The 94434-nt window shown below is 71.6% G+C and carries 82 protein-coding genes and 1 riboswitch; of the genes, 41 read left to right on the top strand and 41 right to left on the bottom strand.

Annotation, left to right across the window (positions count from 1 at the left end; translation table 11 throughout):
* Positions 1-117 precede the first annotated feature (117 nt).
* Positions 118-699 carry a flavin reductase family protein gene (locus OKJ99_RS20365; protein WP_326018325.1) on the bottom strand — a complete coding sequence of 194 codons (582 nt, stop codon included), beginning with the start codon at positions 697-699 and terminating at the stop codon, positions 118-120.
* Positions 700-1005: 306 nt separating this feature from the next.
* On the opposite strand from OKJ99_RS20365, the gene cdgB reads away from it, so the two are divergent.
* Positions 1006-2706, top strand: coding sequence for a diguanylate cyclase CdgB (gene cdgB / locus OKJ99_RS20360; RefSeq protein WP_326018308.1), 1701 nt, complete (start codon positions 1006-1008; stop codon positions 2704-2706).
* 111 nt (positions 2707-2817) lie between these two features.
* Positions 2818-3756: a carbohydrate-binding protein gene (locus tag OKJ99_RS20355; RefSeq protein WP_326018306.1), complete on the top strand. Its 939-nt coding sequence runs from the start codon at positions 2818-2820 to the stop codon at positions 3754-3756.
* 145 nt (positions 3757-3901) lie between these two features.
* On the opposite strand, the gene OKJ99_RS20350 is transcribed toward OKJ99_RS20355, so the two are convergent.
* The 3 genes from OKJ99_RS20350 to OKJ99_RS20340 form a co-directional block, all read right to left on the bottom strand.
* The gene (locus OKJ99_RS20350; RefSeq protein WP_326018304.1) at positions 3902-4831 is read right to left on the bottom strand and encodes a 1-phosphofructokinase family hexose kinase; all 930 of its coding nucleotides are present in this window, start codon (positions 4829-4831) and stop codon (positions 3902-3904) included.
* A 104-nt stretch (positions 4832-4935) separates the two neighbouring features.
* Positions 4936-6072: an N-acetylglucosamine-6-phosphate deacetylase gene (gene nagA / locus OKJ99_RS20345; protein ID WP_326018302.1), complete on the bottom strand. Its 1137-nt coding sequence runs from the start codon at positions 6070-6072 to the stop codon at positions 4936-4938.
* Positions 6072-7013, bottom strand: a complete 942-nt coding sequence (locus OKJ99_RS20340; protein ID WP_326018300.1) for an ROK family protein — start codon at positions 7011-7013, stop codon at positions 6072-6074. Before OKJ99_RS20340 ends, nagA begins: the two co-directional genes overlap by 1 nt.
* Positions 7014-7152: 139 nt before the next feature.
* Here OKJ99_RS20340 and OKJ99_RS20335 point away from each other — a divergent pair, with 139 nt between their 5' ends.
* The 3 genes from OKJ99_RS20335 to otsB all read left to right on the top strand — a co-directional run bounded on the left by OKJ99_RS20335 (position 7153) and on the right by otsB (position 9643).
* Positions 7153-8421, top strand: a complete 1269-nt coding sequence (locus OKJ99_RS20335; protein ID WP_326018298.1) for an ABC transporter substrate-binding protein — start codon at positions 7153-7155, stop codon at positions 8419-8421.
* 10 nt (positions 8422-8431) lie between these two features.
* The gene (locus OKJ99_RS20330; protein WP_326018296.1) at positions 8432-8659 is read left to right on the top strand and encodes a DUF3263 domain-containing protein; all 228 of its coding nucleotides are present in this window, start codon (positions 8432-8434) and stop codon (positions 8657-8659) included.
* 153 nt (positions 8660-8812) lie between these two features.
* Positions 8813-9643: a trehalose-phosphatase gene (gene otsB / locus OKJ99_RS20325; protein ID WP_326018294.1), complete on the top strand. Its 831-nt coding sequence runs from the start codon at positions 8813-8815 to the stop codon at positions 9641-9643.
* Here otsB and OKJ99_RS20320 read toward each other — a convergent pair.
* From OKJ99_RS20320 to OKJ99_RS20310, 3 genes are all read right to left on the bottom strand, one after another.
* A complete protein-coding gene (locus tag OKJ99_RS20320) occupies positions 9620-11005 on the bottom strand; it encodes an alpha,alpha-trehalose-phosphate synthase (UDP-forming) (RefSeq protein ID WP_326018292.1) in 1386 nt (461 codons plus the stop codon). The two genes, otsB and OKJ99_RS20320, sit on opposite strands and share 24 nt — an antisense overlap.
* Before the next feature lie 86 nt (positions 11006-11091).
* On the bottom strand, positions 11092-12876 hold the full coding sequence (locus OKJ99_RS20315) for a DUF7927 domain-containing protein (RefSeq protein WP_326018290.1): 1785 nt from the start codon (positions 12874-12876) through the stop codon (positions 11092-11094).
* A 38-nt stretch (positions 12877-12914) separates the two neighbouring features.
* Positions 12915-13862, bottom strand: coding sequence for a glucosyl-3-phosphoglycerate synthase (locus OKJ99_RS20310; RefSeq protein ID WP_326018288.1), 948 nt, complete (start codon positions 13860-13862; stop codon positions 12915-12917).
* A 161-nt stretch (positions 13863-14023) separates the two neighbouring features.
* Positions 14024-14179: riboswitch (SAM riboswitch) on the top strand.
* 18 nt (positions 14180-14197) lie between these two features.
* On the opposite strand from OKJ99_RS20310, the gene thrC reads away from it, so the two are divergent.
* The 4 genes from thrC (at position 14198) to groL (ending at position 18392) form a co-directional block, all read left to right on the top strand.
* Positions 14198-15496 carry a threonine synthase gene (thrC, locus tag OKJ99_RS20305; protein ID WP_326018286.1) on the top strand — a complete coding sequence of 433 codons (1299 nt, stop codon included), beginning with the start codon at positions 14198-14200 and terminating at the stop codon, positions 15494-15496.
* A gap of 36 nt (positions 15497-15532) precedes the next feature.
* On the top strand, positions 15533-15808 hold the full coding sequence (locus OKJ99_RS20300) for a ubiquitin-like small modifier protein 1 (RefSeq protein WP_326018284.1): 276 nt from the start codon (positions 15533-15535) through the stop codon (positions 15806-15808).
* Between the two features lie 430 nt (positions 15809-16238).
* Positions 16239-16445 carry a cold-shock protein gene (locus OKJ99_RS20295; protein WP_030576453.1) on the top strand — a complete coding sequence of 69 codons (207 nt, stop codon included), beginning with the start codon at positions 16239-16241 and terminating at the stop codon, positions 16443-16445.
* Between the two features lie 321 nt (positions 16446-16766).
* Positions 16767-18392, top strand: a complete 1626-nt coding sequence (groL, locus tag OKJ99_RS20290) for a chaperonin GroEL (protein ID WP_326018281.1) — start codon at positions 16767-16769, stop codon at positions 18390-18392.
* A 239-nt stretch (positions 18393-18631) separates the two neighbouring features.
* Here the strand turns inward: groL and OKJ99_RS20285 are convergent, their stop codons facing one another.
* The 4 genes from OKJ99_RS20285 to OKJ99_RS20270 form a co-directional block, all read right to left on the bottom strand.
* Positions 18632-18919, bottom strand: a complete 288-nt coding sequence (locus tag OKJ99_RS20285; protein WP_326018279.1) for a hypothetical protein — start codon at positions 18917-18919, stop codon at positions 18632-18634.
* Between the two features lie 45 nt (positions 18920-18964).
* Positions 18965-20506: a PTS transporter subunit EIIC gene (locus tag OKJ99_RS20280; protein ID WP_326018277.1), complete on the bottom strand. Its 1542-nt coding sequence runs from the start codon at positions 20504-20506 to the stop codon at positions 18965-18967.
* 48 nt (positions 20507-20554) lie between these two features.
* Positions 20555-21502, bottom strand: coding sequence for an N-acetylmuramic acid 6-phosphate etherase (gene murQ, locus OKJ99_RS20275; RefSeq protein ID WP_326018276.1), 948 nt, complete (start codon positions 21500-21502; stop codon positions 20555-20557).
* A gap of 224 nt (positions 21503-21726) precedes the next feature.
* A complete protein-coding gene (locus tag OKJ99_RS20270; RefSeq protein WP_326018275.1) occupies positions 21727-22656 on the bottom strand; it encodes a MurR/RpiR family transcriptional regulator in 930 nt (309 codons plus the stop codon).
* A 75-nt stretch (positions 22657-22731) separates the two neighbouring features.
* Here OKJ99_RS20270 and OKJ99_RS20265 point away from each other — a divergent pair, with 75 nt between their 5' ends.
* Positions 22732-23112, top strand: coding sequence for a hypothetical protein (locus OKJ99_RS20265; protein WP_326018273.1), 381 nt, complete (start codon positions 22732-22734; stop codon positions 23110-23112).
* A complete protein-coding gene (locus OKJ99_RS20260) occupies positions 23109-23369 on the top strand; it encodes a DUF4031 domain-containing protein (protein ID WP_326018271.1) in 261 nt (86 codons plus the stop codon). Before OKJ99_RS20265 ends, OKJ99_RS20260 begins: the two co-directional genes overlap by 4 nt.
* 31 nt (positions 23370-23400) lie before the next feature.
* Here OKJ99_RS20260 and OKJ99_RS20255 read toward each other — a convergent pair whose 3' ends face one another.
* A complete protein-coding gene (locus OKJ99_RS20255) occupies positions 23401-24633 on the bottom strand; it encodes a Cmx/CmrA family chloramphenicol efflux MFS transporter (RefSeq protein WP_326018269.1) in 1233 nt (410 codons plus the stop codon).
* Between the two features lie 108 nt (positions 24634-24741).
* Positions 24742-25398: an HD domain-containing protein gene (locus tag OKJ99_RS20250; protein ID WP_326018267.1), complete on the bottom strand. Its 657-nt coding sequence runs from the start codon at positions 25396-25398 to the stop codon at positions 24742-24744.
* 358 nt (positions 25399-25756) lie between these two features.
* Between OKJ99_RS20250 and OKJ99_RS20245 the strand changes: the two genes are divergently transcribed.
* Entirely contained in the window at positions 25757-27721 is a 1965-nt protein-coding gene (locus tag OKJ99_RS20245; protein ID WP_326018323.1) for a HelD family protein, read from the top strand.
* Positions 27722-27847: 126 nt separating this feature from the next.
* Here the strand turns inward: OKJ99_RS20245 and OKJ99_RS20240 are convergent, their stop codons facing one another.
* Together OKJ99_RS20240 and OKJ99_RS20235 are read right to left on the bottom strand one after the other, a co-directional pair.
* Positions 27848-28543 (bottom strand): copper homeostasis protein CutC, encoded by a 696-nt coding sequence (locus OKJ99_RS20240; protein ID WP_326018265.1) that lies wholly within the window; start codon positions 28541-28543, stop codon positions 27848-27850.
* Positions 28544-28609: 66 nt separating this feature from the next.
* Complete coding sequence (locus OKJ99_RS20235; protein WP_326018264.1) at positions 28610-29515, bottom strand: hypothetical protein; 906 nt, start codon at positions 29513-29515, stop codon at positions 28610-28612.
* 194 nt (positions 29516-29709) lie between these two features.
* On the opposite strand from OKJ99_RS20235, the gene OKJ99_RS20230 reads away from it, so the two are divergent.
* A complete protein-coding gene (locus tag OKJ99_RS20230) occupies positions 29710-31971 on the top strand; it encodes a heavy metal translocating P-type ATPase (RefSeq protein ID WP_326018262.1) in 2262 nt (753 codons plus the stop codon).
* Positions 31972-32217: 246 nt separating this feature from the next.
* Positions 32218-33285, top strand: coding sequence for a glycosyltransferase 87 family protein (locus tag OKJ99_RS20225; protein ID WP_326018321.1), 1068 nt, complete (start codon positions 32218-32220; stop codon positions 33283-33285).
* Between the two features lie 9 nt (positions 33286-33294).
* On the opposite strand, the gene OKJ99_RS20220 is transcribed toward OKJ99_RS20225, so the two are convergent.
* Positions 33295-34938, bottom strand: a complete 1644-nt coding sequence (locus OKJ99_RS20220) for a DNA repair helicase XPB (RefSeq protein ID WP_326018261.1) — start codon at positions 34936-34938, stop codon at positions 33295-33297.
* 63 nt (positions 34939-35001) lie between these two features.
* Complete coding sequence (locus OKJ99_RS20215) at positions 35002-37458, bottom strand: helicase C-terminal domain-containing protein (protein WP_326018260.1); 2457 nt, start codon at positions 37456-37458, stop codon at positions 35002-35004.
* A 219-nt stretch (positions 37459-37677) separates the two neighbouring features.
* On the opposite strand from OKJ99_RS20215, the gene OKJ99_RS20210 reads away from it, so the two are divergent.
* On the top strand, positions 37678-38739 hold the full coding sequence (locus OKJ99_RS20210) for a hypothetical protein (RefSeq protein ID WP_326018258.1): 1062 nt from the start codon (positions 37678-37680) through the stop codon (positions 38737-38739).
* Positions 38740-38765: 26 nt separating this feature from the next.
* Here the strand turns inward: OKJ99_RS20210 and OKJ99_RS20205 are convergent, their stop codons facing one another.
* Complete coding sequence (locus tag OKJ99_RS20205; protein WP_326018256.1) at positions 38766-39731, bottom strand: iron-siderophore ABC transporter substrate-binding protein; 966 nt, start codon at positions 39729-39731, stop codon at positions 38766-38768.
* 66 nt (positions 39732-39797) lie between these two features.
* On the opposite strand from OKJ99_RS20205, the gene OKJ99_RS20200 reads away from it, so the two are divergent.
* On the top strand, positions 39798-40433 hold the full coding sequence (locus OKJ99_RS20200) for an HAD family hydrolase (RefSeq protein WP_326018255.1): 636 nt from the start codon (positions 39798-39800) through the stop codon (positions 40431-40433).
* Positions 40434-40446: 13 nt separating this feature from the next.
* On the opposite strand, the gene OKJ99_RS20195 is transcribed toward OKJ99_RS20200, so the two are convergent.
* Positions 40447-40707 carry a hypothetical protein gene (locus OKJ99_RS20195; protein WP_326018252.1) on the bottom strand — a complete coding sequence of 87 codons (261 nt, stop codon included), beginning with the start codon at positions 40705-40707 and terminating at the stop codon, positions 40447-40449.
* Between the two features lie 207 nt (positions 40708-40914).
* On the opposite strand from OKJ99_RS20195, the gene OKJ99_RS20190 reads away from it, so the two are divergent.
* Entirely contained in the window at positions 40915-41298 is a 384-nt protein-coding gene (locus OKJ99_RS20190; protein ID WP_326018251.1) for a cold-shock protein, read from the top strand.
* Positions 41299-41302: 4 nt separating this feature from the next.
* Here OKJ99_RS20190 and OKJ99_RS20185 read toward each other — a convergent pair whose 3' ends face one another.
* The 4 genes from OKJ99_RS20185 to OKJ99_RS20170 form a co-directional block, all read right to left on the bottom strand.
* Positions 41303-42166: a 1,4-dihydroxy-6-naphthoate synthase gene (locus tag OKJ99_RS20185; protein ID WP_326018249.1), complete on the bottom strand. Its 864-nt coding sequence runs from the start codon at positions 42164-42166 to the stop codon at positions 41303-41305.
* Positions 42163-42855, bottom strand: a complete 693-nt coding sequence (locus tag OKJ99_RS20180; protein WP_326018247.1) for a futalosine hydrolase — start codon at positions 42853-42855, stop codon at positions 42163-42165. The genes OKJ99_RS20185 and OKJ99_RS20180 overlap by 4 nt, the downstream gene beginning before the upstream one ends.
* The gene (locus OKJ99_RS20175) at positions 42825-43301 is read right to left on the bottom strand and encodes a DUF2771 domain-containing protein (RefSeq protein ID WP_326018245.1); all 477 of its coding nucleotides are present in this window, start codon (positions 43299-43301) and stop codon (positions 42825-42827) included. The genes OKJ99_RS20180 and OKJ99_RS20175 overlap by 31 nt, the downstream gene beginning before the upstream one ends.
* A gap of 78 nt (positions 43302-43379) precedes the next feature.
* Complete coding sequence (locus OKJ99_RS20170; RefSeq protein ID WP_407700728.1) at positions 43380-44786, bottom strand: MFS transporter; 1407 nt, start codon at positions 44784-44786, stop codon at positions 43380-43382.
* A gap of 302 nt (positions 44787-45088) precedes the next feature.
* On the opposite strand from OKJ99_RS20170, the gene OKJ99_RS20165 reads away from it, so the two are divergent.
* Positions 45089-46018, top strand: a complete 930-nt coding sequence (locus OKJ99_RS20165) for a DUF3027 domain-containing protein (RefSeq protein WP_326018243.1) — start codon at positions 45089-45091, stop codon at positions 46016-46018.
* 180 nt (positions 46019-46198) lie between these two features.
* Positions 46199-49462 carry a sacsin N-terminal ATP-binding-like domain-containing protein gene (locus OKJ99_RS20160; protein ID WP_326018242.1) on the top strand — a complete coding sequence of 1088 codons (3264 nt, stop codon included), beginning with the start codon at positions 46199-46201 and terminating at the stop codon, positions 49460-49462.
* 78 nt (positions 49463-49540) lie between these two features.
* Here the strand turns inward: OKJ99_RS20160 and OKJ99_RS20155 are convergent, their stop codons facing one another.
* Together OKJ99_RS20155 and OKJ99_RS20150 are read right to left on the bottom strand one after the other, a co-directional pair.
* Positions 49541-51970: a cation-translocating P-type ATPase gene (locus OKJ99_RS20155; RefSeq protein ID WP_326018241.1), complete on the bottom strand. Its 2430-nt coding sequence runs from the start codon at positions 51968-51970 to the stop codon at positions 49541-49543.
* Positions 51971-52000: 30 nt separating this feature from the next.
* On the bottom strand, positions 52001-52285 hold the full coding sequence (locus tag OKJ99_RS20150; protein ID WP_326018240.1) for a DUF2530 domain-containing protein: 285 nt from the start codon (positions 52283-52285) through the stop codon (positions 52001-52003).
* A gap of 239 nt (positions 52286-52524) precedes the next feature.
* On the opposite strand from OKJ99_RS20150, the gene OKJ99_RS20145 reads away from it, so the two are divergent.
* Entirely contained in the window at positions 52525-53979 is a 1455-nt protein-coding gene (locus OKJ99_RS20145; RefSeq protein ID WP_326018238.1) for an NCS2 family permease, read from the top strand.
* A gap of 7 nt (positions 53980-53986) precedes the next feature.
* On the opposite strand, the gene OKJ99_RS20140 is transcribed toward OKJ99_RS20145, so the two are convergent.
* Entirely contained in the window at positions 53987-54175 is a 189-nt protein-coding gene (locus OKJ99_RS20140) for a ribbon-helix-helix protein, CopG family (protein ID WP_266712647.1), read from the bottom strand.
* Between the two features lie 176 nt (positions 54176-54351).
* Here OKJ99_RS20140 and OKJ99_RS20135 point away from each other — a divergent pair, with 176 nt between their 5' ends.
* Positions 54352-54789, top strand: coding sequence for a MarR family winged helix-turn-helix transcriptional regulator (locus OKJ99_RS20135; protein WP_326018234.1), 438 nt, complete (start codon positions 54352-54354; stop codon positions 54787-54789).
* A gap of 72 nt (positions 54790-54861) precedes the next feature.
* On the top strand, positions 54862-56202 hold the full coding sequence (locus OKJ99_RS20130; protein ID WP_326018232.1) for an MFS transporter: 1341 nt from the start codon (positions 54862-54864) through the stop codon (positions 56200-56202).
* A 340-nt stretch (positions 56203-56542) separates the two neighbouring features.
* On the opposite strand, the gene OKJ99_RS20125 is transcribed toward OKJ99_RS20130, so the two are convergent.
* Both OKJ99_RS20125 and OKJ99_RS20120 read right to left on the bottom strand, forming a co-directional pair.
* Positions 56543-57532, bottom strand: a complete 990-nt coding sequence (locus OKJ99_RS20125; protein ID WP_326018231.1) for an aldo/keto reductase — start codon at positions 57530-57532, stop codon at positions 56543-56545.
* 30 nt (positions 57533-57562) lie between these two features.
* A complete protein-coding gene (locus OKJ99_RS20120; protein ID WP_326018317.1) occupies positions 57563-58237 on the bottom strand; it encodes an SGNH/GDSL hydrolase family protein in 675 nt (224 codons plus the stop codon).
* Positions 58238-58305: 68 nt separating this feature from the next.
* Between OKJ99_RS20120 and OKJ99_RS20115 the strand changes: the two genes are divergently transcribed.
* A complete protein-coding gene (locus OKJ99_RS20115) occupies positions 58306-59304 on the top strand; it encodes a lactonase family protein (protein ID WP_326018229.1) in 999 nt (332 codons plus the stop codon).
* Between the two features lies 1 nt (position 59305).
* Here the strand turns inward: OKJ99_RS20115 and OKJ99_RS20110 are convergent, their stop codons facing one another.
* Positions 59306-59716, bottom strand: a complete 411-nt coding sequence (locus OKJ99_RS20110) for a PPOX class F420-dependent oxidoreductase (protein ID WP_326018227.1) — start codon at positions 59714-59716, stop codon at positions 59306-59308.
* 31 nt (positions 59717-59747) lie between these two features.
* On the bottom strand, positions 59748-60527 hold the full coding sequence (locus OKJ99_RS20105; protein ID WP_326018224.1) for a TetR/AcrR family transcriptional regulator: 780 nt from the start codon (positions 60525-60527) through the stop codon (positions 59748-59750).
* A 92-nt stretch (positions 60528-60619) separates the two neighbouring features.
* On the opposite strand from OKJ99_RS20105, the gene OKJ99_RS20100 reads away from it, so the two are divergent.
* Both OKJ99_RS20100 and OKJ99_RS20095 read left to right on the top strand, forming a co-directional pair.
* A complete protein-coding gene (locus OKJ99_RS20100; RefSeq protein WP_407700727.1) occupies positions 60620-61594 on the top strand; it encodes an ATP-binding cassette domain-containing protein in 975 nt (324 codons plus the stop codon).
* Positions 61594-62394: an ABC transporter permease gene (locus tag OKJ99_RS20095; protein WP_326018221.1), complete on the top strand. Its 801-nt coding sequence runs from the start codon at positions 61594-61596 to the stop codon at positions 62392-62394. Before OKJ99_RS20100 ends, OKJ99_RS20095 begins: the two co-directional genes overlap by 1 nt.
* Positions 62395-62609: 215 nt before the next feature.
* On the opposite strand, the gene serC is transcribed toward OKJ99_RS20095, so the two are convergent.
* Positions 62610-63728 (bottom strand): phosphoserine transaminase, encoded by a 1119-nt coding sequence (gene serC / locus OKJ99_RS20090; RefSeq protein ID WP_326018219.1) that lies wholly within the window; start codon positions 63726-63728, stop codon positions 62610-62612.
* 81 nt (positions 63729-63809) lie between these two features.
* Positions 63810-64670, bottom strand: a complete 861-nt coding sequence (locus tag OKJ99_RS20085; RefSeq protein WP_326018217.1) for a LysR family transcriptional regulator — start codon at positions 64668-64670, stop codon at positions 63810-63812.
* Positions 64671-64847: 177 nt separating this feature from the next.
* Here OKJ99_RS20085 and OKJ99_RS20080 point away from each other — a divergent pair, with 177 nt between their 5' ends.
* Positions 64848-65810: an EamA family transporter gene (locus OKJ99_RS20080; RefSeq protein WP_407700726.1), complete on the top strand. Its 963-nt coding sequence runs from the start codon at positions 64848-64850 to the stop codon at positions 65808-65810.
* Between the two features lie 9 nt (positions 65811-65819).
* Here OKJ99_RS20080 and OKJ99_RS20075 read toward each other — a convergent pair whose 3' ends face one another.
* The gene (locus OKJ99_RS20075) at positions 65820-66455 is read right to left on the bottom strand and encodes a DUF4232 domain-containing protein (protein ID WP_326018215.1); all 636 of its coding nucleotides are present in this window, start codon (positions 66453-66455) and stop codon (positions 65820-65822) included.
* 306 nt (positions 66456-66761) lie between these two features.
* Here OKJ99_RS20075 and OKJ99_RS20070 point away from each other — a divergent pair, with 306 nt between their 5' ends.
* Genes OKJ99_RS20070 through OKJ99_RS20035 form a run of 8 tightly spaced genes read left to right on the top strand, consistent with a single transcriptional unit; the run spans position 66762 to position 76863 of the window.
* On the top strand, positions 66762-67556 hold the full coding sequence (locus tag OKJ99_RS20070; protein ID WP_326018213.1) for a TIGR03084 family metal-binding protein: 795 nt from the start codon (positions 66762-66764) through the stop codon (positions 67554-67556).
* A complete protein-coding gene (locus tag OKJ99_RS20065; RefSeq protein WP_326018211.1) occupies positions 67553-69316 on the top strand; it encodes an acyclic terpene utilization AtuA family protein in 1764 nt (587 codons plus the stop codon). Before OKJ99_RS20070 ends, OKJ99_RS20065 begins: the two co-directional genes overlap by 4 nt.
* The gene (locus tag OKJ99_RS20060; RefSeq protein WP_326018209.1) at positions 69313-70911 is read left to right on the top strand and encodes an acyl-CoA carboxylase subunit beta; all 1599 of its coding nucleotides are present in this window, start codon (positions 69313-69315) and stop codon (positions 70909-70911) included. The genes OKJ99_RS20065 and OKJ99_RS20060 overlap by 4 nt, the downstream gene beginning before the upstream one ends.
* An 8-nt stretch (positions 70912-70919) precedes the next feature.
* Positions 70920-72773, top strand: a complete 1854-nt coding sequence (locus OKJ99_RS20055; RefSeq protein WP_326018207.1) for an acetyl/propionyl/methylcrotonyl-CoA carboxylase subunit alpha — start codon at positions 70920-70922, stop codon at positions 72771-72773.
* Positions 72770-73945: an acyl-CoA dehydrogenase family protein gene (locus OKJ99_RS20050; RefSeq protein WP_326018205.1), complete on the top strand. Its 1176-nt coding sequence runs from the start codon at positions 72770-72772 to the stop codon at positions 73943-73945. The genes OKJ99_RS20055 and OKJ99_RS20050 overlap by 4 nt, the downstream gene beginning before the upstream one ends.
* Before the next feature lie 46 nt (positions 73946-73991).
* Complete coding sequence (locus tag OKJ99_RS20045) at positions 73992-75554, top strand: 4-coumarate--CoA ligase family protein (protein WP_326018313.1); 1563 nt, start codon at positions 73992-73994, stop codon at positions 75552-75554.
* Positions 75554-76297 carry an enoyl-CoA hydratase family protein gene (locus OKJ99_RS20040; protein ID WP_326018203.1) on the top strand — a complete coding sequence of 248 codons (744 nt, stop codon included), beginning with the start codon at positions 75554-75556 and terminating at the stop codon, positions 76295-76297. Before OKJ99_RS20045 ends, OKJ99_RS20040 begins: the two co-directional genes overlap by 1 nt.
* Positions 76285-76863 carry a TetR/AcrR family transcriptional regulator gene (locus OKJ99_RS20035; RefSeq protein WP_326018201.1) on the top strand — a complete coding sequence of 193 codons (579 nt, stop codon included), beginning with the start codon at positions 76285-76287 and terminating at the stop codon, positions 76861-76863. Before OKJ99_RS20040 ends, OKJ99_RS20035 begins: the two co-directional genes overlap by 13 nt.
* Positions 76864-77313: 450 nt before the next feature.
* Here the strand turns inward: OKJ99_RS20035 and OKJ99_RS20030 are convergent, their stop codons facing one another.
* A complete protein-coding gene (locus tag OKJ99_RS20030) occupies positions 77314-78426 on the bottom strand; it encodes a citrate synthase 2 (protein WP_326018199.1) in 1113 nt (370 codons plus the stop codon).
* A 230-nt stretch (positions 78427-78656) separates the two neighbouring features.
* Between OKJ99_RS20030 and pdxH the strand changes: the two genes are divergently transcribed.
* Complete coding sequence (pdxH, locus tag OKJ99_RS20025; protein ID WP_326018311.1) at positions 78657-79301, top strand: pyridoxamine 5'-phosphate oxidase; 645 nt, start codon at positions 78657-78659, stop codon at positions 79299-79301.
* Between the two features lie 75 nt (positions 79302-79376).
* Here pdxH and OKJ99_RS20020 read toward each other — a convergent pair whose 3' ends face one another.
* Entirely contained in the window at positions 79377-80240 is an 864-nt protein-coding gene (locus tag OKJ99_RS20020) for an alpha/beta fold hydrolase (RefSeq protein WP_326018197.1), read from the bottom strand.
* A gap of 523 nt (positions 80241-80763) precedes the next feature.
* On the bottom strand, positions 80764-81456 hold the full coding sequence (locus tag OKJ99_RS20015) for a metal-dependent transcriptional regulator (protein ID WP_326018196.1): 693 nt from the start codon (positions 81454-81456) through the stop codon (positions 80764-80766).
* Positions 81457-81711: 255 nt separating this feature from the next.
* Here OKJ99_RS20015 and OKJ99_RS20010 point away from each other — a divergent pair, with 255 nt between their 5' ends.
* Positions 81712-82476, top strand: a complete 765-nt coding sequence (locus OKJ99_RS20010) for an SIS domain-containing protein (protein WP_326018195.1) — start codon at positions 81712-81714, stop codon at positions 82474-82476.
* A gap of 30 nt (positions 82477-82506) precedes the next feature.
* Here the strand turns inward: OKJ99_RS20010 and OKJ99_RS20005 are convergent, their stop codons facing one another.
* On the bottom strand, positions 82507-83880 hold the full coding sequence (locus tag OKJ99_RS20005) for a PAS domain-containing protein (protein WP_326018193.1): 1374 nt from the start codon (positions 83878-83880) through the stop codon (positions 82507-82509).
* A 140-nt stretch (positions 83881-84020) separates the two neighbouring features.
* Between OKJ99_RS20005 and OKJ99_RS20000 the strand changes: the two genes are divergently transcribed.
* On the top strand, positions 84021-84551 hold the full coding sequence (locus OKJ99_RS20000) for a DinB family protein (RefSeq protein ID WP_326018191.1): 531 nt from the start codon (positions 84021-84023) through the stop codon (positions 84549-84551).
* Positions 84552-84865: 314 nt separating this feature from the next.
* Here the strand turns inward: OKJ99_RS20000 and OKJ99_RS19995 are convergent, their stop codons facing one another.
* The 3 genes from OKJ99_RS19995 to OKJ99_RS19985 all read right to left on the bottom strand — a co-directional run bounded on the left by OKJ99_RS19995 (position 84866) and on the right by OKJ99_RS19985 (position 88072).
* The gene (locus OKJ99_RS19995) at positions 84866-86437 is read right to left on the bottom strand and encodes a transporter (protein WP_326018189.1); all 1572 of its coding nucleotides are present in this window, start codon (positions 86435-86437) and stop codon (positions 84866-84868) included.
* Positions 86434-87306 carry an ABC transporter ATP-binding protein gene (locus OKJ99_RS19990; RefSeq protein ID WP_326018186.1) on the bottom strand — a complete coding sequence of 291 codons (873 nt, stop codon included), beginning with the start codon at positions 87304-87306 and terminating at the stop codon, positions 86434-86436. Before OKJ99_RS19990 ends, OKJ99_RS19995 begins: the two co-directional genes overlap by 4 nt.
* Before the next feature lie 79 nt (positions 87307-87385).
* A complete protein-coding gene (locus OKJ99_RS19985; protein WP_326018185.1) occupies positions 87386-88072 on the bottom strand; it encodes a bifunctional DNA primase/polymerase in 687 nt (228 codons plus the stop codon).
* A gap of 303 nt (positions 88073-88375) precedes the next feature.
* On the opposite strand from OKJ99_RS19985, the gene OKJ99_RS19980 reads away from it, so the two are divergent.
* Positions 88376-89764, top strand: coding sequence for a transcriptional regulator (locus OKJ99_RS19980; RefSeq protein ID WP_326018183.1), 1389 nt, complete (start codon positions 88376-88378; stop codon positions 89762-89764).
* Between the two features lie 190 nt (positions 89765-89954).
* Entirely contained in the window at positions 89955-91544 is a 1590-nt protein-coding gene (locus OKJ99_RS19975; RefSeq protein ID WP_407700725.1) for a hypothetical protein, read from the top strand.
* A 21-nt stretch (positions 91545-91565) separates the two neighbouring features.
* Here the strand turns inward: OKJ99_RS19975 and OKJ99_RS19970 are convergent, their stop codons facing one another.
* Positions 91566-92849, bottom strand: coding sequence for an ABC transporter substrate-binding protein (locus tag OKJ99_RS19970; RefSeq protein ID WP_326018181.1), 1284 nt, complete (start codon positions 92847-92849; stop codon positions 91566-91568).
* 117 nt (positions 92850-92966) lie between these two features.
* Between OKJ99_RS19970 and OKJ99_RS19965 the strand changes: the two genes are divergently transcribed.
* Both OKJ99_RS19965 and purU read left to right on the top strand, forming a co-directional pair.
* On the top strand, positions 92967-93467 hold the full coding sequence (locus OKJ99_RS19965; protein WP_326018180.1) for an SCO4402 family protein: 501 nt from the start codon (positions 92967-92969) through the stop codon (positions 93465-93467).
* Positions 93468-93520: 53 nt separating this feature from the next.
* Positions 93521-94393, top strand: a complete 873-nt coding sequence (gene purU / locus OKJ99_RS19960; RefSeq protein ID WP_326018178.1) for a formyltetrahydrofolate deformylase — start codon at positions 93521-93523, stop codon at positions 94391-94393.
* The last annotated feature ends 41 nt before the right edge of the window (positions 94394-94434 follow it).

The raw sequence follows: 94434 nt of genomic DNA, 5'->3' as shown, positions 1-94434 counted from the left end.
CCCCCCCCCCACCCCGCTGCTCAATCGCCGCAGGGGCTTGATTTGCCCAGACCGCCGCTGAGGCTTGATTTGCCCAGACCGCCGCAGGGGCTTGAAATGCCCACCCCGGCCGAAGGCCTAGCCCAGGCTTCGGTACCGGCCGCGGAAGTACATCAGCGGTCCGCCCTCCGCACTCGGCAGCGCAGCGCTCAGCACCCGGCCGATGACCAACGTGTGGTCGCCCGCCGCGACCGTGTTCTCCGTGCGGCACTCCAGCGTCGCCAGCGCCCCGCCCACCAGCGGAGCGCCCGTGTGCTTGCCGCGTACGTACGGGATGTCCTGGAACAGGAGGCGGTCGCTGAGCCGGCCCTTCATGGCGAAGCGGCCGGCGATGTGGCTCTGGGACTCCGAGAGGACCGAGACCCCCCACAGCGGCTGCTCGTCCAGGAGGTCGTCCATACGGGAACTGTTGCGCAGCGACACCATCACCAGGGGCGGGTCGAGGGAGACGGACATGAAGGCCGTCGCCGTCATGCCCGCGTCCTCGCCGGCCGGCCCGTCGGGGTCGAGCTGCGGCTCGTGCGAGGTCAGCAGGACGACGCCTGCGGCCAGGCGGGACAGGGCGGCGCGGAACTCGTCGTTGCTCACCCCCTCAGCATGCCCGGAGGGGGCTGTGGGGGAGGGGACGGAAGGGACGGAAGTGGCGGGGGACGTCTTCAACACGCCTTCAACGCTAGCTTCGGCCCCACGCGCCCCGCATCGGGCCGATGGCCGAGGCCGGTCCTAGGACCATGGGCGCGGTTCGTGTTCAGGAAACGCACAGAACCCACCCTGTAATGCACCCCAATCCTTCATCTCCTGCTGTGACTTGAGTCACAGGTGCCATAATTTGTTGACCCTGTGTACCGGGTGCACAGCTCGCTGTGATTCAGTGGCGTCGACACTGCTAATGAACGTGCTGCTGCACGTGCGAAGCGAACCGATCCGAATTCTGGAGTGCTGTCGAGGTCTCGGGGAGAACTGAGCATGGAGACCGAGTCGGAGCCGTACGTCCGTCTTGCGACCCTGCGTCAGCTGCACGAGGTGATGGCGGACATGAACACCGCCCGCAGTCTGGCCGACACTCTGCAGACCGTCGCGGACGGAGTCGTGAGCGGGCTCGGCTACGAGCTGGCGTGCGTGAACCTCGTACGTCCCGACGGTGATCTGGTCGTCGCCGCCTTCGCGGGCAACTCCGCGGCCGAGGCCCTGATCACCGGACGCGTGGGCTCCCGCGCCGCCTGGGACCGCCGCCTCGCCATGGGCCAGCAGTGGGACGAGCTGCGCTTCATACCGCACACCGAGGGCTGGGTGCTCGACGAGGACGACGTGCCGCAGTGGTTCACCGCGGGACCGCCGCCCCGCTTCGAGGACGAGTGGCACCCCGCCGACCGCCTGTTCGCCCCCATGCACGCGACCGGGACCTCCGGTGGCGAACTCATCGGCGTGATCTCCGTAGACCGCCCGCGCAACGGCCGCATCCCCGGCGCCTGGGGCCGCGAGGCCCTGCAGATGTACGCCTTCCAGGCCGCCATCGCGATCAGCAACGCACGCCTTCGGTCCAACATGCAGCGCGCCCTGGTCCGCCTGGAGCGCGAGCAGCAGGCGCTGCGGGCCAGTGAGGAAAGCTTCCGGCAGGCCTTCGAGTACGCCCCCTCCGGAATGGCGATCGCCGAAATGGGCGGTGACCAGCACGGCCGGATCCTGCGGACCAACGACGCGCTGTGCCGCCTCCTCGGCCGCCCGGCCTCCGCCATGCGCCGCTACTCGTTCTCCGACCTCGTGCACCCCGAGGACATCGGCACCCTGCTGCGCACCTCCGCCGAGGGCGGCCGCGCGGAGCTGCGCCTCGCCCGCCGCGACGGCACGTACGTCTGGGTCAGCCTGCGCAACTCGGTGGTCGCCGACGCCGCCGACGGGCCGCGCTTCCTGCTCACCCACGTCGAGGACATCGAGGAGCGCAAGCGTCGCGAGCTGCACCTCGCCCACCGCGCCTCGCACGACTCGCTCACCGGCCTGCCGAACTCGGCGGAGCTGCGCGCCCGCCTCTCCGCCCGCCTGTGCCGTCGCCCGTACGAGCCCGGGCCCAGCGCCATCGACTCCCTCGACGCGGCCTACGGCGACCACCGCGCCACTGCCGCCATGGGCGACGACGGGGCCGGGATCGGCTTCGACTTCGGCGCGCCCGTCCCGCACCAGTCGAATCTCTACGAGGGGTTCGACGGCTTCGACCACCATGTGCACGTCGCCGCGCCCGAACACGACGAGGCCTCCGGAGCCGACAACGGCACGAAGGGCCTCGCCGTCCTCTTCTGCGATCTCGACGGCTTCAAGTCGATCAACGACAGGTTCGGGCACAACGCGGGCGACGCCGTCCTCATCGAGGTCGCCCGCCGCCTGACCAGCGTCGTAAGGGACGGGGACACGGTCGCCCGGCTCGGGGGTGACGAGTTCGTGGTGCTCGCCGACGGGCTCGGCCGCGAGGACGCCCAGGACCTCGCCGTCAGGTTGCGGAACGCCATCATTCCGCCGATTCGAGTGGATGGCAGGGCGGTCCGGGTAGGGGCCAGTTTCGGCATCGGCTGGGCCCACTGCGGTATGACGGCCGAGGAAGTGCTGCAATCCGCTGACCAGCGGATGTACGTAGAGAAAAGATCCCGTAGTAAGCAGCACAGGCGGGCCGGATAGCCCCTACATTGGGCGCGGTTCCGCGGTCCCGGTGAGGTCAAGGCCACGTCGTGGGGTCACTCGCAGCGGGTACCCTCGCCGAGGTAAGCAACGTGTAGGGAGTGATCTGGGATGGCGCCCGGCAACGACAGCGGGAGCACCACGCCCGAGGGCGACGACCCGTTCGGCTATCTGTACGCCGACGGGCAGGCGGCCGGGGCGACCCCGCCGGAGGGCGGTGGCTACGGCTACGGCTACCCGAGCTCGCGGTCCTCCTACCGGGGCAACCAGATCCGTACGGTCGGCGAGCGCCAGTACGGGCAGGCCCAGCCGACGCAGCCGACGCAGGCGTACCAGCAGCCGAACGCGCACTACCAGGCTCCCGAGACGATGCCCGGCGGCGTTCCCAGCCAGCCGGGTCCGCCGACGGCGCCCATGCGCGGTGGTGGCAGGGGCCGCGGTCCCAACACCAAGGCGCTCCTGATCGGCGCGGTCGCCGTGGTCGCGGCCGTCGTCATCGGCATCGGCGTCGCCATGGTGAGCAACGACACGGGCGATGACAAGGGCGAGGCCGGCGGCAAGGCGTCCGGCGGTTCCGAGTCGGTGCAGCCGAGTGAGACGGCCTCGAAGTCGGCGCCCCCCGCGAAGGTCGACCTGCCCAAGACCGACGCGAAGACCCTGAAGCTGGCGGGTGGCACGTCCACCGCGTCGGACGTGCAGGGCGCGAAGGCCGACGGCGGGGTGTACGTCGCCGGGTTCAACAAGGTGGGCGCGAGCCTGACCTGGACCGTCAACAACATTCCGAAGGACGGCGCGTACAAGCTGTACGTCGACTACGGAGTGCCCGGCAAGGACTCCGACGCCACGATCGACGTGAACGGCAAGAAGCAGGACCGCCCGCTGAACATGAAGAACTTCGCCGGCGCCGAGGAAGGCGACTGGGCGAAGGGCTGGACGAACACGTGGGCCATCGTCCAGCTCACCAAGGGGACCAACGCGATTACGGTCTCCTGTGAGCAGGGCAACAAGTGCGACGCCAACTTCGACCGGATGTGGCTCGCGCAGAGCTGATCCCCATTAAGCCCCTCCGGCGATTGAGGAGCGGGGTCCGGGGCAGAGCCCCAAGCCCAGCTCCGGCTACCCGGCGAGCGCCCCGGGGCTCCGCCCCGGACCCCGCTGCTCAATCGCCGCAGGGGCTTGATCGGGCTTGAACGGATTAGGCCGCGCCGACCTGTTCGGCGACCGTCACCCGGGCCACCAGGTCCTCGTACGTGCCGCGGTCGAACTCGCCCGCCACCGGCGCCACCACCGTCGCCGCGGACAGCGCCACCGCTCGGGCCAACCGCTGTGGCCACGGCAAATGGTCGACGTGGCCGGAGAGCAGGCCGGCCACCGCCGAGTCGCCCGCGCCCGTGGGGTTGCCGCGCAGTCGTCCGGGGGCCGGGGCGCGCCACTCGCCGTCCGCCGTCAGGGCGCACAGCCCGTCCGCGCCGAGCGAGGCGACCACCGCGTGCGCGCCGCGCCGGCGCGCGTCCTTCATGGCCTGCAACGGCTCGTGGGAGCCGGTGAGTTCGGCCAGCTCGTCCGCGTTCGGCTTCACCAGGTCGGGGCGGGCCGCGACGCCGCGGCGCAGCGGTTCGCCGCTGGTGTCGAGGAGGACGGGGACCGAGGCGGCCCGCGCGGCCCGTACGAGCGTCGCGTAGGCGCCGACCGGGACGCCCGGCGGCAGGCTGCCGCACAGCGCCACCGCGGAGGCCGAGCGCAGCAGATCCGCGTACGCCTCCTGGAAGGCCGCCCACTCGGCGGGCGTGATCGTCGGGCCCGGTTCGTTGAGCTGCGTCGTGTCACCGGTCGAGGCGTCGGCGACGGCGATCGTGCGGCGGGTCGCGCCGGAGACGGGCACCAGGGCGTCCGCGACACCCGGGGTGCCGAGCAGCTGGTCCTGGAGCGTGCGGCCCGTCGCGCCGCCCACGAATCCCGTCACGGCCACCTCGTGACCGAGCGCCGCGAGCACCCGCGCCACGTTCAGACCCTTGCCGCCGGGGCGCTCGGTGACCTCGGTGACGCGGTGCGTGGCGTGCGGGCGCAGGGACCGCACCCCGTACGTGATGTCGAGTGCGGTGTTCAGCGTGACCGTCAGGATCACAGGACCCCACCCCCCTTGCGTACTTCCAGTAACGGGGCCTGATCATGCCAAAGTCAAGGCGGTTGGCCCAGGCCTCGGGTCAACCGCCTTGTATACGAGGGATGTTACGGCTGTACGAGCCACTCGCCCTTGCGCAGTACGCCCTTGACCTCGAACTCCGCGTCCAGGACCACGAGGTCGGCGTCCTTGCCGGGCTCCAGCGAGCCCACCTTGTCGTACAGGCCCAGCAGTTGGGCCGGGTTGGCGGAGATGGCCCGGACGACGTCCTCGACGGGCAGCTTGTCGATCGTCACGGCCCGCTTGAACGCCCGGTCGAGCGTCAGCGTCGAGCCCGCGATGGAGCCGCCCTCCACGAGCCGCGCCACGCTGTCCTTCACCTCGACCTCCAGCGGGCCGAGCATGTAGCGACCGTCGCCGAACCCGGCGGCGTCCATCGCGTCGGTGATGAACGCGACCTTGTCCGCGCCCTTGTGATGGAACGCCAGCTCCAGGGCGGCCGGGTGCAGATGCGTGCCGTCGTTGATCAGCTCGACGGTGATGCGGTCGTCCTCCAGGAGCGCCGCGATCGGCCCCGGGTCGCGGTGGCCGAGGCCGGGCATCGCGTTGAACAGGTGCGTGGCGACCGTGGCGCCCGCGTCGATGGCCTCCACCGTCTGCTCGTACGTCGCGTCGGTGTGGCCGATCGCGGCGATGATGCCGTGCTCGGCGAGGAGGCGTACGGAGTCGATGCCGCCGGGCCGCTCGGTGGCGAGGGTGACCATCTTGGCCTGGCCGCGGGCGGCGTCGATCAGCTTGCGGACCTCGGCCGGGTCGGGGTCGCGCAGCAGCGTCTCGTCGTGGGCGCCCTTGCGGCACGGCGAGATGAACGGGCCCTCGAAGTGGATGCCCGCGATCTCGCCGTGCTCGGCCAGTTCGGAGAGCAGCCCCGCGCGCTGGACGAGGAAGTCCATGTCGCCGGTGACGAAGGAGGCGACGGCCGTGGTCGTGCCGTGCTGCTGGTGCGTGCGCACCCCCGTGAGGATCTCGTCGATCGCGCCGGAGGTGAAGGACGCGCCGCCGCCGCCGTGGTTGTGCATGTCGACGAAGCCGGGCACCACCCAGTGGCCGGTCAGGTCGACGGTCTCGGCGCCGTCGGGGGCAACTCCGGCGATCTTCGTGCCGTCGACGATGACGCGTCCGTCGGTGACGGTCCCGGTGGGCAGTACCACCTTGGCGCCGGTGAGCACCTTTGCTGTGGCCATCAGGTGGTTACCTCCGTGTTGTCGACGGCGAGCAGGTCCCAGGCGAGCAGTCCCGCGCCCAGGCATCCGGCGCTGTCCCCGAGGACGGCCGGGACGATCGTGGGGAGCGCCTGGAAGGTGACGCGCTCCGCGACGGCCGCACGCAGGGGTGTGAACAAGGTTTCCCCGGCCTCGGCGAGCCCGCCACCGATGATGAGCGTGCGGGGGTCCAGCAGAGTGAGTGCGAGCACGAGTCCGTCGGCGAGCGCGTCCACCGCGTCCTGCCAGACCCGGCCCGCCTTCGGGTCACCCGCGTCGACGGCCTTCGCGCAGTCCGCAGCGGTCGCCTTCTCGTCTCCGCTCGCCTCCTGCCAGGCCAGGGTGACCGCGGAGGCGGAGGCGTACCGCTCAAGGCAGCCGCGCTGACCGCAGCCGCAGGCCACGCCACCGGGGCGTACGACCACATGGCCGATCTCGCCTGCGGAGCCGTGCGCGCCGGGTTCGATGCGTCCTTCGATGCCGATGGCGCCCGCGATCCCGGTGCCGAGCGGCAGGAACAGGAACCGGTCGGCGTCCTTGCCGGCCCCGAGCCGTCCCTCGCCGAGCCCGCCGGTGCGCACGTCGTGGCCGAGTGCCACGGGGATGCCGCCGAGCCGCTCGCTGAGCAGGGCCCGCATGGGGACGTCGCGCCAGCCGAGGTTGGCCGCGAACAGGGCGATGCCGTCCCCCTCGTCCACGACGCCGGGCACCGCGACCCCGGCGGCGTGGGCGGGCTCGCCGAGATGCCGCTCGCCGTACGCGCGCAGTTCGGCGGCGAAGTCGAGGATCGACTCCACGACCGCGTCGGCGCCGCGCTCGCGCCGGGTCGCCCGGCGCGCCTGGTGCAGCAGGTTGCCGTCGGTCCCGACCAGGGCGGCCTTCATCCCGGTGCCGCCCACGTCCAGGGCGATGACATGTTTCACGGGGGACAGTCTCGCGCGTTCACCCTTGAGAGGTCTAGTCCAGTCCCCCCACGTTTCCGCTCCGGTGCTCATGTGGTGTAGACCTTCTGGGGGACCATGGGACAGGCCTGTGGCGCGAGGGACACGTTGGAGTGCGGCAGTGCGCAAGGGGAGGACGGCTCTGACCGTGGCGGCCGCGCTCGGGGTGGTGGCCGCGTCGTCGCTGCTCACCGCCTGTGGAAGCGGCGGCTCCGACGCCGTCACGCTGAAGCTGGTCGCGGCCGACTACGGCGACTCCGAGGCCAACGGCTCGCAGAAGTACTGGGACGACCTCGCCGCCGGCTTCGAGAAGCAGCACCCGAACATCAAGGTCGACGTCGACGTCCACTCCTGGGACGTCGTCGACAAGAAGGTCAAGGACATGGTCGCCGCGGGCCACGCGCCCGACATGGCGCAGATCGGCGCGTACGCCGACTACGCCGCGGCGGGCAAGCTGTACTCCGTCGACAAGCTGCTTTCCGTGCCGGTCCAGGCCGATTTCGTCGGCCAGATGAGCCAGGCGGGGGAGATCAAGGGCGCGCAGTACGGCATGCCGTTCGCCGCCTCCACGCGCCGCCTCTTCTACAACAAGAAGCTCTTCACCCAGGCGGGCATCACGCCGCCGAAGACCTGGGCCGACCTCGTGTCCGACGCCAAGGCGCTCAAGGCGCAGGGCGTGCGCTACCCCTTCGCACTGCCGCTCGGCACGGAAGAGGCGCAGGCCGAGACGCTGATCTGGATGCTCAGCAACGGCGGCGGCTACACCGACAACGTCGGCAGCTACGCCCTCGACGACAAGAAGAACGTCGAGGCCATGTCCTGGCTCAAGAACAACCTGGTCACCAAGGGCCTCACCGGCCCGACCGCCCCCGGCGAGCTCAACCGCACCCCCGCCTTCCAGGCCTTCGCCAAGGGCCAGGTCGGCATGTTGTCCGGCCACCCCACGCTGATGAACATGGCCAAGTCGAAGGGCGTCTCCTACGGCGACGTGGCGATCCCCGGACCCGACGGCACGCCCAGGTCCACGATGGGCGTCACCGACTGGATGATGGCGTTCAAGCAGGGCGGCCACCCCAAGGAGACCGGGGCGTTCCTCGACTACGCCTACAACAAGAAGAACGTCCTCGACTTCTCCCGCAAGTACACCGTCGCGCCGGTGACGGTCTCCGCGTCGAACGCCATGACGTCCTCGCCCAAGGACAAGGCCCTGCGCCCGTTCATCGACGAACTCGCGGGCGCCACGTACTACCCGGCCAACAAGACGTCCTGGCCCGAGGTCAGCGCCGAGATCAAGAAGCAGATCGGCTCCACCGTGACGCCGCAGGGCAGCGCGGCGGGCACCCTCGGCGCGATCCAGAACGACGCGGCGGCCGCGGAGTCCGCGGAGTAGCGTGACGCGCATGGATCCTCTCGGTGACCGCGAGCGCGCGGTGCTCACGTTCGAGGGCCGCGGTTGGCCCTCGCCGGGCGCCAAGGAGCGGGCGATCCGCGAGGAGTTGGACCTGGCGCCGGTCCGCTACTACCAGCTCCTGAACGCGCTCCTCGACGACGCCAGGGCCCTGGAATTCGCCCCGGTCACGGTGAACCGCCTGCGCCGCGTCCGGGAGGCACGGCGCCGTGAGCGCTAGCCCCACCCGTGGCTGGGCTTGGGGCTCTGCCCCATACCCCGCTGGCTCTCGTCCAAGAGCGGGGCTTGAAATATCAAGCCCCGCCGGCGATTGAGGCGCGGGGTCCGGGGCAGAGCCCCGTGACGTAGGGATGGCACGGCTATCGTCGACGGCATGGTCAGGAACGAGCACGCTCCCCGGACGACCGCCGGCCGCGACGGCCTGGCTAAGATCATCGCCCGCCCCGAGCGGAGCGTGATCGCCATCGACTTCGACGGCACCCTCGCCCCCATCGTCCCGGACCCCGAGCAGGCCCGCGCCCACCCCGACGTGGTCCCGGCCCTCGCCGCCCTCGCCCCGAAGGTCGCCGCGATCGCGGTCATCACGGGCCGCCCGGCGAGCGTCGCGGTCCGCCACGGCGGCTTCGCGGGCGTCCCCGGCCTGGAACACCTCGTCGTCCTCGGGCACTACGGCTCCGAACGCTGGGACGCCGTCACCGGCACGGTCAGCGCCCCCGCCCCGCACCCGGGCGTGGCCACCGTCCGCGCCGAACTCCCCGGCGTACTCGCCGAGTCGAACCTCTGGCACGACACGTACATCGAGGAGAAGGGCCGCGCCGTCGCGGTCCACACGCGCCGCGCGCACGACCCGCAAGCGGCCTTCGACACCCTCCGCGAGCCGCTGTCGGAACTCGCCGCCCGGCACGGCCTGATCGTGGAGCCGGGCCGCCTGGTCCTGGAGCTGCGCCCGCCCGGCGTCGACAAGGGCGCGGCGCTCACCGAGTACGTACGGGAGGTGGGCGCGGAGTCCGTCCTCTACGCGGGCGACGACCTCGGCGACCTCCCGGCCTTCGCGGCGGTGGAGAAGCTGCGCTCCGACGGCATGCCGGGCCTCCTGGTGGCGGCGGACACGGTCGTGCCCGAACTCGCCGACAGGGCCGACCTGTTGGTGGAGGGCCCCGCGGACCTGGCCGCCTTCCTCTCAGCCCTGGCGCAGCGCCTCTAGCTGGCCGAGGAACCACGCCCCCGGCGGCAGCGCCGTCGCCGCGGCGGCGAGCCGCTTTGTGCGCTCCGCCCGCTCGTCCCACGGCATGGCGAGCGCCTCCGCGAGGGCCCGTGAAGTCCCGCTCACGTCATAGGGGTTGACGGTCAGCGCGTCCTCGGCCAGCTCCTCGTACGCCCCCGCCTCCCGCGAGAGCACCAGCACGCACCCGTCGTCGGAGACGACCGGTACCTCCTTGGCGACCAGGTTCATCCCGTCCCGGATCGGGTTCACCAGGGCCACGTCGGCGATCCGGTACGCGGCGAGCGAGCGCGCGAAGTCGTCCTTCACGTGGAGCACGACCGGTGTCCAACCCTCCGTACCGAAGCGGGAGTTGATGGCCCCGGCGACCCGAGCCACCTCGTCCGTGTAATCCCGGTACACGGCCAGGTCCTGCCGCGACGGATAGGCGAACGCGACGTGCACGACCCGCTCCCGCCACTCCGGTGAGGACTCCAGCAGCAGCTCGTACGCCTGGAGCCCCCGCACGATGTTCTTCGACAGCTCGGTACGGTCCACCCGCACGATGACCTTGCGGTCCGCGCCGATCTGCGCGCGCAGCGCCGCGAGCCGTTCCTCCACGTCGTCACGGTGCGCGCGCTCGCGCAGGAAGTCCGCGTCCGCGCCGAGCCCGTGCACCCCGATCCGGGTCCCGGACGTGCCGCCGACGAGATGCGTACAGCAGTCGGTGAAGGCGTCCGCCCAGCGCCGGGTCAGGAACGCACAGCGGTCGGCTCCGAGCATGCCCCTGAGCACCTGCTCGGCGATGTCGTCGGGCAGCATCCGGAAGTAGTCGACGGGCGCCCAGGGCGTGTGCGAGAAGTGCCCGATCCGCAGGTCGCCGCGGAGTTCGCGGAGCATCCCCGGCACCAGCGCCAGGTGATAGTCCTGCACGACCACCGTCGCGCCCGGCGCCGCCTCCTCGGCGAGCGCCTCGGCGAAGGCCCGGTTGTACGCCTCGTAGGACGCCCACTGCCTGCGGAACTCCGGGCCGAACGCGGGCTCCAGGGGTGTCTGGTACAGCATGTGGTGCACGAACCACAGCACCGAGTTCGCGATCCCGTTGTACGCGTCCGCGTGCACCTCGGCGTCGATGTCCAGCATCCGCACTCCCGGCTCGGCGACCCCGCGCCGCACCGCCTCCCGGTCGCCCTCGCTCAGCGCCGAGCACACCCAGAGCTTGTCCTCGACGACGCTCAGCGCCGACACCAGACCGCCCCCGCCACGCTTCGCCGCGATCCCTCCCGCGTCGTCGAGGACGTACGAGACCGGGCCGCGGTTGGACGCGACGAGAACCTCAGCAGCACCATGCGTCGTGGAACTCATACGGGCACGCTAGCCCGGCCCGGAAACGTTCAAACGTAAGGCCGGGCCCCGACGGGGCCCGGCCGTATACGACACCTGCGGCGGGGTCAGTCCTTGCGGCCGCGGACGGCGGCGAGGATCAGCGCGCCGAGCCCGCACAGGGTGATGGCGAGCCCGGCGTACAGCGGCAGCTGCGAGCCGGTGCCGGTCTCGGCCATCTCGCCGGCGCTCGGCGGGTTCGGCGGGGTGGGCCGGGCCTGCGGGCTCTGGCTGCCCGTCGACGGGGTCGGCGAGGGCTTGGGAGTCGGCGAGGGGCTGCTCGACGACGGCGACGGCGCAGGCGCTTGCCGCTCGATGGTGGGCGCGATGCCGCACCGCGCGTCCGTGGAGCCCGCCTCGCAGTTGGTGCGCGGGGTGTCGGCGGTGATGCTGTTCGTGAGCTTGCCGTCGCCGCTCACCGGGTCGTCGACCTGCACGGAGTAGGTGACGGTCGCGGTCTGTCCGGCCGGGATGTCACCGGTGAAGTTGATCTTCGGCTCGGTGTAGGAGACGTCCCCGATGCTCGCCTGCGCGTCGTCGTTGTACGTCGCGTCGTCGAGGTTCTCGGTGAGGTCGTCGGTGAACTTGGCGTTGGGGTACGGCAGTCGGCTGACGTTCTTCGCCTTCACCGTGTACGTGACCGTGTCGCCGGGCCGCACCTTCGCGGGGCTCGCCGTCTTGGAGATCTCCAGGTCGGGCACCGGGACGGACAGGGCGAGCGCCGAGGGGACGTAGGTGTCGCCCTTGGTGGAGAAGTCGAGCGTGGTGGAGGTCGAGCCGACCGGGATCGGCTCGGCCCCGGCGGCCCGCGTGGAGCCGCCGCCCGTGACGTCGAACTCCTTCGCGTCGATGCTCAGGTTGTTGATCATCTTCGGGTCGAGGGCGCCGTCGTCCTCGGAGATGAAGAAGTTGTTGGTGTTGCCGGTGTGCGCCTCGGGGATGTTCTGGCCGCCGACCGCGAACCTGTCGCCCGGCGTGTTCCAGTCGCCCTCGTACGCGGTGACGCTGGCCCGCGGGGTGCCCGAGGTCCGGTAGAAGCCGTCCACGGTGACCCGGGTGGCCGGGGAGGTGGAGCGCTGCAGGACGTGGCCGCCGTAGATGTAGACGTTGCGGCGGTCCGGCGCGTAGGCGTCGTTCGGTCCTTCGTACTTGTAGACGACCGTCATCGACCAGCCGGCCACGCAGCCCTTGCCGGTCGGCGCCCAGATGTCACCGACCGAGACCGGCACCGGGGTGCCCGTGCCGGTGACCCCGTTGAACAGGTCGGTGACGTCGGCCTCGCCCGTGTAGTAGTGCGGGCCGTTGGTGGAGGCGGGGTCCTGGACCAGGTTCTCGGGGGAGACCTTGGTCGGGGCCGCGCCGTTCACGCCGACCGCGGGGGTCGCGTCCAGCGGGTCGCCGGGCGAGGGGTCCACATCGGCGCCGGAGATGTCGCAGCGCTTCAGCTGGGCCCCGCTCGGACCCTTGTACGTGCCGTCGTTGCCGCCGTAGAAGAGGCGGGCGTAGGCGACCTCGGCGCCGGGCGGGACGGTGACCCGGCCGGTGCTGGAGCCGTAGCCGTCCGTCGTCCCGGCGGTGTTGATCCGCTGCATGACGAAGGTGTTGTTGTTGTCCTTGCCCTCGCCGTTCGCGGCGACGGCGCAGCGCGCGGCCATGCTCGCGTCGTCCGTCGGGCAGCCCATGACCGTGTTGCCGATGGTCTTGAAGTCGCCGTAGATCGATTCGTCGTAGCGCTTGGCGAAGGGGGAGACCACATCCGCGGAGGCGGGAATCGGTGCCAGGCCCGTCAGGCAGGCGGCGAGGGCGGCTGTGACGGCACAGGCCGCCTTGCCCTTGAGATGTCTGAGCAGCATAAGGGGCAATTTAGGCAAAACATACGATTATGGGGCGGTTACGCCACGCGACGCTCCGCATACTCACCGATTTCGATCATCGGCGGGCGCTCCTCCGTGTCGACCGGGTGGGTGCGCGGCTCGAAGCCGTCCGCACCGCGCTCGAACTGCGTGAGCACCGGCCTGATGAGGTGCCCGCGGGCGAGGCGCAGCTGCGCGGTGCGGTAGATCGCCGCCGCCATCCTGCCCAGCGCCTGCCCGTCCTGGTGCCGGTGCTTGCGCACGCCGACGTCGACCTGGGCGAGCGCGTCCAGGCCCACGGTGTGCAGCGCGTCCACGAGCAGGCCGAGCTCCACGCCGTATCCGACGGGGAACGGGAGCCGTTCGAGCAGCGAGCGCCGGGCCGCGTACTCGCCGCCCAACGGCTGGACGAATCCGGCCAGTTGGGGCCAGTGCAGATTGAGGATCGGCCGCGCCATCAGCTCGGTCACCCGGCCGCCCTGCCCGGCGGCCCCGGCCAGCGGGCGGTCGTACATCGCCTTCACGAAGTCCACGCCCGGCTCGGTGAGCAGCGGCCCGACGATCCCGGAGACGAAGTCCGCGGAGAATTCCCTCAGATCGGCGTCGACGAAGCACACGATGTCACCGGAAGTGACGAACAGGGAGCGCCACAGCACCTCACCCTTGCCGGGCCTGACCGGGATCCGCGGCAGGATCGCGTCCCGGTGCTCGACGCGCGCCCCGGCCGCCGCCGCGACCTCGGAGGTGCGGTCGGTGGAGCCGGAGTCGATCACGACGAGCTCGTCGACGAGCGGCACCGCGTCCGTCATCAGCGTCCGCCGGATCTCGGAGACGATCTCGCCGACCGTCTCCTCCTCGTTCAGCGCGGGCAGTACGACACTCACCGTCTGTCCCGACGCGTGCTTGGCGGCGACCAACCGGTGCAAGGGGTGCTCCGTCACGGACCAGGAGCGCCTGTTCAGCCAGCGCTCGACCTCTTCCAGCACGGTCTGGGTTCCTTCCCTCAGGACCCTCATGTGATCCATCTCGCGGTTCGGACGACTATCTCAAGGGTCCGGGCCTTCGGTTACAGTCTTGAACAAGGCCGGTGACCATCGCATGTCGGGGGTCGCCTGCCGTACACAACTGAATCCACACAATCGAATACCGCTCATCCAGAGGGGCAGAGGGATACGGCCCGTTGAAGCCCCGGCAACCATCCAGCCGGTCTCGTACGACTGTCACTGTCGACGTCGCGAGGCTCCCGGCTCGGGAAGGTGCCAATTCCGTCTCGTGGCGAGATGCGTCGCGAGGAAGATGAGGAGAAAGGGCCTCGCCTCTCATGGCTGTACAGACTGTCGCCACCGAAACCGCCGTCGCCGTCGACCTGGGTCCGGCCTCCGGCCTCTCCTGCCGCGAGTGCGGCGCCGTCGTCCCGCTCGGCCCCGTCTTCGCCTGCGCCGAGTGTTTCGGTCCCCTGGAAGTCGCATACGACCTCCCCGTCGGTGACCCCGAGGCGCTCCGCAAGCAGATCGAGGCCGGCCCCGCCAACATCTGGCGTTACGCTCCGCTGCTGCCCGTCCCGGCCGACGTCGCCGAGAAGCCGAACCTGAACCCCGGCTGGACCAAGCTCGTCAAGGCCGACAACCTCGCCCGTGAACTCGGCGTCGAGCAGGGCAAGTTGTTCGTCAAGGACGACTCCGGCAACCCCACGCACTCCTTCAAGGACCGCGTCGTCGCGCAGGCCATCGAGGCCGCCCGCGCCTTCGGCTTCACCACGCTCTCCTGCTCCTCCACCGGCAACCTGGCCGGCGCCGTCGGCGCCGCGGCCGCCCGTGCCGGCTTCCGGTCCTGCGTGTTCATCCCGCACGACCTGGAGCAGGGCAAGGTCGTCATGGCCGGTGTCTACGGCGGTGACCTCGTCGCCATCGAGGGCAACTACGACGACGTGAACCGCTTCTGCTCCGAGCTCATCGGCGACCCGCTGGGCGAGGGCTGGGGCTTTGTGAACGTAAATCTCCGCCCGTACTACGGCGAGGGCTCCAAGACGCTCGCGTACGAGATCTGCGAGCAGCTCGGCTGGCAGCTCCCGGACCAGCTGGTCATCCCGATCGCGTCCGGCTCGCAGTTCACGAAGATCGACAAGGGGCTCAAGGAGCTCATCAAGCTCGGTCTCGTCGAGGACAAGCCCTACAAGCTCTTCGGCGCCCAGGCCGAGGGCTGCTCCCCGGTCTCCGTCGCCTACAAGGGCGGCCACGACGTGGTCCGCCCGCAGAAGCCGACGACCATCGCCAAGTCCCTCGCCATCGGCAACCCGGCCGACGGCCCGTACGTCCTCGACATCGCGCGCCGCACCGGCGGCGCCGTGGAGGACGTGAACGACGAGCAGGTCGTCGACGCGATCAAGCTGCTCGCGCAGACGGAGGGCGTCTTCGCCGAGACGGCGGGTGGCGTCACGCTGGGCGTCACGAAGAAGCTCATCGAGGCGGGCCAGATCGACCCGTCGCTCACCACCGTCGTCCTGAACACCGGTGACGGGCTCAAGACGCTGGACGCGGTTGCCGATTCCTCGCAGGCCACCGCCACCATCCGGCCGAGCCTGGACGCGTTCCGCGAAGCCGGCCTCGCCGCCGACCTCTGAGTCCGACCGACACTTGTAGCAACAGGAGTTACCGCCATGAGCGTCAACGTTCGTATCCCCACCATCCTGCGCACCTACACCGGCGGGCAGTCCGAGGTCGCGGCCGAGGGTGCCACCCTCGCCGACGTCATCGCCGACCTCGAGAAGAACCACACCGGCATCGCCGCCCGCGTCCTCGACGACCAGGGCAAGCTGCGCCGCTTCGTGAACGTCTACGTGAACGACGACGACGTCCGCTTCGAGCAGGGCCTCGAAACGGCGACGCCGGACGGCGCCGGTGTCTCGATCATTCCGGCCGTCGCCGGCGGCTGATCTTGTAGGTCCATACAGAGTTAACCGAATTGCCCCCTCCGCGAGAGAAGCGGAGGGGGCAATTCTGCATGGTTGAGCGCGGTACAGTTGGGGAAGCTGCTGCGTTTCTCCGCGCGGTGCATGACGGGCGCATATGAGTTCTCGCCCGCGGCCCGACAAGAAGTAGCCAAAGTGTCCAGCCCTTTCGGGCCTTTTACGGCATTTACGCGGCCCGACTTGCCCTGGAATCCGGTGAGTTGGCCCGGTTTCCCCGATCTGGTGTGCCCAGAATTCTCGTCCGATTGACCTGTTGCAGACGGCAGTCGGGCAGATACATTCAGCCGCGGTCGACGCGTTCCGGCGCACACCCCCATATCCCATGGGGCGTGAGGTCTGACCCGGGTCCGCGAAGTGCGGTCCTGCGCAAGGGCCAGTAATAGGGGAGTTAGGCATGGCTCAGGGCACCGTCAAGTGGTTCAACGCGGAGAAGGGGTACGGCTTCATCGCGGTCGACGGTGGTGCGGATGTTTTCGTCCACTACAGCGCGATTCAGATGGACGGCTACCGCACCCTCGAAGAGGGTCAGCGAGTTGAATTCGAGATCTCGCAGGGCCAGAAGGGGCCGCAGGCCGACATGGTCCGCGTGGCCGCCGGCTGAACGCGCGCGTCAGACTGCAAGCTTGCACGTCGCACGTCGTGGAGGGCTCGTCTCCCGGTTGACCGGGGGGCGGGCCCTTCGTGCTGCCCGGTTCGTGCTGCCCCGGGGACGTTCGCGTTCAGGAGAGCACCTTGCACTCGTGGGGGTCGAGTGCTAATCATTGGGCTTAGCACTCTCCGATGGAGAGTGACAGAACTTGGGTCGGGTCGGTGAGGTCCGCAGGCCGAGTGGGGCAAGGAACCACAAGGCTCGCAGGCCGTCCGTCGCGGGCGCCGGCACGATCCGTTTGCATTTCCACCCCGTCCGGGAGGACCACTTCACATGGCCAAGATCATCGCGTTCGACGAGGAGGCACGGCGCGGCCTCGAGCGCGGCATGAACCAGCTCGCCGACGCCGTCAAGGTGACCCTGGGCCCCAAGGGTCGCAACGTCGTCCTCGAGAAGAAGTGGGGCGCCCCCACGATCACCAACGATGGTGTGTCCATCGCCAAGGAGATCGAGCTCGAGGACCCGTACGAGAAGATCGGCGCCGAGCTGGTCAAGGAGGTCGCGAAGAAGACGGACGACGTCGCCGGTGACGGCACGACGACCGCGACCGTCCTGGCCCAGGCGCTCGTTCGCGAAGGCCTTCGCAACGTAGCCGCCGGCGCCAACCCGATGGCCCTCAAGCGCGGCATCGAGAAGGCCACCGAGGCAGTCTCCGCCGCCCTGCTCGAGCAGGCCAAGGAGGTGGAGACCAAGGAGCAGATCGCCTCCACCGCCTCCATCTCCGCCGCCGACACCCAGATCGGCGAGCTCATCGCCGAGGCCATGGACAAGGTCGGCAAGGAAGGCGTCATCACCGTCGAGGAGTCCCAGACCTTCGGTCTGGAGCTCGAGCTCACCGAGGGTATGCGCTTCGACAAGGGCTACATCTCGGCGTACTTCGCCACCGACATGGAGCGTATGGAGGCCTCGCTCGAGGACCCGTACATCCTGATCGTCAACTCGAAGATCGGCAACGTGAAGGACCTCCTTCCGCTGCTCGAGAAGGTCATGCAGTCCGGCAAGCCGCTGCTGATCATCGCCGAGGACGTCGAGGGCGAGGCCCTGTCGACCCTGGTCGTCAACAAGATCCGTGGCACCTTCAAGTCCGTCGCCGTCAAGGCCCCGGGCTTCGGTGACCGCCGCAAGGCCATGCTCGGCGACATCGCCATCCTCACGGGCGGCACCGTCATCTCCGAGGAGGTCGGCCTCAAGCTGGAGAACGCCGGTCTCGACCTGCTCGGTCGCGCCCGCAAGGTCGTCATCACCAAGGACGAGACGACGATCGTCGACGGCTCCGGTGAGAGCGACCAGGTCCAGGGTCGCGTCAACCAGATCCGTGCCGAGATCGAGAACAGCGACTCGGACTACGACCGCGAGAAGCTCCAGGAGCGCCTCGCCAAGCTTGCCGGCGGCGTGGCCGTCATCAAGGCGGGCGCGGCCACCGAGGTCGAGCTCAAGGAGCGCAAGCACCGCATCGAGGACGCCGTTCGCAACGCGAAGGCGGCCGTCGAAGAGGGCATCGTCGCCGGTGGTGGCGTGGCTCTCCTCCAGGCCTCCGCGGTGTTCGAGAAGCTGGAGCTCGAGGGTGACGAGGCGACCGGCGCCAACGCCGTGAAGCTCGCCCTGGAGGCCCCGCTCAAGCAGATCGCCGTCAACGGTGGTCTCGAGGGTGGCGTCGTCGTGGAGAAGGTGCGCAACCTGACCGTCGGTCACGGTCTGAACGCCGCCACGGGTGACTACGTCGACATGATCGCCGAAGGCATCATCGACCCCGCCAAGGTGACGCGCTCCGCGCTGCAGAACGCCGCGTCGATCGCCGCGCTGTTCCTCACCACCGAGGCCGTTATCGCCGACAAGCCGGAGAAGGCGGGCGCTGCGCCGGCCGGTGGCGGCATGCCGGGCGGTGACATGGACTTCTGAGCCGTCTCGGTTCAGGTCGTCCGTAACTCGAGGGCGGCACCGTCTCTTCGCGAGATGGTGCCGCCCTCGGGCGTTTTCGCCTGCCCAGCCGTGGTTGCGCTCTCGGGGCTCCGCCCCGGACCCCGCGCCTCAAACGCCGGCGGGGCTTGATAGATCAATCCGCCGCAGGGGCTTGATGGATCAAGCCCCTGCGGCGATTGAGCAGCGGGGTCCGGGGCGGAGCCCCGTGCGGGGGGCGTCTACGCGGCGTTCTCCTGGTAGGACTTCCAGGTGTCGCGGCCCGCGCGCGTGGCGCTGGTTGCTACTGCCTGGGCCTGGTGGAGGGCGCGGGTGGCCAGCTCGGAGGGCGGGACCTCCCAGGAGCCGGTCCAGCTGCGGCCCGCGCGGGCCAGTTCGTAGACGAGGACGCCGACCCCGGCCATCGCGGTGAGGGTGCCGACACCGGTGAGCGCCGCCCCCGCGGTCAGCCGGCGCCGGTCCGGGCGGAACTCGGTCCAGGAGATCTTCGAAAGGGTGCTGTCAGCCATGCGCTCAGGATGCGGGAGGGCGGGGCCCGCCGCATGTGGAGCGGGTCAGACCTTCGCGGGTTCCTTCGGTTCGGGGTCCGGGTCCAGGGCCGGGGCCGAAGGGCCTTCCTCGGCGCGGGCCTCGGGGGATTCGCCCGTGTTCACGTCCCGGTTGAACTCCAGCATCATCTCGTCGGTGAAGCCGAAGTAGTACGTCGCCAGGAAGCCGACGACGTAGCCGACGAGCAGGCCGCCCAGGTAGACCGCGCAGGTCAGCCCGAGTCCCTTGTTGCCGTCGAGGAGCGGGAACAAGGCCCAGCCGGACGGGCCGATGGCCGTCGAGCCGACCTGGGTGCCGAGCATCGAGAAGACGCCGATGAACGCGCCGCCCGCGGCGCCGCCGACGCACGCCGTGATGAAGGGGCGGCCGAGCGGCAGCGAGACACCGTAGATCAGGGGCTCACCGACGCCCAGGAAGCCCGCGGGGAGCGCCGACTTGATGGTCTTGCGGATCGACGTGTTGTGCTTGAGCTTCTTGAAGACGGCGATCGCCGCGCCGACCTGGCCCGCGCCCGCCATCGCCAGGATGGGCAGGAGGACGGTGTAGCCCTGCTGCTCGATCAGCGTGGTGTGGATGGGGATCAGGGCCTGGTGCAGGCCGAGCATCACCAGCGGGAGGAAGAGGCCGCCGAGGACCGCGCCGGCGAAGACGCCGGTGTTCTCCAGGAGCCAGTTGGCACCCGTGCCGATGGCGGTGGAGACCTCGCCCGCCACGAACATCAGGCCGAAGATCGTGACCAGGCCGGAGATCAGAACGGTGAGGGTGGGAGTGACCAGCACGTCGAGCGACTCGGGCACCCACTTGCGGCACCACTTCTCGATGTAGACCGCGAGCACCGCCGCGCCGAGCGCGCCGAGCACACCGCCCTGGCCGGGGGAGAGCTTGTGCCCGAACGCGGAGATTTCGGCGACGCCCGGGTAGACGATGATCGCCGCGACGGCACCGCCGATGATCGGCGTACCGCCGAACTCCTTGGCGGTGTTGTAGCCGACGAACACGGCGATCAGCGCCATGAAGCCGGAGGCGATCGCGGCGAGCGCCGGGGTGACCGACGGCAGCCAGCCCAGGTTGATCATCAGGCCGTTGAGGCCGGCGATGATGCCGCAGCCGATCAGCGCCGGGATCAACGGCACGAAGATGTTGGCGATCTTGCGCAGGAACAGCTTGAACGGGGTGGCGTTCTTCGCCTTCTGCTGCGCCTTGATCGCCGCGCCCTGGGAGGCGAGGTCGTCCGCGGAGGCGCCGGGCGAGGCGGGGGCGGGCGCCGGGGCGGCTGCCTTGCCCTCCTCCACCAGGGTCTCGAACTCGGGCGTGACCCGGGCGACCTTCCCCGGCCCGAGGACGATCTGGTACGTCTCGTCCTCGACGACGCCCATGACGTCGGGAAGCGCCTTGAGCGCCTCGTCCTGGACGAGCGAACGGTCCGCGAGACCCAGCCGGAGCCGGGTCATGCAGTGGACCACGGAGGTGACGTTCGCTGCGCCGCCGACGAGCGGGAGGATCGCGGCGGCGACGGCGCGGTTCTTGTTCTCGGTGTTATCGGCCATGGTGCGTCTTGCCTTGCTGTGCAGGTGGTGCTCGGGGATGGGCGGGGACTACTTGGTGGCGGCGGCCGCGAGCGCGGCGCGCAGGTGGCCGTCGGACTCCGTGAGGAGCCGGTCGGCGGTGGGGCCGTCGACGTCGCCGAGGACGACGAGGATGGCGTTCTTGACCTCGCCGTCGGTCGCGGCGAGCGCGGCCTCGATGGCGGCGTCGTCTGCGCCGGTGGCGAGGGAGACGATGCGGCGGGAGCGGGCCCGCAGCTTCTCGTTGGAGGCACGCACGTCGACCATGAGGTTTCCGTACGTCTTGCCGAGCCGGATCATGGAGATCGTCGACAGCATGTTGAGCACGAGCTTCTGGGCCGTGCCCGCCTTCAGGCGGGTGGATCCGGTGAGCAGCTCGGGGCCGACGACGACCTCGATGCCGTGGTCCGCGGCGCCGGCGAGCGCGCTGTCCGCGTTGCAGGACAGGCCGACGGTGAGCGCGCCGTAGCGGGCGCGGGCGTGCTCGACGGCGCCGATCGCGTACGGGGTGCGGCCCGAGGCCGAGATGCCGACGACGATGTCGTTCGCGGTGAGGTCGATGCCGTCCAGGTCGGCGGCCGCGAGCTCCTTGGAGTCCTCGGCGCCCTCGACGGCCTTGACCATGGCGGAGGGGCCGCCCGCGATCAGGCCGACGACCTGGCCGTCCCACGTGTTGAAGGTGGGCGGGCACTCGGAGGCGTCGAGGACGCCCATCCGGCCCGCGGTGCCGGCGCCCGCGTAGACGAGGCGGCCGCCGCGGGCCATGCGCTCGGCGATGCCGTCGATCGCGGCGGCGATCTGCGGGAGCTGGGCGGCGACGGCGGTGGGCACGGAGGCGTCCTCGCCGTTCATCAGCTTCGCGATCTCCTGCGTGGAGAGCTGGTCGATCTCGGCGAGTTCCGGGCGGAACGCCTCCGTCGTGAGCGTGTCGAGCTGGGCGCGGAGGTCGGCGTAGGGGGCGTCTGGGGTGGCGGTCATCGGGGGGCGGCTCTCTGTGTGGGCGGGAGGGTTCTGTTGCGGTGGGCCGGAGTTGCGGTCCCGGGGCGCTGCCCCGGACCCCGCTGCTCAATCGCCGCAGGGGCTTGATCCACCAAGCTCAGCGGGACTTGATCCATCAAGCTCGGCGGGGCTTGATCTATCAAGCCCCGCCGGCGATTGAGGCGCGGGGTCCGGGGCGGAGCCCCGTGGCGGTGCGGCGGGCATCACTGGCGGCCGCCCCGCGGAGCGGACCGGTGGCGGTGGGCCAGGGCCTCGTACGACGCGGAGAGCGCGGGCGCGGCCGTTTCGTAGGTGCGTTGGGCGATGCCCACGAAGAGGCAGTCCACGACCAGGAGCTGGCTGGTCCGGGAGGACATCGCCGCGGGGCGCAGCTCGCTCTCGCGGGCGATGGACGTGGTCAGTATGTGGTCGGCGTACTGGGAGACCGGGCTGCCGGGGCGGCCGGTGATCGCGATCGTGGTGGCGCCGCGCTCGAAGGCGACCCGCAGCGGTTCGATCACGTCGCCGGTGGTGCCGGAGTGGGTGATCGCCACCGCCACGTCCCCCGAGCGGAGCGTCACCGCGTTGTGGACGGCCAGGTGCGGGTCGGAGTGCGCGTACGCGTGCCGGCCGATGCGCAGCAGCTTCTGCGCGAGGTCCTGGGCCACGAGGCCGGAGGCCGCCATGCCGTAGATCTCGACGCGGCCCGCGCTCGCCATGGCGGTCACGGCGGCGCCGAGCTGCGTGGTGTCGAGTGCGGCGGCGGTGTCGGCGAGGGTCTGCTGCTCGTCGTAGGCGAGCTTGGCGACGACGTCGGTCAGCGGGTCGTCGACGGCGATGTCCGCGGTGACGGCGGGTGCCCGGCCCGACTGCTGCTGGGCGGCGAGCCCGGCGAGCGCCAGGCGCAGATCCCGGTAGCCGGGGTAGCCGAGGATGCGGGCGGTGCGGACCACCGTGGCCTCGCTGGTGCCGGTGAGCTCGGCGAGTCCGGTGACGGTCAGGGCGGCGCAGCCGGCCGGGTCCGCGGCGACCGCCTCGGCGACCCGCTGCATGGAGCGGGTCATGGACGGCGCGAGGGTGCGCACCTTGGCGGCGAGGGCGGCGGGTGCCGGCGGCGCGTCCCCCGCGAAACTTTCCTTCACGTCATTGCTCACGTAATGAAAGATATTTTCGGGAGGGGTCGGGGTCAAGAGTCCTTCGACCGTGCCGTATGGCACACAATTGGTTGCATGGACACCATCAGCCCCTTGGAGCAGGCCCTGCATGCGGCCCGCGCGCTCGTGCTCGCGGACCTGAAGGCGGGCGACGTCGCGGATTCGGACATCGTCTCGCTGGTGGAGGAGTCGATCGTCTCGCGGCGCTGGTGGGTGGAGCAGTGGCCGGAGGGGGTGGAGTTCGTGACCGGCCTCGTCGCCCAGGACGTCCAGGACGGGATCCTGGAGCGCCACGGCCGCTGGCCGCTGTGCCCGGTGTGCGGCCCCGGCTCGGGCGCGGAGGCCCCGCACGCGCTGGACGTCGAGCCGGAGCTGGGCGCGGACCCGCACTGGGTGTGCTCGGAGGCGGGCGTGACCGTGGCACCGGTCGGCGGCCTCGGGTCGGTGACGGGGTGACGGTCTACATAGACCCGCCGAACTGGCCGGGGCACGACCGCATGTGGTCGCACCTGGTCAGCGATGTCTCGTACGACGAACTCCACGCGTTCGCCGAGCGGTTGGGCGTTCCGCCGCGCGCCTTCGAGCGCGACCATTACGACCTCCCGTCGCACCGGTACGTGGACGCGGTGCGCGCGGGCGCGGTCGAGATCGGCTCGAAGGAACTGGTGCGCAGGCTTACGGAGGCGGGGCTGCGGAGGCGGAAGGGGCGGTGAAATCAAGCCCTGCAGGGGGTACCTCCCAGCGTTAGCTGGGGGAGTTTGAGGCGCGGGGTCCGGGGCGGAGCCCCGCGACGTCGGGCACGCTCCCGGAACCTGCGACGACCTTCGACCTCGCATGCCGGTGCAACCGCACCGACGCCACGGTCAACACGAGCGCCACCACCGTCATCGCGCCCCCGGCCCACGCCGTGGCCGGGTAACCGAGATCCGCGTCGATCACCGTGCCGCCGAGCCAGGGGCCACCCGTGTTGCCCAGGTTGAAGGCGGCGGTCGTGGTGGCGCCCGCCAGGGTGGGGGCGGCGCCCGCGACGTTGAACATCCGGGCGTTGAGGGCCGGTGCCGTGTAGAAGGCGGAGAAGCCGAGCAGGAACGACAGGGCCACCGCCGCGACCGCGAAGTGGCCGAGCACGGCGAGCGCCGCGAGGAAGACGGTGGACGCGGTGATGCCGGTCAGCAGGACCCCGAAGAGGTGCGCGTCGGCGATCCGCCCGCCGAGCGTCGTACCGGCGAGAGCGCCCAACCCGAACAGGGCGAGCACGGCGGGCACCCAGCTCTCGGGCAGGCCCGCGACGTCCGTCAGGAGCGGCGAGAGATAGCTGAACGCGCAGAAGACGCCGCCCGCGGCGAGCGCGGTGATGGCGATGGACAGCCACACCTGGCGGTCCGCGTAGATGCTCAACTCCCGCTTGAGCCGCGGCCGTTCGTCCGGCAGGGGGATCTTCGGCACGAGCGTCACGATGCCGACGAGAGCGATCGCGGAGGCGGCGGCCACCGCCCAGAACGCGGCGCGCCAGCCGAGCCCTTCGCCGAGGAACGCGCCGACCGGGACGCCGAGCACGTTCGCGATCGACAGGCCGCCGATCATCACGGCCATCGCGCGGGCCCGCTGGTTCACCGGCACCATCGCGATGGCGACCGCCGCGCCGACCGCCCAGAAGCCGGCGCAGGCGAGGGCCGAGACGACGCGGGAGGCGAACAGGATCGCGTAGGTCGGGGCGAGCGCGCCCGCGATCTGGCCCAGGCCGAACACCGTGATGAGCGAGATCAGGGTGGTCCGGCGCGGCAGGCGCAGCGTCGCCACCGCGAGCAGCGGGGCGCCGACCACCATGCCGATCGCGAAGGCCGAGATCAGCAGCCCGGCCTGCGGGATCGTGACGTCCATGTCGTCGGCGACCGCGGGGAGGATCCCGGAGAGCATGAACTCGCTGGTCCCGAGGGCGAAGACGCTGAGGCCGAGGATGTAGACGGCCAGGGGCATGCGGGTGTTCGAGCGGAGGTCTGTGGAGCCTGGGGAGTCTGGGCTGGACTGTGGGGACATGTAAGGAGCCAACCGGGACGTCACGGATGGCATTCCCGGACCGGCGGGTCAGGGAGTCAGCAGATCCAGCTCGGCGGTCAGGTTCTCGCGGGCCGCGGACTCCCAGTGGGACCGGCCGTGCGGGGTCCGGAACAGGCGTGGCAGGTCGAGGAGTTGGCGCAGGACCCCGGCCCGCCCCTCGCGGAACGCCTCGTCCGGCACGAAGGCGTACTCCGCGCGGACGGCCTTGGTGTACGCGGCGTAGGCGGGCGCGGGTGCGGCCAGGATCGCCAGGTCGGCATCGCACAGCGCCTCGCCGTCGGTGTCGTCCTCGGCCGGGTCGTGCGTGACGGTGAGAAGGACGAGGCGGACCACCTCGGCGATGTCCTCGGGACCCATCCCGGCCTCCGCCAGCGCGCGCTCGGCGAGGGCGGCGGAGCGCTCCTCGTTCTCCGAGCGGTCGGGCCGGTACACCGCGTCGTGGAACCAGGCCGCGAGCCGTACGAGCTCGGGCCGCTCCGCGTGCTCCTCCAGCACGTCGATGTGGTCGAGCACCGCCGTGAGGTGGTCGACCGTGTGGTACTTGCGCTGCGGCTCGGACCACCGGGCCAGGAGGTTGTCGGCGTACGGATACGGGTCGAGGTCCTTGTCCGCGGTTGCCGCGCGCAGGGTACGGGCCCAGCGTTCACGAAGATCCGGAGTGGCCGTGGAGTCGTGGTCCGTCATGGGGACGACCATAGGGCCTGTGGGCTTTGCCGGTATTTCAAGCCCCTGCGGCGTTTGAGCAGCGGGGTCCGGGGCGGAGCCCCGTGTCCGGGGGAGCGGCGGGCCGGAAACTCGTTGGATCCCGGCGCAAGCCGTCCCGTACACTCGCCGGTCTGCCCGCCTCCCTGTACCCGCCCCCACCGGCGGCCAGCCGGAGCGCCGCCGACCGGACGGAAACCGGCCGGGAACGTTGTACACGCGTACCTGGATCCGGAGGCAGAACCCCGTGAGCACGTCACCGCCGTCGTCCGCGCCCTCGACCTCACCGCTCGAGCGCGAGCGCACGCACCTGGTCTCGTCCCGTTCCGCCCTGCGCGCGATGCGTGAGGACGCGGAGGCGCTCGACATCCGCGACGTCACCGCGAACTGGGTGAACGCCGAGGTGCTGCAGCACCAGATCGACGAGCGGATCAAGGCGCTCGCCGACCTCAGCCACACCCCGCTGTTCTTCGGGCGCCTCGACTATCTGCACGCACCGGGCGCGGACGTCGCCGAGGGGGCCGAGGGCGAGAAGTTCTACATCGGCCGGCGGCACGTGCACGACGTCGAGGGCGACCCGATGGTGATCGACTGGCGTGCGCCCGTGTCCCAGCCGTTCTACCGGGCCTCCAAGAAGAACCCGATGGACGTCGCGCTGCGCCGCCGTTTCGGTTACACGGGCGGCGACCTCACCGCGTACGAGGACGAGCACCTCACCGACCCGACGGAGGCGGAGCAGACCAGCAAGCTGCTCCAGCAGGAGATCGAGCGGCCCCGTGTCGGCCCGATGCGCGACATCGTTGCCACCATTCAGCCGGAGCAGGACGAGATCGTCAGGAGCGGGCTCGCCGGGTCCGTGTGCGTGCAGGGCGGCCCAGGGACCGGGAAGACGGCCGTCGGCCTGCACCGAGTCGCGTATCTGCTGTACGCGCACCGGGAGCGCCTCGCCCGTACCGGGACGCTGGTCATCGGGCCGAACGCGTCCTTCCTCCACTACATCGAGCAGGTCCTGCCCGCGCTGGGCGAGCTGGAGGTCAAGCAGGCGACGGTGGACGACCTCGTCGCGCATGTGGAGGTGCGGGGCGTCGACGACCCCGCCGCCGCCCTGGTGAAGGGCGACGCGCGGATGGCCGAGGTGCTGCGGCGTGCCCTGCGCTCGCACATCACGCTGCCCGGCGAAGGGGTCGTGGTGGTGCGGGGCTCGCGCCGCTGGCGGGTTCCGTCGTACGAACTGGAGGAGATCGTACGGGAGTTGATGGCACGCGACATGCGGTACGGGGCCGCGCGCGAGGCCCTGCCGCAGCGGATCGCGCACGCCGTGCTCGTCCAGATGGAGCGCGCGGGCGAGGCGCCGGACGACCGGGTGCAGAACGCGGTGGCGCGCAATGCCGCAGTGAAGGCCGTGGTCAAGGAGGTCTGGCCGGCCGTCGACCCGGCGAAGCTGGTGCTGCGGCTGCTGTCGGACGGCGACTTCCTGGCCGAGCACGCGGAGGGGCTGCTCGACGACGAGGAGCAGAAGACCGTGCTGTGGGCGAAGCCGGCGCGGAGCGTGAAAAGCGTCAAGTGGGCCGCCGCGGACGCCGTGTTGATCGACGAGGCGCTCGATCTGATCGAGCGGACGCACTCGCTGGGCCATGTGGTGCTCGACGAGGCGCAGGACCTGTCGCCCATGCAGTACCGCGCCGTGGGACGGCGCGCCACGACCGGTTCGGTGACCGTCCTCGGGGACCTCGCGCAGGGTACGACGCCGTGGTCGACGCGGAGTTGGGACGAGGCGCTGCACCACCTCGGCAAGGCGGACGCGGTGGTGGAGGAGCTGACGGCGGGCTTCCGTGTGCCGACGGACGTCATCACGTACGCGTCCCTGCTGCTGCCGGACATCGCGCCGGGGCTCACGCCGGTGGAGTCGGTGCGGGAGAACCCGGGGGCGGTCGAGGTGCGGCCGGTGGCCGGGGCCGGGGACGTGGTGGCGGCGTGCGTCGAGGCGCTGCGGAACGAGGGCTCGGTCGGGCTCATCGCGGCGGACGCGCGGTGCGAGGCGCTCGGCGCGGCGCTGGCGGAGGCCGGGTTGGCGTATCTCGCCCCGGGCGAGGAGACGACCGCCGAGGCGCGCCTGACGCTGGTCCCGGCGTCGCTCGCCAAGGGCCTTGAGTACGACTACGTGGTCCTGGACGAGCCGGCCGCCGTGGTCGACGGGGAACCGGACGAGCGGACGGGCTTGCGGCGCCTGTACGTCTCGCTGACCCGCGCGGTATCGGGCCTCCTGGTAACCCACACGGCCCCGCTGCCAACGCAGTTGACCTAGCCGGGGTGACCGCCACCCGATTTGCCCCAGGCGGCGGGTGGGCAAATCAAGCCCCTGCGGCGATTGAGCAGCGGGGTCCGGGGCGGAGCCCCGTGGCGTAGGGACGGGGAGCCAGGGCCAAACGGACTACCCGTCCAACGCCTCCCGCCACACCCGCACCGCATCCGCGGAAACCGGCGCCGCCCACCCCGCGGGACGACTCGCCCCGCCGATGTGGAAGCCCGAGACCCCCGCCGCCCGCAACCCCGCCACATGGTCAAGGCGGAGCCCCCCGCCCACCAGGACCTGCTGCTCGTACCCGGGCTCGCCGGAGGCGGACCGCGCCGCCTCCGCGAGCAGGACGTCGAGCCCCGCGTCCACCCCGTCCGCCGAACCGGCGGTGAGGTACGTGTCGAGCCCCGGCAGATCGGCGAGCTGCTTGCGGAGCGCATCGCGGTCGGCGGCCCGGTCGATGGCCCGGTGGAACGTCCAGCGGCAGCCGTCAAGCTCGGCCACGAGCCGCTCGACGGCCGTGAGATCCGGCCCCCCGTGCTCGTCCAGGAACCCGAGCACGAACTCGTCCGCGCCCGCGGCCCGCAGCTCCCGGGCCCGCTCCACCAGGGCGGACACGTCCCCGGCGGCGAATCCGTCCGCGAGCCGCAGCATCACGCGCAGCCGGATGTCCACGGCGGCGCGGACCGCGGTGAACGTCTCCACCGACGGTGTCAGCCCGTCCGCGGCCATGTCGGTGACCAGCTCCAGGCGGTCCGCACCCCCGGCCTGGGCGGCGATCGCGTCCTCGGCGTCGAGGGCGATCACCTCCAGGACTGCTCGCTTGCTCATGAGGCTCCCGTCGCGACGGCCTGCCCGGGGCACCGGAGACAGGTCTAGTCCAATGTCCCGCTCAGCCTACGCCGCGTGCACCGTGAACGCAGCTGTCCGCACCTCGCCGTCGTGCTTGAAATCGAGGAAGAGCCGGTACGTTCCCGCGCTGGGAGCGGTCGCGGTGAAGGCGACCTTCGGGCCCGGCCTGCCCTCGTGCGGGTGGACGTGCAGGTAGGCCAGGTCACCCGAGCGCAGCGCGACCAGATGCCCGTAGGCGCCGAGGTAGGGCTCCAGGTCGGTGACGGGCCTGCCGTCCTTGCTGACGCTGAGCGCGAGCTCGCTCGCGGCGCCCGCCTTCAGCTCGCCGTCCACCCGGACCTCGTAGCCGTCCGCGACGCGCGCCGTCGTGGAGTGCTCCGGCAGCGGTTCGGGCTTGTACGTCCCCGCGACGCCGAGGCCGGCGCCGAGGGTGAGGCCCTTCTCCTCGCCACGCGGCGTGAAGTCGGCGAACACGCGATAGTCGCCCGCCTTGGGGAGCGAGACCGGCGTCGACCAGGTTCCGTCGGCGGCCCGCACCGGGTGCAGATGGCGGTACGCGGTCAGATCGCGCGAGGCGACGATCAAATGCAGCTCCTTGCCGTGCTCCTTCTTGTACGAGGTCACGGGCTTTCCGGCGCCGTGCCCGCCGTCCTTGCGGATGGTGAAGCGCAGCTCGCCCGTCCGGTCGGGGAGGCGGTCCCGTTCCAGGTCGAGCGTGTAGCCGCGCTCGGAGACCTGGAGCCCGCCGGGGGTGACATCGGCCGCGGCGCCCGCCTCGGCGTGGCCACCGTGCTCCGGCTCCGCGTCCTTCTCGGTGGAGCCGTGCTCGTCGTGCGCGGCCGGCCGCTTCTCGGCGACGACCGGGTCCGCCGCGCTTCCCACCCCGTACGCGGTGCCGAAGGTGGCGGCTGCTGCCGCGGCGAAGGCGGCGATCTTGAGGCCGGTCTGCATGGTGGGCTCCTCGGACGAGGCCCGTGAGGGCGGTTTCGGATGCTGCGCTTTCGGGCGCTGTGCTGTAGTCATGAAGATACCCCTGGGGGGTATGAAGTCAAGCCGGAGACCGCCTTGCTTACGATACCCCCTAGGGGTATAAATGGATCAGATCACGGGTACCCGACCCGGGTACCATGACCGAAGGAGGCATCATGTCGGCGCACACCGTCGCCCCGCCAGCGCAGGTGGAACTCGCCATTGGCGGCATGACCTGCGCGTCGTGCGCCGCGCGTGTCGAGAAGAAGCTCAACCGGATGGACGGCGTCGAGGCGACCGTCAACTACGCCACCGAGAAGGCGAAGGTCAGCTTCGCGGACGGCGTCGAGGTCGCCGACCTCATCGCGACGGTCGAGGCCACCGGCTACTCGGCGCAGGAGCCCACGCCCCCCGCGGTCGCCGGCGAACAGGCCCCCGAGGCCGCCGCCGACGAGCTCCGCCCGCTGCGCCAGCGCCTGATCACCGCGGTGCTGCTCGCCGCGCCCGTCATCGCGATGGCCATGATCCCGGCCCTCCAGTTCGAGTACTGGCAGTGGCTGTCCCTGACGCTGACCGCGCCCGTCGTGGTCTACGCGGCCTGGCCCTTCCACAAGGCGGCGTTCACGAACGCGCGGCACGGCGCCGCGACCATGGACACGCTGATCTCACTGGGCACATCGGCCGCGTTCCTGTGGTCGCTGTGGGCCCTGTTCTTCGGCACGGCCGGTGAGCCCGGAATGACACACCCCTTCGAGCTGACGATCGGGCGCGGCGACGGCGCGGGGAACATCTATCTGGAGGCCGCCGCGGGCGTCACCGCCTTCATCCTCGCGGGCCGCTACTTCGAGGCCCGCTCCAAGCGGAAGGCGGGCGCCGCGCTCAGGGCGCTGCTCGAACTCGGCGCGAAGGACGTCACCGTCCTCCATGACGGCGGCCACGAAATGACCATCCCCGTGGCGGAGTTGAAGGTCGGCGACCGGTTCCTCGTCCGGCCCGGCGAGAAGATCGCCACCGACGGCACCGTCGTCGATGGCTCCTCCGCCGTGGACGCCTCCATGCTCACCGGCGAGTCCGTACCGGTCGAGGTCGCGGTCGGCGACGCCGTCACCGGAGCCACGCTCAACGTCGGCGGACGCCTCGTCGTCGAGACCACCCGGGTCGGCTCCGACACCCAGCTCTCCCGGATGGCGAGGCTCGTCGAGGACGCGCAGAACGGCAAGGCCGCCGCCCAGCGGCTCGCGGACCGCATTTCCGGGGTCTTCGTCCCGGTCGTCATCGCCCTCGCCGTCGCCACCCTCGGCTTCTGGCTGGGCAACGGCGCCGGCTGGACCGCGGCCTTCACCGCCGCCGTCGCCGTACTGATCATCGCCTGCCCGTGCGCCCTCGGGCTCGCGACGCCCACCGCCCTCATGGTCGGCACGGGGCGCGGCGCCCAGCTCGGCATCCTGATCAAGGGCCCGGAGGTCCTGGAGTCGACCCGGGCCGTCGACACGATCGTCCTCGACAAGACCGGAACCGTCACCACCGGACGTATGACGCTGCTCGGCGCGCACACCGCCGAGGGCGTCGAGCGGGCCGAAGTGCTGCGCCTCGCCGGGGCGTTGGAGCACGCGTCCGAGCACCCGATCGCGCAGGCCGTGGCGGCGGGCGCGGCGGCCGAGGTCGGCACGCTGCCGACGCCGGAGGACTTCGTGAACGTCGCCGGGCTCGGCGTCCAGGGGGTCGTGGACAGGCACGCGGTGCTGGTCGGGCGCGAGCAGTTGCTGAAGGAGTGGGAGATCCACCTCCCGGAGGCGCTCGCCAAGGCGAAGGCCGAGGCCGAGGCGGCCGGGCGTACGGCGATCGCCGTGGCCTGGGACGGTGAGGCGCGCGCGGTCCTGGAGGTCGCCGACGCGGTGAAGGAGACCAGCGCGGAGGCCGTCCGGCGGCTGCGGGGGCTCGGGCTTCGGCCGGTGCTGCTGACCGGGGACAACGAGGCGGTGGCCCGTTCCGTGGCGGCGGAGGTCGGCATCACGGATCCGGCGGACGTCATCGCGGAGGTGCTTCCGCAGGACAAGGTCGACGTCGTCAAGCGCCTTCAGGGCGAGGGGCGTTCGGTGGCCATGGTCGGCGACGGCGTCAACGACGCGGCGGCGCTCGCGCAGGCCGACCTCGGGCTCGCGATGGGCACGGGGACGGATGCGGCGATCGAGGCGGGGGACCTCACGCTCGTACGGGGGGATCTGCGGGCGGCGGTCGATGCGATTCGGCTCTCGCGGCGGACGTTGGGCACGATCAAGAGCAACCTGTTCTGGGCCTTCGCGTACAACGTGGCGGCGTTGCCGCTTGCCGCGGCGGGGTTGTTGAATCCGATGATCGCGGGGGCGGCGATGGCCTTTTCGTCGGTGTTCGTGGTCGGGAACAGTCTGCGGCTGCGGCGGTTCCGGGGGAGTTTCTAGCGTGTGCGCGGCAACGGGGTTGCGGTCCCGGGGCTCTGCCCCGGACCCCGCTGCTCAATCGCCGCAGGGGCTTGAATGGCTCACCCGTGGCAGGGGCTTGATGGGCCCGCTCGCCACAGAGGGGTGAATGGCGCGGTCGCGCGGGTGACTGACGTAGCGTCACGTGTCGTGACCGCCCGTAGCTTCCTGCTTCTCGTCGTCTCCGTAGCCGCGTTCCTTGCTCTCTGCGTCCTCCAGTCCGCCCCCATGGCGGACGTTCTCGTCTATCGGGCCGAGGGGGCCGCCGTGCTCGCCGGGGGTGGCGATCTGTACGGGTTCACGGTCACCGACTGGCAACTCCCCGCCACTTACCCGCCGTTCGCGGCGCTGCTCTTCGTGCCGACGGCGTGGGTTCCGCTGACCGTGCTCAAGGCCGTCTTCCTGCTCGGCAACATCGCGCTGGTCGTGGTGCTGGTACGGCTGTCCTGCCGGCTCGCGGGGCTGCGGGTGTCGGGGGCGGCGGTGTGCGCGGTCGCCGCGCTCGCGCTGTGGCTCGAACCGGTCTTCCAGACGGTGCTGTTCGGGCAGATCAACCTCGCGCTGGCGTGCCTGATCCTGTGGGATCTGACGCGGCCGCCCGGCGCGCCCGGCAAGGGCATCGCGCTCGGCATCGCGACCGGCATCAAGCTCACGCCCGCCGTCTTCATCGTGTACCTGTTCCTGGCGGGGAGGCGGCGGGAGGCGGCACACGCGGTGGCCGGGTTCGCCGGCACCGTCGTGGTGGGAGCGTTCGTCCTGCCGTACGCCAGTGGGGAGTTCTGGACGCGGCGGCTCTACGAGACGGGGCGGGTCGGCAAGGCGTGGATCGTCGACAACCAGTCCTTGCAGGGGCTGGTCGCGCGGGTGCTGCACACCGCCGAACCGGGGTTGCTGTGGGCCGTGCCGGCCGGGCTCGTCGCGGTGGTGGGGCTGTACGCGGCCGTGCGGTGGGCGCGCCGCGAGTCACACGGGGTGGTGCTCACGGCGTTCACCGCGCTGCTCGTCTCGCCCATCAGCTGGTCGCACCACTGGGTGTGGTGCGTGCCGCTGATCGCGGTGGTGTGGGCCGAGGGGCGGCGTCGTACGGCGTGGGTGCTCGCGGCCCTCTTCACGGCCCGCACCATGTGGCTGCTGCCGCACCAGGGAAACCTGGACCTCCACCTCACCTGGTGGCAACAACCCCTGTCCTCCCCGTACGCCCTACTCGGCTGCGCCGTGGTATTTCAAGCCTCTGCGGCGATTGAGCAGTGGGGTCCGGGGCGGAGCCCCGTGGCGTGGGGCGCCGGTACCCGGTAGGACGACGGGTCAGCTCTCCGCCAGGAGTTCGTCCGCGTCGACGATCCGGTAGGCATACCCCTGTTCCGCCAAGAATCGCTGCCGGTGAGCCGCGAAGTCCTGGTCGATGGTGTCGCGGGCGACGACCGAGTAGAAGCGCGCCTCATGGCCGTCCGCCTTCGGACGCAGCACCCGGCCGAGCCGCTGGGCCTCCTCCTGGCGCGAGCCGAACGTGCCGGACACCTGGATCGCGACCGTCGCCTCCGGCAGGTCGATGGAGAAGTTCGCGACCTTGGAGACGACCAGGACGTTGATCTCGCCCTGCCGGAACGCCTCGAAGAGCTTCTCGCGCACCGCGTTCGTCGTCTCGCCCTTGATGACCGGCACGTCCAGGTGCTCGCCCAGCTCGTCGAGCTGGTCGATGTACTGGCCGATGACGAGCGTCTGCTCACCCGTGTGCTTGCGGACCAGCGCCTCCGTCACCTTCTGCTTCGTCGCCGTCGTCGCGCAGAACCGGTACTTCTCCTCGGGCTCGGCGGTGGCGTAGGCGAGCCGCTCGGAGTCCGTCAGGTTCACGCGGACCTCGACGCAGTCGGCGGGCGCGATGTAGCCCTGCGCCTCGATCTCCTTCCACGGAGCGTCGAACCGCTTGGGGCCGATCAGCGAGAACACGTCGGACTCGCGCCCGTCCTCGCGTACGAGGGTGGCGGTGAGGCCGAGGCGGCGGCGGGCCTGGAGGTCGGCGGTGAACTTGAAGACCGGCGCGGGCAGCAGGTGCACCTCGTCGTAGACGACGAGGCCCCAGTCGCGGGAGTCGAACAGCTCCAGGTGCGGGTACACACCCTTCCGCTTCGTCGTCAGGACCTGGTACGTGGCGATGGTGACCGGGCGGATCTCCTTCTTCGTACCGCTGTACTCGCCGATCTCCTCCTCGGTCAGCGACGTCCGCCTGATCAGCTCGTGCTTCCACTGGCGGGCCGAGACGGTGTTCGTGACGAGGATCAGCGTGGTCGCCTTGGCCTCGGCCATGGCCCCGGCGCCGACGAGCGTCTTACCGGCGCCGCAGGGGAGCACGACGACACCGGACCCGCCGTGCCAGAAGTTCTCCACGGCCTGCTTCTGGTACGGGCGCAGGGACCACTCGGTCTCGTCGAGCGCGATCTCGTGCGCCTCGCCGTCCACGTACCCGGCGAGGTCCTCGGCCGGCCAGCCCAGCTTCAGCAGCGTCTGCTTGATCTGCCCGCGCTCGGAGGGGTGCACGGCGACGGTGTCGGCGTCGAGGCGGGCGCCGACCAGCGGCTGGATCCGCTTCGAGCGGAGGATCTCCTCCAGGACCGGCCGGTCGGTGCTCGTGAGCACCAGACCGTGCGCCGGGTGCTTGCTCAGCGTGAGCCGCCCGTAGCGGTCCATCGTCTCGGCGATGTCGACGAGCAGCGCGTGCGGCACGGGGTACCGGCTGAACTCCACCAGCGCGTCCACGACCTGTTCCGCGTCGTGCCCGGCGGCCCGCGCGTTCCACAGCCCGAGCGGCGTCACCCGGTAGGTGTGGATGTGCTCGGGAGCCCGCTCCAGCTCGGCGAACGAGGCGATGGCCCGGCGGCAGGCGTCGGCCTTCTCGTGGTCGACCTCGAGGAGCAGGGTCTTGTCGCTCTGGACGATGAGTGGACCGTTCACGTACGCACTTCCTTCCGCACGGGCCAAACGTCCAGTGTGCCGCATCCCGGCGGGCGGGTGGCGTCACTGCTCGGAGAGCTCCGCCACCCCCGTCACCCGGTGCAGCGGATAGGTGCGGACCTCGTCGGCCGTGTGGTCGTAGGCCGTGACGAAGCCGCCCTCTACGCGGACGGGGGCGATGACGCGCTGGCTCGCGGCGCCCTCCGCGTTGACGTAGCCGATCCAGAGGGCCTCGCCGGTGAGGACCGCGGCCTGCATCGTGGCGAGGGTCTCGGCGGAGCCGGTGCGCGGCAGCTCGCCGTTGCCGGGGTGGGCGGGGGCCTGCTTGCGCGGTGCGGTGGAGGCGGCGTCGCCCGCGCGGATCGCCCGCAGCGCCGCTTCGATGAGGGTGTCGTCGGGCAGCGGCGGGCCGTCGGGGACCGGGTCGGGCGCGGTGCGGGGCGGCGTGCGGTGGGCGTGTGCGCGGGCGATCAGGACGTCGCCCTCGGGGGTCTCGGCGGCCGGGGCGAAGCCCATGGAGCGCAGGCCTTCGAGGAGCGTGCCGGGGTCGGCCTGGGCCGCGAGGACGGTCGGCGCCAGGCGGCGCAGGCGCAGCGGCACGGACCGCCGGTCCGCCAGGATCTCGCCGAGCACGGCGTCGTCGTCGCAGCGCACGTACGCGGAGGCCGCGCCGATCCGCAGATGGCCGTGGCGGCGGGCGACGTCGTCGATGAGGTAGGCGAGGGGCTGCGGGACGGGCGTACGGGAGTGCTGGGTGAGGAAGGTCTGGAGGTCGGATGCCGTGCGGCCGGCGTCGAGCGCGCGGCGCACGGAGCCCGGCGTGAAGCGGTAGACCGTCGCGCCGCCCTTCGACTCGACGTCCGCGATGACGGAGAGGGCGTCCGCGAGCGGGCGCTCCAGGGGGCCCGGCGCGACCGCCGTGAGGTCGGCCTGGAGCAGGACGTGGTCCAGCGGTTCGGGGAGCAGCGGTGCGAGGAGCTTCGCGGCGCGGGCCGCGGTGAGGGCCGCTTCGGCGGGGGTGAGGGGGTGCGGGGCGGCGTGCTCGTCGTCCGCGGCCCGGAGCAGCGCCCTGCCGTGTGCCGAGAGGGCGCCGCGGCCGGTGACGCCGAGCAGCTCGGCCTCGGCGAGCGTCCACTGGGCGAGGCGGGTGCGCAGGTCGAGGGCGGCCGGGGACGGGCGCTCCCAGGTGAGGCGTTCGGTCACGGAGTCGGGCTCGGGGGAGGCGCCCTCCGGCAGCTCGTCGAGCAGCAGGGCGAGGACCCGGCCCCGTACCTCGGGAGCCGCGGAACGGTCCAGGTGCGGGCCGAGGGCGGACAGCGTTCTGTCCTTGCTGTCACGGCCGCCGACCAGGCCCGCGGTGCGGGTCGCGGGCAGCCACGCCGCGGCGAGCCGCTCCCAGCGCTCGGCGGGCGGCAGCAGCACCCACTCGTCGTACGCGGGGGTCGCGGCGTAGCGCTCGTCGGCCTCGCCGTCGGGGGCCAACAGGCCTGCCGCGTAGGCGAGTTCGACCCAGAAGGCGGCGGTCTGCTCGGTGGTGTCGAGGGCGACGGCGGTGCGCTTGAGGTCGCGGACGCTGAGGCCGCCCGCGCGGAGCACGGCGGGCCCGCCCTCGTCCCAGTCCTTCAGCAGCTCCTCGACGGTCGACACCGCCGTGTACGCCTCGGCGGCCGCCGCCGCGTCCACAACCTGTGGACGGTGCGCCGCCTTCTCCCGCAGGGGTGGCGCGAGCGGTTCGAGTACGCGGTGGGCGCGGCCGCCGCGCAGATGCAGCGCCGTCTCGCGCGGCAGCACCACGGTGCCGGGGTTCGTCGGCACGAGCAGGCCGCGGTCGAGCAACCACCGCAGGTGCGCCGCCGGTTGGGCCGTGACCTGGCCGTACGGCGGGCCCCAGACCAGCCGGTTCAGCACGTCGATGGACTCGGTCGGCGCCTCGTCGAGCAGCGCCGACATACGGGTCGGGTCGGTGAAGAGGGCGGTGAGCGCGGCCACGGCCGACACCGGGTCGTGCGTCGACGGCAGGCCCGCCGCCGCGACGATCTCCTGCACACGTCCCGGCGACATCCCGGACGTGACCTCGGCGACGGTCGGGCCGAGGCCGGTCGGGGACGGGTGCTGGGGGGTGGGCGCGAGCAGTTCGCGGGCGGTGCGGACGAGGCGCAGCTGGTCGTCGTCGGCGCCCCAGATGAGGGCCTGGCCGCGCAGCGTGGCGACGGCGCGGGGGAGCGCGGCGGCGGAATCCTCGCCGGGGAGGAGGGTCTCCAGCGTTTCGTACGTCGTCGGGTCGGGGGCCACCGCGAGGGCCTGCGCCACCTGCTGCGTGTACCGGTCGAGGCGTTCGAGGGCGCGGATCACCGAGGCGCGGGTGCCGGCGCGGGTGGCGAGCTGCGTCATGTCGTTCGGCACGGGGCCGAGCAGATCGGGGCGGGCGCGCAGGAGCGCCGCGAGGGACCCGTCGTCGCGCGCGCGGAGCGCTTCCGCGAGGGAGCGGGGTGCTGCGGCGGTCGTCTGCTCGTCGCTCATCCACCCACGTTAGCGGCCCCGACGCGCAGCACGGCCGTTACGCCCACGGGGCTCCGCCCCGGACCCCGCTGCTCAATCGCCGCAGGGGCTTGATATTTCAAGCCCCGCCGGCGATTGAGGCGCGGGGTCCGGGGCAGAGCCCCGTGACCGGGGGACGGTCGACCACGAGCATTCGCGATACCGTCGACAAGTCAACAGCGCCACCCCGGAGGGGACTTCGTGGGGATCGAGAGTGATCAGATCGTCTTCGACTACCTGAGCAAGGTCGGAGACCTGGCCCAGTCGCGCCAACTGCCGTCGTCCACCCGCATGCGCCTCGTCGCGGACCTGCGCACCGAGATCGACCGGCGCCGCGCGTCGGCCGGCGCCGAGAGCCCGGCCGCCGTGCGCAGGCTGATCGGCCGGATCGGCACGCCGGACCAGATCGTCGCCGGTGCGAAGGACGGCGACGGCACCTACGACTTCGGCGACGCGGGCGACGAGCCCGAGCAGGCCAGGGGCACCCTCGGCCGGATCGTGCCGAAGTCCCGCGCACCCCGCGCACCCCGCACACGCCGCAAGGCGGCGCCGGACGAGCCGCCCGTGGCCGCGGACGAAGGACCGATGCCCGTGCACCTCGCGGGCACCGACGAGCTGGGCACGATCGAGACCGCCGACTGGTGGCGCGCCGGGGGCGGCATACCGGGCACCGAGGTCGAGGACGTGCCGGGGTTCGTCGGAGGCATAGAGATCCCGGACATACTCAAGCCGCCGGGAGCGGGCCGCGGCCCCGACCTCCGTAAGCGCCCGATCCCCGAACCGGCCAGGGCCGAGGACGAGTACGAAGAGGAGGAGGACGAGGAGGACGACGACGTCGAGGACGCGGAGTCCGGCGCCCGGGTCCGCCGTCTCTTCCGGCCCCGCCGCGCGGCCGACCGCGTCCCCCGCGCCTCCTTCGGCCGCTCCTTCAACCAGCCCTTCCTGCTGCTCGCCGCCCTCGCCCTGGTCGTCGGCGCCGTACTCGGCAACATCCTTGTGCTGCTGATCGGCTGGGCCGTCATCTATCTGTCCCGGCAGCTGACCCTCGGGCAGAAGAAGTGGGCGGTGTTCGGCCTGCCGGGGCTCGCCGCGCTCTCCGGCCTCGTCTGGTTGTGGGGGCGCGGTGACGGGCGGTGGGGCGATCCGATCGCCGACGGCCGGCTGAGCGGCGCGCTCGACGAGACGTGGCCGTGGGTGCTGCGCTGCGCGGCGTTCGCCTCGGCGCTCTATCTGGTGTGGCGGGCCCGCGCACCCAGGCTGTAGACCCGCCCCCCCCCGCACCCCTCGCCTCACCGCACCGCCAGATCCGACTCCAGCTCCGAGAGGATCTGGCCGGCCGCCGTGTAGCCGACGCCCTGGGCCCACAGTTCGTCGGCGACGTTGTAGACCCGGCTGTCCCGCACCGCCCTGATGCCGCGCCACTGGCCGCTCGTGGTCGCCTCCGCGACCTTGGCCAGGCCCGGATTCCCGTACGTGGACGTGAAGATGGCGTCCGCGTCCGCCCTGCCGATCTCCTCGGGCCCCACGTCGTACGAGAGGCCGCCCCTGGCCTGCCGCGTGATCGCGGGTCGGCCGAGGCCCACGTCGGACAGGACCCTGCCCGCGGGGGTCCGCCTGCCGGAGATGCGGATGTCGGAGCCCGCGACGAACCGGAGGACGTTGACCTCGGTCCGCGCCGCCGCGCCCGCCCCGCCGACTGCCTTGGTGACGGCGGCGACGTGCTTCCTGTACGTGGCCGCGACCTGCTTGGCCCGCGCCTTCTCGCCGAGCGCGTCGGCGTGCACGAGGAAGTTCCGCTTCCACGCGGCGTCGGCGGACCCGGTGAGGACGGTGGGGGCGATCGCGCCGAGCTGTTTGTAGCGGCGACCGTCGTGGGCCTTGTCGCCGATGATCAGGTCAGGCTTCAGCCCGGCGATCTTCTTGAGGTCGGGGCTTTCGCGCTCGCCGACCTCGGCGATGCCCTTGGTCTTCGCCGCGGGCAGGTACGAGAGGAAGGGCTGGTCGGTACCGGCCCGGGTGGCCCCCACGGGCCGCACGCCGAGCGTGATCGCCGAGTCGAGCCCCGCGGTGTTCAGGACGACCACGCGCTCGGGGAGGTTCTTGACCTTGACGCCGCCCATGGCGGTGTCGACCGTGTGGCTGCCGGAGGCCTTGGCGGTGGGCTTGGCGGCGCTCCCGCCGTCGTCCGAGCTACAGGCGGAGAGGGTGAGCGCGAGGGCGACGGCGGCACCGAGCGCGAGGCGGGTGTGGTTCATGGGGGCCCATGGTGCCCCTGGGATCGCCTTCGGGGAAGCCGTCACCGGGGAGGCAGAATGATCCCCATGGCCCCTCACGCAGACCCCACGCCCACCGGCCCCACCATCGGCTTCGATCTCGACATGACGCTGATCGACTCCCGGCCCGGCATCCGCGCCACCTGGGTCGCGCTCTCCGAGGAGACCGGGATGCGGATCGACGCGGACCTGATCGTCTCCCGCCTGGGACCGCCGCTGACCGACGAGTTGGCGCACTGGTGCCCTCAGGAGCAGATCCCGGCGATGGCCGACCGCTACCGTGAGATGTATCCCACATACGCGATCGAGCCGACGCTGCCGATGGCGGGCGTGCGCGAGACCATCGCCGCCGTGCACGCGGCGGGCGGCCGGGCGATCGTCGTCACCGCCAAGTTCGAGCCGAACGCCAAGCTGCACCTGGCGCACCTCGGCATCGACGCGGACGCCGTCATCGGCGACCTGTGGGCCGAGGGCAAGGGCCACGCGCTGCGCGAGCACGGCGCGAGCGTCTACGTCGGCGACCATGTCGGCGACGTACGCGGGGCACGCACCGCGAACGCCCTGTCCGTGGGCGTGACGACAGGACCGTGCGACGCCGCCGAACTGCGGGAGGCGGGCGCCGACGTGGTGCTGAAGGACCTGACCGAGTTCCCGGCCTGGCTGGAGGGTTACACCAAGGGCTAGGAACCGACAGGTCCTAGGTCGTCGCGCGCGCCTGACGGCGTTGCGCGGCGACGCCGCGGAGCACCCCGGCCGCGGCGACGATGAACCCGACGCCCATCAGCATGCACACCGCGTAGGAAATGGGCGGGAACGGGTCGGTGTGGAGGAACAGCGGCGCCACCGTGACGAGGGTGGCGATCGCCCCCACGATGAAGACGATGCCGCCGGCTTTCACGAGGCCGTCGCCGGGGCCGGTCTCGGCCGAAGCGGAATTGGCTTGGGTTTTGTCGCGCACTCCACCAGGGTAGTTCCCAGCGCAGAGAGACAAACACGGGACGAGCCCCCCACGGGCACAGACCAGCGAGCGAACCCCCAGGCGACATCTTGTCACCGGGCCCGAGACCAATAGTCTTGGTGACGGCGGGTCGGACCACGGCCCGCCGTCCTGCTATCCAGACCCGTATCCCAGCGTTTTCATCTAGTACGAGGACGAGGACTTCACGTGCCTACCGGCAAGGTCAAGTGGTTCAACAGCGAGAAGGGCTTCGGCTTCCTCTCCCGCGACGACGGCGGCGACGTCTTCGTGCATTCCTCCGTACTTCCCGCAGGCGTGGACGCCCTCAAGCCCGGCCAGCGGGTCGAGTTCGGGGTGGTCGCAGGACAGCGCGGCGATCAGGCGCTCTCGGTCGCGATTCTGGACCCGACGCCTTCCGTCGCGGCGGCGCAGCGCCGCAAGCCGGACGAACTGGCGTCGATCGTCCAGGACTTGACGACGCTGCTCGAGAACATCACACCGATGCTGGAGCGCGGCCGCTACCCCGACAAGGCCGCGGGCGCGAAGATCGCCGGCCTGCTGCGGGCGGTGGCGGACCAGCTGGACGTCTGAGCCGCTACGGGAAGGACAGCGCGTCCGGCGCGAGCGCCGGGACCAGGCCCTCCGCGGCGGCCCGGGTCAGCAGACCACGGATCGCCGCGTAGCCGTCCTCGCCGAGGTCGGCCGTGAACTCGTTGACGTACAGGCCGATGTGCTGGTCGGCGACGGCCGGGTCCATCTCCTGCGCGTGCGCCATGACGTACGGGCGGCTGGCCTCGGGGTCGTCCCAGGCCATCCGTACCGACGTGCGCACGGCGTCCGCGTAGGAGCGCAGCTTGTCGGCGCCGAGGTCGCGGCGGGCGATGATCGCGCCGAGCGGGATCGGCAGACCCGTCGTGGCCTCCCAGTGCTCGCCCATGTCGGCGAGCTTGTGCAGGCCGTAGTTCTGGTACGTGAAGCGGGCCTCGTGGATGACGAGTCCGGCGTCGACCTTGCCGTCGCGCACGGCGGGCATGATCTCGTGGAACGGCATGACGACGATCTCGCCGACGCCGCCACCGGGCACGACGTCCGCGGCCCAGAGCCGGAACAGCAGATAGGCGGTGGAGGTCTCGCTCGGCACCGCGACGCGCTTGTCGGAGAGGTCCACGCCCGCCTCGCGGGTGAGAACGAGGGGTCCGCAACCACGCCCGAGCGCGCCGCCGCACGGCAGCAGCGCGTAGTCGTCGAGGACGTACGGCAGGACCGCGTACGACACCTTGAGGAGCTCGTAGGCGTCCTCGCGGCGTTCGGCGACGCCGTTGGTGATGTCGATGTCGGCGAAGGTCACGTCGAGCGCGGGGGCGCCGGGGACGCGGCCGTGGGCCCAGGCGTCGAAGACGAAGGTGTCGTTCGGGCAGGGCGAGAAGGCGATGCGGGTGGGGTCCGTCGTATCCGTCATGTGTTCTTCCAACTCTCCAGTACGGGCGCGGTCTTCCCGAAGGCGGAGGCCAGCGCGGCGAGCGCGTCACCGATGCGCCAGGCATCGCGGTCGCGCGGCCCGACGGCGTTGGAGACGGCGCGTATCTCGGCCACCGGCACACCGTGCGCGGCGGCGGCCTCGGCGACCCCGAAACCCTCCATCGCCTCGGCCACGGCGCCGGGGTGGCGCTGGGCGAGCAGCGCGGCGCGGTCGGCGGTGCCGGTGACCGTGGAGACGGTGAGCACGGTGCCGACCGTGGCGGAGGCCGCCGACGCGAGGTCCCTTACGAGGGACTCCGGGGGCGTGTGGGTGACGGTGCCGAAACCGAGTTCGGTGACGGGGACGAAGCCCTCGGCGGTCTCGGCGCCCAGATCGGCGACGGTGATCGCGTCCGCGACCAGGACCGCGCCGGGCGCGGCCGTGAAGCCGCCGCCGATGCCGGCCGAGACGACCAGCGTGTACGGGGTGCCCGCGAGTTCGGCCCTGGTGAGCGCGGTCGCGGTGCCTGCGGCCGCCGCGGCGGGACCCACGCCGACCGCTGTGACATCAAGCGCGGGGTGGTCGTGCAGCGCACCCGCCACCGCGTCCCGTTCGGCCGGGACGGCGGTGGCGATCAGTACATGTGCCGCGGTATTCGTCAGCTGTCCTTCTCGAGCTTGAACGACCACAGGCCGTACGCCTTGGAGTTGCCGCCCGACAGGATCGTGACGGTCGTCGCGGAGCCGGAGGCACCGTACTGCTGGTTGAAGAAGACGCTGCCGGGAACCGTGCGGTACGTCTTCTTGCTGGCGTCCGTGAGCGGCTGACCGTTCATCAGGAGCGTCCAGCCCTTGTCGGCGATCTCCGGGTCGACACCGAAGCGGACCGTGGCGTCCGGGTCCACCTTGATGGACTTGGCGTCCTTGTCCTTCAGGCAGCCCTGCAACTCGGTCGGCTTCAGCGGGTCGCCGTCGTTGTAGCAGCTGGCCTCGGAGTTCACCGAGTTGCGGTCCACCGTGACGGTGGCCATCGGCGTCGGCTTGTCGCAGGCGGAGAGGACGAGGAGCCCGGCGCCGACGGCACCGACTGCGGCAACGGCGCGGCGGTGGCGCGCAACAAAACGCTGGGAGGTCATGGCGGAAGGCTATCTGGCGCCACCGCTCCCGCTCCGAGTGGGGGAGCGGGTGTCGCGTTTGCGCCTTGAAGACACGGCCTACGCCACGCGTGCCCGACCGGTGGGCCCGGCGTGGCGCGCCGAGGACAGCAGGCCGCGCACCGTGGAGAGCCAGCCCACCGCCACGACGGCCGCCGCGACACACAGCCCGAGCACCCCGTTCAGCGGCAGCGCGATCCCGATCGCCCCGCCCACCACCCACGCCATCTGCAACAACGTCTCCGACCGGGCGAACGCGGACGTACGCACCGCCTCCGGGACGTCCCGCTGGATCGTCGCGTCGAGGGACAGCTTGGCGAGCGCCTGCGCGAACCCGGCGACCGCGCCCAGACACGCCATCATGAGTGTGCTGAAGAAGACCGCGGACAGGACGGCCACGCCGAGCACCACCGCGAGCACCGTCACGATGATGACCTCGGGGGCCCGCGCCTTCAGCCACGCCCCGACCGCCGTGCCCAGCGCGTTCCCCGCCCCCGCCGACACGCCCACCAGGGCGAGCGAGACGGCCGCGCTCTGCCCGGTCAGCGGATGCTCGCGCAGCAGGAACGCCAGGAAGAAGATGAGGAAGCCGGACAGACAGCGCAGCGTGGCGTTCGCGGCGAGAGCGTGGGTGACGGCCGGGCCGACCGTCCGCAGGCCCGGCCTGCGCGCCCTGGTCCGGGCGGGCCCGTGCAGATGCGCCTCGTCCGCCGCGAGCAGCGCCTTGCTCTCGCCCCGCGCCGAGTCCACCTTGTGCGGCATCGAGTACGACAGGAAGATCCCGCACACGTACAGCACGAAGGCCCCGTACAGCGGCCAGCGCGGACCGATCGCCTGGAGTCCCGCCCCGACCGGCGCCGCAGCGCCCGTGGCGAGCAGCCCGCCGAGCGTGACCCGCGAGTTCGCCTTCACCAGCGAGAAGCGGGGTGGCAGGAGGCGTGGCACGACCGCCGAGCGCACCACTCCGTACGCCTTCGAGGCGACGAGGACGCCGAGCGCCGCCGGATACAGCTGGAGCCCGCCGCCCGCCACGGCGCCCGCGAGAACGAGGGCGAGCAGCGCCCGCGCCAGCATCGACGCGGCCATCGCGGCGCGCCGCCCGTGCGGCAGCCGGTCGAGCAGCGGCCCGATGACGGGCGCGAGGAGGGTGAAGGGCGCCATGGTGATCGCGAGATACAGGGCGACCCGGCCGCGCGCCTCGTCCGTCGGCACGGAGAAGAACACCGTGGAGGCGAGGGCGACCGTGATCATGACGTCGCCCGCGCCGTTCACCGCGTGCAGCTCGATCAGCTTCCCGAGCCCCGACTCGCCCGCGCCGTGCGCGTGCGTCGCCTTGCGGATGCCGCGTGCGGTGCCGGTGAAAGGGAGGTGCAGAGCGCGGCCGATTCTGCGAAGGGGGCTCGGCGTGTCCGACGCGCGCGACGACGAACCCGAAGACGACTTGAACGACGACCTACCGGCAGCCACGCAGTCATGGTGCCCCTTGTTCGGGTGTACTAGTGCCGTTATGGACACGCTGGTCGCCTTTCCGGCCAGGTGCGCCTCGTACGTCGGTGTGGGCGCAGCGCGTCAGACGAGGTAGCGTGCGTAGCGCGCCCGCGGCGGTTGTTCTCGGCCGCGCGCCTCTCGGCCATCCCGCAGAATGGATGGCGTAGGCGCGCCCGGAACGTCGGGCGCGGACGTCGACGCGGCCCCCAGGTCCGCTCCGTCCGCGCTCCCGCACACAGGATGGCGCACTCGTGAGACGGCGTAGGAGAGAAGCGATACCTGTGAGCGCAGCGACAACGCGAAGCCGCACCCCGGACCGCCTGTGCGCCGAGGCGGTGGACATCGCCCGGGCCGCGGCCGAGGAGGCTGCCGCACCGGGGGTGGTCGGGGAGCACGTGGAGACGGTCGTCGAGGGCGACCGAGTCGTCACGCACCTCTTCGAGTGCAAGGACTTCGGCTACCGGGGCTGGCGCTGGGCGGCCACCGTGGCCCGCGCCTCCCGTGCCAAGTACGTCACGCTCGACGAGGTCGTGCTGCTGCCCGGGCCCGACGCCCTCCTGGCACCCGAGTGGGTGCCGTGGAGCGAGCGGCTCCGCCCCGGAGACCTCGGCCCCGGCGATCTGCTGCCGACCGAGTCCGACGATCTGCGCCTGGAACCCGGCTACACCGGCGAGGACGCGCCGCCGCCGAACTCACCCGTGTCCGAGGACATGGCGGAGCTCGTCGAGGCCGAGGACGTCGAGATCACCGAGGGCCCCGTGTCGGCGCTCCCGGTCGCGCCGTCCCGTGGCTCGATCGCCGCGGTCGCCGAGGAACTGGGCCTGCGCCGCGAGCGGGTTCTGTCCCGGTACGGGCTGCATGTCGCGGCCGACCGCTGGGAGGAGTCCTTCGGGGCGAAGACCCCCATGGCACAGGCGGCCCCCGCCACCTGCGTCTCCTGCGGCTTCCTGGCGAAGATCGGCGGCTCGCTCGGCCAGGCCTTCGGCGTCTGCGCCAACGAGTTCGCCCCGGCGGACGGCCGTGTGGTCTCCCTGTCGTACGGCTGCGGTGGCCACTCCGAGGCGGCCGTCATGCCGAAGGCCCCGAGGCCGCCCCTCCCGGTGATCGACGAAACGGTCGTCGACACGTTCCCGCTCCGCGTGGAACCGGACGCCGGCTCAGTCGGCGCGACCGCCTCCGGCGACGCCAACGACGACCTGGGACACTCGTAGGCTTTGAGCCCCGGGGGCGGGTGAGCAATTTAAGCCCCGCTCTGGGACGAGAGCCAGCGGGGTCCGGGGCGGAGCCCCGCGACCGCAACCCCGGTGCGGCCGCATGCTGCCGGTGGCACGGGGAACTCTGCGCGATACGGTTCGGCCGATCACGACCCACCCCGCCCAGAGGAGTCACCCGTGAGCGTCAGCAGACCTGCACCGGAGGGCGTCGACCCGTTCGGCACCGCACGGCTGCGCCACACCGTGCTCCAAGCATGGGCCGGCAGCGCCGCCCGTTTCCGGGAGGACGCCAACGCCGAGGAGGACCTCGCGCTCGGCGGCTACCGCGACCGCCTCGTCGTCGAACTCGCCCAGAACGCGGCGGACGCCGCCGCACGGGCCGGTGTCGAGGGCCGCCTCGCACTCACCTTGAAGGACGGCGTGCTCGCCGCCGCCAACACCGGCGCCCCGCTGGACGCGGCCGGCGTCGAGTCGCTGTCCACGCTGCGGGCCTCCGCGAAGCGGGAGGACACGAGCGGCGCGGTGGGCCGGTTCGGTGTCGGCTTCGCGGCCGTGCTCTCCGTCTCCGACGAGCCCGCGGTGGTCGGCCGGAGCGGGGGTGTGCGCTGGTCCCTGACGGACGCGCGGCTCGCCGCGTCGGACACGGCGCTGCGCAGCCCCGACCTCGGCGACGAGCTGCGCCGCCGGGACGGGCACGTGCCGCTTCTGAGGCTGCCGTTCGCGGCGGAGGGCTCCGCGCCGGATCCGTACGACACGGTGGTCATCCTTCCGTTGCGGGATGCGGCGGCGGAGGCGCTTGCCGTGCGGCTGCTCGACGGGGTGGACGACACGCTTCTGCTTGCCCTGCCGGGGTTGACGGAGGTCGTGATCACGACGGATTCGGGTACGCGAACCTTGCGTCGCACGGACGAGGCGCCCTACGTGGTGATCACGGACACGGGGTCGACGCCACGGGGCTCCGCCCCGGACCCCGCGCCTCAATCGCCGGCGGGGCTTGATACAGCCGGTCCCGACTTGGGCAATCTGCCGCCTGGGGCGGCAGGGTGGGCAAGGCGGCCCACGGTGCCGCGCGCCGATACGACGGCCCCCGCCACGCGATACCGCATCCTCACCCGTACCGGTGCGCTCGATGCCTCGCTGCTGGCCGACCGGCCCGTAGAGGAGAGGTTGCGGCCGCACTGGGCCGTGACCTGGGCCGTGCCGGTCGACGCCGAGGGGGCGCCGCTGAGGCCGCGCAGCGAACCCGTGCTGTACGCGCCCACCCCCAGCGACGAGGCCGTCGGGGTGCCCGCCCTGCTCATCGCCTCGTTCCCGCTGGACACGGCGCGGCGGCACGTCGCCCCCGGGCCGCTCACCGACTTCCTCACCGAGCGCGCCGCCGACGCGTACGCGGAGCTGCTCGGCGGCTGGAGCCCGGTGGGCCCCGGCATCCTCGACCTCGTGCCCGGGCCGCTCGGCAGGAGCGAGCTGGACGGGGCCCTGCGCGCCGCCGTCCTGGAGCGGCTGCCGCGCACCGCGTTCCTGCCCCCGGCGGTCGAACCGGGTGACGAGGAGGACGACGACCGGCCCACCGCGCTCAAGCCCCGGGACGCCGAGGTCGTCGAGGGCGCGGGCGCCGACACCGTGCGGGTCCTCGCCGACGTGCTGCCCAGCCTGCTGCCCGCAGGTCTCGAACGGCGCGTGGAACTGCGGACGTTGGGCGTCGCCCGGGTCCCGCTGACCGAGGCGGTCGACCGGCTGGCCGGTCTCGAGAAGGAGCCCGGCTGGTGGCGGCGGCTGTACGAGTCGCTGTCCGGCGTCGACCCGGACCGGCTCAGCGGGCTGCCCGTGCCGCTCGCCGGCGGCCGCACCACCATCGGCCCGCGCCAGGTGCTGCTTCCCACAGCGGAGGCCTCCGCGGTCCCCGGTGAGGCGCTCGGCCGGCTCGGCCTCAAGGTCGCGCACGCCGACGCCGCGCACCCGCTCCTGGAGAAGCTGGGCGCCCTGCCCGCCACCGCGCGAGCCGTCCTGCGGACCCCGCAGGTGCGCGCCGCGGTCGCCGCGTCACTCGACGACGAGGCGTCCGCCTGGGACGACGACACCACGCTGGACGCCGACGAGTTGGCCGACGTCGTCCTCACCCTCGTACGCGACGCCCATCTCGACGTGGGCGACGAACCGTGGCTCGGCGCGCTCGCCCTCCCCGACGACGAGGGCGAACTCGCCCCGGCCGCCGAGCTGCTGCTCCCCGGCAGCCCGATCGCCGAGGTGCTGCGCGAGGACGAACTGCCCTTCGTGGACGGTGAGCTGGCCGAGCGCTGGGGGCAGCAGCCGCTCGCCGCGTGCGGCGTGCTCGCGACCTTCGCGCTCGTCCGCGCCACCGACATCGTCCTCGACCCCGACGAACTCGACCCGCGCGAAGGCGACTTCCCCGAGCCGGACGACGCCGGGCTCCTCGACGCCGTCGACGTGTGGTGCGAGGACGCCCTCGACCGGCTGCCCGACACCCCCGTCCCGCCGGTCGCCACCGAACTCATCGCCGTACGCGACCTGGACCTGGTCGACGAGGACCGCTGGCCGCAGGCGCTCAAGCTGCTCTCGCGGCCGCCGCTGCGGGACGCCCTCACCCAGCCGGTCCGCGTGCTGCTGCCCGACGGCACCCACGAGCTGGTCCGCCCGTACACGGCCTGGTGGCTGCGCGGGAACCCGGTACTCGGCGGGCGCCGGCCCGCCGGTCTGCGCGCCGAGGGCGGGGACCCGCTGCTCATCGGCCTGTACGAGCCCGCCGACGCCGCCGGATTCGACGACGAGCAGGTCCTGCGCGCCCTCGGCGTCCGCACCTCCGTCGCCGCGCTGCTCGACGAGCCCGGTGGCGCCGCGGAACTCCTCGACCGCCTCGCCGACCCCGACCGCCCGGTCGAAGCCACGCAACTCCACGCTCTCTACGGCAGGTTGGCCGACCTCGACCCCGATCAGGTCACCCTGCCCGACGAGTTGCGTGCCGTACGCGACGGGGAGGTCGTGATCGTCGACGCCCGTGACGCACTCGTCGCCGACGCGCCCGACCTCATCCCGCTCACCGAGGGCCGCGCGCTCCTCCCGGTCACCCCGTCGAAGGCGGCGCACCTCGCGGAGCTGTTCCAGGTGCGGCGCCTGAGCGAGGCCGTGGACACGGGGGCGGTCGAGGGCGGCGACGTGCACGACGTGCCCGAATCCGTGCGCGTCCTGCTCGGGTCCGCGACCCCGGCCTCGTACGTCGAGCACGAGGAGCTGTACGTCTCCGACGTCGAGGTCGACTGGTGCCGGACGGCCGACGGGGTGGTGCACGCGGCGACGTTGGAGGGCGTCGCGGCGGGTCTCGCGTGGGCGGCGGGTCAGTGGCCCCGGCGGTTCGAGGTCGCGGCGTTGATCGAGGACCCGTCCCGTACGGGTGAGCTCGCGCGGGACCGGTGGTTCGACTAGACACGCGGCAACGGCGTTACGCCCCGGGGCTCCGCCCCGGACCCCGCTGGCTCTCGTCCCAGAGCGGGGCTTGTTTGGTCATGCCGGAAACCTGCGCCCCACCCACCGCCACACGAACTCCAACGCGCACGCCGCAACCCCCGCCACCCCGACGGCAGTCCACGGCATGACCGACCCCACCAGCCTCAACGCGAAGAACTCCTGCAGCCACGGCACCACAAGAACCAGCAGGAAACCGAACGCCATCGCCGCGACAAGCCCCACCCGCCACCACGTGTACGGCCGGGCGATGATCGCGAGCACCCACATCGAGATCAGGAAGAGCGTCAGCGTCGCCGAGCTGGTCTCCGCGGCGAGCGCGCCCGAACCCGCGTAGTAGTGCCGGGCGATCAGATACATCACGAACGTGGCGACCCCGGCGACGGCCCCGCCGGGAATCGCGTACCGCATCACCCGACGGACGAAATTCGGCCGGGCCCGCTCCTTGTTGGGCGCGAGGGCCAGGAAGAACGCCGGGACACCGATCGTCAGGGTCGACAGGAGCGTCAAGTGCCGTGGCAGGAAGGGGTATTCCACCTGGAAGCAGACCACGAGCAGCGCGAGGATCACCGAGTAGACCGTCTTCACCAGGAAGAGGGTGGCCACGCGCGTGATGTTGCCGATGACCCGGCGGCCCTCCGCGACCACTGACGGCAGCGTCGCGAACGAGTTGTTGAGCAGCACGATCTGGGCGACCGCGCGGGTGGCCTCGGAACCCGAGCCCATGGACACCCCGATGTCGGCGTCCTTCAGCGCCAGCACGTCGTTGACGCCGTCGCCGGTCATCGCGACCGTGTGCCCGTGCGCCTGGAGCGCGCCCACCATGTCCCGCTTCTGCTGCGGCGTCACCCGGCCGAACACCGTGCCGTCGTCGAGCGCGTCGGCCAGCTCCTCCGGGTCCTTGGGCAGCGCCCGGGCGTCGACGGTCTGGCCCTCCAGCCCCAGCGTCGCGGCGACGGCGCCCACCGACACCGCGTTGTCACCGGAGATGACCTTGGCCCGCACGTCCTGCTCGGCGAAGTAGCGGAGCGTGTCCCCGGCGTCGGGGCGGAGGCGTTGTTCGAGAACGACGAGGGCGGTCGGTTCGGCGCTCTCCACGACGCCCGGACCCTCCAGACCCTCGGGCGCGCGGGCGAGCAGCAGCACCCGCAGCCCCCGCAGGTTGAGCTCCTCGGTCGCCGCGAGCGCCGGGTCGTCCGCGGGCAGCAGCACGTCCGGCGCCCCGAGCAGCCACGCGCTGCCCGTCCCGTTGCCCTCGCTGAAGGCGGCGCCGCTGTACTTGCGCGCGGAGGAAAACGGCAGTGCCTCGGTGCAGCGCCAGTCCTCGCTGTCCGGGTACGCGTCGATGATCGCCTGGAGGGAGGCGTTGGGCCGCGGATCGGACTCGCCGAGAGCGCCGAGCACCTTCCGTACGTAGGCCTCGTCGCTTTCGCTTTCGCCGTCGCTTTCGCCGAGCAGCCGCAGCTCGTGGACGTCCATGCCGCCCTCGGTGAGCGTGCCCGTCTTGTCGAGGCAGACCGTGTCGACGCGGGCCAGGCCCTCGATCGCGGGCAGCTCCTGCACCAGGCACTGCTGGCGGCCGAGCCGGATCACCCCGATCGCGAAGGCGACGGAGGTGAGCAGGACGAGGCCCTCGGGGACCATCGGCACGATGCCGCCGACGGTGCGCGCGATCGAGTCCTTGAGGTCGTTGTCCTTGACCACGAGCTGGCTGATGATCAGGCCGAGCGCGGTCGGGATCATCATCCACTGCACGTACTTGAGGATCGTGGAGATGCCGGAGCGCAGCTCGGAGTGGACGAGTGTGAACCGGCTCGCCTCCTCGGCCAGCTGCGCCGCGTACGCCTCGCGCCCGACCTTCGTCGCGGTGAACGCGCCGCCGCCCGCGACCACGAAGGAGCCCGACATGACCTCGTCGCCGGGCTGTTTGACGACCGGGTCGGCCTCGCCGGTCAGCAGCGACTCGTCGATCTCCAGGCCGTCGGCCTCCGCGCAGGTACCGTCCACGACGATCTTGTCGCCCGGGCCGATCTCGATGAGGTCGCCGAGCACGATCTCGGAGGTGGGGACGGCGACGGCGTTCCCGTCGCGCCGCACCGTCGGCCGGGCCTCGCCGATCACGGCGAGCGAGTCCAGGGTCTGCTTCGCCCGCCACTCCTGGATGATGCCGATGCCGGTGTTGGCCAGGATCACGAACCCGAAGAGGCTGTCCTGGATCGGCGCGACGCAGAGCATGATCACCCAGAGCACACCGATGATCGCGTTGAACCGGGTGAAGACGTTGGCGCGCACGATCTCCGTCACGGACCGCGAGCTGCGCACGGGTACGTCGTTGACCTCGCCCCGTGCGACCCGCTCGGCGACCTCGGCCCGCGTGAGGCCGGTCGCCCGTGACGGCATCGGTGTCGGGGCGACGGGTTCGCCCGGATCGCCCGGATCGAGCTCCGCTCCCGCGTCGATGTGCGTCATGAAAACGACGGTACGGGCGATTTCGGGGGTTTACCCCTCGGGTGTGGAAACCTCACGGTCCGTGACCGCCGCGGCGGCCGCCCGCTTGAGCGCGGCGTCGCGCCCCCGGACGTACCAGATCCCGATCAGGCCGAGCCCGGCACCGGCCAGGCAGCACCACACCCACCACGTGATCCCGCGGTCCTGGAACCACCCGTAGAACGGCAGCTGTGCGAGGAAGAGGACGAACCAGAGGATCGTGCCACCCGTGATGGTGGCGACCACGGGCCCCTCAAGGGGTTCCGGTGCCTCGTGCTTCGGGATCCACTTCGCCATGCGCACAGTTTACGAGGACCCGACGACAACCCGGTACAAGCCCCTCACCGCAAGGGTCTACGCGCGGAGATAGCAAATTCGGCCTCATATGTTCATACTGAAACAGCCTGAGTATGGCGACTTCTGTTCGTATGAAACACCAGTGGAACTTCGGGGAAACCCGTCGGTGACCACACGACGACCAGACTCGATCACGCACCCCGCCCGCATTTCACTGCTGAATACCGCTGAGGTCATCCATGTCCACTTCGGCCACCGCCCCGGTCGATGTCAACGACTCGCCGCCGCCGGCCCCGAAGAACGGCTTCGACCGCTACTTCAAGATCACCGAGCGCGGTTCGACCATCCCGCGTGAGATCCGTGGCGGCCTCGCCACGTTCTTCGCGATGGCGTACATCATCGTGCTGAACCCGATCATCCTCGGTGGCGCGAAGGACATGTACGGGCACCAGCTGGACAACGGCCAGCTGGTCACCGCGACCGCGCTGACCGCCGCGTTCACCACGCTCCTCATGGGCGTCATCGGCAACGTGCCGATCGCGCTCGCGGCGGGCCTCGGCGTGAACACGGTCGTCGCCCTGCAGCTCGCGCCGCGCATGTCCTGGCCCGACGCGATGGGCATGGTCGTCCTCGCGGGCTTCGTCGTGATGCTGCTCGTCGCCACCGGCCTGCGTGAGCGGGTCATGAACGCCGTGCCGTACAGCCTGCGCAAGGGCATCGCGATCGGCATCGGCCTGTTCATCCTGCTGATCGGCCTCGTCGACTCCGGCTTCGTGACGCGCATGCCGGACGCCGCGCAGACCACGGTGCCGCTGCAGCTCGGCACCGGCGGTCACCTGATGGGCTGGCCGGTCCTGGTCTTCGTGCTCGGTGTGCTGCTGACCCTGGCCCTGCTCGTGCGCAAGGTGCCCGGCGCGATCCTGCTCGCGATCGTCGTCATGACGGTCGTCGCGCTGATCATCAACGCCGTCGCGGACATCGACCCGGCCTCGTGGGGCCTGACCGTGCCGTCCTGGCCCGGCAACCCGGTCGCCAGCCCGGACTTCTCGCTCGTGGGGCAGGTCAGCCTGTTCGGCGGCTTCGACAAGGTCGGCGTCCTGACCGGCATCCTGTTCGTCTTCACCGTGCTGCTGTCGTGCTTCTTCGACGCCATGGGCACGATCATGGGCATCAGCGACGAGGCCAAGCTGACCGACGAGCACGGTCAGATGCCCGGCATGAACAAGGTGCTGTTCATCGACGGCATCGCCGTCGCCGCCGGTGGCGCCTCGTCCTCCTCGGCCACCACCTGCTTCGTGGAGTCCACGGCCGGCGTCGGCGAGGGTGCCCGTACGGGCCTCGCCAACGTCGTCACCGGCGCGCTCTTCGCGGTCGCGCTGTTCCTCACACCGGTCGTCACGATGGTCCCGTCCCAGGCGGCCACGCCCGCGCTCGTCGCGGTCGGGTTCCTGATCCTGGCCGGCGGAATCCGTGAGATCGACTGGAACGACTGGACGATCGCCATCCCCGCGTTCATCACGATGCTGATGATGCCGTTCACGTACTCGATCACGAACGGCATCGGCATGGGCTTCATCAGCTTCACCGTGCTGCGCGTGGTCGCGGGCCGGGCCAAGGAGGTGCCGGCCGCGATGTACGCCGTCTCCGCCGTGTTCGTCTTCTACTACCTGATGCCGGCACTCGGCCTCACGTAGTCGCGCCTTACGTAGTCACGTCTCCGTAGAACCGCTCCGTCTCCTCGACGGCAGTCTTGAAGCGTTCGTCGAAGTCGTCCCGAATGAGCGTCCGGACCACATAGTCCTGGACGCTCATTCCTCTTTTCGCGGCATGCACCTTGAGCCGGTCGAGCAGCTCACCGTCGATCCGCAGACTGAGCACTGTCGATCCCATACGGACAGGGTCGCCGGGCTCCGCGACCTGTTGCGTCACTTTCCGCGTCCGGCTCACTCGTATGGGTGATGAAACTTTTCTGCACTCCTGGCGCAGGTGAAGAGGTGGTGGGGATCACGGACGCGTGCCGTGCGTCGGGTAGTAGTTAGACATAGTAATGAGTTACGCTAACGAACATGCCAGACCTCTCCCATGGCGGCGATGCAGCCGCCGTGAACTCCCTGCGTTCCGCAGTGATGCGCCTGTCGCGTCGGCTCAAGCACCAGCGGGTCGACGAATCGCTGAGTCCCACCGAGATGTCGGTGCTCGGCACCCTCGCCGGATGCGGCTCCGCGACACCGGGTGAGTTGGCCCGCAAGGAGCATGTGCAGCCGCCGTCGATGACCAGAATCGTCGCGCTCCTCGAGGCCAAGGGACTGGTCCGGCTGGAACCTCACCCCGAGGACCGCCGGCAGAAGGTCGTCACCTCCACCGAGCAGGCCGAGGCCATGCTCAAGGAGAGCCGCCGCAAGCGGAACGCCTGGCTGGCCAACCTCGCCGAGGGGCTCGACGAGGACGACTGGGCCAAGCTGCGCGAGGCCGCACCCGTCCTGGAGAAGCTCGCCCACCTCTGAGCACGACAAGCACGACCGAGTACGACGACCGAGCCGACGACGCAGGACGACCGCCGAGGAGGCGAACCCACTTTGAGTACGGGATCCGGAGCAGACTCCGCCCCCGCACCAGCCGCCCACAACCCGAACGCCCGCCCACGTAAGCCCTCGATGTTCGCCAGCCTGAAGGTACGCAACTACCGGCTGTTCGCGACCGGGGCCGTCGTCTCCAACACCGGCACCTGGATGGCCCGCATCACCCAGGACTGGCTGGTGCTCTCCCTCACGGGATCCTCCGCCGCCGTCGGCATCACGACGGCCATGCAGTTCCTCCCGATGCTGCTCTTCGGCCTGTACGGCGGTGTGATCGCCGACCGGTTCGCCAAGCGGAACCTGCTGTTCTGCACGCAGGGCGCGATGAGCCTCTCCGGCCTCTTCCTCGCGGCGCTCACCCTCACGGGCAACGTCCAGGTGTGGCACGTCTACCTCGCGGCCTTCTTCACGGGTCTCGTCACGGTCGTCGACAACCCGACCCGGCAGTCGTTCGTGTCCGAGATGGTCGGCCCCGACCAGGTCCGCAACGCGGTCTCCCTCAACTCGGCCAACTTCCAGTCCGCCCGCCTCATCGGCCCGGCCGTGGCCTCCGCGCTCACCGCCGCCGTCGGCCCCGGCTGGGCGTTCCTCGCCAACGGACTGTCCTTCCTCGCCCCGCTCACCGGCCTCATGCTCATGCGCACGCACGAGCTGCACGAGACCAAGCGCTCCCCGCGCGGCAAGGGCCAGCTGAAGGAGGGGCTGCGCTATGTGTCGCAGCACCCCGAGCTGATCTGGCCGATCGTCCTCGTCGGGTTCGTCGGCACCTTCGGCTTCAACTTCCCGATCTGGCTGAGCGCGTACGCGGACGACGTGTTCCACGGCGGGGTCGGCCAGTACGGCCTGTTCAACACGCTCATGGCGATCGGCTCGCTGGCCGGCGCGCTGCTCGCGGCCCGGCGCCGCTCGACCCGCCTGCGGGTCCTGGTCGGCGCGGCGATCGGCTTCGGTGTCCTGGAGGTCGCGGCGGCGTGGGCGCCGGACGTCTGGGTGTTCGCCCCGCTGATCGTGCTGCTCGGCATCCTCGGCCTGACGGTCAACGTGACCGCCAACTCCACGGTCCAGATGGGCACGGACCCGGAGATGCGGGGCCGTGTGATGGCCCTGTTCATGATGGTGTTCACCGGCGGTACGCCACTGGGCGGCCCGCTCTTCGGCTGGCTCGCCGACGAGTACGGGGTGCGGGTCAGCTTTGCCCTCGCCGGGGTGATCTGTGCGGCGGCGGCGGTCGGCGTCGGTCTGATGCTGGCGCGGGCGGCCAACCTCCGCCTGAAGGTGGATCTTCGGCGCGGTGAACGGCACGTGCAGTTCGTCCCGCGTGAGCTGGCGGCGGCGGCGTGAGCCGCGGGCGACCAAATCAAGCCCCGCTCTGGGACGAGAGCCAGCGGGGTCCGGGGCGGAGCCCCGAGGCGTCAGGCCCATCCGGCGTTGCGGTCTCGGGGCGCTGCCCCGGACCCCGCGCCTCAATCGCCGGCGGGGCTTGAAAGCCGGCGGGGCTTGAGGGCCGCGAGAAGGTCGCCGGATGGCTGTTCGCGGGGACGCGTTAGTCTCGTTGACGTGGACCCGAAGACCCGTAACCGGATCATGGCCGGTGTGCTCGTACTGATGTTCGTCGTCGTGGCTGTCGCGGCGGCCGTCGGCCAGTAGTCGACCGACAGCCGCCGCGTACCGGCAGGGCCTGTCACCAGGCGAAGGCCTCCGGCGACGGACCCGGACCCGGGAAGATCTCGTCCAGGCCGGACCGCACCTCCTCGCTCAGCTCCAGCTCGACCGCGCGCAGCGCCGAGTCCAGCTGCTCCTGCGTGCGCGGGCCGACGATCGGTCCCGTGATGCCGGGCCGGGTCAGCAGCCAGGCCAGCGCCGCCTCGCCGGGCTCGATCCCGTGCTTGTCCAGCAGATCCTCGTACCGCTGGACCTGCTCACGCACCTTCGTGTTCTCGAGCGCGGAGGCGGAGCGGCCCTGCGACCTGCGCTTGCCCTCGCTCTCCTTCTTGAGCACGCCACCGAGCAGGCCGCCGTGCAGCGGGGACCACGGGATGACGCCGAGGCCGTAGTCCTGCGCGGCCGGGATGACCTCCATCTCGGCGCGGCGCTCGGCGAGGTTGTAGAGGCACTGCTCGCTGACGAGGCCGACGCGGCCGTGCGCCTTGGCCAGCTCATTGGCCTGGGCGATCTTGTAGCCGGGGAAGTTGGAGGACCCGGCGTAGAGGATCTTGCCCTGTTGGATCAGCACGTCGATCGCCTGCCAGATCTCCTCGAAGGGAGTGCGGCGGTCGATGTGGTGGAACTGGTAGACGTCGATGTAGTCGGTCTGCAGCCGCTTGAGGCTGGCATCGACGGCGCGCCGGATGTTCACCGCGCTGAGCCGGTCGTGATTGGGCCAGACCGGCCCTTCGCCGCCCATGTTCCCGAACACCTTGGTGGCGAGCACGGTCTTGTCGCGCCGCTCGCCGCCCTTGGCGAACCAGGTGCCGATGATCTCCTCGGTGCGGCCCTTGTTCTCGCCCCACCCATAGACGTTCGCGGTGTCGAAGTAATTGATACCGCTGGCCTGCGCCGCGTCCATGATGGCGTGGCTGTCGGCCTCGTCGGTCTGCGGACCGAAGTTCATGGTGCCGAGGACGAGTCGGCTGACCTTGAGTCCCGTGCGTCCGAGCTGCGTGTACTTCATGGGTGTACAGCCAACGACCTGGAGTGCGCTCTAGGCAAGCGTGCGCGGGTCCAACGCTTCGTAGGGCCCGCCGATCCCCCACGCCTGATGCAGCGCGTCCGCGAAGGCCGACGCCAGCTTGTGCTCGCCGGAGGCGTTGGGGTGGGTGCCGTCGTACGTGTCGTGGTGGATGTCGTACGAGTCGGGGACGGACGCCAGCAGGAGCGGCGAGCGCGGCTCGTCCAGGTCCGCGACCGCCTTCGCCAGGAGGGTGTTGAAGTGGGCGACCTCCGCCGCGAAGGGGGCGTCCGTCTCGGCCCGGACGTTGGGGATCACGGGGAGCAGGACCATGCGGACGGCCGGGTTCGCGCGGCGGGCCCCGGCGACGAAGCGGCGCATGTTCTCCGCCGTCTGCTCGGCGTCGGTGTAGAAGCCGAGGTCGATCAGGCCGAGCGAGACGAGGAGGACGTCCGCGCGGGCGGCGGTCACCGCCTCCGCGATCGCGGGCGCCATGTGCTGCCAGCCCTCGCCCCACCCGGCGAGGTGGTGCTGCGGGAAGTCCGGGTCCGCGTACGCGTGGCTGTCGCCGTGCAGGGCGGTGCGGGGGCCGACCAGTGTGTGCGGGATCGCATGGGCGCGCAGGTGCTGCCAGAACCGCAGGCGCCAGGTGTGCTCCCCGGCGCTCCCAATGGTCATCGAGTCGCCGACCGGCATGAACCTGAGCATCCGCTCATCATCGTCGATCACGCCGGGTGCATGCGTGTGAGCCCCAACACGCCTGGCAAGCTTGGGGCATGCGTGCGTATGTGGGGGCGGCCGGGGTCGCCGCAGTCCTCCTTCTCGGCACGGCTTCCGGTCCCGCGGTCGCCGACTCCCGTTCCGTCGGCTCCGACGGGTTCACGATCCAGGACCCGCGGATCACCGAGTCCAGCGGCCTGGCCGCCTCGCGCGCCCACCCCGGCGTCTACTGGACGCACAACGACAGCGACGACGGCGCGTTCCTGTACGCGATCGACGGCCGTACCGGGAAGACGGTCGCCACGATCACGATGACCGGCGTCGGCTCCCCGCGCGACGTCGAGGCGATCTCGATCGGGCCCGACGGGAACATCTACGTGGGCGACATCGGCGACAACCTCGGCGGCAAGTGGGACCACGTGTGGATCTACAAGCTGCCCGAGCCGAAGAAGCTCGCCGACCAGACGGTGCGGGCCACGCAGTACGACGTGAAGTACGCGGACGGCCCGCGCAACGCCGAGGCGATGATGGTCCATCCGAAGACGGGCCGCGTGTACATCGTGGAGAAGGGCGACGACGGCGGCGGCCTGTACGAGGGCCCGGCCACGCTGAACGCCTCCGCCACCAACACCTTCCGGCGCATCGCCGACATCGACCTGTGGGCGACGGACGGCGCGTTCTCGCCCGACGGGAAACAGCTCGCCGTACGCGGCTACTTCGGCGGCGTCTCGTACAAGTGGAACGGCGGGAAGCCCGAGCGGCAGGGCCAGTTGAGCGTGCCGATGCAGCCGCAGGGCGAGTCGGTGACGTATACCCCGGACGGAAAGACCCTGCTGTACGGGAGTGAAGGGCGGGGCAGCGAGGTGGAGCCCGTGGAGGTCGAGGGCGCGGGTGATTCCGGCGACGGCTCGAACTCGCCCTCCGATCAGGGTGGTTCGGGCGGAGATGGCGGCGGCAGCGCCTTCACCGGCAAGGCCGGCGCGGTCGGTGCCGGCGTCGTCCTCATCCTGCTGTTCGGAATCGGAAGGCTGCTCCGCCGCCCGAAGAACCGCTGAACTACTCGCCCAGCACGCGCACTTCGTAGTGCAGCGTCCGGTCTCGCCGCACCTTGTGGGTGAGCGGCACCGTGAAGCCGTGCAGGACCGGGTACTTGCGGCGGATCAGCGAGGCCGCGTGCCGGGCCTCGTCGCTGCCCTGGTCGAGCAGCCGGACCCGCCCCTTGATCGGTGGGCCGGTGGGCGCGCCGCGCACGGTGGACGGCGCGAACTCGACCTCCGGGTTGTTGCGCATCCGCTTGACCTTCCAGGCCTTGCCGAAGGTCCGGATGTACGCGTGGTCGCCCTCGACCGCGATGTTCACGGGGGTGCCGACGCCGGTGCCGTCCTTCTTGTGAGTGGTGAGCAGGACGGCGTACTGCTTGACGAACGGGGCGAGCGCGGGGCTCGGATCGGGCTTGTCTGTCGTCATACGTCCATGGACGCACCGCTCCGGCGTTCTGTCACCTCTTGGCGCGCGCCGCGACGAGAACGTCGAGCCCGTCCAGGATCCGCTGGAGCCCGAACTCGAAGTGGTCGAAGCCGGAGGCGAACGTGTCCTCGGACAGGGACGCCATCACGGGGTAGTGCCCACTGGCCATCGCGGCCTCCAGGGTGGGGCTCTGCGCCGCCCAGAACGCGGCGTCCGTCATGCCCGACGTCGTCTCCGCCTCCTCCTCGTAGATGCGGGTGCGGGCGACCCCCGACACATACCCGTCGACCATGATCAGGACGGAGAGCAGCTCCGGATCGGCAAGGCCCATGGGCTTGATGAGGGCCATCATCTTCTCCATGGCGGACAGGGCGCCGGGGCCGAGCACGGGCCGGGCCTGGTTGACCTGGAGCAGCCAGGGGTGGCGCCGGTAGAGCGCGAGGGTCTCGCGGGCCATCGTGGCGACGGCGTCCCGCCACGTCCCGTCGCCGAGTGCGGCCGGGTCCTCGTGCGGGGTCTGCACCCGGTCGAGCATCAGGTCGAGCAGCTCGGCCTTGCCGGGCACGTACCGGTACAGCGACATGGTGCCGGTGCCCAGGTCGGTGGCGAGCCGGCGCATCGAGACGGCGCCGATCCCCTCGGCGTCCGCGACCTCGACCGCGGCCTCGACGATCCGGTCGAGCGAGAGCGTGGGCTTCGGCCCCCGGCTCGGCCGTGCCCCCGTGCCCCACAGCAACTCCATGCTGCGCCGGATGTCGCCGCTGCCGGAGGTCTCGGCGCTGCTGTTCGTGCCCTGGGTGCCGCTGGTCATGAGGCTCAGCGTAAACCTCTGGCGAAAAACTGAGTACGATGTACTCTGATTTGGGTACGGCGTACTCAGTTTGTGGAGGGGTGGGTATTCCGATGGCGACGGGCGGAGGAGGAGCCGTGACCGACGGGGATCGCGATGACGCGGTGCGGGCCGAGGGGCTCGTGAAGCGGTACGGAAGCAAGCACGCGCTCGACGGGTTCGACCTGACGGTGCGGCGCGGCACGGTGCACGGCCTGCTCGGGCCGAACGGGGCGGGCAAGACGACCGCCGTGCGCGTGCTCAGTACGTTGCTGAGGTTCGACGGGGGCCGGGCCGAGGTCGGCGGGGTGGACGTGGCCTCCCGGGCGCGTGAGGTGCGCCGCCGTATCGGGCTCACCGGTCAGTACGCGGCGGTGGACGAGGTGCTCACGGGGCGGCAGAACCTGGAGATGTTCGGTCGGCTCTTCCACCTCGGCGGACGCCGGGCGAGGGCGCGGGCGGCCGAACTGCTCGGCCAGTTCGGGCTCGCGGACGCGGGCGACAAGGGCGTCGGCGAGTACAGCGGCGGCATGCGGCGCCGGCTCGACCTGGCAGCGTCCATGATCCTCACCCCGGACGTGCTGTTCCTGGACGAACCGACGACCGGGCTCGACCCGCGGGGCCGTGGCGAGGTCTGGGAGAGCGTCAGGGAGTTGGTGGCGGCGGGCACGACCGTGCTGTTGACCACCCAGTATCTGGAGGAGGCCGACAGGCTGGCCTCGCGGATCACCGTCATCGACCAGGGGCGGGCCATCGCCGATGACACCCCCGAGGGGCTCAAGCGGTCCTTCGGCGGTGACCGGGTCGAGGTCGTGGTGGCGGAGTCGGTCGATCTGCCGCGCGCCGCGAAGATCCTCGCCAGGAGCGGCGTCGAACCGGTTGTCGACGAGGAGGCGCTGCGGGTGCACGCGCCGGTGGACGACCGGGTCGCCGCGCTCACGGACGCGGCGCGGGCGCTCCAGGACGAGGGCGTGGCGGTCGAGGACATAGGGCTGCGCAGGCCGAGCCTCGACGATGTGTTTCTTCAGCTGACGGGGAGGGCCGCGTGATGAGTGGCGGTACGGCTGTGTACTGGGCGGTGGCCGACTGTTGGAACGTGGTGCGCAGGGGGCTCACGCACTACCAGCGTCAACCGGTCAACATCGCCTGGCAGTTGGGCTTCCCGATCCTGTCGGTGCTGCTGTACGGGTATGTCTTCGGCAGCGCGATGGTGGTGCCGGGCGGTGGGGACTACCGGGACTTCCTGATGCCGGGGATGTTCGCGATGACGATGGCGTTCGGCTTCATCAACACGGCGACGCTCGTGGTGCACGACGCGGAGAAGGGGGTCATCGACCGGTTCCGCTCGATGCCGATGGCGCCGTCGGCGGTGGTGTCGGGGCGCGGGGTGACGGATCTGCTGGTCGCCTGCGCGGAGTTGGCGATCCTGATGCTGACGGCCCTGGCGATCGGCTGGCGCCCGGACGGCGGGGTCGTGGGCGGGCTTGCCGCGTTCGCGCTGCTGCTGTGGCTGCGGTTCGCGCTGATCTGGCTGGGGGTGTGGCTCGGTCTGCTGGTTCCCAACCCGGAGGCGGCGGGCGGTCTTTTCGCGGTCGCCTTCCCGCTGACGATGATCTCCAGCATCTTCGTCGCGCCGCAACTGATGCCGGATTGGCTGGGGGTGGTCGCGGCGTGGAACCCGATCTCTTCGACGGTCGCGGCGTCGCGGGAGTTGTTCGGGACGCCGGTCGGGGCGGGGGGATCGTGGATTGAGCAGCACGCGGTACTGATGGCTGTGGTGTGGCCGGTGGTGCTTACAGTGGTGTTTGTGCCGCTTGCCGTCCGGCGGTTCCAGCGGCTGAGCCGTTGACCGGCACCGTGGTTGCGGTCACGGGGCTCCGCCCCGGACCCCGCTGCTCAATCGCCGCAGGGGCTTAAATGGCTCAACCGGCGCGGAGGCTGATCGGCTCAATCGGCCGCGGGGGTGAATGAATCAAGCGCCGGCGGGGCTTGAATTATCAAGCCCCGCCGGCGATTGAGGCGCGGGGTTCGGGGCGGAGCCCCGAGGCCGTAACGCCGGGTGGGTCAGAGTTGGCCGATGACGTGGTCGATGCACGCGGTGAGTGCCTGGACGTCGGCCGGGTCGATCGCCGGGAACATCGCCACGCGGAGCTGATTGCGGCCCAGCTTGCGGTAGGGCTCCGTGTCGACGATGCCGTTGGCGCGCAGCACCTTGGCGACGGCCGCCGCGTCGATGCTGTCGTCGAAGTCGATCGTGCCGATGACCTGCGAGCGCTTCGCCGCGTCGGTGACGAACGGCGTCGCGTGCTTCGACTCCTCGGCCCACGAGTACAGACGCGAGGACGAGTCCTTCGTGCGGGCCGTGGACCAGGCGAGGCCGCCCTGGCCGTTGATCCAGTCCAGCTGCTCGGCGAGCAGGAAGAGCGTGGAGAGCGCCGGGGTGTTGTACGTCTGGTTCTTGCGGGAGTTGTCGATCGCCGTCGGCAGCGAGAAGAACTCCGGGACGTGGCGGCCGGACGCGTGGATGCGCTCGGCGCGCTCGATCGCGGCGGGGGAGAAGATGCCGATCCACAGGCCGCCGTCGGAGGCGAAGGACTTCTGCGGGGCGAAGTAGTAGACGTCGGTCTCGGAGACGTCGACGGGGAGGCCGCCGGCGCCGGAGGTGGCGTCCACGAGGACGAGCGAACCGGAATCCGCACCGGCCACGCGCTTGATCGGCGCCGCGACGCCGGTCGAGGTCTCGTTGTGGGTCAGGCCGTAGACGTCGACACCGGCCTCGGCGACCGGCTCCGGGTGCGTGCCCGGGTCGGAGGCGATGACGGTCGGCTCGGCCAGCCAGGGGGCGAGCTTCGAGGCCTTCGCGAACTTGGAGGAGAACTCGCCGAAGTTCAGGTGCTGCGACTTGTTCTCGATCAGGCCGTGCGTCGCCACGTCCCAGAACGCGGTGGAGCCGCCGTTGCCGAGGATGACCTCGTAGCCCTCGGGGAGGGAGAAGAGGTCCTTGACGCCGTCGCGTACGCGACCGACGAGGTTCTTCACGGGCGCCTGGCGGTGTGAGGTGCCCATGAGGGAGGTACCGGTGGCGGCCAGGGCGTCCAACGCCTCCGTACGCACCTTGGAGGGGCCAGCGCCGAAACGTCCGTCGGCGGGCTTGATGTCAGCGGGAATCTGGATCTCAGCCACGAAATGGAGGGTAGCCGGTGGGGTTTCGCCGACCGCAAGGTGTTCGGTGGGTGAGATGCCCCGTCTCGCCCACCGTTGCGGCTACGGGCCCGCGATCTCGTGGGCCAGTGCGATCAGGGCCAGGGCCGCCGGGTGGCCGGGGCCCTGGCGGCGGGCCAGCAGGACGGGGAGGTCGGGGGCGTCCGTGAGGGGCACGTAGCTGACGCCGGGGTGCGGGTGCAGGTCCGCGGTCGCCGCCGAGGTCACGCCCACCGCCCGTTCCGCGGCGATCGCGGCGAGCCAGTCGTCGGTATTGGCGACGGTGAGGCTCGCGGTGGGCCGGACGGCGGGTGGCCACAGGGCGAGGGAGGTCGTGCCGGAGACGGTGTTCAGGGCGATCACCTGGCCGCTGAGATCGGCGAGTGCCAGGCGCGGGCGGCGGGCGAGCGCGCCGTCCGATGGCACCGCGGCGACCCGCGCCTCCTCGTGCAGCAGCTCGGTGATCAGGCCGGGCGTCTCGACCGGGCCGCGCAGCACGGCGAGGTCGACGGCGCCGCGGGCGAGGCCCGCCGTGCGGTCGTCGATGCGCAGCAGTTCCAGCGGTACGTCCGGGTGGGCCTGGCGCCAGCGGCGCAGCAGCGGTGTGGTGAACGCGCCCGCGGCCGACCAGGCGTGGCCGAGGCGCAGCGGGCGGTGCGGGGTCCGGGCGGCGGCGAGCGCGTCCTCGAACGCGGTGACGGCGACGGCCGCCTTCTCGTGGAACGAGTGGCCCTCGGGGGTGAGGTCGAGGTGGTGGGTGGAGCGGTCGACGAGCCGCACGCCGAGCGCGTCCTCCAGGGCCGCGAGCGTGCGCGAGACGACGGGCTGGGTGAGGCGCAGCCGGACGGCGGCGCGGGTGACGCTGCGCTCCTCGGCGATCGCGAGGAAACAGCGCAGGTGGCGCAGCTCCGGTTCCCTGGTCATGTGCGTGGAGCATAACGGGGGCGCATTGCGCATTTCACGGGGCATGCCGGGCGGATCTAGCGTGAAGCGTTACCTCGGCCTCCCCGTTCATCAGGATGGCCTGTAGCGTCTAATACATTGCACTGCTCGTCGCAGTGCACGTCAGAGAATCGCATGGCACTCAGAGAGGGGTGGACCGTGAGCGGCCCGCAGACCGAACCCGTGGCCGTGGCGCACGATGTCGCCCCGGCCGTGACCGCGAGCACGGGCGCGGAGCCGTCGCGCCGCCGCGGCTCGCTGGGCCCGGTCGGCCTCGTCCTCGCGGGGTGCATCTCGGTGCAGTTCGGCGCGGCGCTCGCGGTGAGCCTGATGCCGCGCGCCGGAGCGATCGGCGTCGTCACCCTCCGCCTCGTCGTGGCGGCCGTGGTCATGCTCGTCGTCTGCCGCCCCAAGCTGCGCGGCCACTCGCGCGCCGACTGGGGCACGGTCCTCGCCTTCGGCATCGCCATGGGCGGCATGAACCTGCTCTTCTACCAGGCCGCGGCCCGGATCCCGCTCGGCATCGCGGTCACCTTCGAGGTGCTCGGACCGCTCGCCCTCTCCGTCTTCGCCTCCCGCCGCCTCGTCAACGTCCTGTGGGCGGGGCTCGCGCTGTGCGGCGTGTTCCTGCTCGGCGGGGCGGGGGGCGGGCTCGGCAGTCTGAACCTGGCCGGTGTGGGCTTCGCGGTCGCGGCCGGCGCCTGCTGGGCGACGTACATCATCTTCAGTGCCCGCACGGGCCGCCGCTTCCCGCAGGCCGACGGGCTCGCGCTCGCGATGGTGGTCGCGGCGGTGCTCTGTCTGCCGCTCGGCATCGCGACGGCGGGCCCGAAGCTGATCGACCCGGTGACCCTCGGCCTCGGCGCGGCCGTCGCGGTCATGTCCTCGGTCCTCCCGTACACCCTCGAACTCGTCGCCCTGCGCCGCCTTCCCGCGTCCACGTTCGCGGTGATGATGAGCCTCGAACCGGCGGTCGCGGCGCTCTCCGGCTTCCTCGTCCTGAGCCAGGACCTGGCCTGGGCGGAGGTCCTGGCCATCACCCTGGTGATCGCGGCGAGCATGGGTGCGGTGCGGACGCAGGTGGGGCGGAAGAAGGACCCCGCCGTCGTCCTGCACGAGTGACGGGCGCCGTCACTGCTTGCCGGTGCCGACCGGGTCGACGGTGACCTTGAGCTCCGTGTCGGGGGAGACCGGGAGGTTGATGCCGACCTTCAGGTTCGTGGAGTGGGTCTCGTTCGGGGGCGTGATGTCGAGGGACGTGACGTCCACGCCGGAGCCGCCGGAGGTGTTCGGCGGGTAGTGGACGGTGAAGCGGGTCGTCTCGCCGTTGCCCAGGACGACGCTCGGCGACGCGAGGTTGCTGCGGTGGGCGCTCAGCGGCCCGGAGGCCTCCTCGGAGCGGAGGTCGACGCCCGGGAAGCCCTTGAGCGAGCAGGCGTCGCCGGTGTTCTTCATGCTGACTATGAGCGTGCCCTCGCCCATGCCGTGCGCCGAGCCGAACGCCAGGTTCGCCGTCTTGCACGGGCCGGTGTTGATCTGCCCGTGGCCGGTGCCCTCGGCGGCGTCCGCCGCGGCCGTCTTCTCGCCGGTGTCCGAGGCGTTCTTGCCGGAGGCCTGGGAGTCGCCGCCGGAGGACGACGAGGACGAGGAGGCGGCGGACGAGTCGTCGTTCGTGCCGGCGGCGGAGTCCTCGTTGCCCTGGCAGGCGGTGAGCGAGAGGCCCGCGGCGAGGGCGACGGCGGCGAGGGTGAGCTTGCGAGCACGCATGGTTTTCGTCCTTGAGTCGTAGGTCGGTAACCCGTAGTCGGTTCGGGTTACTGATCATCAGGACCCGCCCGGGCCGCGGATCGTTCCGCCCGACCGCCGCCTTGTACATGCCTGTTACACACGACTGTTCCGCCGTCACCGCCGGGACAGGCCCGTGACATGGGGGATCTTGAACTCGGGCGGCCATACGGCTATTTCGCGCGCGCCGATCGGCTCGATTTCCATGCAAGCACGCTTGCTTGTTTCTTGGCCCCCTGCCATGCTCCGAGCACGCCGCACACCGCCGTGCCCGGAGGGGAGCGCACCGTGTCCGAACCGTCCGCCGTGTTCGAGGACTTGCGGGACGAGAGCGAGGAACTCGACCAGCTCGTACGGGAGTTGAGCCCGGCACAGTGGGCCGCCCCGACACCCGCACCCCGCTGGACCGTCGCCCACCAGATCGCCCATCTCGCCTGGACCGACCGCGCCGCCCTGCTCGCCATGAGCGACGCCGACGCCTTCGCGGGCGAGGTACAGAAGGCGATCGCGGCGCCGGAGTCCTTCGTCGACGAAGGCGCCGAGGACGGCGTCCGCCAGGGCCCGGCCGCGCTGCTCGCCGGCTGGCGGGAGGGGCGCGAGCGGTTGCAGAAGGTGCTGCGGGCCGCCGCGGCCGACAAGACCCGGTTCCCCTGGTACGGGCCGCCGATGTCCGCCGCCTCCATGGCGACCGGCCGGCTGATGGAGACGTGGGCGCACGGTCAGGACGTGGCCGACGCGCTCGGTGTCGTACGGGCGCCCAGCGACCGGCTCCGGCACGTCGCCCGGATCGGCGTACGCGCCCGGAGGTTCGCCTTCGACGTGCACGGGGTCACCGCTCCGGACGACGAGTTCCGCGTCGAACTCGTGGCACCGAGCGGCGAGTTGTGGGCCTACGGTCCCGAGGATGCCGCGCAGCGGGTCACTGGTACCGCCGTCGGCTTCTGCCTCCTCGTCACCCAGCGCGCGCACCGCGCCGACCTCGACGTACGCGCAGAGGGCCCCGACGCCGACCGCTGGCTCGACATCGCGCAGGCCTTCGCCGGGCCACCAGGGAAGGGCCGCGCGCCGAAGGAGGCCCGATGAGCAGGCCCCCGCTGAGGGTCGGCAACGCCTCCGGCTTCTACGGCGACCGGTTCGACGCCATGAAGGAGATGCTGACCGGCGGCGAACTCGACGTCCTCACCGGCGACTACCTCGCCGAGCTGACCATGCTGATCCTCGGCCGCGACCGCCTGAAGGACCCGAACCGCGGCTATGCCCGCACGTTCCTGCGGCAGTTGGAGGACTGCCTCGGGCTCGCCGTCGAGCGGGGCGTACGCCTCGTGGCCAACGCCGGTGGGCTCAACCCGGCCGGACTCGCCGTGGAGATACGGGAGTTGGCGGGGCGGCTCGGCGTCGACGCGCGGGTCGCCCACGTCGAGGGCGACGACCTGCTCGGCACCGGCCGGTTCCCCGGCGCCCTCACCGCCAACGCCTACCTCGGCGGCTCCGGCATCACCGCCTGCCTCGACGCGGGCGCCGACATCGTGGTCACCGGGCGTGTCACCGACGCCGCGCTGGTGACCGGGCCCGCCGCCTGGCACTTCGGCTGGGCGGGGGACGATTACGACCGGCTCGCGGGGGCCGTCGTCGCCGGGCATGTCCTCGAATGCGGGACGCAGGCGACCGGCGGGAACTACTCCCGGTTCGCCGACCGCGCAGGGCAGTTGGGCCGCCCCGGCTTCCCCCTCGCCGAGATCCACGAGGACGGCTCCGCCGTCATCACCAAACACCCCGGCACCGGCGGCTTCGTCGAACTCGGCACCGTCACCGAACAGCTCCTGTACGAGACCGGGGGCGCCCGGTACGCCGGTCCCGACGTCACCGCCCGCCTCGACACCGTCCGCCTGGAACCGGACGGGCCCGACCGCGTGCGCATCCACGGCGTACGCGGCGAGGCCCCACCGCCCACCCTCAAGGTCGGGCTCAACCGGCTCGGCGGGTACCGGAACGAGGTCGTCTTCGTGCTCACCGGCCTGGACATCGAGGCCAAGGCGGAGCTGGTGCGGGAGCAGCTGGAGGACGCGCTGCGGGGCGCCAAGTCGGCCCCTGCGCACGTCCGTTGGGAGCTGTCCCGCACCGACAGGCCCGACGCCGACACCGAGGAGACGGCGAGCGCGCTGCTCCGCCTCGTCGTGCGCGACCAGAACCAGGAGGCCGTCGGGCGGGCGCTGAGCGGCGCCGCGGTGGAACTGGCCCTCGCCTCCTACCCCGGCTTCCACGTCACGGCGCCGCCCGGCAAGGGCTCCCCGTACGGCGTGTTCGAGGCGGCGTACGTGGAGCGCGAGGAGGTGCCGCACGTCGCGGTGCTGCCGGACGGGGAGCGGCGGCGGATCCCCGCACCGTCGGGCCCCGCGCGCCCCCTGGCGGCGGTGGCCGACCCACCTCTCCCGCCACCCCTCCCACCGGGCCCGACGCGCCGCGCACCCCTCGGCCTGGTCGCGGGCGCGCGCAGCGGGGACAAGGGGGGCGACGCGAATGTGGGGGTGTGGGTGGAGAGCGATGCGGCGTGGCGGTGGCTGGTCCACACGCTGACGGTGGAGCGCTTCCGTGAACTCGTACCGGAGACAAATCAAGCCCCGCTCTGGGACGAGAGCCAGCGGGGCTCGGGGCAGAGCCCCGCAACCGCAAGCCCATTGCCCGTAACAAGGCACCCGCTTCCCCACCTCCGCGCACTCAACTTCCACCTCACCGGCATCCTCGGCGACGGCGTCGCCGCACAACACCGGTTCGACCCGCAGGGCAAGGGCCTCGCCGAATGGCTCCGCTCCCGCCACCTCGACATACCGGAGGCACTGCTGTGACCGCCCTGGCCAGCGCCCTGGACACCCGGTCCGACGACTACGCCGGCCGGCGCACCGCCCTCCTCGGCAAACTCACGGCGCTCGACACCGAGCACGCGAAGGCCGTCGCAGGCGGCGGCGAGAAGTACGTCGAACGGCACCGGAAGCGCGGCAAGTTGCTCGCCCGTGAGCGCATCGAGCTGCTCGTCGACCCCGACACCCCGTTCCTCGAACTCTCTCCCCTCGCCGCCTGGGGCAGCGACTACGCCGTCGGCGGCTCGCTCGTCACCGGCATCGGCGTCGTCGAGGGCGTCGAGTGCCTGATCACCGCCAACGACCCGACCGTGCGCGGCGGCGCCAGCAACCCGTGGTCCCTGAAGAAGGCGCTGCGGGCCAACGAGATCGCCCACGCCAACCGGCTCCCGGCGATCTCGCTCGTCGAGTCCGGCGGCGCCGATCTCCCCTCCCAGAAGGAGATCTTCATCCCCGGCGGCGGGATCTTCCGCGACATCACGCGGCTCTCGGCCGCCGGGATCCCCACCGTCGCCGTCGTCTTCGGCAACTCCACCGCCGGAGGCGCGTACATCCCCGGCATGTCCGATCACGTGATCATGGTGAAGGAGAAGGCGAAGGTCTTCCTCGGCGGACCGCCGCTGGTCAAGATGGCGACGGGCGAGAAGAGCGACGACGAGTCGCTGGGCGGCGCCGAGATGCACGCCCGCACCTCCGGGCTCGCCGACTACTTCGCGCTCGACGAGCAGGACGCGATCCGCCGGGCCCGCCGTGTCGTCGCCCGCCTCAACCACCGCAAGGCGCACGCCGATCCGGCCCCGGCGGCCCCGCCGACGTACGACCCCGAGGAACTCCTCGGCATCGTCCCCGACGATCTGAAGGAGCCGTTCGACCCGCGCGAGGTCATCGCCCGGATCGTCGACGGCTCGGACTTCGACGAGTTCAAGCCGCTGTACGGGGCGTCGCTCGTCACCGGTTGGGCCGAGCTTCACGGATACCCCGTCGGCATTCTCGCCAACGCCCAGGGCGTTCTCTTCAGCGAGGAGTCGCAGAAGGCCGCGCAGTTCATCCAGCTCGCCAACCAGCGCGACATCCCGCTGCTCTTCCTCCACAACACCACCGGCTACATGGTCGGCAAGGAGTACGAGCAGGGCGGCATCATCAAACACGGCTCGATGATGATCAATGCCGTCTCCAATTCGCGCGTTCCGCACCTCTCCGTGCTGATGGGCGCCTCCTACGGCGCCGGGCACTACGGCATGTGCGGGCGCGCCTACGACCCCCGTTTCCTCTTCGCCTGGCCCAGCGCCAAGTCCGCCGTCATGGGGCCGCAGCAGCTCGCGGGCGTGCTCTCGATCGTGGCCAGGCAGTCCGCCACCGCGAAGGGGCAGCCGTACGACGAAGAGGCCGACGCCGGGCTCCGCGCCATGGTCGAGCAGCAGATCGAGGCCGAGTCGCTGCCGATGTTCCTGTCCGGGCGGCTCTACGACGACGGGGTCATCGACCCCCGCGACACCCGGACCGTCCTCGGCATCTGCCTGTCCGCGATCCACACCGCACCGTACGAGGGCGCCCGCGGCGGCTTCGGCGTCTTCCGGATGTGAGGCCCGTCATGATCAGTTCCATTCTTGTGGCCAACCGCGGCGAGATCGCCTGCCGCGTCTTCCGCACCTGCCGTGACCTCGGTATCCGTACGGTCGCCGTGCACTCGGACCCGGACGCCGACGCCCTCCACGTCCGCGAGGCCGACCTCGCCGTACGCCTCCCGGGCGCCACGCCCGCCGACACCTACCTGCGCGCCGACCTCGTCGTGAAGGCCGCTCTCGACGCGGGCGCCGACGCCGTCCACCCCGGCTACGGCTTCCTCTCCGAGAACGCGGCGTTCGCGCGCGCCGTCACCGACGCCGGGCTCGTCTGGATCGGGCCGCCGCCCGAGGCGATCGAGGCGATGGCGTCCAAGACGCGCGCCAAAGAGCTGATGGGCGTCGCGCCGCTCACCGACATCGGTGCCGGTGACCTTCCGGTGCTGGTCAAGGCTGCCGCTGGTGGTGGCGGGCGCGGTATGCGGGTCGTTCGGGAAATCGGCGACCTGGCTCAGGAGATCGTTGCTGCCGGGGCCGAGGCGCTCTCCGCCTTCGGTGACGGTGAGGTCTTCGTCGAGCCGTACGTGCAGGGCGGGCGCCACGTCGAGGTGCAGGTGCTCGCCGACGCGCACGGCACCGTGTGGACGCTCGGCACGCGCGACTGCTCGCTCCAGCGACGCCACCAGAAGGTCGTCGAGGAGGCGCCCGCCCCAGGGCTCACGGAACACGTCACGGCCCGCGTGTACGAGCTGGCCGAGCACGCCGTGCGCGCCACCGGCTACATCGGCGCCGGAACCGTCGAGTTCCTCGTGGCGGACGGCGACACCGCGCACTTCCTGGAGATGAACACCCGCCTCCAGGTGGAACACCCGGTCACCGAGGCCGTGTTCGGGATCGACCTCGTCGCGCTCCAGCTCCGGGTCGCCGAGGGCGAGGCCCTCGACCCCGAACCCCCGAGCCCGCGCGGCCACGCCGTCGAGGCCCGCCTCTACGCGGAGGACCCCGCCGCCTCCTTCGCCCCGCAGACCGGCACGCTCCACCGCCTCGCCGTCCCCGGCAGCGTCCGCCTCGACACCGGTTACACCGACGGCGACACCATCGGCGTGCACTACGACGCCATGCTCGCCAAGGTCGTCGCCCACGCACCCACCCGCACCGCCGCCGTCCGCGCCCTCGCCGGGGCCCTGGAACGCGCCGAGGTGCACGGCCCGGTCACCAACCGGGACCTGCTCGTACGCTCCCTGCGCCACCCGGAGTTCACCGACGGGCGCATGGACACCGGGTTCTACGAGCGCCATCTCGACGAGCTGACGGCCCCGGCCCCGGACCCGTACGCGCCACTCGCCGCCGCCCTGGCCACCGCCCGCCACCACCGGTTCGGCGGCTTCCGCAACGTGCCCTCGCAGCCCCAGCTGAGGCGCTACCGCACCGAACCGGACGGCACCGAGCACGAGGTCCGCTACCGGCACACCCGCGAAGGGCTCGAAGCCGACGGAGTGCGGGTGGTGCACGCCGCACCGGACCGCGTCGTCCTCGAAGTCGGCGGCGTACGGCGGAAGTACGCCGTCGCCACCTACGGAGACCGCGTCCACGTCAACGGCGCCGCCCTCGCCGCCCTGCCCCGCTTCACCGACCCCAGCGAGCAGCGGGCTCCCGGCTCCCTGCTCGCGCCCATGCCCGGCACCGTCGTCCGCGTCGCCGAAGGGCTGACCGAAGGCGCCGCCGTCACCGCAGGGCAGCCCCTGATCTGGCTGGAGGCGATGAAGATGGAGCACCGCATCCTCGCTCCCGCCTCCGGAACGCTCACCGCCCTGCACGCCGCCGTCGGCCGCCAGGTCGAGGTGGGCGCGCTGCTCGCCGTAGTCCAGGAGGAACAGTCGTGAACGCTCCCGCCGCTCCCGTCCTCGAAACCGAAGAGCACCAGGCTCTGCGCGCCGCCGTCGCCGCACTCGGCAAGCGGTTCGGCCGCGACTACATGGCCCGCGTCACCGCCGCCGAGGGGCACCCGGAGGAGCTGTGGGCGGAGGCCGCGAAGCTCGGCTACCTCGGCGTCAACCTGCCCGAGGAGTACGGGGGAGGGGGCGGCGGAATAGCGGAACTCTCCATCGTTCTGGAGGAGTTGGGGGCCGCCGGGTCGCCGCTGCTGATGATGGTCGTATCGCCCGCGATCTGCGGCACGGTCATCTCCCGCTTCGGCACCGAGGAGCAGAAGCGGGCCTGGCTCCCCGGCCTCGCCGACGGCAGCCGCACCATGGCCTTCGGCATCACCGAACCCGACGCCGGATCCAACTCGCACCGCATCACCACCACCGCCCGCAAGGACGACGACGGCTCGTGGGTGCTGAATGGGCGGAAGGTCTTCATCTCCGGCGTCGACATCGCGGACGCGACGCTGATCGTCGGCCGCACCTCCGACGCCCGCACCGGCAAGCTCAAGCCCTGCCTGTTCATCGTCCCCCGCGACGCCCCCGGCTTCGGGCGGCGCCGGATCGACATGGAACTCCAGGCTCCGGAGAAGCAGTTCGAACTGACCCTTGACGACGTGCGGCTGCCCGCCGACGCTCTCGTGGGTGACGAGGACGCAGGACTGCTCCAGCTCTTCGCCGGGCTCAATCCGGAGCGCGTCATGACCGCCGCCTTCGCCATAGGCATGGGCAGGTACGCGCTGAAGCGGGCCGTCGAGTACGCCAAGGAACGCACCGTGTGGCAGGCCCCCATCGGCTCCCACCAGGCCGTCGCCCATCCGCTCGCGCAGATCCACATCGAGCTGGAGCTGGCCCGCCTGATGATGCAGAAGGCGGCCCGGCTCTACGACGCGGGCGACGACATCGGCGCCGGAGAGGCCGCCAACATGGCCAAGTACGCCGCCGCCGAGGCCTGTGTGCGCGCCGTCGACCAGGCCGTGCACACGCTCGGCGGCAACGGCCTCACCCGCGAGTTCGGCCTCGCCTCGCTCATCGTCGGCTCACGGGTGGCGCGCATCGCCCCGGTCAGCCGGGAAATGATCCTCAACTACGTGTCCCACCAGAGCTTGGGTCTCCCCAAGTCGTACTGAGGCCGCACGAACCCAACTGCCGCTCTTCAGCGAGGAGTTCGACATGGTGTACGTGAGTGAGTACGCGGACGTCGCGGTCGTCGACGAGCCCATCCACGACGCCGTGCTCGGGGGCGCGGCCGCCCGCGGCGACGCCCCCGCCCTCGTCGACGGGGTGGCCGGCACCACCCTCTCGTACGCCGGACTCGATCGGTTCCACCGGAAGGTGGCCGCGGGGCTCGCCGACGCGGGCGTGCGCAAGGGCGACGTGGTGGCGCTGCACAGCCCCAACACGATCGCCTACCCGGTGGCGTTCTACGGAGCCACGCGCGCGGGCGCCTCCGTGACCACCGTGCACCCGCTGTCGACGCCGCAGGAGTTCGCCCGGCAGTTGCGGGACGCGGGCGCCGACTGGATCGTCACCATCACGCCGTTCGTCGAGGCGGCCCGCGCGGCGGCCGAACTGGCGGGCGGCGTACGGGAGATATTCGTCTGCGACCCCGCGGGGGACTCGGGCCACCGCTCGCTGATGGACATGCTCGGCACCGAGGCGCCCGAGCCGCGCGTCGCCATCGACCCGGCCCAGGACGTGGCCGCCCTCCCGTACTCGTCCGGCACCACCGGGACGCCCAAGGGCGTCATGCTCACGCACCGCAACATCGCCACGAACCTCGCCCAGCTCCAGCCCGTCCTCCCGACAGGACCCGGCGACCGCATCCTCGCCGTCCTGCCCTTCTTCCACATCTACGGCCTCACGGCGCTGATGAACGGCCCGCTGCGGCAGGGCTCCACCGTCGTCGTCCTGCCCCGCTTCGACCTCGACACGTTCCTCGCGGCGATCGAGAAACACCGCATCACCCACCTGTACGTCGCCCCGCCGATCGTCCTCGCCCTCGCCAAGCACCCGGCCGTGGAGGGCTACGACCTGTCGTCGCTGCGGCACGTCATCAGCGCTGCCGCGCCCCTCGACGGCGAACTCGCCCGCGCCTGCGGGAGCCGCCTCGGCCTGCCGCCCGTCGGCCAGGCCTACGGCATGACGGAACTCTCACCCGGCACGCACGTCGTCCCGTACGACGCGAAGAATCCCCCGCCGGGCGCCGTCGGCCGGCTCGTACCGTCCACCGAGATGCGGATCGTGTCCCTCGACGACCCGGCGAAGGACGTGGCGCCCGGCGAGCCCGGCGAGGTCCTGATCCGCGGGCCGCAGGTCATGAAGGGCTACCTCGGCCGCCCCGACGCCACCGCCGACATGATCGACCCCGACGGCTGGCTGCACACAGGGGACGTCGGGCACGTCGACGAGGACGGCTGGCTGTTCGTCGTCGACCGCGTCAAGGAACTCATCAAGTACAAGGGCTTCCAGGTCGCCCCCGCCGACCTGGAGGCGGTGCTCCTCACCCACGAGGGCATCGCCGACGCGGCGGTCATCGGCGTCCCCGACGACGACGGCAACGAGGTGCCGAAGGCGTTCGTCGTGCGCGCCGACCCCGCGCTCGGAGCGGCCGACGTGCTGACGTACGTCGCCGAACGTGTCGCCCCGTACAAGAAGATCCGCCGCGTCGCGTTCATCGAAGGGGTGCCGCGCGCGGCCTCCGGGAAGATCCTGCGTCGCGAACTCAGGGAGATCTGATGCCAGTTGGGAACCTGGTGACGCACGCCCACGAGCGCGGCGTCAGCACCCTCGCCCTCGACTCGCCCGGCAACCGCAACGCCCTGTCCGCGGCCCTCGTCGGGGAGCTGGGGGACCGGCTGCGGGAGGCGGACAAGGACCGTGACGTACGCGCCGTCGTCCTCACCCACACCGGCGGCACCTTCTGCGCGGGCGCCGACCTGCGGGACCCTCCGGACCCGGACGCGCTGGTGGGGCTGTTGCGGCAGCTCGTGGAGCTCGGCAAGCCGGTCGTCGCGCGGGTCGACGGGCACGTACGGGCGGGCGGCCTGGGCCTGTTGGGCGCGTGCGACATGGCGGCGGCCTCCTCGGCGTCGTCCTTCGCCTTCACCGAGGTACGCATCGGGGTCGCGCCCGCCGTGATCTCGATGCCGCTGCTGCCGCGCCTCGACCCGCGCGCGGTGGCCCGCTACTACCTGACGGGCGAGCGCTTCGACGCGGCGGAGGCGGCGCGGATCGGCCTGGTCACGGTGGCGGGCGACGACGTGGACGCGGCATTGGAACCGGTGCTCGGAGGGTTGCGGAAGGCGTCCCCCGAGGCCCTGGCCGAGACGAAGCGGCTGCTCACGGTTAAGGTCCTGGAGGCCTTCGACCGGGACGCGGAGTCTCTGACGGCGCTGTCCGCGCGGCTGTTCGGCTCCGCGCAGGCCCGCGAGGGCATGACCGCCTTTCTCGAACGACGGGACGCCGCATGGGTGTTGTGACGCTGCCGAAGCAGGACCGCTCGCGGGTGACGCGGCAACGGCTCCTGGAGTCCGCGGTCGCCTGCCTCGCCGCGCACGGTTGGGCCGGGTCCACAGTCTCCGTCGTCGCCGAGTACGCGGGCGTCTCGCGGGGTGCCGCCCAGCACCACTTCCCGACCCGCGAGGACCTGTTCACCGCGGCCGTCGAGTACGTCGCCGAGGAGCGCTCCACCGCTCTGGGCGCGCTGCGTCCGCAGGGGCGGGCGGAGGCGGTCGAGGCCCTCGTCGACCTCTACACGGGGCCGCTGTTCCGGGCGGCGCTGCACCTGTGGGTGGCCGCGTCGAACGAGCCGCAACTGGGGGGCCGGGTGACCGAGTTGGAGGCCCGCGTCGGCCGCGAGACCCACCGGATCGCGGTGGAGCTGTTGGGGGCGGACGAGTCGGTGCCGGGGGTCCGGGAGGTCGTCCAGGGCCTCCTCGACATGGCCCGCGGCCTCGGCCTCGCGAATCTCCTCACGGATGACCGGGTGCGGAGGGAGCGGGTGGTGTGCGAGTGGGGGGTGCTGGTGGACCGGGTCCTGGGCTGACGCCCCCGTCCCCCCACGCCACGGGGCTCCGCCCCGGGCCCCCGCGCCTCAGTCGCCGGCGGGGCTTGAAGGATCGCGGCTTCGCCCCGGGCCCCCGCGCCTCAGTCGCCGGCGGGGCTTGAAGGATCGCGGCTTCGCCCCGGGCCCCCGCGCCTCAATCGCCGGCGGGGCTTGAAGGATCGGGGCTCCGCCCCGGACCCCGCGCCTCAAACGCCGGCGGGGCTTGAAGTGCCCACCCGGCCAGGGGGCCGAAATGTCCCGCCTCCCCGCAGGCAGTCGCCTGCCGCCGCCCATCTCCCACCACCCGCCCCCTCCGGGGGGCATCGGCCTCGCGGGGTGCCGCTCCCGCCTTGGGCAATCTGCCGCCTTGGGCGGCAGGGTGGGCAAGGCGGCAACCACGGTGCCGCGTGTCGATGGGACGGCCTGGACCACGGCGCCGCGCGCCACGGACTAGCGAGCGATGTCCGCGTAACCCTCGATCTCGCGCGGCGGCCGCGACTCCGGCCCCGTGTAGCGCGCCGAAGGCCGGACCAGCCGACCCGTCCGCTTCTGCTCAAGGACGTGCGCGCTCCACCCGGCGGTCCGCGCACACGTGAACATCGACGTGAACATGTGCGCCGGCACCTCCGCGAAGTCGAGCACGATCGCCGCCCAGAACTCCACGTTCGTGGCCAGCACGCGGTCGGGCCTGCGCGCGTGCAACTCGGCCAACGCCGCCTTCTCCAGAGCCTCGGCCACCTCGAACCTCGGCGCCCCCAGTTCCCGCGCCGTACGCCGCAGCACCCGCGCCCGCGGGTCCTCCGCCCGGTACACACGGTGCCCGAAGCCCATGAGCCGCTCACCCTTGTCGAGCGCCCGGCGCACGTACGCGTCCGCGTCCCCGGTCCGCTCGATCTCCTCGATCATGCCGAGGACCCGGGACGGGGCGCCGCCGTGCAGCGGCCCCGACATGGCCCCGACGGCCCCGGACAGCGCGGCCGCCACATCGGCCCCGGTGGACGCGATGACCCGGGCCGTGAACGTAGAGGCGTTCATGCCGTGCTCGGCGGCCGACGTCCAGTACGCGTCGACGGCCGCGACATGCTTCGGGTCCGGCTCCCCGCGCCAGCGCCTCATGAACCGCTCGACGACGGTGTCCGCCTTGTCGATCTCCCGCTGCGGCACCATCGGAAGACCCTGCCCGCGCGCGGACTGCGCGACGTACGACAGCGCCATGACGGCGGCGCGCGCGAGGTCGTCCCGGGCCGTTCGCTCATCGATGTCCAGCAGCGGCTTCAGACCCCACACGGGGGCCAGCATGGCGAGCGCCGACTGCACGTCGACACGGATGTCACCGGAGTGGACGGGGATCGGGAACGGCTCGGCCGGCGGCAGGCCCGGATTGAAGGCGCCGTCGACCAGCAGCCCCCAGACATTCCCGAACGACACGTGGCCGACCAGATCCTCGATGTCGACGCCGCGATAGCGCAGGGCGCCGCCTTCCTTGTCCGGTTCGGCGATCTCGGTCTCGAACGCGACGACACCTTCGAGGCCTGGAACAAAGCCGGGGGTCAGGTCGGACATCGGGCGGCTCCTCTGGATGCGTGGGCGGGTCGGGGTGGGGTACACCCGTGATGCCCCATACGGCAGGCGGCTGAACCGTTGCGGTCCCTGGAAGATAACCCTCGGTGCCACAGTTGGCGAGGGCTCGCGGCACTCAGTGCCATGATTCACCCTGGGTGCGTCCGTGCCCGTCCGTCCGGCAGGATGACGCCGTGAGCGCCCACGACGATCCCGAACTCGACCTCGCCGACATGCGCGAGCAGTACCGCGCCCAGGACGGCGGCCTGCTGGAGGGGGACCTCGCCCTGCACCCGATGGAACAGTTCACGCGCTGGTTCAAACAGGCGGCGGCTCCGGGCTCCCCGCTGCCCGAGCCCAACGCCATGGTCGTCTCCACCGCCGACGCCGAGGGCCGGCCCAGCTCCCGCACGGTGCTGCTCAAGTCGTACGACGACGCGGGCTTCGTCTTCTACACCAACTACGGCTCCCGCAAGGCGCGGGACCTCTCCGCCAACCCGCACGTCGCGCTGCTCTTCCCCTGGCATCCGATGGGGCGCCAGATCCTGGTGACCGGGACGGCGGAGCGCACGTCGCGGGCCGAGACGGAGGCGTACTTCCACACGCGCCCGCACGGCTCCCAGTTGGGCGCGTGGGCCAGCGCGCAGTCGTCCGTGGTCGCCTCGCGGGAGGACCTCGACGCGCGCTACGCGGAGCTGGCTGCGCGCCACCCGCAGGGCACCGCGGTCCCGGTGCCACCGCACTGGGGCGGCTACCGCGTCACGCCGCAGACCATCGAATTCTGGCAAGGCCGCGAAAACCGCCTCCACGACCGCCTGCGCTACGTCCGAGAGCCCGGGCCGACGCCAACATGGCTGGTGGAGCGGCTGAGCCCGTGACCAAATCAAGCCCCGCCGGCGATTGAGGCGCGGGGTCCGGGGCAGAGCCCCGAGACGTCAACCCCGCCCCCCCGGTCACAGCTCCGCCAGGACCCCGTCAAGGAACGGCTCAATCGCGGAGCGCCACGCCTCCGGCTGGTCGTAATGCACAAGATGCCCCGCATCGCTCACCTCCGCGTACACCCCCCGCGGCAGCACCCGCACCATCTCCTGCGCCTCCGCCCGCCCCAACTCCCCATCAAGCCCGCGCAGCACAAGCGCCGGGCACTGCACCGCCGCCAGCTCCTCCCAGTGCGCGTCGTACACCCACGTCGACCGCGCCTCCAGCATCTGCCGCCGCGAGAACACCGGCCGCCAGCCGTCCGCCGTCTCCGTCATCACCTCGGCGTAGAACTCCCCGCGCGCCGGATTGGGCCGCTCGACCCAGGGGTCGTCCTCCCCGAACCACTTCCGTACGTCCGCGAGCGTCGCGAACGGCAGCGGCCACGCCTTGAACCAGTCCTCCCACTCCCGCTGGGAGGCCGCCCCGAGCGCGGAGGCCCGCATGTCGCAGATGACCAGGCCGCGCACGAGATCGGGCCGGCGGGCGGCGAGCTGCCACGCCGTGAGCGCTCCCATGGAGTGCCCGATGAGGACGGCCGGTTCAAGGCCCAGCTGGACGAGCGCCGCCTCCGCGTCCAGGACGTACGCCTCCCGGTCGAACGGGCCCTCCGGCGGCTTGTCGCTCTGCCCGTGCCCGCGCTGGTCGAGGGCGACCGCGCGATGTCGCTCGGCCAGCCAGCGCGTCGTCCCCGCCCAGTGGGACGCCCGCCCCATCAGCCCGTGCAGCAGCAGAACTCCGGGATTGTGTCCGACCTCGCCCGTCTTGGGCGGGTCGGCGAACTCCCAGGCAGCCAGGTGGATCCCGCCTGCTCCGGTCACGTCGATGCGCCGTGCCATAGGCCCTGGCACCCCCTCGTGGTCGCGCCTGCAGTCGCGTACCCGCGCACGCTATCGAACCTGTTTTCGAAAGCGCGGTGCTCTCCGACAACACCCCTCATTTGAGTGACAGAACTCAAGGAATGACCGGCGCTGTCGAGGGGATCTCTTCAGCGGGAGGCGGACCGCTCGGGGAAAACGGTCCGAGGGGATCGACCCTGGGAGCTCGGGGCTCCGGGTCGGAACAGGGGAGGACAGGCCCCGGCGCCGCAAGGCGCCGGGGCCCTCTGTATGTGGTGCGGCGTTCGCCGCCGCCTCCCGCGCACCCCGCGCCCCCCAGGCCCGTCGCGCCTCGATCGGCCGGTCCATACGGCCCCCTCTGGTCATATGCCTCACGCGACAGCCTTGCACGCCGGGCGTCCGATCGCTGCGGTTCCGCACAGTGAATCTTGTTTTCTGCGCGGAAGTGCAGCATGTGCGGATACAAGTCAACTTAACCGCACGACACGGAAGTTGACGCCAGGCCCACAGGCGGCCGCTCGGCTCAGCGCTTCGCCACGAAGACGTGCGAGGCGATCTCCGCCTCCAGCTCCGCCGCCTCACCGCTGCTGCCGACGAGTACCCCGCCCGGCGACTGCGTCACGCTGACCACCGAACCGGGCTGCACACCCGCCCGGCGCAGCGTGTACATCAGCTGCGCGTCCGTCTGGATCGGCTCGCCGATGCGGCGCACCACGACCGTCTTGCCGTCGACGCCCGGGTCGAGGTCGGACAGCGAGACCATCCCCTCGTCCAGGAACGGGTTCGCCCCGTCCTTCTCGCCCAGCTCCTCCAGGCCCGGGATCGGGTTCCCGTACGGCGACTCCGTCGGGTGCCTCAGCAGCTCGAGCACGCGGCGCTCCACCGCCTCGCTCATCACGTGCTCCCAGCGACAGGCCTCCGCGTGCACCTGCTCCCACTCCAGGCCGATCACGTCCACGAGCAGACACTCCGCGAGCCGGTGCTTGCGCATCACGCGCGTCGCGAGGCGCCGGCCCTCGTCGGTCAGCTCCAGGTGCCGGTCGGCGGCCACCGCGACCAGGCCGTCCCGCTCCATGCGGGCCACGGTCTGGCTCACCGTCGGCCCGCTCTGGTCGAGCCGCTCGGCGATCCGGGCGCGCATGGGGACCACACCTTCCTCCTCCAGCTCAAGGATGGTGCGGAGGTACATCTCTGTGGTGTCGATCAGTCCGGACATACGTGCCCCTCGTGTAGCTCTCTAGCTTCGCGACAGCTCCGCTGGCTGACCGCGCAGCGTGTGCGCTGGCCCTGGAACCCAGAACTCAATTCTGACGCATACCGCTGACAACCGTGACGCGCCAGGGAAACGACGGGCCAGGAGGGGCCCGGAACCGTATTGACAGAGCACTGGTCCAGACCGCACCGTGATCCGCGAAAGCGCCACGCAGCACCGAGATCCGACCCGACTCACCAGGACCCAAGGGGCACGCCGATGAGCGAGAGCAGGCCGGCCGCACAGTACCTCGACGCCTCCATCGGACTCCTCACCAGGATCCGCGACGAGGAGGCCGACAACATCGGCGCCGCCGGCACCCTCCTCGCCGACACCGTCGCCGACGGCGGCCGCCTCTTCGCCTTCGGCGCGGGCCACTCCGGGCTCGCCGCGCAGGACGTCGTCTACCGGGCGGGCGGCCTCGCCCTGATGAACCTGCTGTCCGTACCCGGCACCGTCGGCATCGACGTCATGCCCGCGACGCTCGGCTCCGCCCTCGAACGGGTCGACGGGCTCGCGGCGGCGGTCCTGGAGGCCAGCCCCGCGCGGGCGGGCGACGCGCTGATCATCATCTCCCTGTCCGGGCGCAACTCGCTCCCCGTGGAGATGGCCCTCAGCGCCCGCGCGGCGGGCATCAAGGTCATCGGCGTCACCTCCCTGTCGTACGCGACCGGGCCCGACGCCCCCACCTCCCGCCACGCCTCCGGCAGCTACCTGCGCGACCACTGCGACGTCGTCCTCGACTCCAAGATCACGATCGGCGACGCCGAACTCACCCACGAAGGCGTCGACACCCCCTTCGCGCCCGCCTCCACGGTCACCGCCAGCGCCCTCATGCAGGCGACCCTCGCGACCTGCGCCGCCACCCTGGCCGACCGCGGCATCCAGCCCCCACTGCTGCGCTCCGGGAACGTCGACGGCGGCCTGGAGTGGAACGCGAAGGTCTTCGAGGAGTACGGGGACCGGATCTACTACCGGCGCTGAAGGCCCGGGCCCGCTTGTTCGGATCAGGCCCTACCGGTCCGCCGCCAGCGCCCACGCCAGGTCCACCGCGCCGGCGATCCGCACCGCCACGCTCTCCGCGTACACGGCGTCCCCGCGCTCGAACCCGACCCGGCTGGCGCCCCGCAGAAACGTCACCACACCGACCGTCCGACCCCGGCTGCGCAGCACCGCGCACAACGCGTACACCGTGCCCTCCGGCCACTGCCGGTCCGCGGCCCAGTCCCCGCGCACCGTGCCCCCCTCCGCGGCGGCCCGCACCGACCCCGTCCGCTCCACGCACTGCAACGCCGGATGCCCCGCCGCGTACCGCACCGGCAGGGCGCCCCGCGACACCAGCAGGCTCGGCCCCGGCGCTCCGGAAGGCGTGGCCGCCGCCCGCACGAGACGCAGCGGCTCCTCGCTCGCCACCAGGTCGATCACCGCGTGATCCGCGAACCCGGCGAGCGCGAAATCCAGATGCACGGTCGCCGCCTCGGCCGGGTTCTCGCACTCGGCGGCGGCCCGCGCCGCGCGGTGCAACTGCTGCGACCGGAACCGGAGCTGCGCCGCCTCCTGCTCGTTCTGCTTGGCCTCCGTCACGTCCTGGAACAGCCACCCGACCCCCAGCGGCACCGGCTCCTCCGCGAGCGGCGACGCCAGCCGTACGAAACCGCTGCGCCAGCACCGGCGCTCGGTACGCCCCGCCCCCTCGCCCGGCCGCCGCAGCGTCACCCACACCTCCGTCGGAGACGGCGGCGGGCCCTCGGCGAGCACATGCGCGAGCGCGCTCTCCAGCTCCTCCACGCCCTGCCCGACCAGATCCCCGAGGGGCCGGCCCAGCGCGGCGGTGCGCCCGGTCCCCATGGCCCGCGCGGCGTGCCCGTTCATCACGGCGGGCCGCAGATCCGCGTCGACCAGTACGACACCCCACGCGGCGTCCTCGAACAGCGCCTCGCTCAGCGCGATGGACCGCTCCAGATCGATCTGCGCGTGCACCTCACTGAAGGCGCAGTACACCCCGGCGGGCTTTCCGTCGGCCCCCCGCACGGCGGCGGACTGCGTCCGCACGAGCACCCGACCACCGTCCTTGGTGAGCAACGCGAACTCGTTCACCTGCCGCCCCGGAGCATGCATCGAGGCCAGCAACCGCCCCTGCACCTCCTCCGCGTCCGCCGACCGCACGGCCCATCCCGCGAACCCGTGCCGCCCCACGGCCTCCTCGGCCGACCAGCCGAGCACCCGCTCGGCCTCCCGGTTCCAATGGGTCACGACCCCATCGGCGTCGAAGGCGCACAACGCGGCGTCCATGCCGTCCAACAACGCGGCCAGCAGATCGGCCCCGTCCGGCTCCGGCTCCTCGGGCCCGAGCTCATCAGTGGTCCCACTACGCCGGGAAGCACTCACCTGGAACCCCCTGCAGGCTGTGTCGGCGCGACGAATTCCTCGTACCGCTCCAGATCATTCAACTCGAACGTGACGCATCCCACACGGACTTCAGGCAAGTTCGGAGAAACCCAAGAGCACATACAACCAGCATGCAACGCATGACGACTCTGCCCGACGGTCGCCCCGTCCCGCCGCCGACCGCCGACGAACGCGCCACCCTCGACGGTTGGTTGGACTTCCACCGCGAGACGCTCGCCATCAAGTGCGCGAACCTGACGGACACACAGGCACGCGCGCGTGCGATCCCCTCGTCCTCACTCACCCTCCTCGGCCTCGTCCAACACCTGGCGGAGGTCGAACGCAACTGGTTCCAGCGAGTCTTCGCAGGCGCCCCCGCCACCCCGCCGGTCCACGAAACAGCAGGCCCGGACGCCTTCACCCTCACCGCATCCCGCACCCTGCCCGACGCCCTCGCCCAATGGCGCACGGAGATCGCCCGCTCCCGCGAACTCACCGCAACCGCACCCCTCGACGCCACCGGCACCCTCTCCCCCCAGGAAGCCGCCTTCACCGGCGACCCCAAGGTCTCCCTCCGCTGGATCCTGACCCACCTGATCGAGGAATACGCCCGCCACAACGGCCACGCGGACCTCCTGCGCGAGGCGATCGACGGGACGGCGGGGGCGTGACCCCGGGCCTCCTCAAGGTCGCGTAAAACCGGTTGAAGGGTGCGAGGGACCTTCCTATGGTGGGAGACACATCGAAGGGAGGTGGTTCGGCAGATGTATGAATCCCGGACGCGTGAGGTGACTGCGGGCTAGCGGCCCGACGTCGCATTTCGAATTCGGCGCCGGACCAGCGCGCGATATGTGTGCGCAGCCGGCCCAATCCCAAGCAGTCGCCCGACCCGCGAGCCGCCGGTATGTCCGGCCGGCTTCCGACCGTCTCGTACGGGAGGAACCACGGCTCGCGGGTCGTCTGCGTTCTGCGGGACCGCAGGGGCTCAGCCCTTGCTGACCGCCAGCAGGATCTCCGGCAGGCGATCGGCCGTGCGCGGGGCCGCCAGGCGCAGGCCCAGGACCGTCGCCGCCGCTCCGTAGGCCGCTCCGATCGGGAGCAGGATCCACGTCCAGGAGGCCGAGTCCGTCGCGTGCAGGGTGATGGTGAGGGCCAGGACCGGGGTGCACAGCAGGGCCGCCGCGACCATGCCGCCGAAGATGGAGATCCAGGCCAGGCCCGCCTGGCCCGGTGCGACGTTCTTGTAGCCCTCCTGCGGGATCGAGTACGGGAAGCGCGCCGAGGTCCACGCGCCGGTGGCGAGCATCGCGCCGAGCAGGGCGTAGGAGAGGCCGAGGACCTCGGGGAGGTCGGGCCAGGCGTCCAGCATGGCCGTCGTGACGACGGTGACGAGCGTCGCGTACGGGAGGGTGATCAGGAGCAGCGCGTACGCACGCGCGCGTAGTTCGGTGTAGGCGTCCTTCGGTGACGCGATCGTCATCGCCACCATCCAGAACGCCGAGGTGTCCTGGCCGAACTGGTTGTACATCTGGATGCCGAGCATCCCGGAGGCGAAGCACGCGAAGTAGACGGTGCCGGTGCCCTGGAGGGCGTTGAAGACGGGGACGATCAGGCCGATCGCGAGGGATGTGACCCAGGCGGCCTTGGTCTTCGGGTCGCGCCACACGTAGCGCAGGCTGCGCTCCATGACCGTGCCGGTGCGGCCCTCCGGGAGCAGCCGGGCGCCCGCGCGGGTGCGGCGGCGGCCGGGGCTCGCCGCTTCGATCGTGGAGCCGTCCGGCGCGGTCATCAGGCGGGTGAGGGCGCGTCGCCAGAGGGTCAGGAGTGTCAGCAGGGCCGCTGCGCAGAGGGCGAGTTGGGCCAGGGCCGTTCCGTACGACGCCTTGCTCGCCGCGTCGACCGCGGCGATCGCCGATGCCGGGGGGATCCAGCCCAGGACCTTCGCCACCGGGTCGAGCGCGTCGACCCCGCCCGCCGCGCCGAGCCGCTGCACCCCGAAGTTGACCAGCTGCGCGCCGACGGCGATGACGAGCCCGCTCAGGACGGCGAGGTCGCGGCCCTTGCGGCTGGTGAGGAGGCGGATGTTGGCCGCGGCCACGGTCCTGGCGAGGGCGACGCAGGTGAGGACGGTGAGCGGGACCGCGAGCACCGCGACCACCGCACCCGCCGCTCCGTGGGCCACCGCGTACGCGGCGCCGAACGCGAGGCAGAGCGTGAAGAGCGGGCCGATGCCGACCAGTGACGCCACGAGGAGGCCGCGGACGAGCGGGTCGGGGCGCAGCGGGAGCATCGCGAGGCGGGTGGGGTCGAGGGTCTCGTCGCCGCTGGGGAAGAAGAGCGGGAGGACCGCCCAGCCGAGGGCGAGGAGGGTGGTGAGGGGGATGCCGATCGTTGCGGCGTGCGCGTTGCCGTGGAGGAGGATCAGGCCGAGGAGTTGGAGTGCGGCGACAAGGGCTGCCGCGAGGAGGGAGGCGATGTAGGCGGCTCGCCGGCCGGCGGATTGGCGGAGGCCGTTGCGCAGCAGCGCGAGTTTGAGCTGGACCAATACCGTGGTCATGGGTGCCGCCCGGTGTCGTTGCGCCGCGGCGGGGTTGCGGTCTCGGGGCTCTGGCCCGGACCCCGCGGGCTCTCGTCCAAGAGCGGGGCTTGAACGTTGCCCAGCCAGTCCAGTGTTCCGCCGCTGTCCTTCCCGCTCGCTCCCACCAGATTCAGGAATGCCTCCTGCAAGGACGTCGCGTCGCCGCGTACCTCCGTCAGGGGGCCCTGTGCGCGGATGCGGCCTGCTGCCATGACCGCGACCCAGTCGCAGAGTGACTCGACCAGTTCCATGACGTGGGAGGAGAAGACGACCGTCGCGCCGGAGCGTGTGTAGCGTTCCAGGACGCCGCGGATGGTCTGGGCCGAGACCGGGTCGACGCCCTCGAACGGTTCGTCGAGGAACAGGACTTCGGGGTTGTGGAGGAGGGCGGCGGCGAGGCCGATCTTCTTGCGCATGCCGGTCGAGTAGTCGACGACGAGTTTGTTGCGGGCCCCGGCCAGGTCGAGGACGTCGAGCAGCTGGTCCGCGCGCTTGTCGACCTCCGCTCCCGGCAGTCCGCGCAAGCGGCCGGTGTACGCGAGGAGTTCGTGGCCGGAGAGGCGTTCGAAGAGGCGCAGGCCCTCGGGGAGGACGCCGATGCGTGCCTTGACCTCGGCGGGGTCGGCCCAGACGTCGTGACCGGCGACGTACACGGTGCCCCGGTCGGGGCGGAGCAGGCCGGTGACCATGGACAGCGTGGTGGTCTTGCCCGCCCCGTTCGGCCCGACGAGGCCGATGAACCGGCCCGCGGGCAGTGCGAGTTCGATGCCGGCCACGGCGGTCTGCTGCCCGAACGACTTCCATAGGTCGTGTACGCGTACGGCTGCGGTTTCCTCGGCCGAGGTCAACTGTGCCCGCCCTTCGTCGTCTTCGTCCGTCCGGGCACGATACGTCGGCCGAGGGCGGGCCACGGGGAGGTGCTGGGCCCTAGCCGCGGTGGCCTTCGCGCCCGCATGCGTACGCCAGCGGGGAGATGAGTTCTTCCGCGTCCGGGAGCCAGCGGTTCGCGGCGGTCGGGCGGCAGGCCCACTGGGCGGCGCCCTTGCTGCCGAAGCGGGTCGGGGGAGCGGCGACGTACTGGCCCTCGCCGAGCGTGAGCAGGTCGAGGGAGGCCGCGGGCCAGCCCAGCTTCCGTACGAGGTCGGGGACCTTGACGGTCGCGCCGGGGAGCACGAAGAACTGCATGCGGCGGTCCGGGGTGCAGGTCACGGGGCCGAGGGTGAGTTCCATCCGCTCCATGCGGGCGAGGGCGAGGAACCCGGCGGTCTCCGGCACGTCGATCGCGTCGAAGGTGCGGCCCGTGGGGAGGAGGATCGACGCGGTCGGCTGTTTCGACCAGAGCCGGCGGGCCACGGTCGCGCTGCCGGTCGCCTGCGTGGCCCAGTCGGGGCGGGCGGGGTGTGCGCCGGGGGCGGGGCACTGGGGGGAGCCGCACGAGCAGCGCTGGACGCCGTCGCCGTTCTCCAGCCAGGTGCCCGGGAACACGTCCCAGTGCCGCTCTTCCGCGTAGCGGACTGCGGTGTCGAGGAGCGAGTCGCCGCGCTGCTGCGGGATCTGCCCGGCGGGGGTGACGGGTGTGCTGACGTCCGAGGTGCCTGCGATGGTCTCTTCCACGTCGTTCTCAACTCTCGCCGCCACGGAGGGTTACGGGCGCACGTACGGGCGGGTCGGGGGCATCGTTCCCGCATGTGGGGCGCATGGGTGCATGGGTGGGGGCGCGCGGGCGAGGAGGCCGCGGGTCCTGGGTAGTGCGGGAGAGGTAACGAGAACGGCAGCGCGGCGGGCCGGCGTCACACGGGCGTGTGTTTGGCACCCGTTTGTGGTGCATCTTCCGTTTCCACTCAGGGCAGTGATGATCCAACGACCGGCTGTTGACCGGCAGTCGGACACCCGGACGGGCACAGCAGGGGGTACGTCATGGCCGCACGGCCTCTCGTAGCGCGACAGCCCAATGAACGGCTGCAGGCGCTCATTCAGGAAGCGGGCTGTTCGAACGCGGGGCTCGCGCGCCGGGTCAACATGTGCGGTGCGGAGCACGGGCTCGATCTGCGCTACGACAAGACGTCCGTGGCGCGTTGGCTGCGTGGGCAGCAGCCGCGTGGCCGGGCGCCGGGGATCATCGCGGAGGCGCTGGGACGCAAGCTCGGGCGCACGGTGACCATCGACGAGATCGGGATGGCCAACGGGAAGAACCTCGCCTCCGGTGTCGGGCTCCAGTTCTCGCCCACCGTGCTCGGCGCCATTGAGCAGGTGTGCGAGCTGTGGCGAAGTGACGTGGGGCGCAGGGACTTTCTCTCCGGTTCGTCCGTCGCGTCGTCGGCGCTCGTCGAGCCGAGCAGGGACTGGCTGATCTCCGTGCCGGACTCGCAGGTGGCGCGGGCGGCCGGGCCGCGGGTCGGTCCTTCGGACGTGGCGGCGGTGCGGGCGATGACGCAGGCGCTGACCGATCTGGACCACCAGTACGGGAGCGGGCATGTCCGCCCGGTGGTCGTGCACTACCTGAACAGTGTGGTGAGCGGGCTGCTCGCGGGCTCGTACCGGGAAGCGGTGGGGCGCGAACTGTTCTCCGCCGTCGCGCGGTTGACGGAGCTCGCCGGGTACATGGCGATCGACACCGGTCAGCCGGGGCTCGCCCAGCGGTACTACATCCAGGCGCTGCGGCTCGCGCAGGCGGCCGGTGACCGTGGCTACGGCGGGTACGTACTGGCCGCGTCGATGAGTCACCTGGCGGCGCAGCTCGGCAACCCGCGAGAGATCTCCCAGCTCGCCCGCGCGGCTCAGGAGGGGGCGCGCGGGCGTGTGACGCCGCGCGCTGAGGCGATGTTCCACGCCGCCGAAGCGCGCGGCCACGCACTTCTCGGGGACGCGAGGTCGGCGCAGTCCTCCTCCTCGCGCGCGGTCGCCGCCATGGAGCAGGCCGACGGGCGGACCGACTCCGGGGACGACCCGGTGTGGATCGCCCACTTCGACCACGCCTATCTGGCGGACGAACTGGCGCACTGCCACCGGGACTTGGGTCAGTCGCGGGACGCGGCGCGGTGCGCGCAGGAGTCGTTGGACGGGCATCCGGAGTCGCGGGCCCGGCGCCGCGCGATCGGTCTCGTGCTGCTCGCGACGGCGCAGGTGCAGCAGCGCGAGGTGGAACAGGCCTGTCACACGGGACTTCGGGCCGTCGAACTGCTGGGCACGGTGCGTTCGAATCGGGGCGCGGAGTATCTGGACGACTTCAGGGAGCGCCTCGACCCGTTCCGGGAGGAGCCCGTGGTGCGGGAGTTCGGGGCGCGAATGGAGCTTCAGGCGGCGTGAGCGGCGCATTCGTATGGACATGAACGGCGTACTGGTGTGACGTGAGCTGTGCCATAACGGGCAAGCCGGTAGCCGGTTTTGTTAGTCGTGTCACTGGGGAGGATTCCGGGGTTTGAGGTGCGTAGCACGGGCGTACGAAGACCCGGTAGCGTGAGCCGACGATTCGGACCCCCTACGTAGGAGTCTTACGGTGACGGAGCAGAGCGGGCAGAGTGGGCAGGGCGAACGCCCGCACCTTCCGCAGGCGCGACAGACGCACGAAGGTGTCGTGCTGCCTGCCGACGGCGGTGAGCCCCTGTTGCCGGGCACGTACGGCGACCAGGCGGGTCCGGCGGGCGCGAGCCCGTGGGGGCAGCCCTGGGGGCCCGAGTCCCAGCAGGCGCACAACGCCGGGCCGATGCCGACCTACGACGGGGCCATGCCCACGTACGAGTGGGGCCAGCCGCAGGGTTCCGCGCCCATGCCGCCCGCGCCGCCGCACGACGCGGGTGCGCTGCCGCCCCAGTCCTACGGTGCCGCCCTGCCGCAGCAGCAGCCCGCACAGGCGCTGCCGCAGCAGCAGCCCGCACAGGCGCTGCCGCAGCAGTACGCGGAGGCAGGGCCGCTGCCGCCCGCGGCTCCCGCGGGGCCTGCCGCCGGTGCCTACGACGGGGACGCCACGCAGTACATACCTCCGGCAGCTCAGCAGCAGGCCGCCCAGTACGCGGCCGGCCCCGGGCTGCCGCCGGAGGCTCCCGCCCCGGACGCCACGCAGTTCCTGGGGCGCGCGCAGCCGATGCCCGACGCGGCGCCGCCCGGCTACGGGGGCTCCTCCGACAGCGAGGCCACGCAGTACATACCGCCGGTGCCCGGCCAGCCGATGCCGGGCCAGCCGATGCCGGGCCAGCCGATGCCGGGCCAGGCGATGCCCGCTCAGGACCAGGGCTACGGCGCACGTCCCGGGGCGCCCGGTGAGCGGCAGCCGCCGGCCGAGTTCGACGCCCTGTTCCGTACGGAGCCGGAGGGCGGCGCTGCGGCGACGCAGCAGATGCCGCGCTTCGACCCGTACGCGGCGCAGGCCGGGCCCGGTGGGCCGGGAGCGCCGGGCATGACACCGCCCCCGCAGCAGTACGGGTACGAGCCCGAGCCGCCGCGCCGCGGCAAGGCCCGCACCGGTTCCAAGGTGCCGCTGGTCGTCGCGGTCGGCGTGGCCATTCTCGTCGTGGGTGTCGGCGCCGGCGCCATGCTCAGCGGTGGGGACGACGACAAGAAGACGGACGCGACGAAGAACGTGTCGAACTCGGGCCCCGCGTCCGAGTCGCCCTCGCCGTCCGTGGACCCGGCCAAGGCGCAGGCCGTCGAGCTCGACAAACTGCTCGGCGACTCCAACAACAGCCGCTCCGCCGTGGTGCGTTCGGTCGCGAACATCGGCGGTTGCAAGGCGCTGCCCCAGGCCTCGAAGGACCTGCGCAGTGCCGCGACGCAGCGCAACGACCTGGTGACGCGCCTCGGCACGCTGTCCGTGGACAAGCTGCCCGACAACGCCCGCCTCACCGCCGCGCTCACCAGCGCCTGGAAGGCGTCCGCGTCGGCGGACAGCCACTACGCGAAGTGGGGCGACCAGGTCGCCGGCAAGAAGCACGCGCTGTGCAAGAAGGGCCACGCCAAGCCGACGCCCGAGCGCCGGGCGGGCGACGCGGCGAGCGGCACGGCGTCCACGCAGAAGCAGCAGGCGTCGAAGCTGTGGAACCAGATCGCGAGCAAGTACGGGCTGACCCAGCGCTCGGCAGTCCAGCTCTGACGGGTTCGGAGGCAGTCGCGATCAGGAAAGCCCGGCGAGCGTGCCCGTCACGTCCACCGAGGCCTTCCTGGTCGCCTTGAGCCGCCCGGAGACGACCTTCTGGAAGGTCACCCGGGCGTTGACCAGGCGCGGGAAGTCGCCGACCGGGGACATGTGGTCGTAGCCCCAGCGCAGTGGCGGAGTGAGCCCGCCCGTCGTGACCGACAGGTCGTCGTCGAGGGCGGTGCGCACGGTGCGCGAGGTCACCGCGCCGCCGCCGATGGACTCGATGACCTGCCGCAGCACCTCGTACGCGATCCAGGTGGTCTGCACGCCCGCGTCCGCCGGGTCGATCCGGTTGTCGCCGAAGGCCTGCTCGTTGATCGCCCGCTTCATGGGGGCCCAGCGCGCGTCGCCCGACGCGGGGTACCAGCTGGTGACGTACGCCCCTTCGTACGGGCTCTCCGGGCCGCCGCTGCGGTCGACGACGGTCTGGTCGACGCTGCCGAGGACGGTGGCGGTGCGCACCGAGGGGTACTCCTCGCGCAGTCGCCGGAACGAGTCGAAGAACGTGTTCGTGCGCTCCCCGAGCACCGCCGCGACGCAGCCCTCGCCCTGCGGCGCCCGGCTCGCGGTGTCGAGGGCGCGGCGGGCCTGGTCGGCGTAGTCGGTGGCGTCGTCGGCGGCGAGCACGTCGACGGCGGCGGGCCGGTGGCGCAGCGCGAGGCCGGAGTTGAGCAGCGGCGCGAGCTGGTCGCCCGCGATGGAGTCGGGGCGGATCAGGACGGTGCGGGCGCAGGGCCCGGACAGTTGGCGCCCGTTGCCGGCGAGGAGGGCGGCCTGGCCGCCGTTGACCGGGTACGACAGGGGGCTGGTGAACTCCGCATCGGTGGCGCCGTAGCCGCCTATGTAGGGGATGCCCGCGGACTCCAGCGGGGGCAGGAAGGCGTCCGAGTGCTGGCTGTAGGAGCCGACGACCGCCACGGCGTCGTGCTCGACGGCGGAGCGGGCGCACCTGGCGGCGTCCACGCTGTCGTTGTGGTCGTTGCAGGTGAGGACCTTCAGCGGCCGGCCGCCGATGCCGCCGTGGGCGTTGATCCAGCGCGCGTACGCCCGCGCCATGGCGGGCATTCCGGGCATGTTCGTCGCCTTGGTCTTCTCGGGCGCCCAGGTCATGACGGTCACCGGCCGTTCCCCCGCGCCCTTGGCGTCGCCGGGGACGAGCCCGCACCCGGCGACCAGCGCGGCGCTCAGGAGCACGGCCGCGGTGCGTATGTGGCTTCGGGGGACGATGCGGTTACGGGTGCTGGGGAGCCTGCCGGTCATGTTCCGGCACGATTCCGCCGTGCCGCCAACGGTCGAGTGACCCGGGGTCAACGCGTGGTGACGATGAGGTGAATTACGGGGGCCGTGCGGGGCTCGCGGGGCCGGGACGTACGATCGATGACCGTGCAAACCTCGGACAACTCTTCCCGTCGCGGCCGTCGCTCCACGAAGATGGGCGGCATGCCACTCAACGACATGCCGTGGTGGCGCTGGCGCAGCAACGTGCGTTCCGCGCTGCACATGCTCTCCGACCCGTCGTTCCAGAGAGACGTCTGGCAGGCAGGCGTGGACGGATACGGGGACGTGACCGACGCCGTGTACCGCCTCGTCGAGGACACCTGGCTGGACAACTGGTCCGCCGAGAAATACGTCGGGACGATCTTCCGGGACTCGCAGGAGGCGGCGCTCGTCGACGCCGCCGTGCTGCGGGTGCTGCGGATCATGCACCAGGTGGGCCCCGACGCCCCGGTCACCGCGTATCTGAACCACGAGGGCTGGCCGGACGCGGTCCGCGCGGCCCGCGACGCCCATGTGAGGCTCGCCACGAGCGACGCCGAGGACCCGGAGACGGTCCCCCAGACCCTTCAGGTGCTGCAGATCATGACGAGGGCGGCGTAACCAACCGGCGGGCAGCCCGGTAGGAGGGGCCGAGGGTATGGGACCCTTGGCCCATGAACGCGCAGTCCGCCCCCGGCCCCGAGCAGTACGTCCTCACCCTCTCCTGCCCCGACAAGCAGGGCATCGTGCACGCCGTGTCGAGCTACCTCTTCATGACCGGCTGCAACATCGAGGACAGCCAGCAGTTCGGTGACCACGACACAGGACTGTTCTTCATGCGCGTCCACTTCAGCGCGGACACCCACGTGACCGTGGAGAAGCTGCGTGCCAGCTTCGCCGCGATCGGCGACTCGTTCCAGATGGACTGGCAGATCCACCGGGCCTCGGACCGGATGAAGGTCGTCCTGATGGTCAGCAAGTTCGGCCACTGCCTCAACGACCTGCTCTTCCGGGCACGGATCGGCGCGCTGCCGGTCGACATCGCGGCGGTCGTCTCCAACCACACGGACTTCGCCGAGCTGGTCGCCTCGTACGACATCCCCTTCCACCACATTCCGGTGACGAAGGAGACGAAGGCGCAGGCCGAGCAGCAGGTCGTCGACCTGGTGCGGGCCGAGGGCGTCGAACTGGTCGTGCTCGCGCGGTACATGCAGGTGCTCTCGGACGACCTGTGCAAGGCGCTGAGCGGGCGGATCATCAACATCCACCACTCGTTCCTGCCGAGCTTCAAGGGCGCGAAGCCGTACCACCAGGCGCACGCGCGCGGCGTGAAGCTGATCGGTGCCACCGCGCACTATGTGACCGCGGACCTCGACGAGGGGCCGATCATCGAGCAGGAGGTCGAGCGGGTCGGGCACGACGTCACGCCCGACCAGTTGGTGGCGATCGGGCGGGACGTGGAGTGCCAGGCGCTGGCGCGGGCCGTCAAGTGGCATGCGGAGCGGCGGATTCTTTTGAACGGGCGGCGGACGGTCGTCTTCGCCTGATCAAGCCCCGCCGGCGATTGAGGCGCGGGGTCCGGGGCGGA

The organism is Streptomyces endophyticus (assembly GCF_035798155.1).
GTDB lineage: Bacteria > Actinomycetota > Actinomycetes > Streptomycetales > Streptomycetaceae > Streptomyces > Streptomyces endophyticus.
Note: the sequence above shows the minus strand (reverse complement) of the source record. Positions and strands in the feature narration are given on the sequence as shown.

Excerpts from the sequence above, each read along its gene's own strand:
- cdgB (WP_326018308.1), top strand. The coding sequence starts at position 1,006 with ATGGAGACCGAGTCGGAGCCGTACGTCCGTCTTGCGACCCTGCGTCAG.
- OKJ99_RS20355 (WP_326018306.1), top strand. The coding sequence starts at position 2,818 with ATGGCGCCCGGCAACGACAGCGGGAGCACCACGCCCGAGGGCGACGAC.
- nagA (WP_326018302.1), bottom strand. The coding sequence starts at position 6,072 with ATGGCCACAGCAAAGGTGCTCACCGGCGCCAAGGTGGTACTGCCCACC.
- OKJ99_RS20330 (WP_326018296.1), top strand. The coding sequence starts at position 8,432 with ATGGATCCTCTCGGTGACCGCGAGCGCGCGGTGCTCACGTTCGAGGGC.
- otsB (WP_326018294.1), top strand. The coding sequence starts at position 8,813 with ATGGTCAGGAACGAGCACGCTCCCCGGACGACCGCCGGCCGCGACGGC.
- OKJ99_RS20320 (WP_326018292.1), bottom strand. The coding sequence starts at position 11,005 with ATGAGTTCCACGACGCATGGTGCTGCTGAGGTTCTCGTCGCGTCCAAC.
- OKJ99_RS20315 (WP_326018290.1), bottom strand. The coding sequence starts at position 12,876 with ATGCTGCTCAGACATCTCAAGGGCAAGGCGGCCTGTGCCGTCACAGCC.
- thrC (WP_326018286.1), top strand. The coding sequence starts at position 14,198 with ATGGCTGTACAGACTGTCGCCACCGAAACCGCCGTCGCCGTCGACCTG.
- OKJ99_RS20300 (WP_326018284.1), top strand. The coding sequence starts at position 15,533 with ATGAGCGTCAACGTTCGTATCCCCACCATCCTGCGCACCTACACCGGC.
- OKJ99_RS20295 (WP_030576453.1), top strand. The coding sequence starts at position 16,239 with ATGGCTCAGGGCACCGTCAAGTGGTTCAACGCGGAGAAGGGGTACGGC.
- groL (WP_326018281.1), top strand. The coding sequence starts at position 16,767 with ATGGCCAAGATCATCGCGTTCGACGAGGAGGCACGGCGCGGCCTCGAG.
- OKJ99_RS20285 (WP_326018279.1), bottom strand. The coding sequence starts at position 18,919 with ATGGCTGACAGCACCCTTTCGAAGATCTCCTGGACCGAGTTCCGCCCG.
- OKJ99_RS20280 (WP_326018277.1), bottom strand. The coding sequence starts at position 20,506 with ATGGCCGATAACACCGAGAACAAGAACCGCGCCGTCGCCGCCGCGATC.
- murQ (WP_326018276.1), bottom strand. The coding sequence starts at position 21,502 with ATGACCGCCACCCCAGACGCCCCCTACGCCGACCTCCGCGCCCAGCTC.
- OKJ99_RS20265 (WP_326018273.1), top strand. The coding sequence starts at position 22,732 with ATGGACACCATCAGCCCCTTGGAGCAGGCCCTGCATGCGGCCCGCGCG.
- OKJ99_RS20255 (WP_326018269.1), bottom strand. The coding sequence starts at position 24,633 with ATGCCCCTGGCCGTCTACATCCTCGGCCTCAGCGTCTTCGCCCTCGGG.
- OKJ99_RS20250 (WP_326018267.1), bottom strand. The coding sequence starts at position 25,398 with ATGACGGACCACGACTCCACGGCCACTCCGGATCTTCGTGAACGCTGG.
- OKJ99_RS20245 (WP_326018323.1), top strand. The coding sequence starts at position 25,757 with ATGCGTGAGGACGCGGAGGCGCTCGACATCCGCGACGTCACCGCGAAC.
- OKJ99_RS20240 (WP_326018265.1), bottom strand. The coding sequence starts at position 28,543 with ATGAGCAAGCGAGCAGTCCTGGAGGTGATCGCCCTCGACGCCGAGGAC.
- OKJ99_RS20235 (WP_326018264.1), bottom strand. The coding sequence starts at position 29,515 with ATGCAGACCGGCCTCAAGATCGCCGCCTTCGCCGCGGCAGCAGCCGCC.
- OKJ99_RS20230 (WP_326018262.1), top strand. The coding sequence starts at position 29,710 with ATGTCGGCGCACACCGTCGCCCCGCCAGCGCAGGTGGAACTCGCCATT.
- OKJ99_RS20225 (WP_326018321.1), top strand. The coding sequence starts at position 32,218 with ATGGCGGACGTTCTCGTCTATCGGGCCGAGGGGGCCGCCGTGCTCGCC.
- OKJ99_RS20215 (WP_326018260.1), bottom strand. The coding sequence starts at position 37,458 with ATGAGCGACGAGCAGACGACCGCCGCAGCACCCCGCTCCCTCGCGGAA.
- OKJ99_RS20205 (WP_326018256.1), bottom strand. The coding sequence starts at position 39,731 with ATGAACCACACCCGCCTCGCGCTCGGTGCCGCCGTCGCCCTCGCGCTC.
- OKJ99_RS20200 (WP_326018255.1), top strand. The coding sequence starts at position 39,798 with ATGGCCCCTCACGCAGACCCCACGCCCACCGGCCCCACCATCGGCTTC.
- OKJ99_RS20185 (WP_326018249.1), bottom strand. The coding sequence starts at position 42,166 with ATGACGGATACGACGGACCCCACCCGCATCGCCTTCTCGCCCTGCCCG.
- OKJ99_RS20175 (WP_326018245.1), bottom strand. The coding sequence starts at position 43,301 with ATGACCTCCCAGCGTTTTGTTGCGCGCCACCGCCGCGCCGTTGCCGCA.
- OKJ99_RS20155 (WP_326018241.1), bottom strand. The coding sequence starts at position 51,970 with ATGACGCACATCGACGCGGGAGCGGAGCTCGATCCGGGCGATCCGGGC.
- OKJ99_RS20150 (WP_326018240.1), bottom strand. The coding sequence starts at position 52,285 with ATGGCGAAGTGGATCCCGAAGCACGAGGCACCGGAACCCCTTGAGGGG.
- OKJ99_RS20145 (WP_326018238.1), top strand. The coding sequence starts at position 52,525 with ATGTCCACTTCGGCCACCGCCCCGGTCGATGTCAACGACTCGCCGCCG.
- OKJ99_RS20140 (WP_266712647.1), bottom strand. The coding sequence starts at position 54,175 with ATGGGATCGACAGTGCTCAGTCTGCGGATCGACGGTGAGCTGCTCGAC.
- OKJ99_RS20135 (WP_326018234.1), top strand. The coding sequence starts at position 54,352 with ATGCCAGACCTCTCCCATGGCGGCGATGCAGCCGCCGTGAACTCCCTG.
- OKJ99_RS20125 (WP_326018231.1), bottom strand. The coding sequence starts at position 57,532 with ATGAAGTACACGCAGCTCGGACGCACGGGACTCAAGGTCAGCCGACTC.
- OKJ99_RS20120 (WP_326018317.1), bottom strand. The coding sequence starts at position 58,237 with ATGCTCAGGTTCATGCCGGTCGGCGACTCGATGACCATTGGGAGCGCC.
- OKJ99_RS20115 (WP_326018229.1), top strand. The coding sequence starts at position 58,306 with ATGCGTGCGTATGTGGGGGCGGCCGGGGTCGCCGCAGTCCTCCTTCTC.
- OKJ99_RS20110 (WP_326018227.1), bottom strand. The coding sequence starts at position 59,716 with ATGACGACAGACAAGCCCGATCCGAGCCCCGCGCTCGCCCCGTTCGTC.
- OKJ99_RS20105 (WP_326018224.1), bottom strand. The coding sequence starts at position 60,527 with ATGACCAGCGGCACCCAGGGCACGAACAGCAGCGCCGAGACCTCCGGC.
- OKJ99_RS20100 (WP_407700727.1), top strand. The coding sequence starts at position 60,620 with ATGGCGACGGGCGGAGGAGGAGCCGTGACCGACGGGGATCGCGATGAC.
- OKJ99_RS20095 (WP_326018221.1), top strand. The coding sequence starts at position 61,594 with ATGAGTGGCGGTACGGCTGTGTACTGGGCGGTGGCCGACTGTTGGAAC.
- OKJ99_RS20085 (WP_326018217.1), bottom strand. The coding sequence starts at position 64,670 with ATGACCAGGGAACCGGAGCTGCGCCACCTGCGCTGTTTCCTCGCGATC.
- OKJ99_RS20075 (WP_326018215.1), bottom strand. The coding sequence starts at position 66,455 with ATGCGTGCTCGCAAGCTCACCCTCGCCGCCGTCGCCCTCGCCGCGGGC.
- OKJ99_RS20065 (WP_326018211.1), top strand. The coding sequence starts at position 67,553 with ATGAGCAGGCCCCCGCTGAGGGTCGGCAACGCCTCCGGCTTCTACGGC.
- OKJ99_RS20055 (WP_326018207.1), top strand. The coding sequence starts at position 70,920 with ATGATCAGTTCCATTCTTGTGGCCAACCGCGGCGAGATCGCCTGCCGC.
- OKJ99_RS20040 (WP_326018203.1), top strand. The coding sequence starts at position 75,554 with ATGCCAGTTGGGAACCTGGTGACGCACGCCCACGAGCGCGGCGTCAGC.
- OKJ99_RS20035 (WP_326018201.1), top strand. The coding sequence starts at position 76,285 with ATGGGTGTTGTGACGCTGCCGAAGCAGGACCGCTCGCGGGTGACGCGG.
- OKJ99_RS20030 (WP_326018199.1), bottom strand. The coding sequence starts at position 78,426 with ATGTCCGACCTGACCCCCGGCTTTGTTCCAGGCCTCGAAGGTGTCGTC.
- pdxH (WP_326018311.1), top strand. The coding sequence starts at position 78,657 with ATGCGCGAGCAGTACCGCGCCCAGGACGGCGGCCTGCTGGAGGGGGAC.
- OKJ99_RS20020 (WP_326018197.1), bottom strand. The coding sequence starts at position 80,240 with ATGGCACGGCGCATCGACGTGACCGGAGCAGGCGGGATCCACCTGGCT.
- OKJ99_RS20015 (WP_326018196.1), bottom strand. The coding sequence starts at position 81,456 with ATGTCCGGACTGATCGACACCACAGAGATGTACCTCCGCACCATCCTT.
- OKJ99_RS20010 (WP_326018195.1), top strand. The coding sequence starts at position 81,712 with ATGAGCGAGAGCAGGCCGGCCGCACAGTACCTCGACGCCTCCATCGGA.
- OKJ99_RS20000 (WP_326018191.1), top strand. The coding sequence starts at position 84,021 with ATGACGACTCTGCCCGACGGTCGCCCCGTCCCGCCGCCGACCGCCGAC.
- OKJ99_RS19995 (WP_326018189.1), bottom strand. The coding sequence starts at position 86,437 with ATGACCACGGTATTGGTCCAGCTCAAACTCGCGCTGCTGCGCAACGGC.
- OKJ99_RS19980 (WP_326018183.1), top strand. The coding sequence starts at position 88,376 with ATGGCCGCACGGCCTCTCGTAGCGCGACAGCCCAATGAACGGCTGCAG.
- OKJ99_RS19970 (WP_326018181.1), bottom strand. The coding sequence starts at position 92,849 with ATGACCGGCAGGCTCCCCAGCACCCGTAACCGCATCGTCCCCCGAAGC.
- OKJ99_RS19965 (WP_326018180.1), top strand. The coding sequence starts at position 92,967 with ATGACCGTGCAAACCTCGGACAACTCTTCCCGTCGCGGCCGTCGCTCC.
- purU (WP_326018178.1), top strand. The coding sequence starts at position 93,521 with ATGAACGCGCAGTCCGCCCCCGGCCCCGAGCAGTACGTCCTCACCCTC.